This is a genomic window from Maribacter sp. 4U21, from assembly GCF_002742365.1.
GTDB lineage: Bacteria > Bacteroidota > Bacteroidia > Flavobacteriales > Flavobacteriaceae > Maribacter.
Map to the genome: position 1 here is coordinate 1 of NZ_MDGN01000008.1, position 113,595 is coordinate 113,595.

Consider the following 113,595-nt stretch of genomic DNA (forward strand, 5'->3'; position numbering starts at 1 on the left):
AAGATAAAAATGCTTGAATGTCCTAAAACCGCTCAACTGGAAAATGACCGCCATGGTAATTATCTCGCTCTGTGACATTATGGGAGGGCGTCTGGCCTTGTTTCCGATAAGCGCACTATGGACCACCTCGGTGTATTCCTTATAGAATTCATCGACCAAACAAAAAATTTCAGTAACTTTAGAGTAGATTATCATGGATGGGTTTTTAGATTAACGAATTGAAATTCAATACTTTAATTTACTAAAAATCTATCTTTTTTTATGCTTAAAAATGAAATAATAATAATAATAATCGAACTCAGGTTTTAAGAACTATTTTTTGTTCACATCGACTCCGCTCCGTGACCCTTCAAAAGTAGTTATCCAGATTTGTTTCGGAATTATTAAGCGTATTTATTTCAGTAACTATTTTTGTTCTTCTCCTCAATCCACTTACTCATGTATTTGGTACTGGACATAGTGTGATGCTGTAATAGGCTGCCTATAAAATTATGTCTGCGATGCGCTACAAGATTTTGTGCGACCGTCTTTAATTTACAAGCTAATTCTTCTTCCAGAAGAATGCGATTATAGTAATGATTTATGATTTTTTTACCTTGTTCTTGGGCTCTTGTCCAAGTAATGGAATCACCGTACAATTGGATGGCAGCGTTCGCAAAATCCACCGGTTCGTCCCTTATAAACCCGTTCCAATCCATCGTGCCATACATACCTTCCGCACCAACAGTGGTAGTAATACTCGGCGTACCAAATTGCATGGCATGGAGTAATTTTCCCTTAATCCCCGCCCCGAATCGCAAAGGTGCCAGACAAACACGATTGGCTAGCATCACCTCTTTTACCGAAGCGGTCTTTCCGTGAACCAAAAACCCTGATGTTGAATCGTGCATTTCATGAATCTGTTGCGGAAGATAAGCGCCGTAAATATGTAAACCTGCTTTCGGCAAGGCAGCGCTTATTTTAGGCCATATCGCTTGTTTTAGGTATTTGATAGCATCCACATTCGGGGCATGCTTTCCACCACCGATGAATACAAAATCGGTACGATCTTTAAATGCCGGTAACGGATTAGGTATATCCTTCTCATCCAACATAAAAGGAAGATGAAGTAGTAGGCTCGAATCTATTTGAAGTGTTTCCTGAAGCAATTCCATTTCGAAGCTAGAAATAATCAAGGCGATGTCACAACGATATATACTTGCAATTTCCCGCTTGGTCTTATCTTCCTGCAACCAGGCATCTACCGTAAACGCGACTCCTTTTTTAAAAGCCTGCTCACGTACATGACGAAGGGAATGTAAATCCTCCGTATCCAAAACCCGTAGAGCGTGGGGACAATGTTCGGCAACCCTCCAACCAAATTGCTCTTCGGTTATGAAACGGTCAAACAGCACCACTTGCGGTTCTAAATCCTTCAAAAAAATATCAAAAGAATTACTGTTCAAACTGATTGTAGTAGTTTGAACACCCATGTGCTGTAACGGTTGCACGTACTCATTTTCTGGCATGGCAGCTACAAACGTAATTTTATAGTTTTGCTCTAGGAAAAAACGAAGTAATTGCAGCATCCTCACTCCAGCAGCCGTCGCATTGGGCTCTGGCCAGTGGCAACCGATAACGAGAAGTGTTCTGGTCAAGCCCTTTTCGGTGTTTTTTTGTTGCAATGGTTGAGCATTTAATATGTACGGACTGATTTCAAAAGAAAATGATATTTTTCTTAACTCTTACAAGCTACATCCTTGCCGCGAACTTTTTTGAAATTTTGGAACGCAGTTTACGTTCGTAATCTTCCTCTAGCCACTCCTTGTAGTTCTTGGTATTGTTCATGATACAATAGGAATATTGACGCACGCGATAGGCGATTTCTTCTTTAAGTTGTTTAGCCAGTATACGGGCATCGAAAACATCTTCTGCGTTCTCCACGCAGATTTGTGCATGCTGCTCAATACTTTTTTCGAGTACTAGTTTGGATTTTTCTCCGTTGGCGAAGCTTTTCTTGTATTCCGCCTTAATATCAAATTCTATGTTGTCTGATTTAGCGAACTGTTCCCTAAGCGCCTGAGGCATTTCATAAACAAATTCCCGCTCTATCTCTTCATCGTTCTTGATATTCTCTAAGAAGAAATCAGGGAAATGAAAAATTTCTTGCCAATCCACCGGAGCGCTCCACAAACCAAAACGGGCAATATTATTTCCCATATCCACCACCGTAAACTCTTCTTTATTGGGCAGGTAGCGCGACCCACGACCAATCATTTGGAAATAGAGGGTAAGCGAACGGGTTGCCCTGTTCAAGATAATGGTTTCTACAGTTGGCTCATCGAAACCTGTAGTTAAGATACTAACCGAACTAAGGATGGCATCCGGGGTTTCCGAAAACCACTGCAAAATCTCTTTACGCTCTGCCGCAGTATTTTTATTATCCAAATGACGGACGTTATACCCTGCTTTTTTAAAGGTTTCGTATACATACCTGGAAGTATTGATGCCATTATTGAATATCAAGGTCTTGGTACCCAAAGCAATTTCCGTATAGGCCGTTAACAATTTGCCCAACATACTATGGTTACCATAAAGCTCATCTGAAGATTTTACGGTGTAGTCCCCGTTAATGCCCAACTTTAAACTCTGTAGACTTACATCGTAGTTGTACATATTGGCCTTGGCCAGGAACTTTCTGCCGATCAATGATTCTATGGACTCCCCCACGATCAACTTTTTATAGTTGTCCTTCATGGGAAGTTTTATGTTACTGCTCAAAGGAGTCGCTGTAACCCCGAGAATGACGGCGTTTTCAAAATACTTGAACAGCTTTCGGAAGGAGTTGTAATGCGCCTCATCGATGATAACCAGACCAATATTGTTGATTTCTACCTTTTCTTCCTGCAGCCTATTGTTTAAGGTTTCTACCATCGCTACAAAGCACATGAACTCATCTTGGTCAATGAGTTCCTTCACCTCGCTGTTGATGATTTTATTGTTGACCCCGAAACCATGTAGCATTTTTGATGTCTGTAGACTAAGCTCTATGCGATGTGTAAGCACTACGACCTTTTTCTTTTTTTTCTCTATGTATCGCTTGGCAATTTCGGAAAAGACTACCGTTTTCCCTCCACCCGTGGGTAATTGGTATAGCAGATTGGTATTATCGGGGCTTTCCTCTAAATGCTTAAAAATGGCATTTAAATCCTCTTCCTGATAATCGTACAATGTTTTTTCAGTAGTATCTTTTTCTAACTTCAAAAGGCTGGCAATCTAAATTTAGTGTTCACTTCAGTTTCATCGGGGAAAGCCTTACAAAATTAGAAGATTTTTATCGGTATTGGAAATACAAATTTCGCTTTAGTAAAAATTAGTACCCTTTGTTACGGTCCACTTCGTTCAATAATTCGGTACCGTTCAGTACGTTTTGATAGTTTTCCAAGATTTGTGGAACTACGGAATTCGTATCCGATACACTGGCGTAATGTGGTGTCATGTGTACTTTTTTATGATGCCAAAAAGGATGGGAGGTCGCTAATGGCTCTTGATGGTATACATCCAAACAGGCCCCGGAAATACGCCCCTTGTCCAATTGCTCCAGCAAATCCGCATCCACGACATGTCCGCCCCGAGCTACATTGATAACGTAAGCGTCTTTAGGGAGTTGCTCCAATAGTTGAGTATTAATAAAACCCTTGGTTTCCGGAGTCAAAGGGAGAAGGCACACTAGTATATCCGTAGTATTTAAAAAGGCACCGAGTTCAATTGCGCCCGCAAAGGTTTTGACATCGCCAATAGCCTTTTCGCTTCTGGACCAACCTTGAACCCTGAAGCCTATACGCAAGAGGTCAAGAGCAGACAGGGCACCCAGTTCACCTAAACCTAAAATACCCACGTTAAGGTCCTTAATACGCTTATAAGCTCTAGGTTTCCAAAGACTGTCCACTTGTTGAAGCTTATAGGTATTGAGGTTTTTTAAATGCGCTAGTATTACGGCCAGCACATGCTCGGACATGTCCCTAGCTAGATAGGGGTCTACTACACGTGTGATAGGTATATGCTTTGGCGCAGTGCTATCCTCAAAAATATAATCTACCCCAGCTCCTGCGGAAGCAATGCACTTTAGATTTGGAAACCGGTCAGACTCCCTTCTGGGTGTTTCCAGATTAAGGCCATTACAATATCCTTCTTAGGATGTTCCTCCAAATAACTATAGACCTTAAGTTCTGGATCGGCACGTAAAAGCGCACTTTTCCAGAGTTCAATTTTTTCGTCCTGTCTAATGATCACTATTGCCATCTAGTCTATTATATCTAAGGCTTTGGAGAAACCTTCCTCGTAAAGCCAGTTCTTATCTTGGGTTATGGTATATATTTTTACGATTCGCTCTTTAAAATTTGGAATCAAGCCCTGTAATGCGGTGTATTGAATTAGTTCTGTGAACGAGTTGAGCATACTTTTGTAAAAAGCATCGGGAACATTACGTTCTTGCTCAAAAGTTTGAGCGATTTCCAGATTAAAACACATTACATCAGCAATGAGATGTGGTTCCATACCTAGTTTTAGAAAATGCTTAATGTATTTTTGCGCCACGGATCGCCTGGCTTTTGGCCTTCTACGTTTAAGTGGAAAATACTCATTGGAAATTTTTGCCTTAGCTTCCTGCACCAGTTTTTCTTCCTTGGGATTAAAAACAAAATCGTAATACGTCTTTACCTCGGGAAACCTGTTGTACAAATCTAGGAGCTGTTCTTCTAAAGCTGATTTAGATAACTGGGATAAGTACGTTTTTAAAGCTCGCTTACTCATACTGCAAAGGGTTGTTTCAAAAATACACCATGTACAATCAAAATCCCTAAATGCCCACTATTTTTATGCTACGCTCATAAATAATGTAAAAGAAAGTAGTGAAGTCTTTGGAAAAGAGGGAATAAAAATGTAATATGTAATCTTGTAGAACTCCTAAAACAAACTTTCATATATGAGGCAACTAAAGATTATCAAGCAGGTAACCAATCGCGAATCAAAATCATTGGACAAGTACTTGCAAGATATCAGTAAGATAGACTTGATTACCGCAAATGAAGAAGTAGAATTAGCCCAGAGGATACGTGAGGGCGACCAGATGGCCTTGGAAAAGTTGACCACTGCCAATTTAAGGTTCGTTGTATCCGTAGCAAAACAATATCAGAATCAAGGATTAAAATTACCAGATTTAATCAATGAAGGGAATTTAGGTTTGGTCAAGGCGGCCAAACGTTTTGATGAAACACGTGGATTTAAGTTCATTTCTTATGCCGTATGGTGGATCAGACAATCCATTTTGCAGGCTTTGGCCGAGCAGTCAAGGGTAGTTCGTTTACCATTGAACAAAATTGGCTCAATAAATAAGATTAAAAAGACTTTTTCTTACTTGGAACAAACCCATGAGCGCCCCCCTTCTGCGGAAGAGATTGCCAAAGAACTGGAGATGACCGTGACGGAAGTAAAGCAGTCGCTTAAAAACTCGGGAAGACACGTATCTATGGATGCACCTCTGCGTGAGGGCGAAGATTCGAATTTATACGATGTGTTACGTTCTGGAGAGTCACCAAGACCAGACAATCATTTATTGCAACAATCCCTGAATACAGAGATCAATAGAGCTTTAGAAACCTTGTCGCCCAGAGAAGCGGATGTAGTAAAACTCTATTATGGCATTGGAGATCAACAATCCATGACCTTAGCGGAAATTGGACAAACGTTTGATTTAACCAGAGAGCGCGTTCGTCAAATTCGTGAGAAGGCCATTCGAAAACTGCGTCACAATTCTAGGAGTAAATTATTAAAGACCTATTTAGGATAGTATTGTAATACTTATTTATACAAACAAAAAAACGCCCGTAGCTTATACGGGCGTTTTTTTATTATTCACTAAGGGATTAGGAATACGTAAGCTTACTGATATTGATATCAACAAGTATGCTGTTTAAATCTTGAATAAAATTCTGATAGGACGTATTGTCCTGATTTTGATGTGCCATGTCCGTAGGTTTTTTGGGATTCGTTCAATAGGTTTAGACTACATATAGTCCAATTCCGTTAATTCGTTAAGACTTAAGATTTCGTTTAGGTCTTGAAGAAATACTAAGTATTCTTCACCGTAGGTATCGTAAAGCATTTATTAGGGATTAATTAATATTTTGATTTGGGTACTCATAAATTACATTGTAAATATATCCAGAAGCTTCACTTTCCACAACAAAATGTGGTGTACTCATTTATTTTTGTTGTAAACTAAGCCAAATACTAGGTGAATGTTAAAAATCCTTTAAAACAAGAACTATAATGTCCAATAATGGGATGTTATTAGTCGGATTTATTGGTATTTCATCGGAACTTTACTTGGTAGGAGATACCTGCACTAACAGAAAGAAACAGTTCTCCAGAGCTAAATGCCAATTCTTGACGGTTTACGCCGAGGTTTGCTTTATAAAGGTTGGTACCCTTTGTATTGGTAAATTGATATTCCAAACGTAATCGCTGCGCTTCTAGATATAAGAGGGTTTCTGCCAGCAGTTCGCCATCCACAACAAATTGATTCAATTCCGTATCAAAGCCATAGACCAGATTTAGTCCCAAGAAATTATTTCCGTCTTTCAGGTAGCGTCTCACCAATAAATTTCCAGAAACTCCAATGCCTTTTCTACTATCCGGAACCACGTATGGTCTAAAGACCGCATAATAATTATCACGATATATACCAAACGTGCCCGTAAGTATGGTAGCATCATCATTTTCAAAGGAAAGATGTCTAAAGCCTACGGAAACCTCCATGGACTTTGGCAATTCTTTGAGCACCTCCCCTCCTATGCGATGTCTGGGAAATATAGCAGAAGTGGAAAATCCATAATTCAAATAGCCGCTTAAGGTCTTGGAGAAGGTAGGATAAGCATCTACCTCCGCTTGTATCCCGTTAATATTAAATCGACGGTTAAATGTAAGCCGTGGAATTAAAACGCCCCAGTTAGCTTCTTTTTTGTATTCCAAACTACCGTAATACATGGCATCAAGTTCGGCATCAAATACTTCGCTTTGGGTAGACAAGGTTACGGATTGCTTATTGGTATCTTCATTTTTTGTAGCCTTAAGCACATTTTGAAGTAGTTGTTGCTCTTCAATTTGTTGAATAATATCTGTCTTAAGTTTTAAAATATCGGCATCATCGGTTAAGAACAGTAAGGCCTTGTTGGTCATGCCTAAGGCAATATTCAGGTTTTTGGCATATAGCTCGTTATTAATGGCACCAATCCACACCTCCTTATTTTTTCGTTCTTCACTTGTAATACGATTGAATTGAAGACGTGCCTTATCATATTCATTATCCCAACTATAGGTTTTGGCCAAAAGGCAGCGCACATCCGTATAATCGGGATATTTACTAAGTATTTGTTTTAAGGTGTCCCTCGCAGTACCTCTATCACCTGCAAAAGCCAAGTCCCTTGCCACAAAGTAAGAAGCATCAGGGTCGCCATTGTACGCTATATCTTGTGCACTTGTGAAGTGTACCCAAGATAAAATGGTGATTATGGTACTAAGATATTTTACTAAGTTCATTATTTTTTTGGAGCTAGCGCAGTACTTTGATTCATTCCTTTAGTTTCATTTTCAAGCTTGGCCGCCCGAACACGTTGTATAGATCTTTTAATTTTTTCTGCTAGCAATATGCTGTTTATATGATTTTTGCGAGCCAATTCCTTGATTTTATAAACTTCAGAATTATTATCCGACCAATAACGTGCATCCATCAGGGCAAGGTATCCATCCTCGTATTCGGGGTATTTCTCCACCACTTTGCTTAGTGTTTTGATGGCATTATCATACTCTTGCTTCCAAGAGTAAACGCGTCCCATGAGTATTTCCGTATCCGCATGGCGTGGAATTTTTGATAAAATATAATCGCAGAGCAATAACGACCTGTCGTAATCCTTACTAATGGCCAATTTCCTTGCCGTTCTATAGGCATTGTCAAAATCCTTTCCGTTGAATACACTTTGAATCCAAATCATGTCCACTTTACTGAATTTAGGCTTCCTGTCATTAACAAGAGCTAATTCTTTGGGGATAAGTTTATTGTTCTCGGCGATGTAGTTATTCACGGATTTGAAATAATCAAAATTGCCCGCTACCTTTTTAATTATTTCCTCATCTTGGGCGTCTAAAAGATTCAAGTCTTTATCCAAAGCGTACACATCACCATCGGTTATAAAATGATTATGACTAAGGTAATCGGTAAGGTTATGCGCATTTCGTAACAAAGGAATTTGTTTCTGGTCAGTCTTGGGCTCTAGCACATTTTTGCCCAACCAAGCATTGGCATTAGGGACTTGAATAGGGTATGTCTCCCTTAGAGCAGAAATTATACTGGGTGCAATATCTGCATGAGAGGCCAAAGTGGCAAACCGTTCTGTAGCATTGAGTAAAGGACTATGGATAATAAGGGGAACCCTGTATTTGTCCAAAGCGGTCAGCTGCGGCAAACCCGCTGTCTGGTGTGTTCCCGTAATAATATATATGGTATTTTGGTAAGTTGAAGTCTTAGCTTCCTGTGCTAAAAATTGTTGGATGGCTTCATCCGTATATAGAAAACTAGCGAACAAAGCTTCGTTGTTTTCGATAACCCTATGGGACCTGTGCGAGAATTTGTGGTTGGCGAGCAACTCGTCTACTTTTTCTATATACCTATCACGCTGTGGAATTTGATAGGGTTCCTTAGAACTCAAGGTCAGAAAAACGTCAAGTTTTTGAACGGTCACAGTAGTTTTAAGCTGTTCATATTTCTGGAACAACACCTTATCCGGATAGCCAAGTGTGATACCCGCCGCATCTTCTTCCTGCAACTCGTATTGCGAACCGAACGCCTTTTTATCCAAAATGGAACTGACGTTCTCCTCATCCAAAAACTTATCATAGTAATGTAAGGCACTGTTACCTCCATAATTAAAGGAAGTTTCATAACCATTACGACCAAGAATGCTATACATTGTATTTCTATTGGTGAATTTTGAAATATGGGTAAAACCCTGATTACCGAAAGGTAAGGACCCAATAATGGTGGGTAAGGCAGCGTGACTCTCGCCGGTGTTACTTAAGAAATTGGTCCAGACCAATGATTTTTTCTGTAGTTCCTGTAAGAAAGGCATAAACGCCTTGAAGTCTTGATCTTCATTCGTCAAGCTTGCACCCAAACCTTCTACGATAAGAATTTTTATGGTTGGCTTTTCGGCCTTGAAATTAAAATAGGCACCCAATTCGGTTTTATATTCATCCTGCTCAAGTAAAGGGTATTCCTTCTCCCCTTCGTAGGTATTAAAATTCAGTGCCTGTTGCCAGACATGCTCGAGTAAGTACTGGGTTTTGTTTTCATTAATCGGTTTTCTGTCCGAATATAAGGTCGCCAAAAATATACTGAACAAGATTATCGTAAAAGGATACATTCTGCTAATTACCATATAGAACGAGGCGGTGTACTTATATATGAAATGACAAGCTGTAATGGTCACAACAATGGCACCAATGGCACGAATCCACGAAAAACGAGAAGCACTTGCCTCATTAATGGCCATAAAATTAGCACCTAAGGCCTCGTAGTTACTAATATAATACGTAACCAATATTGCCTCTACGACGAGTAGCATCGTTAGGGTGAGCTTTATGATTCGAAATCCCAAATCGGGTTTTTGATTCTCTATAAGATTAAAAACAAAGGCTAAGAGGAGCGCAGCTAAGGCAGTAAAACCCAAGTGGTGCAAAAGATGGATGAACAGGCTCTTATTCACAATACTATCCAATACACCCGAAAAATACAACATGGTACTCTGGTAAATGGACAGAAGTGCCAAGCCCACAAAGAAGGTAATCACTAAAGGAATATAGTCCTTTAATGTTCTTTGCGCTTTTACCGGTATGTCCGTATCTAACTGATGCATTTTACGTTGCTTTGGCAAATCCTTTTCTTACTTGGGAACCCCAGCCAGATTTTACCTTGAATAATTTTTTATAGTTACCCCTGATAGCGGCCCAAACCACAATAGGATGAAATGTTATAGGCTCTATAATAGCACAGAACATGAGGATTAAAATATCCTTTGTTTTTTTATACTCATTGTAGGAGTATGTATCCCATAGAATGGCATAGAAAGAAAACATTACCGAAAAGATGTAAACAGTGGCCGTAATGGCGATAAAAAAGTCCCAATTAAGAATACCCAGCCAATAGAAAAGGATGATGGTAAAAAACCCGAAAAACTCCAATAAAGGAGCCATCCATTCATAGAAAAACCAGTACGGGTAGCTCAGCATCCCCAATCTTCCAAATTTTGGATTAAAGAACATATCCTTATGCTTGTAAAGCGTCTCGAGATTACCCCTTGCCCAACGGTCTCTTTGGTTGATCAGTATTTTACCGTCCTCCGGCACTTCTGTCCAGCATAAAGGGTCTGGTATATATTCTACGGTATAGGGCAGTTTACGTTCGTGCATATAACGCCTCATCTTAAAGACAATTTCCATGTCCTCACCCACCGTATTGGTATCGTAGCCGTTTACCGCAAGTGCTATTTCACGGTCAAAAAAGCCAAAAGCTCCGGAAATAATCAAAAGACTATCAATACGACCCCAGGCCATTCTACCTAAAATAAAAGACCGTGTATATTCCAAGAGTTGAAATCTCGCCAACCAATTACTCGGTAATCGGATTTCTTCTAGTTGCCCGCCTTGTATAACGCATGAATTGGCTACTCTAATGACACCCCCAACGGCAATGACCCGTTTCTCCGAACGTTGGTAAAAAGACTTCACCACGTGCAATAGGGCGTCTGGAAGCAATAGGCAGTCTACATCGATACAACCCACATATTGGTTTGTAGATAGGGCCATCCCCGTATTTAAGGCGTCCGATTTCCCTCCATTTTCCTTATCGATAACGGTGAGCTTCGCAAAGGCCTTATGAGGTGATCTGTAGATACCGCGTATGGGTTTCGATTTCCATTCGGGATCAATCTCTTGCTCTATTTTAACAAGGTCGTATGCATTTACCATTTTCTGTAGGGTGTCATCCTTACTGCCATCATTAACCACCATTACCTCATAATTAACGTAACGTAACGACATTAATGAGCGTATGTTTTCTACAATGGTCATTCCTTCATTGTATGCGGGGGCAATAATAGTAATACTTGGTGCTAAGGGAGATGCCATGAGTTTGGACATGTCACCAAAACTATTCTTGTTCCTATAATGGATGGAATTTCTTGTGGATAGATAACCCATAGCCGTGAACATGGTGAATAGCACGACCGTAAACACTAAAAAAACAATGTTTATGTACTCTAATACGATATCTAAAACACCACTAGTCATTTAGTTTGTTATAAAATTTTGTGGATACCGCACAGAGATGGTCAAAAAGCGTGCTTCCCGATTCTCTCGTGACATTGGTATTTTCTTTTTCAATAGGTATTGCTCCTGATTTCTCTAATTCAAAAGGAATATCCAAAAGCGATGTCTTGGCCTCCGTGGATAAGGTATTTCTGGAATCCAAAACGTTTTCATCCGCTATTACCGCGTCTATAGGAAGCGCTGAAATTTCATGACTAACCTCCGCCAAAAGTCTTTCATTCAAAAGTTTTAGGGTTATGAGAGCTTGCTTTCTAATAATTGGCGATTCATCTTCTAACAAAGAATGTAACAGCGGAATTTCTTTCTCATCCCCTACCGCCGCAACTTCGTTTAGGAGTACCAATTTTGACTCTACGTCCCTATTTTGAAAAAGCTCATGGAAAATGCTATAGCCTGGTGCTATAGTGGTAATCTTAAAATAGTTTTCCGTACGGTTTTCGGTGAAGGAATTAATAAGTTCATCAATTCGTTGCCTAACGGCAGCAGAACGTTCTTTTTCTAATAAGAGTTTTAAAAAGGGAATTTCCCTATGATCTCCTAGCTCAGCGATATCCTGTAACAAAATCATAGTTTCCAAAAGTTGCTTAGCTAAGAATTTAGGTTTGGGAATCCAGAGGTCGATGTCTTCCTGTACCTCGTTTTGAATTATCTCAGCGGCGTTCAACATCACTTCAATTTCCATCACCTCATTAGTAGCTTCAACGATGCTGTTTTCCTCAAAAGCCGTAGTCCAGTCGATAATCATTTCATTAGTACTGGACTCCGAATTCTCAATGATCACTTCTTCAAAAATCAAATCGAATTCCCTAACATCGACCCATTCCGTTTTCTGAGGTAATTCCTTTGTTTGTGGTACATGATCCGAAACGAGACCTGATGGTACTTCAACTTCATCAAAGTCTACTGTTATATTTTCTAGCTTCTCTATTTTGTTTGTAGGTCTTACATCCTGAAAAATCACCTCCATTTGAAGCAGGTCATTTTCATCATCCTTCAGCGCGGGTTGAACAATAGGCAGAAAATCTATATTAAGCTGTGGAAGGTACTCCCGCGGAGCAACTTCTTCATAGACTACGGGAAGCTCATTAATTGTTGGTTGGGTCTTCTCCTGATGTTGTTCGGATTTATTTTTCTGTTCCGCTGTAACTAATGGTAAGAACGAGAGTTCTTCTGGATCAATTACCATGGTCGGTGGTTTTGGTTCAATTTCATTACTTTCTTGGGGAACTATTGTATCTTCTGACTGTTTTGGTAATTCACTTTTCGCTTCTGGAACAGATGCACCCGTAACCGCAAGATGTGGTTCTTCAATTACAGTTTCCTCCCACGCTGATGCTTCAGCAATATCCTTTGTGGGTAAAATAACCTCTGGACTAATCGTATTTATAGCCCTCACGGCCTTGTTCCGAACCGTAAAATCCTTATCGGTAATTTCAACATGTTTCAGAAAATCTATCTCCTCTTTCGACCCCAGTTCGCCTAGAGCTTCAAGGATGGTCATTTTTACGTCTGTCGTACATTTCCTGAAAACCATTTTTAACGCCGGTATGGCATCGGTAATGTGAAAGGTCGTAATACATTGAATGGCCTCTCGTTTTATATGATTGTTTTTGTGTTTTACCAGTTCTATTAGGGAGGCATGCGAATCGTTCTGATTGTAATATTTGATAAGTCTTAAGGAAAAAAGAACCACATAATTATTTTTGGAAGTAAGCCAAAGCCTAAATGCAGGTGGAATAAAATTCTCTTTGTTTCGAACAACATCCATTAGCTTCAACTGTTGCCATTCAGAAATCTTGCACTTTGTATTATCCAGAAAATAGGATATACCGTCCTCCTTAAGGGCAACGGTAGCAATTTCTGCCTGTTTTCTAATTGTACCTCTCTTGTCGTTAATGAATCTTGTAATCAATCCGTACGACTCTGTTACGTTCATTTGTGTTAGCTCATAAATTCCTTTAGAAACCAATTCCCATCGCCAGCTTTTAAGTTTTTTATAAGCGTCCTTATGAAGCTCTAAATCTTTATAAATATGAAAAAGTTCTTGTCTTGTGGTACCTGAGACATCTTTACGTAGGTCCATAACAATTTCCGTTAAGACCTTTCTATCAAAATCATCTTTAATGAGTTCCCGAATTTCAACCTTTAAGCCTATATAATTTATTTTCTCGATCTTGCCCCCTTTCTCATCATAGAAAAGAAATTCACTGATGATGGGTGAAAGCTCCTTTTTCTTTGCCCGAACCAGTCTCGTTTCTTTAGAAATTTTATTCCTGAAAACAAAGACGGATATCAAGTAGATTAATGCCAACACCCCGAAGAACGCAGAAAGCCCCCATAATAAATCCGTTGGGATTTTAGGAGCTGTAAGCAGTGAATTGATAATATGTGTTTGGGGGATTTTCAGCAAATTATTGTGATTTGTTTAGCTCTCTGGCGAGTCGCACCATTAGTTCGGAGGGACTCACGGGTTTTGAAATAAAATCATTTGCCCCAAGTTCAAAGGCACTCAGCACATTCTCTTCATTACCTGCCGATGAGATGATAATAATGGGGACCTTGGAGTCTAAATCCTTACGTACATAGTTTATAAGTTCTATTCCCGAAAAATAGGGCATCATGATGTCACTAACGATAATGTCCGGCATTTCGGTCTCTAGATATTCCTTTACCTGCTTACCATCAGAAGAATGGTGCACTTCATAACCGCTCTTTTTCAATCTAAAATCAAGCAAGGAGGCCAATAATTCATCATCATCTGCCAATAAAACACGTTTCTTTACCATTATTCCTATTTAAGCTTGCTTAAAGCGGTATCCATTTGATTCTCGAAAGACGAGTAGCTGTTTAAAAAGGCTTGAAACAACCTAGACGTTTCTTCTCCGTTCTTTGCTTTACAGCTTTCCTCTATAGCTACGATAATATCTCTTAGTTGTAGTGCTTTGAGCATGGATAAACCTGCTTTAAGTTTATGTGCACATAAGGAAATCTCTTTGAAGTCGCTGGTTCCAAGTGCTATTTTCGTTGCACCTATAAATTCGTAGACATTTTGTTTAAAAAGTCTTACCAGTTCTCGGAGCATATCTATTTCTCCGAAACACTCCCCAAGGATATGTTGAAGGTCAAATGAATTCGCCGTGTCTTTGGAGATGGTCTCCTTTTTAAGTAGGTCATTGCTTTCTGGCGTTAAGGATTTCTCCTTTCTATTTTTAAGTACTTTTATGAGAAGTTCGTCCAAAGTATATGGTTTTAGTAAAAAATCGTTAATCCCGACGTTTACGTAGCGCTCTTGGTCATGTTCCGTAAAATCGGCGCTTAGCGCTATTATGGGAATATGTTCTAGATGCGTTTTTGATCTTATTTGTTCAGAAATCTCGAAACCGTCCCTATTTGGCATTTTCAAATCCATAAGGATAAGGTCAATAGCATCGGTTTTTAATATGGTCAATCCTTTTTCTGCATCTGCAGTGATATACACCTTACATCCCAATTTATGAAGTTGTTCTGTTATAAGATGCTGGTTCATTAAATTATCTTCAAAAACTAGAATTTTAGCTCCTTTGAGCAGTGCTCTGCCTTTTTCAATATTGATGATATTGACTTTATTTGTAGGAATATTGATTGCATTTCCTTTTTTGTAAGTAATGGTAAACGTGAAGGTTGTTCCTTCACCTTCAACACTAACAACGGAAATTTCTCCATTTTGCTTTTCTATCAATTCTTTTACGATACTTAGTCCAAGCCCCGTTCCTCCATAGGTAATGAAAGTATCTTTCTGGGCCTGTTTGAAGCTTTCGAAAATCGTTTTCAGTTTTTCCTGCGGAATGCCAATTCCGGTATCCGTGACTTTAAATTCCAATACATAGTCGTCCTGTGATTTACTTTGTATACCCACGGCTAATTCGATATGACCTTTATCCACGAATTTTATAGCGTTTCCTAAAAGGTTCAACAGCACTTGGGACAATTTTGAAGGATTACCGATTATGGTTTTAGGTATCTTGGAATCTATAGAAACCCTTAAATCCACTCCTTTATCAAGGATTAAGGTCTGACATAGAAAGATGACATCGTTTACTAGACCACGAAAATTAAAGTCTATAATGTCCAAGCCATCTACTCCCGAAATAATTTTGGAGTATTCCAATACCTCATTAATAATATCGCGCAGATTATAAGAAGCATTTTCGATAGCGTCCACTTTTTTAAGTTGACTAGGGTTAAGTTTCTCGTCTCGAAGCAAATTGGCAAAACCAATGATTCCGTTTAACGGCGTTCGTATCTCATGACTAATATGGGCAATGAGTTTGCTGTCGTTTGCATCTTTCTTAGCAACATCCTCGGAATTCTTTTTCGTATTTTCAGGAGTTATGACTTCATTGGGATTTAGAATACGTTTCTCTAAACGATTTCTAAATGTATTGAAAGACGTTTTCAACAAAGCTGCTTCCTCGGTGGTCAACTCCTCAAAGGAAAAGTCATTTAGAGATGATTCCAATTGGGCCAATTGACTCTGTAAGTCTTTTGTTTTCAAAATTGACATAGATTAAGATTCCTTTTTGGGTAAATAATATAGTTTCATACAATCTTAAAAATCCTGCTTTTCCCTACTACTGGCAATTAAATGTTCCCTACACTTCCTTTTTTGTTGTGAATAGGCTTTATTTGTAGGTCTAAAAAAATAAACGATGAAAGAATTAAGCTACATACTCTGTGTTTTATTACTATTCTCTTGTTCGAACGAAGAGAAAAAGGAAGTGGAATCGACTGAAGACATTGCAAAACGAATCCATGAAAAAGTAATAACGATTGATACCCATAATGACATCAATGTCAAGAATTTTACGGATAGTATCAACTACACCCAACGTTTGAATACGCAGATTAATCTTCCAAAAATGAAGGAAGGTGGATTGGACGTTTCTTGGCTTATCGTTTACACGGGACAGGATACACTTACCAAAGAAGGCTATGCCAAGGCAAAAGAAAATGCAATGGCCAAGTTTGATGCCATCCATAGGCTTTGTGAAGAAATTGCGCCCGAAGAAATTCAACTTGCCTTGACTTCTGAAGATGTTCGCCGCATTGATGCATCAGGTAAAAAAGTAGCGATGATCGGGGTAGAAAATGCCTATCCTATCGGTGAGGACCTTTCCGAATTTACAAAGTACCACGAGCTAGGTGCGCGTTATATATCACTTTCGCACAACGGGCATAGTCAATTCTGCGACTCCAATACGGGAGAAAAGGACTCCGTTTGGCTACATAATGGTTTAAGTGATTTAGGTAAAAAGGCTGTAAAAGAGATGAATAGGTTAGGAATGATGATTGATGTTTCTCATCCTTCAAAAGAATCCATGAAGCAAATGATCGCTTTGTCCAAAGCGCCCATTATTGCCTCACATTCCTCGGCAAGAGCGCTCTGTGGTCATAGTAGAAATTTAGACGATGAGCAGTTAAAATTAATGAAAGAAAACGGTGGTGTAGTGCAGACCGTGGCCTTTAGCTCTTATTTGAATACAGAAAAGCACGAGGCGCGTGCCGCTTATATGAAAGGACTTTATGAAAAAATAGCGGACTCTTTAGCCATAGATTGGTATGAACGTTCTGAATTTCGAAATCTAACAGATGACCAGAAAGAGGCTTTTCTAGTGAATTATCCTAAAGTAACCCAAATGGGTAAAGACATGGTTACGGGAATGACGGACGTGCCGGAGGCCGTAAATGTATCCGACTTTGTTGACCACATAGATTATATGGTGAAACTGATTGGAATAGACCATGTAGGTATCAGTTCCGATTTTGATGGTGGCGGAGGAATAGAAGGATGGTCGGACGCTTCCGAAACCTTTAACGTAACCTTGGAACTGGTGAAAAGAGGCTACACGGAAAAGGAAATAGAAAAGCTCTGGGGTGCCAACTTACTTCGTGTACTGGACGAGGTCCAAGCCGTAGCCAAAGAAATGGCCATGAATTAAGACTGAGCGGCAGCGAGCCTATCGGCAACGAACTCTACCTTGGTCTTCCCATGAACCGAGGGCTTGCCATCTTCTCCCAAGTTTACCATAATAATATTGTCTACGGTGACAATGGTCTCGTGGTTCATTTTATTACGCACCTCGCAGTTCAATGTCAAAGAGGTTTTACCGAATTTTACTACCTCTATCCCTATCTCAACGATGTCACCTTGCACGGCGGCACTCATAAAGTTGATTTCGGACATATATTTTGTAACGATTTTGGCATTCTCCAATTGAACAATACTGTATAGGGCCGCTTCTTCATCTATCCACGCCAACACCTTACCACCGAACAGGGTGCCGTTAGAATTTAAATCCTCTGGCTTAACCAATTTTCTTGTGTGAAATTTCATAGTATAGTCTTATTGATACTACAAAATTAGATTGAAAATCATTTGAAACCTGCCAAAAAACACTTTTAACACTCCGATTTATCAAATTGCAAACTACACTATCGGGAAAATGAACAATAACTAAATATAACGTGTTAGAATTTTAAAATAGGCAAAATTAGACCGCTTTAGCCGACGGGCCATCGGAAATTAACATCAAGCCAAATACTATATCATTTAGAACAAGCTTGGTGGGTCAATCAGTGTTTTAGGAACTGTAAGGTCCGTATGAAGTCTCTCGTTAAGTTTTTTAATAAAATAGGCCGATAACAAAGGAGATTCCAATTCCATATTCTGATGAATGAAAAAATTCACTTTTCTCAGACCTTGGTCCTTCCATGCTTCCAACCTAATCACCCAATCATCCAAGCGCGTATAATCGCTCTTATGGTTAGCGCCCACATATCTAACAAAGGCTTCATCATTGGTAAGTCTCATGTGCATGATATCCCGTCTTCCCGCAGTATCCACCAAAATATTGGCAATGCCGTTTTCTTCGAGCAAGTGGTAGAGCTCCTGAGCTACTTTTTCGTCATTGAACCAATCCGTATGCCTAAATTCCATTGCCAACCGAAATTCTTTTGGCCACAGTTCTACAAAGCGAACCACCCTGTCCCAGTCTTTCGGTGCAAAATTATTGTGCATTTGCAAGAACATGGTACCCAACTTACTCGATAGATTGGCGGTATTGGTCAAATACTGGTCCAAAACAGGATAAGCTTGGTCATTTAGACGTCTTAAATGACTTACGTTTTGAACTATTTTAGGAAAAAAAGTAAAATTGGCCGGAGTTTTCGCATTCCATTTTTCATAGGTTTCGGAAGGGAATATGCGATAAAAAGTAGCATTGAGCTCAATGGAATTAAACTGTGTGGAATAATAGGCCAACTCATCTTTAGTGCCCCTAGGGTAAAAATTTTTGAGGTCCTGCTTGTTCCATTTTGCACAACCTACGTGCATGGTAAAAGGGTCTTTTTGGTCTACCTTATTTAGTACCACGGCCGTCTCTTTATGATCCGTAGGCAATGTAAAATCAATACCTTCTGGCTGCTCTACCTTTCCAAATTTCATGTCTTTTCAAATTTCCCATAAAAATAACCAATAATTTATAGTGTAGAGGTCGGGTTCACTGTTTATAAACCCGTTAAAAACTAATATCCGCACTTCAAAAGCACCCTTTCTTATTGGCTACCTTTAGAAAAACAAGATTGACATGAACGATAGGTCCCACAGTTTAAAACAAATTCGTCCAGAAATTACTTCGGCAAGAATACATTCTAATATGAGTCCGGATGAGCGTTTTCAAAATGAAACCCTCCGCCCTATCATTAAATTTCAGAACGATTTGTTGCTGGCCTCCCTCCAAAACTACATCGTAAAAACTAAAAATACTTTTTATGAATTACGGTTAGAAAAGCGCATGGATTATATTGCCAACGCCCTACAGAAGGACATCAAATATAGGAACTCCGTAAAAGGTATCATCATGGGGCAGTTCACTGTTGAAGAATATGCGAACTATATTCAAAATTCATCCGCCCTTAACAAAAGAATCATCAATATGGTGATAAAACGCCTTCAGGACCAAATTCAATATTTTGAAAAAAAGGCTTTAATCCAATAGCGATTCCCCGTTAAGATTAGTGGTCAACACCGCACTCATTAAATCAAAATAAGGTCGTATCACCTTAAAGGAGGCATTGACAGTATCCGCAAAGTTTGCGGACAAGACCTCTTTATCGCTAAAATTCCTAACAAAAATATACTGCTTTTTGCGAATGAGGTCAATATTGGGGTCTTCCTTATCAAACCCCTTTGGAGCGGTCTTTAATTCATCACCCGCCAGTGATCCCCAAACGTCTTTGAACGCTTTTTTGCTCATAATTTCACGAAAATCGCTCGGGTCTATCTGCCATTCTTTTCTAATTCGGAACAGGTCTTCCTTTTCCGGTGCCCAAAAACCAGCAGCGATAAAACTACCCTGTGTTTGAATATGAAGGTAATAGCCACCCCGGCGTTGTTTTCCCGCTCTTGTATAGGAAGCGGAGAAATTAAATTTATAAGGGGTTTTGTTTTTGGAAAAGCGGACATCCCTATAAATCCGAAAGACTTTTAGTTTTTCTATTTCATCGTGCGTTTTCATTTTCTCCAACACCTCGTTAAAGAAAGCTTTGGCTTCCGTTTCCCGTAGTTTAAATTGCCCCTTATGTTCGGCAAACCACTCCCTATTATTATTTTCCTTGAGGTCCGTTAAAAATTGTAGCGTTGGTTTGGTAATAGCAGGGTGTAACATACGACTTAGGTCTTGTTATTTTAAGCTAAAGTTAACCATTTGCCTTTAAGACGATAGTATTAATTGGTTAATTTTGATTTTGGAAATGACCTTATAACAAGCCAAGGCGCAGAACGGGGAAATCAGGATTAGCTCCCGAGAAAGCGTCGGCCTATTTCAAATCTCGGATACCGAGTAAAGTACAACCTATGGATCATCAATCTATCATTACCAGTATCAACAGGCATAAGAAACAGCCTAATCTCAGGTTTCGTTTGAAAAGAGATACGGAAACTTTCACGAATTTGCTTTTCTATACCCTATTCGATATCGAAACTCCGGTTTCCGGCAATCTGGAAATCTTAGAACAACAGTTTGACAACCTTGTGGATTTAGCCTGCTGGGAAAGTGAAAAACCTTGTAAAAAGATCTGGGAAAACTACGTAGCAAAACTCCCCACCATTTTAGAAAGTTTAAATCTTGATGCAGAGGCCACCGTGAACTGTGACCCTGCCTCCTTATCCATTGAAGAGGTGTATATGGCCTACCCAGGCTTCTATGCCATCGCCATCTACAGATTGGCCCACGAGCTATACCAAACAGGTTTTCCGCTCGTACCGCGCTTAATGACGGAATATGCGCATCGGCAGACCGGCGTTGATATTAACCCTGGAGCCCAAATCGGAAAATCCTTTCATATAGACCACGGCACAGGCGTGGTTATTGGGGAGACCGCTATCATAAAGAATGATGTGAAAATATATCAAGGCGTAACCTTAGGCGGACTTTACGTGGCCAAGCATTTGCAAAAAACCAAGCGACACCCGACCATAGAAGATAATGTAACCATTTACGCCAATGCCACGATATTAGGAGGTGAAACGGTCATTGGAGCCAACAGCGTCATTGGTGGAAATGCATGGCTTACGGCTTCAGTTCCACCACATTCCACCGTGTTCCATACACCAGAAATAAAAATTAAAACCTTACCCAATGTCTAAGCGCATTTTAGATTTAATAGGAAACACACCTTTGGTAGCATCCCGCGTACTGAACACCAATCCCAATGTGAAGCTTTTCTTTAAGATGGAAGGCCACAACCCAGGCGGTAGCGTTAAGGACAGGGCCGCTTATAATATGATTAAAAGCGGACTGGAAACGGGAAGCATAAAAACCAGCGATAAATTGATAGAAGCCACGAGCGGCAATACGGGTATCGCTTTGGCCATGATAGCAGGTATTTATGGTTTGGACATCGAATTGGTGATGCCCGAAAATTCCACCAAAGAACGCGTACAGACCATGCGGGCCTATGGTGCCAAAGTTACCCTAACACCGGCGGATGTTGGTATTGAAGGAGCGCGGGACTATGCCGAGGAAAAGGTGAACAAAGAGGGTTTCATTATGCTGAACCAGTTTGGGAATCCGGATAACTGGAAAGCGCATTATAAAACCACAGGACCTGAGATTTGGAAGGATACGCACGGACAGGTCACCCATTTTGTCTCCTCTATGGGCACCACAGGGACCATTATGGGTACTTCCACCTATTTAAAAGAGCAAAATGAAGCTGTGCAAATTGTGGGGGTACAACCTACCGACAATTCTAAAATACCTGGGATACGCAAATGGCCCAAGGCCTATTTACCCAAAATTTTTGATGCGAAGAAAGTGGACACGGTCATGGAGGTTAGCGAAGCAGAAGCAAGAACTATGGCCAAAAGATTGGCCAAGGAAGAAGGTATCTTTTCTGGAATGAGCAGTGGCGGTGCAGCGACCGTGGCATTACGTTTGGCCGCTCAACTGGACCATGGGGTCATTATTTCCATTATTTGCGATAGAGGTGACCGTTACCTTTCCTCTGATTTGTTCGATTAACAGCTATTGGCTTATTCAGGGGTGTTCAGAACTTTCTTACTATCAAGTGGAGACCACATAAATTGAAACTGGGGAATGGTTAACTTCGTAAAGAACCGATAAAAAAATCTGTGCTGTGATTGATGAAGTAGTAAAACTCTACTTTTAGCACCTTAGGACACCATTTACACAAACATCAATCTCAACAATAAACATTACGATTATATGAAAGTTAGAAGGTATTTATTTTGTCTTGTTGTCACGCTGTATCTCATGTCCTGCCATACAATAGCCCTTCCAAAAAATGTACCTTTAGATCATATTGTGCTGATTACAGGGGAAAAAATTTACGGCAAGGTCGATTATTTTAAGGAAGGGTTCGCGCTCAGTGAATTTTACGGGAGAATAAGACTGACAGACGTAAATGGAAGAAAAAGAAGCTTTAAGCGGAAAAAAGTACTTTCCTTTAACGTAAACGGATACGACTATAAAAGCTATTCCTTAAACGAGGAAACCAAACTGTTTAAAAATGGTCGTTTTCTTGATACCGAATACCATATCTCTCAAGATGGTGTTCAACATTTTTTAAAAGTGATTTCGAAAGGAACATTATCTCACTATGAATTGGAATGGATAGACCATGACAATAACGATTTAGAATCAATTGGTTTAATTAAGAAAACTGAAGATAATTTTTTCATTCCCGCAGAGAATATACGAAGCCAGATAGCAAAAAAAGCGGTTAGTGCCTACCTTTCTGACTGTCCGGAAGCACAGAAGAAAATAGCCGAAAAGGACTTTAAATATGTTTTTCAGGTTGTGGACTTTTACAATAAGAACTGTAACTGAGGACGATTAGCTTTGTCCTGTAATTACAAACTTTGAGACACTATCTTCAACACAAAAGGATTATTCAATAACTGAACCCCATAAATCTAAAATTAAAGATTTGTAAATTGGGGTTAAAACGAATTGTAGTTATTGAACAAAAAGTATTTTAGTAATGAAAACGTTTCAAGGTAAACAAACCATTAAACAACTCGAAAAAAGAAAGGGTGGTTATTATTACTTAAAACTAGATGCGGAAATCATAAACCAATTCAGTAAAAAAAGAGCCACAAGAATAATTTGCACCATTGATGCTAACGTTTCTTATCGCTGTGGCTTGAATCATTTAGGCGATGGAAATTTTTATGTAATCGTGGCTGGAAAATATCTTGAGAAACTTAATAAGGAGCTCGGAGAAGAAGTCGATTACAGAATTGATGAAGACCCAGACCAATTAGGGGTTGACATGCCAGAAGTACTCACTGTTTTTCTTGCGCAAGATTCGGACTCAAAAGCAATTTTCAACAAGCTAACGGACGGAAAAAAAAGAAGTTTAATATATAGCATCGTAAAGCTAAAAGATATTGATAAACAAGTGAAAATTATAAATGACTTTTTAGCGAAAGAAAGTCAGAAAATGAAATAAGTACGGAAAAATACGATGCTAACATTAGTAGGGTCTTTTTGAGATTACCAGACTTCGTTAACAAGGAATACATGGAACCTGTGCTGCGCTTGACGAAGTGTTGAAACGCCACTTAGCTATGGTTTGGGCGTAAATTTGAATACTAATGAGAATTTCAAGAAAGTTATAACCAAGAAAATAATTATTTGTCCAATAAAATAGACCATAAATTAAAAAATCCCGTTTTAATCTTATTCAATGAAATAAATTTTAAATAATATTGTTGATAACCCAATGCCTATGAAGGTAATTCAAAAAAGATGGACTAATCTCCTAATACACTTTCTTCTTTTTAGCTTATTTAGTTCATGCTCCTTTCAATTTTCGGATGATTATTTTGTTGAGTTGGAACAGCCTGAATCCAGTGCATTATTGACAGTCTCCTTATTAGAAGACAATATGATTGTTTCTCAACCTATAATGTCAAGCTATGTTTTTAATGGAAACAACAAGCATAGACTATATAGTGTAAATATTACAATAGACAATAGGGGAATCTTAGGAAGCTCAAATACTAGTGACTCTTTTGAAATTAATCCCGATCCTCTATCGGAAGGGGAACATGAGGTTGCAATAAAATTTCAATATTCTTCTGGTTCTAGAAGTTTGGCTGACCAGAATGATTTTGAACGTTATGAAAGTATTTTGCGCTACACGATAATTGTCGATAAATCGAGCCCGAAGCCAATATCAATATTAGGCGTAGAAGTAATTGATGGTTCCATTTTCCTTAATTGGAATTCAGTTGAAGATAATATTTTTCAAGAAGCCCATTTAAATGTATATCCACCAAATGACTATTCAGCTCTGAGAAAAATTGAACTTAACCAGGAAATCATAAATAGCCTACAATTTAATGATACCATAAGCACAGATTTAATCATGGATTTTAGCATAACCTTAAAAAACAGATACGGTGAAACGGAGAGTGAGCGAATCAATTTGACCTTAGATAAACCAAAACTGTATGGAGAAATTATAGATGGTTCGAGCTATAAGTTTATTTGGGCAGAACACCCGCTGTATAACAATTTTGATAATTACAATTATAATGTGCGCCCCAATAATACTTTTGTTACGCTTAGCAATAGAGGCGGTGAATATGTGGTCAATGATGCCCCTACTTTTGGGCAGCAAGATTACCACTCCCTTAACTTACAAAGAAATAACAGTGGCTATGGCTTGCACCATGTTTCTGAAAGGATACATTTCGGTAAAACTTTTGATGTACCTTGGGGGCAAACCTACGTATTCAACAAAGAAAGAAACACAATTTTCACAGTAGTTTTAGATGGCTCAAGCTCTTTTAACGCACCAAGGGATGTCGTGTTATATGAGCTTAACCCAGAAAATCTGGAAGTGCTAAATTCAAGAAGCCTCTTTACTATTTATGATAGTTATGTTGATTTAATCATTGATCCTGTTACCAATGATATTATTTTAGATTTATTTGACTCTTCATATTTTGTTGACCCAACTTCATTGACCATAAAAGAAACTTTCGAATCGACAGATTATGTTGCTCCTTCAGATTTTATTATTACCCGTTTGAGAAATCGGTTTTTAATTATTGAAAGAACCAATGGTAGCAATGTTTCAATCTACAACACTGGGACTGATGAATTGGTATACCAGGACGCAGTGGATTATAGATTTTTTGTAGCCGAAGATGGCTCGGCGATTTTTAATCAAGGAACAATATATCTGCTTAACAATCAATCTTATGAAGCAATAAAAACAATAGAAACTACAAATAATGTTTCGGCTCATGAGGTCCTTTTTATCCCAGAAAAGCAATTATGCGTATACAGTAATGTTTATGGCAATCCTGTAATTTATAATTACGAACAAAATACTTCAATAAATGTCTCTGCAATAACTAACATATATAGAATAAATTATGATTCAGTTAATGAAAAGCTCACCATGTTTCAAAGGGACTATGATGGTTATCAGATTGACATGGCCCATTTAGTTAATTTAAATGGACAAGTAGAAAAGTCTTTGGAATGTTTTGAAAATAATACGGGACTTCAATATTATCCTTTGAACCGTAAGTTTATTTCAAACCAAGGTCTTTTTTTAGACACTTACTTTAACTAGGTATTTATGAGATTTATTTTTATACTAGGGTCAATGATACTTTTTTTTGTGCATTCAGGAAAAGCTCAAAGTGGAAAGTTATTTTTTGAGTTCAACTACAACACTTTTTCCCATGGCTCTTTAAAGAACTTTCAAGAAGAATTTGCAAATGATATCACCGAGGTAGATGTTCGGATAAATGACAACTTTCCTGCCAATTATGGCTTTACCATAGGTTATAAAATCAATTCAATAAATACTTCAATTTTTGGAAGTTATACGAATACGGGAGGTAAAATTTCATATTCCGACTTTTCAGGCACGATAAGATTGACCCAACCCTTAACTGGCTATACTTTAGGTGGTATGTATGAGTTTGCTCTTTTAGGAGGTGAAAATACCGGTGAATTAACCTTAGGCATTAAGGGTTTTGCCACTTACAGCAATTTTGATATCGTAAGTTTTAATGAAATTAATGATAGTGCAAGAACAGAAACGATATCAACTTCATCAATAGACCTAGGAGCAGGCGTTGGTGTGATTTATGAATATACCATTTCCATAATCAAGTTGAGGGCAAGTGTAGGATTTGATGTGGTCTTAGGTGGAAAGCAATTCTTAAAAGAAGATCGCGATTTTTTTATTGAAGATAATTCAGGTAGTCCAGTTAGAACTGGTTGGACCGGGGCAAGATTAGGCATTGGTGCGTCGATACCTTTATAAATAGTAGGAAGAACAAAACCTACGTACAAAACGGTATATAATTAATTGTGGACGGATTTCCCAAAATGGAAATCCCTGTGATTAAACATTTTAGGTACAGTCTGACTTTTTTCGTTGGAAAAGTTCGCACCCAATGATACACAAAACCGATCACAAAACCCTATCCTTATCCTAAAGTGCTATCCGTGGCATTATTTAAGCCTTCATAATCCTGTAGATAATGGTGTCCGCCGCCTTACACGGTTAACATGTACTTTTAAAACAACCATCTTTTGCTGTTCAAAACTTTCTTACAAACTTTTGTAAGAACCCTTGACTTCATTTTGAAGATAAGCGAACTTTGTTACATCGGATAAATGGAACCTGTGCTGAGCTTGCCGAAGTGTTGAAATTCCATTTATTTGTGCGCTGGGCACAATTAAAACGGACACTTTAAATGGAATTAACAAAAGATATTTTAGAAATAATATATTATTTAACTGCTGGACCTCTTTTAGTCTATATAGCAATTAGAGGACTTAAACAGATTAAAGTTGCGAAACAAAACTCTAGAACAAACAACAAAAGAGAGGCATTCAAAAGTGCAGCCGAACAATGTTGTGTGTTTGGAGAAAAAATAATTCCTTTAGAGGGAAATCTACGTGATGAAAAACATTCTTTTTTTGATAAATTTAATGTTAAAATAAAAGAAAAAGGGTTTGAAATAAAACCAAATGGAGATGTTCTTGAAGATGAAATAGATAAATTAAATAATTCAAAATACATTACCGATTTGTTGAACTCTTTAGAGGGCTTTGCAGTTTACTTTATTTCAGGAGTTGCTGCTGAAAAAATTGGATATATAACTACAGGGAGAAGTTATTGCGAAATAGTAAAACGATTAATGCCTGTTATTGCTCTTTCCTTTAAAAATGGTCATTATAAAAATTTAATGCTTCTTTTTATTGAATGGAACAATAGGTTGGAAAAAGAAAAACTAGAATTCAAAAAAAGAGAGATAGAAAAGAAATTAAACAACAAAGGAGAAGGATTAAAAATTAATCCAATTGGAGTTAAAAAATAATTACGAACAACAATGTGTAATTGCAAATAAAAGGAATTCGACTATGTCCGAATCTACTCGGAACTGCTAAAGTCAGCGCTAAACCAAAAATCCTCGCATACGAACCCGTAACTAACGGTTATAAAAAACTAATAAAAAAACCCAATCCTATCTTAAAGCAGCATCCATAGCCTTCTTAAAAACATCAAAATCCTGTAGGTAATTGTGTCCGCCACCTTCTACCGTATAAAAAGTGCCTTGGCCTTCGGGTACTTGTGTAAATAAATCCTGCGCCTGCTCAAAAGGAATAATACCATCCGCCGTACCATGAATAATGGTTATGGGACATTTTACGCGCTGCACGTATTCATTTGAAGGAAAGCGGTAGTTAGACAATAGGTCAATCGGGAAAATAGGAAAACGGTGTTTTCCAAGTGCCACCGCACTATAGAAGGGTGATTCTAAAATTAGCTTACAAGGATTATTTTCCGCAGCTAGCCCAGAGGCTACTCCTGTTCCAAAAGAACGTCCATAAACTACGATCTTACTTTCATCGTAGCGCAGTTTGGTATAGTCATAAAAAAGTTGCGCATCACTTTTAATGGCAGCTTCGCTAAGTTCTCCCGTACTTTTCCCGTAGGTTCTATAATCCACGAAAATAGCATCATAGTCGTAACGGGTCACTAAATTAGCTACGTGAATGAGATGCGAGATATTTCCCGAGTTCCCATGAAAATAGAGCACTACCCCTTTTTGTGAGTTGTTCTGGATGTTTACGGCATTCAGACGCGCGCCATCCGGTGCGGTTAGCCAAAATTCCTCATAAGGTTGGCAAAAATCATACACATGATTTACCGGCATTTTGGACGGGATAAAGATGAGTTTTTCCTGAAAGGCATAGGTAACACCGAGCAGTATTACGTATAATACCGCTAGTACGATACCAATTTTTTTAAGTCTACGCATTCGTTTTTCTTGAGGAGTGCTTTACGTTAATACTGGAGCCTTCCAAATTTACAGGTTTTGGACGGGACGTTATGATGTCAGCCAACATTTTATGGTAAGCTTCAAAAGTATTCAGGTTCTTATGTCCGCCACCGATCACAGAATGCAAGGTGGTAGATTTAGGCTGTATTTTGGAGAGTTTTACGCTGGTCTTATAGGGAATAAGTCTATCATCCGTACCATGGATGATGTGTATGGGACATTTTACGTATTTCAACCATTTATAGGTGGGCATGGGAAATTTAATAAGCAAGGACAAGGGCATAAAGGGCACGTATTTCTTGGCCACCTTACTTAAGCTGTAGTAAGGTGCGTCTAGTATAAGCATACGCGGGTTGTTCATGGAAGCCAATTTCGTGGCAAATCCGGAACCTAGGGAACGGCCGTAAAGAATGATATATTTCTCCGCTACGTTATCCTTTATTTTATTGTAGACCACCTGTAGATCGCGCTTAATGGCCTTCTGGGTTCTTCTACCGGTGCTTTTGCCAAAACCACGGTAATCTACCATAATAACATCATAGCCATGACGCGTAAAATCCACGGCGAACTTACCCCAACCTTTGATGCTTTTGGAGTTCCCCTTGAGGTAAAAAACAACCCCTTTGGGGTTTGGCGTCTTAAAACGGAGTCCGTTTATGATGGCACCGTCCCTGGTTTCTATATTATACTCCTCAATTTCCTGGTTTTCGTAGTAAAACTGAAAGTCCTTTGCTAGCTTCTCCGGTTTGAACATTAAAAAATCCTGTAAAAAATATACGAGGATATTGATCACAAGATAAACGATCACAACAATCGTTAAAACATATTTCCAATCTACGGCGTTGAACATACCTTCTCAATGTACGAAATATGTTTTATTCTGTTCAAAACGAAAAAAGACCCCGAAGGATCTTTCTTGTCTTGTATGTGGGTCCAATTATTTGGAATCTGACATGTTCATACTTTCTTTAGTGTATTCTTCCACCAAGAATTCAATCTCTTTTCCGTTATTATCCGTGAAAATATAGGTCTGTTTGTTCGCAAAGTCATTTTTGGATTTCAAACTCATATTTTCAACGATTTTTAGGTTTTCTCCCTCGTCTATGGCTACGGCCAGCTCATTTTTATTCGATATCAGCACAAAATCCTCTGGCATGTCCGAATTATAGGTAAATACGATTTTCTCGTCAAAAGCATCATCCGCGTCATTATCGATTTTTACCGTTTTGGTAATTTTAGCAACGCTATCCATTACTCTGGATTGGTCAATTTTTGTACTGTCCTCTTCGTTCAACTGTACTGCGGTGTTTCGCATCGTGCTTATTTCCACGGTGCGTTTTACCATTTCGTTGCCCGTGTTTACGGTATATGTTTTGGACTGGGTGGTTTCCAAGGCCTCGGTAGGATTATCTTGGGCAATAGCCACTCCGGTAGTCATCATTAAACTTGCAATTAAAATATTTATTTTTCTAGTATTCATTTGTAATGTATTGTTTTTAGGGTTATTAATTATTTTTACTATTGGGTGTTCTACTATGCGGTAGCTTCTTTCAATCGCTCTGAATTTTTTCTGTTCCAGGCATCGAGCATCCAACTGTTCTTTTCTAATTCTCGTATGTAAGCTCCAATGAGGTCAATGGTTCCTTCATCATTAATTTCATCTGCCTTATTTACCACCGTAGTCATTTGCTTTAATAATAAACTATGGGCTTCTAGCAACTCGTTTACCATTTCCACATCACTAAAGTTGGTATCACTTTCCTTAATGGATGATGTTTTCAGGTATTCTGAGTAATTACTTATCGGGTGGTAACGCAATGTTAGGATACGTTCGGCAATCTCATCTATTTTTACTCTCGCTTCTCCGTATAATTCTTCGAATTTTTCGTGCAAATCAAAGAAATTATTTCCTAGGATGTTCCAGTGAAAGTTTCTTAATTTTTGATAGTACATATGGTAATCTGCCAAAAGGGTATTCAATTCCTTGATAGTTGGCAATAATTTTTTTTCATCTATATTCAAATAGTTCATGGATTTAATTTTTTAAAAGTTAAACAAAATGTGTAGTTGTTGGAGTGAAGCTCTTGGTGGCCGAAAGAGTATCGACCTTACTGGCGGAATGCTTTTAAAAGAATATGTATTTAATTATCCAACACTTTTAATATAAGGGTATATGGAAAAATGTCAAGTGATTTAACGGTGTTTAACAGAAGTTGGTAAGAATTAACATAAGGAATGTTAAAGCCAGTCTTTTTTCTTAAAATAGATTAACATACCCAAGAAGAGTACGATCATAAGGCCCCAAACGTAATAGTAGCCGTTTTCCCAGTGAAGTTCCGGTATGTGGTCAAAATTCATTCCGTACACCCCGGCAATAAACGTTAAGGGTATAAATATAGATGCCATAATGGTCAGCACTTTCATGACCTCGTTCATTTTGTTACTCATGTTACTCATGTACATTTCCATAAGACTCATACTCATTTCACGATAGATCTGCAGGCTTTCGTTTATTTCTAAGGTGTGGTCCAAAGCATCCCTTAAGAACAGTTTGGTATCTTGGTGTATGAGCGGATGCTCCGATTCAATAAGACGGTTGATGAGTTCTTTGACCGGGAATATCCACCGTCTTACTTTTAGTACTTCTTTCTTTAACTGTTGTATATTTTGGGCTACTACAGGTTTAGGATTGGTATACACCTCGTCCTCTAGCACTTCTATCCTGTGGTTGATCTGTTCCAATACCAAAAAGTAATTATCTATGATGGCATCCAACATGGCAAAAAACAGGTAATCCGCGCCTCTGGTCCTTATTCTTCCCAATTTGGACTGTATCCTGTTCCGTACCCCATCAAACACATCTTCCTCCACTTCCTGAAAAACCAGTACGGTCTTTTCCATTAGTACCATAGCGATGTGTTCCCCTACGATTTCATCTTGTTGATTGAGGTATAACATTCGAAACACCCCGAAAATATAATCTTCATACTCATCAATCTTAGGTCTTTGGTCCGTATTAATCGCATCTTCTAGAAGTAACGGATTTAGCTTGAATCGTTTCCCCAATTCCTCAATAAATGCCTCATCCGTAATCCCTACAACGTTTATCCAAGAAGTGTCCGGAGATTCTTTTAGGTTCACGATGGTCTTAAGGTCTATAGGATCGGACATTTTAAAGGAATCCGTATTGTATTCCATAACGTGTACTATGCTTTCCCCCTTCTCTTTGGTACCCAAATAACTTACGGTGCCCGGTGCTTTCCCCATCTTCCCTTGTACTCGGGAGACTTTCTTTTTTCTTTTAGGAAGACTTAATTTTCTTTTTTGGGCCATGACACTAATTTTACCTAAAGATACTAAAAGCGCTTATGTCACCATAAGAAAATGCTCATGGTAAGTCTCCGGGTATCTTTAATGGGATCATTGCGTAAAATCCAAGCCGTTCAGAAAGAGTCCGGAGCCTGGGGCAACAAAATTAAGTTGCTCATCGTAACCCGTTTTAAGAGAAGCTTCTATGGTTGCGATGTCATACGCTCCCTTGCCCAACTGTATTAGCGCACCCATCATTATCCGTACTTGATAGCGCATAAATCCTTCGCCGCGAACGCTAAGGGCATAGCTTTGCTTTGGAAAAAAAGTGGCATCAAAATAGGTGTTGTTGGTAATTTCACAGGAATCAATATGCCGTATGACTTTTGCGTTGGGCTGTAATCTTGCTGTATAGGCAGAAAAATCGTGTTCTCCTTCAAATAGCTTCGCTGCCTTGATCATGAGGTCTATATCCAATTCCTCTATAATATTGGCTATAAAAGGAGCGCAGAACGGATGGTTCTTTGTTCCAAAAGAAAACAAATAAATGTACTCTTTGCTTTTACTATCCTGAATAATATTGAACTTCTTATCGGTAGGCGTAATCGAGGTTATTTTGATATCCGGAGGTAAATTACGGTTAAAAAGTTGTATGAATTCGTTTAAATCCGATAGTGGTTCTTCTGCAATGAATAGTTCAAATGCCGCGTCTAACGAAGACACCTTTGCATCTGTTCTTCCCGCACCAAGAATTTTATAGTTAGCCTCTGGAAGTATAAATTTTAGCGTTTTTTGAAGCATGCCTTCAATGGTGCGCTGTCCAGGTTGCTTTTGCCAACCACTGAATCTAAACCCTAAATAGGCCAATCGTACGATATAGTAATAACGTTTTTGTTTCATGATAATTTAAAGATACTACCTCGTTCATTTAAAGCGGTTAAGGCAACAATCAATAGTACCGCTATGACTAGTTTCTTTTTTGTAAATTAACCCAACTATTTAACCTAAACCAAAATATTATGACAAATTCAATGAACAAGCCACCCATGTGGTTTTGGATTGTAAATGCACTTGCACTTCTTTGGAACTTGGCCGGTGTCATGGCCTATCTAGGGCAAGCCTACATGAGCATTGAGACCTTAGAGCAAATGAGTCAGGCAGAGCGTCTACTCTACGAATCGCGGCCCGCTTGGGTAACCGGTGCATTTGCCGTTGCAGTATGGGGCGGTGCCTTAGGCTGTATTGCGCTTTTGTTAAAAAAGAAATGGGCAAAACCCGTATTTATCATTTCTCTGATAGGGATTTTAGCACAAATGTCCCATTCCTTCTTTATGAGTAACAATTTTGAAGTATATGGACCAGGTGCCATGATCATGCCCATAATGGTGTTAATTATTGGCATAGCGCTAGTGCTATTGGCCAATACCGCTATCAAAAAAGGATGGTTGTCCTAAATTAGGAACAGTATAAAGTAGCATAGGGTTGGGTCACCAGCCCTATTTTTTTCAATAGATAATTGATTGTCAATCATTCATAAACTATTTTCAATAGTATACGTAGTTCATCGATTTTATTGAAATAAAAGTAATACTCTTAACGTTTTAGCTATCGATTACGGTTCCCAGACCCCGAAACCTACTTAAATGAATACTACTAAAGTAACCGTTACTTGGAAGCTTGCTCTTGTCCTGTCTATAAGTATCCTTTTGTTATTGGATTTCTCTAACTTCTACGGACTATACAGCAACAGATTTTATGTCTTTAAAATTGATAATTATATTATTCCATTATTATCGCTAATTCATTTTAGTTATCTCTATCAATTTTGGTGCAAAGTAAAGGAGAATCTCTTCGGAAGCCCTAAAATGCGAAATCTAGAATATTCGTTGTACATTATTCTGTTGGTATGTTGTTTTAAATTCTTTGATACCCTTTTAATTATACTCTCCTATTTTGACTATAAAAATTCATTGTTTCCAAAAACCTTTTTTCCTGTAGGGCTTTCAATTTTAGTCCTATATGCATCCCTTATCGTACTCACTTTGCTGATTTTTGGTTACAGAAAGGAATTGATAGGAACCTACCTCTTCGATGATATGAACCAACACGTGGATCGTTGGAACTAAATGTGATTATCCGGACATCATAATTCTAGGTCGCTTTTCAATTAAAAACACCTGTTTTTGTAAGAAGTCCATTGGAAGCTTGACTTTTATGCTGTGGTCCTATGGTTGTGTAAAGAGTCCAACACTTATTACACTATGATATTTAGATGATACTTTATGTTTTGCTTTTTAAAGTTTCATTCTGAAAGATATACTCATTATAGAAGATGATTTGGAAATTAATTACCTCTTGGATATTCTTCCAATAGAAATTTAAACTATAAGACCGTAAAGACTATAGGTGATGCTGAAGGTTCGTTATTGGCTTTGAATACCGATTTTGATTTAATTATTCTAGACCTGACTTTGCCTACGTTGGATGGTGTAGAAATTTGCAAAAAACTTAGAGCGGAAAAGGATACTCCCGTAATCATGCTAACCCCCAAATCAGAGGAAATCGATAGGGTCTTAGGGCTGGAAATCGGAGCTGATAATTGCATCACATCGCCAAAAGGTAAACTAATTGCCATGAAAAAAGCCTTCCGAATTGGAAGGCTTTTGAATTAAAGTCCGCGTATAAAACTACCGTATAAATCTTTGAATTGATAGCCATCTTCAAAGCGCTGTTTGCTTAATTTTTTAAACGAAACCAATCCCCACAGTGCCAATTCCTTCAGAAAATAAACATCTTCCTTGGGAAAATCCGGTTGATGGGTCTTTAAAAGCTGGTTCAGTTCTGGAATACCATCCAACGAACGTTTGTATTCCTCGTCCGTAAAATCATCTAACAACTCAAAGCCTTCACCTTGAAAGAACCAGTGTAACAATTCGTCATACGGTGTTTCGGCATCTTTACGTTCCAGTTTATTAATTTCTGGGAAATATTTGGGAAACAGGGATTTTACCGCGTCATCGATTAAAATCGCCGCTACGCCATCGGCCCCCTCCTGCTCTCCTTCATAGACCAGCTCAATCTTACCCGTAATGGCGGGGATTACCCCTAGAAAATCACTTAAACGTACCATGGTACTGTCCGCTCCCGTTAAGAGAGCTCTACGTTCCGCCGTACTCAGCAAGTTTTCGAACGCTGTAATACTTGTACGAGCACTCACCCCACTTTTAGCATCTACATATTCACTGTTCCTGGCTTCAAAACTTATCTGTTCCAATAAATCCTTGGCGATGTCCGGCACATAGACTGCATTGGACTGTCTATCGTCCAAATGCGCTTCTTGAGAGGTAATTTTTCTGGCCGTTTCTATATCATCTGGATAATGGGTCAAGATTTGAGAGCCTATCCTATCCTTTAAAGGCGTAACGATACTTCCTCTATTGGTATAATCCTCAGGATTCGCCGTAAACACAAATTGAATATCCAAAGGTAGGCGTAGCTTAAAACCTCTTATCTGAATATCGCCCTCTTCCAATATATTAAATAGCGATACTTGTATACGTGCCTGTAAATCGGGTAACTCGTTAATCACAAAAATACAGCGATTTGCCCTGGGAATCATTCCAAAATGAATGACACGATCATCCGCATAGGAAAGTTTTAGGTTCGCCGCTTTAATAGGGTCCACATCGCCAATTAAATCTGCAACGGTAACATCTGGCGTGGCCAATTTTTCAGAAAAGCGTTGGTCTCGATGCAACCAGGTTATAGGTGTCTCGTCTCCTTTCTCCTTTATGAGTTCCATAGCGAAGCGCGACATAGGGCTTAAGGGGTCGTCATTTACTTCAGAACCTTCTACTACCGGCACCCACTCGTCCAGCAGATTCACCATTAATCTGGCCAAACGTGTTTTAGCTTGACCTCTAAGCCCTAATAGGTTAATGTTATGCCTTGATAAAATAGCGCGTTCCAATTCAGGAATTACAGAGTTTTCATAACCCCAAACTCCCGTGAAGGTTTCTTCCCCTGATTTTATGCGTTCTCTAAGATTATCCCGTAATTCGTCCTTAATGGACTTTGTTTTATAACCGGATTTTTTAAGCGCTCCTAGTGTAGTAATTTCTTTATAATTCAAATTCATAGTTATTTTCAATCTTTTTCTTTTTCAATTGGAATACCTCCCTACGTAACTTACAGTCATATCAACTTATAGAGGAGTCATCATTATCGCAGCTTTTTACGCCTATTGGATTCGTAATCCTCAAATATCATTTCACCAAGACCTTTAAGACCGGTAAAAAATGCCTTCCCCTTGTTAGCCTCCGTGAACTCCCTGATAAACTTCATCAAATAAGGGTCCTGCGCAATCATAAAGGTAGTGATGGGGACATGCATTTTCCGCGCCTGCCGTGCCATATTATAGCACTTTTCCACAATGTAATCGTCCAGGCCAACACTGTTCTTATAATAGGTGCCATCCGGCATACGTAAGCAGCTAGGCTTGCCGTCGGTGATCATAAAAATTTGTTTGTTGGTATTTCGTTTACGTCGCAGCATATCCATGGCCAGTTGTAGGCCGGCTACCGTATTGGTATGGTAAGGCCCAACCTTTAAATAAGGTAATTCCTTTATGGATATGGGCCAAGCATCGTTTCCAAAAACCAGAATGTCCAACGTATCCTTGGGATATCTTGTGGTAATTAATTCGGAAAGCGCCATAGCTACCTTTTTAGCAGGAGTTATACGGTCTTCACCATAAAGAATCATACTATGACTAATGTCTATCATCAGTATGGTACTCATCTGTGCTTTGTACTGGGTGTCTTCCACCACTAAATCTTCTTCACTTAACCTAAAGCTGCCGATACCATGATTTACCTGCGCATTCTTTAGACTTTCCGTCATGGAAATATGTTCCAGACCATCTCCATAGCGGTACTCCCTAAAATCGCCCGTATGTTCATCACCCTGACCGGATTTCCCTGTCTTATGGTTCCCTGAACCGCTACGCTTCAGTTTTCCGAATATTTGGTCCAAAGCGCGCTGTCTTATAATACGTTCCATTTTAGCGGTTATGGAAATGGCTCCGTTACCGGCTCCTTTTCCTTCTTCACCATCTTCTCCCGTTTCACCGCCACCGTCCTCAAATTCTTCTCGGATGTAGCCTTTGGCCTTCAATTCCTCTATAAAATCTTCAATGGTATAATCGTCATCGGTGAGTTCGTATTCCTTATCCAATTCGCGTAACCAATCTATGGCCTCATCAAAATCTCCAGAAGTATGGGTAATGAGTTCCTGAAAAATTTCAAAAAGCTTATCAAAAGTGCTTTGTTCAGGCGCTTCATAGGGAACGAAGCGGAATCCTTTTCTTATATTCATAGGCATAGTATAAAAATAATACATTTCCCATTAGCCCTCGTTTATTTTAAGAAAACTTAAAGGTTTGTAGTAACTTCGATTTCATGTTGCTTCAACAATGTATCGGATTTATAAATACCCCACCTTTATGGGTTAACGAGCAATTTGGGCTCCAACAATTTAAATTTCCAGAACTGCAGTTAAAGCATTTTCAGCCAGAACCTATTCCAGAAAGGATTCGATTAGGGCATCAAATGGAATATCTCTGTAAACAACTGCTAGCATATGATACGCAATACGACGTGGTCTTGCACAACCTCCCCGTAAGGGCGGGCAAACAGACTATAGGAGAGATAGATTTTATACTAAGGGAACAGGCTACTCATGCTTTGGTACATGTAGAACTAACCTATAAGTTCTACATCATCGATACCAATATCACAGCACCTGTTCATCAACTGATGGGCCCTAATCGTCGCGACATGTTTTTCACCAAGATGGAAAAAATCAAGAAAGAACAGATTCCCTTGTTGCGTTCGGCTCCGGCAGTTTCGGCATTGGAACAAATGGGATTATCTACAGAACAAATTGACCATCAAGTTTGCTACAAAGCACAATTGTTTTACCCCTATGGCATTAATAAGGTACACATTAGACCGCTGAACAAGGATTGTCTTGTTGGATTCTGGTTGAAATTCGAGGACTTTAAGCGAAAAGAATTTAGCTCCTACAGTTATTATATTCCTTTTAAATCACAATGGGTAGTAGCGCCCCATGAAAACGTCAGCTGGTCTTCGCATTTTGAAATACTTATGGATATTAATCTGCGTATGATACAAGAAAGGGCACCTATGGTATGGATGCGAAAAGCTAATGGCCTTTATGAAAAATTATTCGTGGTCTGGTGGTAGTCCCAAAAAATAATGATTATCTTAACGGATAGTATTGTTATTCAATCACTTACATCAATCAAAATCAAACCCTATGTCATCATCAAAATCCACTAGAATAGAAATCATTGATTCCTTAAGAAGTCTTGCTCTCGCAGGAATTCTAATCTGTCATATGACGGAGAATTATATAGGCTCCATGTCGCCTCAAAGCTTTAACGACGCGGTTCATGTTGGGGTGATAGATAATATTATTGATGGTTTAATCTTCTTCTTTCTACGAGGAAAGTTTATCGCCTTGTTCTCTTTTTTATTTGGACTGAGCTTTTTTATACAGATGGATAATGGCTCAAAAAAAGGGAAACCCTTCGGAGGCCGATTTCTTTGGCGTCTGATTATCCTATTGGCAATTGGATATGTACACAGCCTTTTCTATAGAGGAGATATTTTAACCATTTATGCGTTTCTTGGCCTCTTCCTAATCCCTTTTTATAGAATTAAATCGAAATGGCTACTCGCAATTTCCGCAATTTTGTTTTTAGGCATTGCCAGGTATATCATTTACTTTTTTATTGGAACGGATAGTATTTGGGGAGGTAGTCCAGAAATGGATAACAATGCGGCATGGGTCGTTGATTATTATAATGTATTGAAAGAGGGAAGTCTTTGGGATGTTTTCAAAGCTAATGGCTTACAAGGCCATTTGGATAAGGCCGATTATCAGTTCAGTATTTTTGGAAGGGGATACTTTACTTTCGCCTTTTTCCTTATAGGGTTGTTCGTAGGACGGCAAGAATACTTTAAAAATTACAGGAACAACAAAAAATTACTAAAGAATACCGTGATTTGGTCTTCCGTAATCCTCGTCGTTTCCTTGGGACTTGTTGCTGGGGCATTCTCTCAAGTAGGCCCAGATGGCGGTCTGGATAGTTGGTTTGCAATGGTAGGCTTATCCGCTGTAGATATTGGTAATATGGCGATGACCTTTCTGTGGATCGCTATTTTCGTAATTCTTTATAAGAAGACCAAACCGGAAAGGTGGTTGTCCAAATTAGCACCCTATGGCAGAATGGCACTGACCAATTACGTATTGCAAAGTATTATAGGCACCCTATTACTTTATGGCTGGGGATTTGGTCTCATTGGTGAATTACGCCAACTATATACTTTTTTAATTGCATTAGTATTCATTGCGTTTCAAGTATGGCTAAGTAAAATATGGCTATCGTATTATAATTATGGTCCGCTAGAATGGCTTTGGCGTAGTCTAACTTTCTTTAAAATATTTCCTTTTAAAAAACCGTAAACATTTAAAGACCTTATTAAAGCGGATGCGTAGAGCTTTTGCTATTTCTTACGCTTCATTAGTTCCTTTTCAATATCTCTTAAGGTATAACCTTTGGCCTGCAACAATATGAGATAATGAAACAACAAGTCTGCACTTTCATAAAGGAAAAGGTCATCATTATTATCCATAGCCTCTATGACCGTTTCTACAGCCTCTTCACCAACTTTTTGGGCTATTTTGTTGATTCCTTTCTGAAATAGGGAAGCCACATAGGATTTTTCACCATCGGCAGCAGTACGACGCTGTTGAATGGTATCCTCAAGCTCGGAAAAGAATCCAAATTGGGATTCGTTTTTCTCGTTCCAGCAGGTATCACTTCCCGTATGGCAAACAGGCCCAACGGGATTCACCTGTATTAAGAGGGAGTCTTTATCGCAATCATTGGTAATGTCCATGACATGAAGAAAATTACCGCTCTCCTCCCCCTTTGTCCATAAACGTTGTTTAGACCTACTGAAAAAAGTAACCTTGCCCGATTCTTGCGTTTTCGCTAATGCCTCTTCGTTCATATATCCCAGCATTAATACACTTTTGGTTCGTGCATCTTGGATGATTGCTGGGACTAATCCGCCTGATTTCTTATTGAAATCTACTTTCATAACCATGGTTGTTTGTTGTTCGTTTTTTGTTGATGGTGCTATTTAGAAAAGATCATCAATCAAAAAAGAGCCAAGTTCTACAGTCTTACCGGAATTCCTTTTTCCTGTAATTCTTCTTTTAAATCTTTAATCTTTATTTCCTTAAAGTGAAATACACTGGCTGCCAATGCAGCATCTGCCTTACCATCAACAAAGGTATCCGTAAAATGCTGCATATTTCCCGCTCCTCCAGAAGCAATTATGGGAATTTTAAGGCTTGTGGATAATTTTGCCAGTGCTTCGTTGGCAAACCCGTCTTTAGTGCCGTCATTATCCATAGAGGTGAATAGAATTTCACCCGCTCCTCTTTCTTCCACTTCTTTAGCCCAATCGAACAAGTTTAGTTCCGTAGGTACTTTACCACCTACTAAATGCACTATCCAATTACCGTTAATCTGTTTCGCATCAATAGCCACAACAATACATTGAGACCCAAATTTGGCCACTAAATCGTTTATTAACTGCGGATTTTTGACGGCAGATGAATTGATGCTCACCTTATCCGCTCCATTCTGTAATAAGATATCCACATCTGCCACAGAAGAAATGCCTCCTCCTACTGTAAAAGGAATATTTATTCTTTCACCAACCTTATATACTAACTCTGCCAAGGTTTTTCGTTTCTGTTCCGTAGCGGAAATGTCTAAAAAAACTAGCTCGTCTGCGCCTTCCTCACTATAAATGGCTGCTAGCTCTACCGGGTCACCAGCATCACGCAAATCAACGAAATTGACGCCTTTTACTGTTCTTCCATCTTTAATATCCAGACATGGTATAATTCTCTTCGCTAGCATTATGAATCTTTGTTTTTAATATTTAAATCCATACCGTCATAAAACCCTAGGTCTATGTCTTTCAACTGTTTTACCCAAAATGCAATTTGTCCCGTATGGTATGAATAATGTTCCACTGCATGCAGCACAATACCAACTCCGGAAAAGGTAAATCCTTGAACTTGCCTCTTTTTCAAAAATTGTTCGGTATCGGTATCGTAAATGATGCGTTTGGCCATGTCCACGGTTTCTTCAAGCTTTTGTAGCAGCTCCTTTTTTGTTAATCCTCCACCAGTAGTGAATTCTGCATCTCGTTCTCTTTTATCCTCGGTTTCCCCTAATGAGGAAATAACATATTGTGATATATTCCCGCATAAATGCAGTAATAAATTAGCGATACTGTTTAAGGAAGCATTAGGTTTGGACCATAATTCTTCATCGCTTACATTTTCCAGACTTTTTTTAATCATACGCGTACTCTCATCCATACGATAAAGCGCATTGTTGACCAATTCCTGTACTAATTGTTCTTCTTTATCCACGACTTATAATGTATGTTTCCAATTGTTTAAGACTGATTCTGTTCTCATATATTGCCTTTCCGATAATGGTACCTTCACAACCTAATTCTGCCAATTTGGGTAATTCGTCAAAGGTAGATATACCACCGGAAGCAATTAACTTTAACGGCCGCTCTTTAGACGTACTACTTAAAATCTTTTGATACAAACCAAACGACGGTCCTTCCAGCATGCCATCTTTACTAATATCCGTACAAATAACATACTGAATACCTTTGGACTGATACTGTTCGATAAACGGGATGAGTTCCTCTTTGGATTCTTCCTGCCATCCAGAAACGGCCACTTTTTCGTCCATAGCGTCTGCGCCTAAAATGATTTTATCGGAACCATGTTTGGCGATCCAACCCAAAAATACTTCCGCATTCTTCACCGCAATACTTCCACCCGTAACCTGGATAGCTCCGCTTTCAAAGGCGATACGCAAGTCTTCATCAGTCTTTAAACCCCCTCCAAAATCTATTTGCAAACTTGTCTTTGAGGCTATTTGCTCTAAAATACTATGGTTAACTATATGTTTGGATTTTGCGCCGTCTAAATCTACCAAGTGTAAATATTGAATGCCGTGGGCTTCAAAACGCTTGGCCACTTCCAACGGGTTTTCATTATATATTATCTTGGTATCATAATCCCCTTTAGAAAGGCGAACACATTTACCATCTATGATATCTATGGCAGGTATTACTCTCATTCTATTAGTCTAATTTTTGTTTATCAATACTCATCCATAGCGGAGAATTACCAATCTTTTTAAAGTTATACCGCTCGTACAGACTATGTGCATCTTTAGTTTTCAACGCTATTGTTTTGAGTCCTTTTATAACGCTGTCCTGCAATACGTGTTCAATAAGACTTTTTCCATATCCCTTTCCTTGGAATCGTTCAAATATGACCACATCCATAAGGTAACCGAAATAGATATAATCGGTAACTACTCTTGCAAAACCGATTTGTTCATTACCCAGGGTATATATTCCAAAACAATAAGAGTTTTTGACAGTTTTCTCTACATCTAAAATTGTTCTTCCATCACCCCAATATTCATCCGCTATAAAGCTTTTTATTGCTTTAATATTCAGTAAGTTCTTATCATTTGAAATAAAAAAATCTTTACCCATCAAATTTCTAAAAAATTAGCCAATATCTCTTGACCAACTGCACTACTTTTCTCTGGGTGGAATTGGGTGCCGTAAAAATTATCTTTTTGCAAAGCAGCACTATAAGGAATACCGTAATTACATGAAGCAATAGTGGCATTACAAACCGGGGCATAAAAACTATGGACCAAATAAATATGCTCTTGGTTTTGGATTCCTTTAAACAAATCTGATTCTAAACCTGTAATTTGGTTCCACCCAATCTGCGGTACTTTTACATCAGTATGAAACTTTATTACATCAACATCAAAAATTCCAATTCCCTTGGTATTGCCCTCTTCAGAGGAATTACACATTAACTGCATCCCTAGACATATACCAAGTACGGGTTGTTTTAAGGTGGGAATAATGGTATCCAATCCGCTATCACGGAGTTTCTTCATAGCACTACTGGCCTCACCTACTCCAGGAAAGATGACCTTATCCGCATTTCGTATCTCTTGGATATCACTGCTCAGAATTGCTTCAAAACCTAATCGTTTTATAGCAAATTTGATGCTTTGAATATTACCAGCGCCATAATTTATAATAACAATTTTCATTCTATACTATTAAATCTCCAATCGTTTTTACAATAGCCCTTTTGTACTAGGCAACACCATTTTCTCCACATCGCGCTTAACGGACATTTTTATAGCCTTGGCGAAAGCTTTAAAGATGGCCTCAATCTTATGATGCTCATTTGTTCCTTCGGCCTTTACATTTAAATTTGCTTTGGCACCGTCCGTGAATGATTTAAAGAAATGGTGAAACATTTCAGTGGGCATGTCCCCTACCATTTCCCTCTTAAAATCTGCATCCCATACCAACCAGTTACGCCCTCCGAAATCTATAGCTACCTGAGCAAGGCAATCGTCCATGGGTAAGCAAAATCCATAGCGCTCAATACCCAATTTATTTCCCAACGCCTTAGCAAAAACTTCCCCTAAAGCTATACCGGTATCCTCAATCGTGTGATGCTCGTCTACCTCTAAGTCTCCGTTTACTTTGATGGCAAGGTCCATTTGCCCGTGACGCGCCAACTGATCAAGCATATGGTCAAAAAAAGCAAGTCCAGTCTTTATATCACTTTTACCGGTACCATCAAGATTTAAATTGATATGGATGTCCGTTTCGTTTGTCTTTCTGGTTATTTCAGCGGTACGTTCTTTAAGTTTCAAGAACTCGTATATTTTTTCCCAATCATTGGTTTCTAGGGCGATAGTTGCATCAAGCTCCTCTCGTTTTACCGTAATTTCGCCCGTGCCGAGATTGGTGTTATCATTGATGAAAATACCTTGGGCCCCAAGGTTTTTGGCCAGCTCTATATCTGTTAACCGATCACCTATGACAAAAGAATTTCCGAGGTCGTAGCTTTCAGAAAAATATTCCGTTAATAGTCCAGTACCAGGTTTTCTTGTGTTTGAGTTCTCATGAGGAAAAGTTTTATCTAAAAAAACCTTATCGAAGACGACTCCCTCGTTTTCGAATGATTTTATAATGAAATTATGCACGGGCCAAAATGTGTGTTCCGGAAAGACATCCGTTCCTAAACCATCTTGGTTGGTAATCATTACCAATTCATAATCTAGTTCCTTAGCTATTTTCCCCAAATAAGTAAAGGCTTTAGGATAAAAAACCATTTTGTTAAAAGCGTCTATTTGCTCGTCAACGGTCTCCTTAATGATGGTTCCATCACGATCAATGAAAAGAACACGACGGCCTCCTCCTTTGCCCACGGGGGAGCTTATATCTTCAATCATACTATTGATTTTAAAGCTTTAATTAATGTATTATTCTCGTCTGGCGTTCCCACGGTAAACCTTAGGGTATTCTCGCATAAGGGTTGTGTGGTACGATTGCGAACTACAATTCCTTTTTCTAATAATTGTTGGTACCGGATGGAAGCGTCATCCACCTTGGCCAAAATAAAGTTCGCATCTGAAGGGTAAACCTTAGTAACAAAGGATACGTCTGCTAATGCATCTTTAAGTAGTTGGCGTTCTTTAAGAATAGCAGTAATTTCTTTTTGTACTACTTTCTCGTTAGATACACGCTCCTTAGCCCTTTGTTGCGTTAGTTCGTTTACGTTATAAGGCGGTTTAATCTTGTTTAAAACCCCGATTACCTCTTCTGAAGCAATACAGATACCTAGCCTAATTCCTGCCATACCGTAGGCCTTGGACAAGGTCTGTGTCACCACCAAATTCGGGTATTCCAACAATTTAGCGATCCAACTTTGTTCTGAAGAAAAATCAATATACGCTTCATCTATCACCACCAATCCGTCAAAGGTATTTAAGAGTTCTTCTATTTTGTGAGCAGAAATTGTATTACCAGTCGGGTTATTAGGTGAGCAAATAAAAACAAGCTTTGAATTCTTGTCCACTGTATTTAAAATAGCTTCTACATTAGGCTGAAAATTCGCCTCTAATAAAATAGACCTGTTTGCTACGTTGTTAATACCACAAAGTACACCGTACATACCATATGTAGGTGGTAAGGTGATTACATTATCTTCTCCGGGCTCACAAAAAGCTCTAAATAACAAATCCAATACTTCATCGCTACCATTGCCTAAAAGGATATTGTTTTCCCCAATACCTCTTTGTGCTGCCAAAAGCGCTTTTAAACTTCGTTGTTTGGGGTCCGGGTACCGATTTACACCATTATCGAAGGGATTCTCATTGGCATCTAAAAACACCATTTTGGAACCGTCTGAAACGTACTCGTCGCGCGCAGAAGAATAGGGGCTTAAGCCCTTTACATTCTCACGTATTATTTTATCTAGATCAAAACTCATTTTAAACTATTCAAACGAAGTGTAACCGCATTTTTGTGTGCTTGTAATCCTTCTGCCTCGGCCATCAATTCAATAGCACTGCCTATATTCTGGATGCCTTCCCGTGAAATCTTTTGAAACGTCATATTCTTCATAAAGCTGTCCAAATTAACACCGCTATACTGTTTGGCATAACCATTAGTCGGTAAGGTATGATTGGTGCCCGAAGCATAATCCCCTGCACTTTCCGGAGTATAATTTCCTATAAATACAGAGCCCGCATTTAAGGTGTTTTCTACATAGAAATCCTCGTTAGAGACGCAGACAATATAATGTTCAGGTCCGTACTCATTTATTAAATCAATAGCTATTTGGTCATCTTCAACAAAAATAAGCTTGCTATTTGCAATGGCTTTTTGGGCAATCTCTTTTCTGGGTAAGTCTTCTAACTGCAGGGCAACTTCATCTGCAACAGTATCTATCATATTCTTGGAGGTAGATACTAGGATAACCTGACTGTCCACACCATGTTCTGCCTGACTCAATAAATCTGAAGCAACAAAGGCTGCGTTGGCTGAATCATCTGCTACGACCAACAGTTCACTAGGGCCAGCGGGCATATCGATTGCGACACCAAATTTGGTAGCAATCTGCTTAGCGACCGTGACGTACTGATTACCTGGTCCGAATATTTTATAGACCTGCGGAATTGTCTCTGTACCAAAGGTCATCCCGGCAATAGCCTGTATGCCGCCAACTTTTACAATTTTAGTTACACCACAAAGTGATGCGGTATACAATATGGCAGGGTCCAATTTTCCTTCGCTATTAGGCGGAGAACAGAGTACAACCTCCTTACAACCCGCAATGGCCGCTGGTATCGCTAGCATAAGAATTGTAGAAAATAGAGGAGCTGTTCCTCCCGGAATATATAGGCCTACTTTTTGAATAGCCCGTTTTTCTTGCCAGCAGTACACTCCTGTCGTGGTCTCTACTTCTATTCTATCGGTCTTTTGTGCTTTGTGAAAGACCTCAATATTTGATTTTGCCAAATCGATAGCTTCCTTTAAATCATCAGAAACCAATCCTTCTGCTTCCTTCAGTTCTGCTTCGGATACCAAAATTGAATTTAATTTCACCTTGTCAAACTCCTCTGTATACCTTAAAACAGCACTATCACCTTCTTCTCTTACCGCTGAAAACACGCTGTTCACAGTATCCTCAATAGCGGCCACGGTTTGTGTAGGCCGTCTTAAAACGTCCTTCCAGTCTGCTATTTCGGGTTTATATATTTTATTCATAATTATTTGTTTGTTCCTCCTCTTTGGGGAGGTTAGGAGAGGTTTATAAAACCATTTTTTCGATTGGACAAACCAAAATTCCCTCAGCACCTGCATGTTTTAGCTCATCTATTACTTCCCAGAAAGTATCCTTATTAATTACGGTGTGTACCGAACTCCATCCCTCTTCTGCCAAGGGAAGCACGGTAGGACTTCGCATTCCGGGCAACAGGGCCAAGATGTTTTGTAGCTTGTCATTAGGCGCATTTAATAGTACATACTTAGACTGCCGAGCTTTTAACACAGCCTGAATACGAAACTGCAGTTTGCCAAGTAGTGCTTTACGTTCTTCGGATATGGTTGGTGAAACAGCTAGTACCGCTTCACTTTTAAGCATTACCTCCACCTCTTTTAAATTGTTCTTGAACAAGGTGCTTCCACTAGAAACAATATCACAAATGCCATCTGCCAATCCAATATTGGGTGCAATTTCTACAGAACCACTAATAATATGCAAGTCCACATTTACTCCTTTCTCCGCTAGATAATTCTTCACCGTATTAGGATAGGATGTGGCGATTCGTTTCCCTTCAAAGTCCTTTACAGAATTATACTTAAAGGATTTGGGTACGGCAAGGGATACCTTACACTTGGAGAAGCCGAGTTTTTCAGCAATACTGATATCCGTACCTTTTTCTATTAATACGTTCTCGCCGATAATAGCGATATCAACCACCCCATCCCTAAGGTACTGAGGAATATCTCCGTTACGTAGGTAAAACACTTCCATGGGAAAGTTTCTACTGGAAGCCTTTAATTGGTCCTTTCCGTTGTCAATGGATATTCCACAGTCTTTCAGTATTTGAAGGGAATCTTCGTTCAATCTCCCTGATTTCTGAATAGCAATTCTAATTTTTGTCATTGGTGTTTATTAATGTTGAGTAACCAGAACAGGTTAAAAAACAAAACCCGCTTGATTGCTCAAACGGGTTTTTAAATATGTTGTACTACTACAAAACATTCCTACCTCGCCTAAGCGTGTGTATGGATATGATGATGTGTAGTTCTAATTTTCATTACGATGTAAAAGTAAAATCTATTTTTGACTTCACAAAACAAAAGTTAAAAATGAAACAAAATGTTTTGCAGTTTTTTAATTATTACCCAAAATCAAAGGAAGACCAGAATCACCGCTCCCCACAACAATAACCTTGGCATTTGGAGATTCCGATAATTTCAAAGTAGCGTCGATACCTTTATCCTGTAAAATCTTGTCGGTGAGGGATGCGCTTAGAATTCTGTTCGCATCGGCCTTACCTTGAGCCTCAATGGTCACTTTCTCCGCCTCCTTCTTGGCCGTAACCAATCTAAACTCATATTCAAGGGATTCTTGTTCCTGTTTTAATTTACGTTCAATCGCATCTTTAATGGTTGGCGGTAAGGTTACATCACGCACCAAAATTTCATTTAATTGAATATACTCACCTTCAACGATTTTTTTTGTCTCGTCAAAAATTTCTTGTTGTATGGCATCACGCTTACTTGAATATAGTTGCTCCGGGGTATATCTGCCAACGACAGAACGGGCTGCAGATCTAATCGTGGGCAATAGTACTCTTTGAATATAGGCCTCGCCCTTCTCCTGATGCAATTTGCCCAAATCGCTCCGTATTGGTTCGAACCAAGCCGAAGCCTCTAATTTAATATCCAAACCATTACTAGAAAGTACGTTCATTTTTTCCAATACTTCTTGCTGCCGTACTTCATAGACATACACCTTATTCCATGGCGCTACAATATGAAAACCTTCTCCCAGAGGCGGCTTATCCGTAACAACCCCGCCACCAAAGGTTTTATAGAGTACTCCCGCTTCACCGGAACCAATGGTGACAGCCGACTTAGAAATCAGTATTACTAATGCAATGATTATAAATATTGCCGGTAAGGCAATCTTTGGTAATTTATCCATCTTCTTTATTTTAGATTAATCCATTATATTTTCTTATCAACCACTCCATCGCAAAAGCAAAAACTATGAGCGCTAATAGTATTTTAAAATCTATCAAAGATACGACATTTTCAGTGCTTTTTTGTGTGGGCACATAGTCGCCATAAGAAATAAGTTCCGACAGTAAATTTTCGTAATTTGAAGCGTAATGGTGTGCTCCACCCGTGTTTTCTGCAAGCAGTTTCATTTTATCATCATTACTGGAAACAAATTGTTTCTCAATATCAAAATTGGAAATAACAAAGGTACCCGACTCTGAGATGTTTTCGTCCTTAACGTTGACGGTAAATCTGTAATTACCTGCCACAAGATTGGTTAGGTCGGCTTCAAAATATCCATTTTTTAAAACCATTGGGCTCGTATTGCTCTTGTTAGTACTTTCATTAGTTACGGTAATCGTTAATTGAGCGTTCGGATTAAAACGATACGCTTCATCAAAAAAAGTTGCTGTTATATAAGCGGCACTATTTCCTTCATATCGGCTGTTATAGTCGAGATTAAGCCTATCCTTGGTTTTATTACTGTAGAGGTATCGGAAAAGGTTACCAACAAAAGCATCAAAATTTGTAAAATCTCCGTAATTTCTAAAAGATTGCAAGCGCCACTTCCAGATACCCTCGCCAACTAACAATGCTATTTTTCTATCGTCCGTCTCAAAAAGAGAGAAAAGAGGTGCGTTCATATCCAGGCCTTTGATTTTTGTTCCCAACAATGTTTCATAAGGAACGTTAAAGTTCAAAGGGCCGGCGTCGCTATTAAGTGGTGGAAAATTCTCAAGGTCAAAGTTAGTGATGTCATATTTGGAGAAACCTTTATTCAGAACCCCAAAAACCTCTTGATTGGGATACCCACCTTCAATTTTAAAGTTATTCTGTGCCGAGTTTAAATAGTTAAAATCGGTATTTGTACCTGTTACAATTAACAGATTAGCCTTTTTCTTTTCTGCAAATTGAAAAATATTGTTGAAGGCTGCATTGGGTTCATAAAGGATGAATAAATCGATATCCTCTAAATCGGTGTTTACCGTGGAAGGCTGAATAATCTGAACATTACGTTGTTCATTCGTTTCTATAGCTTTTTTTAACGCACCTAAATCCGGATGTAAAATCTCGGAAACCAGCCCAATTTTTGTTTTCTCATCAATGACCTCGATGATAGTTTCCCTTCTATTATTCGCAGTATTCCTTTCCGATGGTAATTGGGTAATGTTTACCTTAATTTCCTTTTTACCTACGCTACCCGCTTTAATCAGCGTTTTAATATTTTTCGAATTGGATTTTTTTGAAAACCGGAGTCTTTCCGAATGTACAATTTTATTATCCATTGTAATCGTTACAGTAGCCACCGCCTCACCCCTTCCTTGATAGGAGATAAAGGTTTCTGCGGGAAACTGATTGTCCAAAAATGCATAAGTATTAGTATTGATGGACCCTACGCTTAAATCCTCGTAGTTAGTTGTGTCGCCAACGGTAACAGGATATATACTAAGATTCTCCTTAGTTTTATAAAAGGAATAGTCCTCTCCAATGGTCTGATTTCCATCCGATATTAAGAGTACGGCCGTCTTTTTTCTGGCGTAAACTTGGGACAACACCTCTAACGACTTTGTAATGTCCGTTTGCTTCTCTTTAAAAGTAAGGCTATCCAACACCCCTATATCGGCTCCAAAGCCATAGGAATTCACCTTAAAACGATCCGTTAATTCTTGAGAATCATCAATAGTAGTCCGTATTTGTTGAATTGTACTATCATACGCCGCAACCGAAGTAGAATTGTCCACTAAAATTACGAGATTGGGTTGCTCAACAGTATAGATTGTACTAGAAAACTTAGGATTTATCAAAAGAAGAAGTATACCAAATACTCCTAAGAACCTTAAAAATGATAGTAAAAGTGTTGTTTTATCTCTTTTTCTTACCCTAAAGTAATATTGAAGCAGTACTAGGAGCAAAGAAACTACCGCAGCGAAAAGTATGACTAAAACGGTCTTTGTTTCCATATATTAATTATCCCTTTGTTCAAATTCCTCATTTCTCTTGTCTTCTATGCGTTTGAAGATGAGATAAATCAGGATTACAAATAATCCCCCGTAAAAAAGCAGAAAAAGGAGTCTAGGAAATATATCCATGACCAACTATTTTAATTTTACCGCAGTGCCATAGGCGAGCATTTCCGCCGCTCCTTGCATCACCTGAGAAGTATTGAACCTTACATTCACGACCGCATCCGCCCCTACCCTTTGTGCATCGTCTAGCATTCGCTTTATGGCCTGTTCCCGAGCTTGGGCCAATAATTGGGTGTATTCCGATATTTCACCACCTACAAGATTTTTTAGCCCGGCAAAGACATCCCTTCCAATATTTCTGGCTCTAACAGTACTGCCTCTTACGATACCTAAGGATTCGGATATCTCTTTTCCGGCAATATAATCCGTAGTTACATAAATCATAAATAGAAGTTTTTAGGAATTAGGTAAGCATTCCGCCATCAACGTTCAAAACCTGACCAGTAACATAAGCAGATAAATCCGAAGCAAAGAATAAACATGCATTGGCAATATCCACTGTAGACCCCCCTCGTTTTAAAGGTATACCATCTCTCCAACCCTGTACGGTTTTCTCGTCTAACTTATCGGTCATTTCGGTTTCAATGAATCCAGGTGCTATAGCGTTACAACGAATATTGCGTGATCCTAGCTCTAGCGCCACAGATTTGGTAAAACCTATCATTCCTGCTTTTGATGCGGCGTAGTTGGTCTGTCCCGCATTACCTTTTACACCTACAACACTACTCATATTAATAATGGAGCCGCTGCGCTGCTTCAATAAGGTTCTCTGAACGGCCTTGGTCATATTAAAGACCGATTTCAGATTGATATCTATGACCGTATCAAAATCGGCTTCTGACATTCGCATTAAAAGGTTGTCCTTGGTAATACCGGCATTATTGATAAGGATATCGATAACACCATCAAAATCTTTCAATACCTCGTTTACAAGTACATCCGCCTCACTAAAACTAGCAGCATTACTTTTATATGCTTTTGCTTTAACGCCTTTGGCTATCAATTCCTTTTCCAATTCTTTTGCCGGCGCTTCGCTGGAACTATAAGTAAAGGCAACATTTGCTCCGTGTTCCGCAAAAACTTTGGCTATGCCCATACCAATTCCACGACTAGCTCCCGTGATAATTACGTTTTTTCCTTCTAACAGTTTCATAAATTATTTATTTGTTAGGTACTTTATCAAATATAAGTTTTGTTGCTCTATGGATGAAAAAAATCCCGTCGAAAACGGGATTTAAATAAGTTTTAACGTCTTACTAAGACATTACCTCTTTTACTTTTATGCCAATCTCCGCAGGTGAATCCACCACATGGATACCATGCTCCCGCATAATTTTTTTCTTAGCTTGTGCGGTATCATCGCTACCTCCAACTATTGCTCCGGCATGCCCCATGGTTCTCCCGGCAGGCGCTGTCTCGCCAGCAATGAAACCAACAACCGGCTTTTTACTTCCGCTGGCCTTGTACCATTTAGCGGCATCCGCTTCTAACTGACCCCCTATCTCCCCGATCATCACAACACATTCGGTTTCAGGGTCATTAATCAATAATTCAACGGCCTCTTTAGTAGTCGTTCCTATAATAGGGTCACCGCCAATACCAATAGCTGTAGTAATTCCTAAACCTTGGCGCACTACTTGGTCCGCTGCTTCATAGGTTAAGGTTCCTGACTTAGATACAATACCGACGTTTCCTTTCTTAAATACGAATCCTGGCATGATACCAACTTTTGCTTCTCCCGGAGTAATAACACCTGGACAATTAGGACCAACTAATCGACAGTCTTTATCTTTAATATAGTTGGATGCCATCACCATATCCGCTACGGGAATACCCTCGGTAATGGTAATAATAACTTTGATGCCAGCGTTCGCAGCCTCCATAATGGCGTCGGCGGCAAAGGCGGGTGGCACAAAAATAATTGTTGTATCCGCCCCTACATGTTCAACAGCTTCTGCGACAGTGTTAAAAACAGGTTTCCCCAAGTGCTCTTGCCCACCTTTTCCCGGAGTTACACCACCTACGATATTAGTACCGTATTCAATCATTTGCTCGGCATGGAATGTGCCTTCACTCCCCGTAAAACCTTGTACAATTATCTTGGAATCCTTATTAACTAAAACGCTCATACTATTGTTGATTTTTATTTTTACAAAAATATATGTTTGATAATGAATACTAAAGTATTCTCCTTTATTTGTTTTCTAACTTTTTTATCAAATCGGGAATCTTCTTGACGTAGGCCAATTGTTTCAGTTTTTCCCTTGATTCCTCTATAGGTGTTCCGAAATAGCTCTTTCCCCCTTCTACAGATTTCGTAACACCTGTTTGGCCCATAATAACGGCCTTAGCGCCAATCGTAATACCACTATTTGTTCCAACTTGACCCCAAAGGGTGACTTCGTCTTCAATAATTACACAGCCGGCAATTCCTGTCTGCGAGGCAATAAGACACTTTTTTCCTACGACCGTATCGTGACCTACATGTACTTGGTTGTCTATTTTTGTACCCTCACCTATTCTGGTGTCACCCGTTACGCCTCTATCTATAGTACATAGCGCCCCTAGGTCTACGTTATCTTCCAGCACCACCCTGCCGCCAGACCTTAATTTGTCAAATCCTTCCGGTCGTTTCTTATAATAAAAAGCGTCTGCACCCAGTACCGTTCCTGAGTGGATGGTTACTCCGTTGCCGATAATACAGTTATCATAAATACTTACATTGGCATGGATGATACAATTATCACCGATCTGCACATTGTTACCGATAAACACATTAGGTTGTACAATGGTATTTACCCCAATTTTCGAGGTGTTGGAAATGGCCCGTTCCGAAGGAACAAAGGGTTTAAAATAAAGCGTTAGCTTGTTAAAATCCCTAAAAGGGTCGTCGGAAATTAACAGCGCCTTTCCCTTGGGACAGTCTACTTTCTTATTTATTAGGACAATGGTGGCTTTAGAAGAAAGTGCCTTGTCATAGTATTTGGGATGGTCCACAAAAACAATATCACCATGCGTTACGACATGGATTTCGTTCATCCCCATTACCGGAAAATCGGCATCACCGACATAGTCCGAATTTATAATTTCAGCAACTTGTTGGAGCGTAAAGGTTGTAGGGAATTTCAAGGATACAATTTATTCTTTTACACGTTCCATATAGGAACCGTTAGACGTATCGATTTTAACCTTATCACCTTCGTTTATGAACAAAGGAACATTAACCTCTGCTCCCGTTTCCACTTTCGCAGGTTTAGTTGCATTGGTTGCCGTGTTGCCTTTTACTCCTGGCTCCGTATACGTTATTTCTAACACCACACTTGCCGGCATATCAACGGACAGTGGCATGCTATCCTCCGTATTGAACATAATTTTCACCACCTCTCCTTCTTTTAATAGCCCCGGAGCGTCTAAACTACCTTCCTGTAATGTAATTTGATTGTAGTCGTCCGTATTCATAAAATGATACGTTTCCCCTTCGGCATATAGAAACTGATAGGAACGCGTTTCTACACGAACATCCTCAATTTTATGTCCTGCAGAAAAGGTGTTATCCAAGACTTTACCTGAAGAGACACTCTTTAATTTAGTTCTAACAAAAGCGGGTCCTTTCCCCGGTTTTACGTGAAGGAACTCGATGATTTTATAAATATCATTATTATACCTAATGCAAAGTCCTTTTCTAATATCTGATGTTGATGCCATTCTAATTTATCTTGATTATGTTGAAAGCGGCCAATAGGCCACGCTTTGTTCTTTGATTTTTTTTAGTTGTTGCTGAAATATCCTTTCATAATTCCACGTTGGGAATCCCTAATGAACTGGAGAATTTCGTCGCGCTCTGGAGTTGCTTCCATTTCCGCCTCTATAATCTGTACTGCTTGTGTGTTATTATAGTGTTTTTGATATAAGATTCTGTAAATGTTTTGAACCTCCCTTATTTTTTCTGAAACGAATCCACGTCTACGTAAACCAACGGAATTAATCCCTACGTAGGACAAGGGTTCCCTTGCCGCCTTTACGTACGGTGGAACGTCTTTTCGTACCAAAGAACCTCCGGTAACGAATGCATGTTGACCGATAGATACAAATTGGTGTACCGCTACCAGTCCGGCCAGTATTACATTATCTCCTATAGTTACATGCCCCGCTAGGGTGGAATTATTTGAGAAGATACAATTGTCCCCTACCAAACAGTCATGCGCCACATGGCAATAGGCCATAATTAAGCAGTTCTTCCCTATGACGGTCTTCATTCTATCGGAAGTACCTTTATGTATCGTTGCACATTCCCTAATGGTTGTTCCGTTTCCAATGACCACCGTAGTTTCTTCCCCATCATATTTTAAATCCTGAGGAGGGGCAGAAATAACAGCACCGGGAAAAATATTACAGTTCTTTCCAATACGGGCACCTTCCATGATGGTAACATTAGAACCTATCCAGGTACCATCCCCGATAGTTACATTATTATGTATAGTCGTAAATGGTTCTATAACCACATTTTTTGCAATTTTTGCGCCCGGATGGACATAAGCAAGAGGTTGATTCATAATTAGGCTTCTTGTTTGGTTTTAACTATTTGCGCCATCAATTCGGCTTCAGAAACCAATTTATCATTAGCATATGCATAGGCCTGCATATGGCAAATACCCCTACGAATCGGCGAAATCAAGGTACATTTAAATATTAGGGTATCACCAGGTAGCACCTGTCTCTTGAACTTAACGTTATCCATCTTCATAAAGAACGTCAGGTAATTTTCTGGGTCGGGCACTGTACTTAAAACTAAAATACCGCCTGTTTGCGCCATTGCTTCCACTTGTAAAACACCTGGCATTACCGGAGCTCCTGGAAAATGACCTACGAAGAACGGTTCGTTCATCGTCACGTTTTTTACACCTACCACATGGGAGTCAGATAATTCCAATATTTTGTCCACTAACAAAAATGGTGGTCTATGCGGCAACATATTCATAATCTGCGTAACGTCCATCAAAGGCGTTTGGTGCAGATCGTACTTGGGTACATTGTTTCTCTTTTCTAATTTGATGATGCTAGAAAGTTTTTTTGCGAACTGGGTATTCACGTAGTGCCCGGGCTTATTCGCAATAACCTTCCCTTGAATCCTAGTACCGGTTAGGGCCAAATCCCCAATGACATCTAACAACTTATGTCTGGCAGCTTCATTGGGTTGGTGTAAAGTTAAATTATCCAAAATGCCATTGGGCTTCACGGAAAGCTTTTTCTTATTGAAGGCTTTCTCCAGTTTTTTCATCGTGGCATCGGAAATTTCCTTGTCCACATAGACAATAGCGTTATTTAAATCTCCGCCTTTAATGAGTCCGTTTTCCAATAACATTTCTAACTCGTGCAAGAAACTAAAAGTTCGTGCATCGGCAATTTCAGCCTTGAAATCGGATATGTGCTCTAGTGTGGCGTTTTGGGTGCCCAGTACTTTGGTTCCAAAGTCCACCATTGTGGTAACTTGGTACTCATCCGAAGGAATCACGGTAATCTCACTACCCGTAGCCTCATCCTTATAAGTGATGACATCCTTCACTACATATACCTCACGTAAGGCCTCTTGTTCAACAATACCAGCGCTTTCTAAGGCTTCTACAAAAAATTTAGAAGAACCATCCATAATCGGAGGTTCCGGTGCATCTATTTCTATGAGTACGTTATCAATCTCAAGCCCTACCAAAGCGGCCAGCACATGTTCCGAAGTCTGTATCTTAACACCTCGTTTTTCTAGATTTGTGCCACGCTGTGTGTTAATGACGTAGTTGGCATCGGCCTCTATAATCGGTTCTCCTTCAACATCTACTCTTTTAAAGGCGTAGCCATGGTTCTCCGCAGCGGGAAGAAACTTTATGGTCACATTTTCACCCGTATGCAAGCCAACACCAGTGAGGGATACCTCTTTGGCAATTGTTCTTTGTTTGTCATTGGTTTTTTCCATCGTCAATACTTATTTTTCCAAGTCGTCGATTCTACTTATTATTTTGGGTAAATTCTTAAAATGTACGTAGGACTTATTATAATCCCCGTAATTTAAGGCAGGTGAACCCTGCAATACTTCATTATCCTTTACATTTCTACCGATTCCCGACTGCGCTTGAATCTTTACCTTATCACCAATTACGATATGCCCCACAATACCCACCTGACCGCCGATCATGCAATACTTTCCAATTTTTGTGGAACCTGCAATACCGGTCTGGGCAGCGATAACCGTATGTTCACCAATTTCTACATTATGCGCAATCTGGATTTGATTGTCAAGTTTAACCCCTTTCCTGAGAATGGTCGATCCCAGTGTGGCCCTATCAATTGTTGTGCCTGCCCCCACATCTACATTATCTTCAAGAATTACGTTCCCGGTCTGGGGCACTTTCGTGAATTCTCCCTTTTCGTTCGGGGTAAAACCAAAACCATCTGCACCTAATATTACACCACTATGCACAACGCAGTTGTCACCAATACTAGTTTCAGAATATATTTTGGCTCCGGCAAAAACAATCACATTATTGCCAATGCTTACGTTATCACCGATATATACGTTAGGATAAATCTTTACATTGTTACCTAGGCTAACATTGTTTCCCAGGTAGGAAAACGCACCTAAATAAAGGTCCTCACCATAGGTTGCCGTATCCGATTTAAACACCGGCTCCTCAATGCCTATTTTATTGTTCTTAACTTGATTGTAATACTCCAATAATTTAGAGAAAGCCTTGTAGGCATCTTCAACTTTTATGAGCGTGGTATCCAACTTTTGGTCCGGAACAAAATCCCTATTCACTATAGTGATAGATGCCCTTGTTTTGTAAATGAAAGAAGTATATTTGGGGTTAGCCAAAAAGGTTAGCGAACCTTTTTCACCTTCCTCAATTTTTGCAAGCTTATGAACGGCTACTTCTGAATTTCCTTGTACTTCACCCTCTAAAATACCTGCAATTTGACCTGCTGTAAATACCATGAGCACAAAAGTAAGAAAAATAGTTAAACAAGATTCTAGTTCGGGGAAACCTACAGACTATTTAAATTAGACTGTGTTTTTGGGATAACAGACATAATATTTGGTCACCGTTTTAGAGAGTGCGTTTAAGTTTAAATAATCGGATAACTCGGCAACATCTACAATTTTACCGTTCTTCTTTAGGATATTTATATTTTGCTCATCCCTATCATAGGCCTTGTTCGCTATGACTCCGTCAAAGACCAGATACAAGGTTTCTTCGTCGGATAGTTTAAATCGTTCCTGTGTCTTCAGGAATTTGTCCTTTAATTTTTCTGGTTTAAAGGGTTCGTTCTTTATTTTGATATGAAGTAGTTTTCTGTCTAAAATCATTTTACAAAGTTCGGACAGAATAAAGTCGTCCGCATATTGCCATAGCTTCATTGCACCGAACACATCTACATCGTCCAATCTAGAAAACAATCGCAGCGTGGCATCATCAAAATTTTTAATGTCTATTCTATGATTTAAAAAATAAAGTAGTGCTTCACTAGCTACTAGGGACTGTTTCTTTTTTATAAGATATCGTGCCCTTTTTAAGATTCGTATTAAAAGTTGTTCCGCCACTACCCCGGTCTTGTGCAGGTACACCTGCCAATACATAAACCTTCTAGCCATAAGAAACTTCTCCACGGAGTATATTCCTTTTTCCTCGACCACCAAATTACCGTCTACCACGTTCAACATCGTAATTAAGCGCTCCGCATTGGTGTTTCCTTCTGCAACACCGGTATAGAAACTGTCCCGTTTTAAATAATCCAGACGATCCATATCCAATTGACTGGATACGAGTTGATTTAAAAATTTTCTATCATGTTCTCCATTGAAAATGGCAATGGCAACCGTTAAACTTCCGTTAAACATTGTATTGAGTTCCTGCATAAAACGAAGAGAAATCGCTTCATGACTAATATTCTCTACAATACTATGCTCCATGGCATGTGAAAACGGACCGTGGCCTATATCATGTAAAAGAATAGCGCACAGAAGTCCTTGTTCCTCTTCTTCCGACAGTGCAACCCCTTTAAAACGAAGCACTTGTATGGACTTTTGCATAAGATGCATACACCCCAAAGCATGGTGGAATCTCGTATGATGTGCTCCGGGATATACCAAATAGGAAAGGCCCATTTGAGAAATTCTTCGCAAACGCTGAAAATAGGGATGTGCTATAAGGTCGAATATGAGCGTATTGGGGATTCTAATAAATCCGTAAATTGGATCATTAAAAATTTTTAGTTTATTGGATTTAGACAAAATCTGTTTTATTTACAGCAAATATAGGAGTTAGATGAACAACATAATAATACTTTGGGTGGATGATGAGATAGATCTTCTAAAGCCTCACATCCTCTTTTTAGAAGGTAAAAACTATACCGTAATTACCTGCCAGAGTGGACAGGAGGCTCTGGAAGAATTGGCAAGTACTACCGTTGATATCGTTTTTTTGGACGAAAATATGCCAGGTATTTCCGGTTTGGAAACCTTGAACGAAATTAAGTTGATTAATGCTTCTTTGCCCGTGGTCATGATTACCAAGAGTGAGGAAGAGTTTATTATGGAGGAAGCCATAGGTTCCAAAATTGCGGATTATCTGATAAAGCCCGTTAACCCGAACCAAATTTTGTTATCGCTCAAAAAAAACTTGGACCATTCCCGTTTAATATCCGAGAAAACGACAAGTAACTATCAGCAGGAATTTCGTAAGATTGCGATGGATCTGTCCATGATAAATACCTATGAAGAATGGATGGAACTCTACAAAAAGCTGATTTATTGGGAATTACAGTTAGAAGAGATTGAGGACAGTGGTATGTTCGAGATATTGGAATCCCAAAAGATTGAAGCGAACAATCAGTTTTGCAAATTTGTTGATAAAAATTACGTGGATTGGTTTACAGATGCAGATGCTCCTGTAATGTCGCACACCCTCTTCAAAAATTCGATACTTCCAGAAATTAAGGACGAGAAAACACTTCTAGTGGTCGTTGATAATTTAAGGTATGATCAATGGTATGCCTTTGAAGATACGGTGGGGGCTTTTTATAAAAAGCAAAAGGAAGGTTCTTATATGAGTATCTTACCAACGGCTACTCAATATGCTAGAAATGCCATCTTCTCGGGACTTACCCCTTTGGATATGGAAAAAAAATATCCAAAATGGTGGAAGAACGATACGGAGGAAGGCGGTAAGAACCTGTTCGAAGCCGAATTTTTAGGGGAGCAATTAAAGCGATTGGGGTTAAATATAAAGTGGGAATACCACAAAATTAGCAGTCTAAAACAAGGAAAAAGCTTATCACAGAATTTTAAATCGCAGCAAGACAATGACCTAACCGTAATCGTTTACAATTTTGTAGACATGTTATCGCACGCAAAAACAGAAATGGAAGTCATAAAAGAATTGGCCTCCAATGACAAGGCGTACCGGTCTTTGACCCAAAGCTGGTTCAAAAATTCTCCATTGCTTGAAATTATACAGCAAGCACAGCGGATGGGGCTAAAACTGATCATTACTACAGATCATGGAACTATAAATGTAAAATCTCCCTCAAAAGTAGTCGGTGACCGTGATACCAGCGCCAATTTAAGATACAAAACGGGCAGAAGCCTAACCTATGACAAGAGTGATGTGTTGGAGGCAAGAGACCCCAAACATATTTACTTGCCTAGCATTAATATGAGCAGCTCCTTTATTTTTGCCAAAAACGACTTGTTCTTTGCATACCCGAACAATTATAACCATTATGTAAGTTACTACAGGAATACTTACCAACATGGTGGTGTTTCTTTAGAAGAAATGATTATTCCTTTTGTGGTGTTGGAGCCTAAATAAATTTGGTATGCAATTGAAATACGAGCAGAAAGATATTGCTAATATAGCCCAAAAAATCGTACAAGAGTCAAATTCCAAAACCATAGCTTTTTACGGCGCCATGGGTGCTGGGAAGACCACATTAATCAAAGCAATTGTAAAGGCATTGGGCAGTGCGGATGAAGTAAGTAGCCCAACCTTTGGATTGGTCAATGAGTATCATAGTAAAAATGGTCAGGTTTTGGCCTATCATTTTGATTTTTATCGTTTAGATGATGAAATGGAAGCTTTGGATATGGGTATTGAAGAATACTTCTACAGCCATCAATGGATTTTTATGGAATGGCCCGAGAAAATACCCAGCCTTTTACCTGAAAACATTACAAAACTAAAAATTGAAATACTTGATGCTACTACTCGAGAAATTTCATGGGACTGATTTTTTTCTTACAAAGAATTGAAAGAATAGTTACCGTAAGATCATCGTTCTTACATGCACTTTTATTGTATTTTTTCGATGAAAAGCCAAATAATCGACAGAATGTATCTTTTTTACGTTAAAAGGCGCAATTTTAACGTTTAATAACATTGTATTTGTCCTTTATTTCTTACGTTTGTACCAGAATCTATTGTACAACAAACAAAAACCCCTATTGAAAATGAAAAACAAAAGAACATTTTTAGCTTCTATAGCTTTAGGTATATTTCTTTTAGCGACAGTTGCTCCTGTTATCACTATTGATCAAGATTTAAGTATTGATAAAAGAAAAATAAATAAAAAGATTTAATTTTTAACGTTACCAGATTTATTAGAGGGCAATGAAAATTGCCCTTTTTTTATACTAATTAATTATCTCAGTCGTTAGCCATTAGTAACCTATACTGATTCATGGAATCGATTGTTAAAAAAAAGCTTGTTAAAAAAAAGATTTTTATTGAATCCTTAGTGGTTCTTTGTATCGCTATTTCTCCTTTTTTATACAAATTATATGAATATCTTCCTGTCAACGCTGATGGGTCAGTTTCACTTTTATGGTTTGAGATTAGCAACAACGGATTTGAAGATGCTAGTTTTTATATTTGGTTTCTTACATCGAAAATTGTACCTCTATATCTCTTAGTAGTTTGGTTTTTAACATCAAGAGATTGGTGGTATCATATTATTATCATACCTATTGCTATGTATGCTTTTCAACTATTCGAAGTGATTTTTGATTCGGACAACCACATTGATACCGAGAATATTTTTTGGTTACTCCCAATCTGTATGGTGGTCATTCCTTTAGTCTATTTCTTTAGACTAAAGCTCTATGACAAACATGTTCATGGAATTGATTTGGAAGCTATGGATGCTGAGCTTCAAGAATTAAAAGAGAAACCCGAATTAAAAAATTCATCAGTAGAAAAACCGGAATCAAAAGCTTCGGAGGAAATACTAAACGAATCTATAGCGGAGGAAATCGATAGAAAACTATCTACTACCAATATTGAAAATGCCTTGAAACAGTTACAGCACCGTTTACAAAACTGGTTGCATTTAAAATTTTAGATACAATTCATTTCGGCGCTACTTCATCAAATTTATATTTACTAAAAATTGTACATTTGAGCGTAAGACCTTACATTGGAGCTTGTTCAATATTATCCTATGAATCAACCAACCTCTCCCTTTAGCAAACAACAATTACTACCACAAGAAGAAACCTTAGAGGTTTTAAAGCAAAAAGGAGAATTATTCATAGGATTACCCAAAGAAAATCAATATCAAGAAAAACGTATTTGCCTTACTCCGGATGCAGTGAACGCCATTACCGCTAATGGACATCGTGTACTTATAGAATCTGGTGCGGGTAAGGGTGCTAATTTTTCGGACGTAGACTACACCAATGCTGGAGGTGAAATTACCAAAGACACTAAAAAGGTTTTTTCATGTCCCTTACTGCTGAAGGTGGAGCCTCCTACCCTGGCGGAAATTGAAATCATTAATCCGCAGACCACAATCATTTCTGCGCTACAGATAAAAACCCAGGATAAGAACTATTTTGAAGAGCTTGCCAGAAAACGGATTACGGCCATAGCTTTTGAATATATTCGGGATGATGACGGTAAATATCCTGCCGTGCGTTCCTTAAGTGAAATTGCAGGAATTTCTTCTGTGCTTATAGCAGCTGAACTTATGGCCGCAAGTAACAAAGGAAACGGACTTATGTTCGGTAACATTAGCGGTGTACCACCAGTGGAAGTAGTCATCATTGGTGCGGGAACCGTTGGGGAATTTGCAGCACGTTCTGCAATTGGTCTTGGAGCGAATATCAAAATATTCGATAATTCCATAACCAAACTCCGAAATATACAGACCAACCTAAAACAAACGGTCTATACGAGTACCATACAGCCTAAAAACTTATTAAAAGCCTTAAAACGATGCGATGTAGCAATCGGTGCCACTAGAGGAAAAGGGAGGTCACCGGTTATTGTTAACAATACCATGGTCGAACATATGAAAAAAGGTGCCGTCATCATTGATGTTAGTATCGATACCGGTGGTTGCTTTGAAACTAGTGAGGTAACGGACCATAACAAACCAACAATAGAAAAATACGGTGTTGTACATTACGGCGTACCGAACATTCCGGCGCGCTACCCCAAAACCGCATCGGTTTCCATTAGCAACATTTTCACTCCCTACCTACTTAAAATAGGCGAAGACGGCGGATTGGAAAATTCCCTGCGTTTTGACAAAGGTCTACGAAACGGATTGTATATGTACCATGGAATTTTGACCAATAAATCAGTCGGAGAGTGGTTTGACCTTCAGTACAGTGATATTAATTTCCTTATTTTTTAGAATTACCCTGTACTTTCTTTTCTCCTCCTTCTGAAAGCCATAATTTTGCAAGGCTAACTTTCATTTTACCACATGGCATTTATAAAGCGTTTAGGATTTTACTTATTTGGAATGTCCATAGGACTCGTATTCTTAGCCATGTTCTTTAAAAAGAAATCGGCCGAAACAGGCGTTTATTTCTGTTACCTTCCAAATTGTAGAACATTAAAGGATATCCGGTCCAAACCATTCTATTACTCCGATGAGGTGCAGACAATGCTTGCAAATAAGCGTATAGATACCTTGGCTATACGATATATCCTCACAGAGGGAGATGTTGATTTTGGTAGTAGTGATACAAAATCCGCCAATTGTAAAACCTATATCGTAGAAGGTTCATACGACGCTAAAGAGTTGACATTACAGGTGAAAAATTGCAAGGATAAAGCCACTATCGAGTCCATTGAACCCACAGTGCAGTAAGGCTATATCTTTCTTCTTTTACGCTCCTTTTTTAATAAGGACAACTCTCTTGTGGTCTGCCCTGCAACAGAAGTGTTCTCCTCCGCTCTTCGTATTAAATAGGGCATCACATCACGTACAGGACCAAAAGGCAAATATTTAGCGACGTTATAACCATTAGCGGCCAGATTAAACGAAATATGATCGCTCATACCATATAATTGCCCAAACCAAACACCGTTATTGTTCTTCGCTATTCCGTTTTTATCCATAAGTTCAATAAGCTTGTAACAGCTTTCTTCATTATGGGTGCCCGAGAAAATGGAAATGATATCTAAATTGTCAATGATATAAGCTACGGTCTCATCAAAATTAATATCGGTCGCCAATTTAGATTCGCAAATAGGCGTAGAATATCCTTTTTCGTTCGCTCTTTCGTTCTCCTTTTCCATATAGGCGCCCCGAACCACTTTGACCCCTATCTTGAATCCTTTTTCCTGTGCTCTTTTCTGAAGTTCTTTTAGATAGGGCAGTCTATCCCATCGGTACATCTGTAATGTATTGAAGACTACAGCTTTTTCTTTGTTGTACTTCCGCATCATTTCTTCTACCAAATCGTCCGCCGCATCCTGCATCCAACTCTCTTCACCGTCTATCAATAATGCTACATCAAGGTCATATGCCTTCTTGCACACTTGATCAAATCTTCTGACCACACGTTGCCATTCTGCTTTTTCGGTATCGGACAATTTTTTTTGCTCACTAATCTTTTGATATAGCGCAAACCTGCCGAACCCCGTAGGCTTAAAAACGGCAAAGGGGATTGCTTCCTTTTCTTTGACAAAATCCAGAATCTTTAAAATAATTCGGGTGGCATTGTCAAACGGGTCTTCTTCCTCCTTACCCTCAACCGAATAATCGAGTACCGAGCATACTTTTTTCTCCCACATTCTATCGACCACGGGCAAGCAATCTTCCTCATTGACACCCCCACAAAAATGGTCAAAAACGGTCGCGCGAATGAGTCCTTCTACAGGGAGTTTGGCCTTTATGGCAAAATTTGTCATCAATGTGCCCATTTTCACCAATGGTTCATTGGCAATCATTTTAAAAAGGAAATAGGCCCGTTCAAGTTCAGAATCGGTTTTTAACGAAAATGCTGTTGCGGTATTCTCAAAAATTGGGTTCATATCCATTAAAATCTTAAGCCAATAAAGATAATCACAGATTTTATATTCTATTGATTAAAAATAACCTTTATTTTGTTCCTTCATATCGTTTACCAATACTAACAACAATACATTTTATGCACTCTATAGTATCAGATTCTTATGCGGTTCATTTTAACGAAAATGCGTACCAAGCATTAAATGAACATCTTGAAGAAATGGCGTATTCCATCATCTTTCTTCTTGTGGATGAAAACACTCATGAGTTATGCTATCCCAATTTCATGTCTCGCATCCAGGGAGACTATCATTTTGAAATTATTGAAATAGAATCCGGCGAAATCAATAAGAACATAGAAACCTGTGTAGGGGTTTGGGAAGCACTTTCTGAATTAGGGGCCGACCGTAAAAGTATAGTCATTAACCTTGGTGGCGGGGTATTGACCGATTTAGGAGGCTTTGTTGCATCGACCTTTAAAAGAGGTATCCATTTTATAAATGTACCTACTACCTTGTTGTCCATGGTAGACGCCTCTGTTGGCGGCAAAACTGGTGTAGATTTGGGTGCACTTAAAAATCAAGTAGGGGTGATTAATCAGCCTGAAATGGTCCTTGTTATCACAGATTTTTTGGACACCTTGGAAGCGCGGCAAATGAAAAGTGGTTTTTCCGAAATGCTGAAGCACGGACTTATTCAAGACAACATGTACTGGGACAAATTAAGAGGGATTTCCGAGTTGGAGGAAATGAAGAATCATATTTATCCTTCGGTAGTTATCAAAAATAATATAGTTCTTCAAGATCCTACTGAACAGCACATTCGTAAAGTTTTGAATTATGGGCATACCTTGGGGCATGCTATAGAATCCTATTTTTTAGAGAACGAAGAGAAACAGAGTCTACTACACGGCGAGGCCATTGCTATTGGGATGATTTTGGAAGCCTACCTGTCCAATCGCTTGACAGGCTTACAGACTGCTGAATTGGAAGAAATTAAGACCACGTTCTTAAAAACATTTGCTAAAGTGTCCATTTCCAACGAGGATATCGATGCGATATTGGAACTAATGAAATACGATAAGAAAAATTCTCATGGTAAAATCAATTTCGTGTTATTGAAAGGAATAGGAGAAGCGGTAATAGACGTACGAATTCCTACAGAATTATTTAAAGATGCATTCGCATACTACATGGAATAAAACGTTCATATACTAAAATAAGGATTTCACAACTCTTTGGAATATGCCATGGATAAAACAACTAGCTTAGGTAAAGGAATTATAAACCAATACATCCATTCTAGTTATGACCAGACGTTTAATAGATTACAAGAAACTTGACCATCAGTTAGCAACATTGCTGTTAGACACCTACCCTCACGGTTATGGTGACGAAGATATTATTGCATTCAGAAATGGCAGTGGAGATATTGTCGAGGCCGTAGAGTTAAGGACATCAGACACCCTTTACTTGGTTAAAATAAGTCAGAGCCTTTCTAACTTTATCGCCAATTTCGAAGAAAATATAGAGAAAGAGCTGCAGTCAAATACTCCAACGGATGCCATGGTATCAGAGCAAATTACTCCAGAAATGGAAATGGGCTTCACGACGGAGGAAGAAGAATTTAACGAGTCGGAATGATTACAAATATCTTTCCGTTATAATATTGGCATGATGCTTTTGATGTCCGCTGATAACAAAACCTAATGCCGCAACACTCCATGGCATATTACTAGCGGTTCCTACTCGCTTCAGTTTTTCACTACTCATATGCTCAAATAGTGTAATCGTAGCGTTCCTTACGGTCAAATATTCCTTACGGATATCTTCTTTACTTCTTTTTTCGCTTTCACTTTCCAACACATATCCATCCTGTTCAAAGCCTGGTAACGCGGTCATATCGTTCCTAGAGAAACGAAATGCCCTATATTGAAATATCCTTTCCGTATCTATTAGATGTAGTAAAACTTCTGCAATAGTCCATTTTCCTGTAGCATAACGATGCTTTAATTTTTCCTCGGGTAGTTCGCTTAAAAAATTCGTAAACCAATCCCTTCCCTTTAAAAGTGCTTCACTAAGGTCAACATCACCCAAAGCATTAAGGTAAGTTGCATAGAAATGATTGAACTCTTCGGCACCTAATTCTGATTTTTTCATTTGAAACTTGATAATAAAAAAGCCCAATTATCATAAATAATCGAGCTTTCTAAAATATTCTATTCTTTCAATTTACAATTCATTGAATATGGTGTGCATCAATCGTTTTTTATCGTTGAAGCTTTCTTCCAAGGAAATCATTGTTTCCGTTCTGCTGATGCCGTCAATATCATCAATCTTGAAAATGATGTTTTTGGCATGTGTGGTATCTTTAGCTCTTATTTTGCAAAAAATGTTGAATTTACCTGTGGTTATGTGTGCAATGGTAACGTTGGGGATTTGATTTAAACGTTCCAAAACAAATTTGGTTTGATGCGTTTTCTCCAAAAATATACCTACATAGGCTATAAATGCATAACCTAGCTTTACATAGTCCAACGTAAGGGAGGAACCTTTAATAATACCGGCCTCTTCCATCTTTTTTACACGAACATGCACCGTACCTGCTGATATTAATAGTTTTTTGGCGATATCCGTAAAAGGAGTTCTCGTATTATCAATTAACATATCTAATATCTGGTGATCTATCTCATCCAATTTAACCTTACCCATAATTCATTATTTTGAGGCAAAAATAGAGAATCATAAAATTAAATTCAACGAATTCACAGTTTATTTAACAAAAGCGTAAAGTAAAGTATAGAAAATTAAAATTCAACCCTTCATTTTATCAATCGAAGTATGCCATTATCCGCCAACCATTGTAAATCTTCAGTCATCTTACAATCTTTGGTTACGTGCCCAAACCGCACATCTTTCGAGTCTTCTGCTGTCATGAGCTTAGGTTCAAACGAGATATTACCGTTTTCTAGAACCTCTTTATACAATACATATCTAGTGTTGGTCTTGGAAGGCGTACCGTCTATAGTACCTGCATTTTTAATGAGAATATCACAAAAGAACTTATTATTATCAGGGATATTATTATAATCTGCTATAGTATATGAGTTGAACGTATCCTCGGCAATGACATGCACTGCGGTAAGTAAGGCCAGAAAGATATACTTCCTAGTCTCTTCTCGCTTATAATCATTGTAAAAATGCCCGGCCTCAAAAAGCACAGTAGGTGTATTGGACATCTGAAAAGCATCTCCAACACAATTAGGGTTGAAACCATCGTCATACCTGCCCACTTGTCCGGGAATAATGTTTTGTAAGGTTTTATTCATCGCAGCTATAAGAAGCATACTAATTTCTCTTGAGCTAGAAATATTGCGACCCACATCAAAAGCAGGGGCTAAAAAGGAAACGGCCGCCGGTAATTTGGTATCCCCAACATTAAAGATTGTACGTTGATCGTGCAGATTAAAACAATAATGAGGTGCAAATTGCTCATACTCCTTTCGCAGGAGTTGACTTTCTGGTTGTGATAATTCTTGTGCATCCCTGTTTAGGTCCACCCCATTGGCATTAACCCGCGTATAGGCTTTAGCCCCATCCGGATTTAATATGGGTATCATTTTAAAAGTACATACTTCCAAAAGTCTAGATGCTCCATCTATTTGAAGCTGAATACAATTTAAAAAGTCCAGAACAGCTTTTGTGGTCGTTGCTTCGTTCCCATGCATCTGTGACCACATTAAAATACGTTTTGGTCCCGTACCAAAAGTGATACTTTGAATAGTGTTCTTTTGAATTGACAAACCGATGTCCTGTATCTTGAAATAGCCCGGTAGCCCATTTAAGAATTCTTGAATATGCTCGTTTGTTATATACCGACCCGTAATTGTGGTTACCTTAACTTTGGAATATTCCTTATCTGATAGTATCATGTTTCTTATGAAAGTGTAAAAGTACAACGGAAGAAATTTACAATTGTAAACATCCTGTAAGGATTGTTGCTAGAATTGTTTACAGAATATCCGCTAATCAATATGATGTAAATCAATTAATTGAAAATCAATATTTTAAAATACCTTACATAAAGTTATAATATTATTTATAATTTAGATTTATAAAATACTTAGTATTCCTGAATGGTAGTTGTAACTACAATTATTTATTTTTGTAAACGAAATGGAAATCAAAGAGATTGTACATAGGATAGAGAATGTCATGGCGCACTATGATTTATCCCCAGCAACGTTTGCGGATAAGATTGGCGTACAACGATCTAGTATTTCGCATTTATTGAAAGGTCGTAATAAACCTAGTTTAGACTTTGTACTAAAGGTCAAGACCGCCTTCCCCTATATCAATATCAACTGGTTAATATTTGGTCAGGGTAACCTTGTGGATGACGAGCATCAGGAAAAGGAAAAAACGATGAGCTCACCCTCCCCTACAAAAAGATTGGATGCGGTAGCTTTAAACGAGAAAGAGATTAATCGTATAGTCATTTTCTATACTGACGGCACTTTTAAGTCGCACAAGGAAGTCTAAGCCAGTACCGGAATAGAATAATTTCGCTTAAAAAAAATGTGGCAATTCTTTATTTTGTTAATTTGCAGCCATGATGAAAAAAGTATTTTTTATAGGTATCATCGCATGCTCCGTAGCATCTTGCTATCAACCAGAGCGTGATTGCAGTGCTTACAAAACCGGCACTTTTACGTTTAACTACCAAATCGGTGATAGCCTAAAAACAGGTAAGTTTGTTAGGGGTGAAAAATACAGTGTAGACTATTTCGATAATAAAATAGATAGCGCTACCATCAGATGGTTCAACGATTGCGAATTTGTTCTACAGGACCTGGAAAGCAAAGTAGGCATCCAATACAAAATCATAACTACCACCGATAGTTCTTATACCTTTGAGTACAAAAATGCGGTAAAAGACCCTAATAAAAAGCTTATAGTAAAAACTGGCATAGCTTATAAAACCAACTAATCATGCTTGAAATTTTCACTAGCCCGGATGCGTGGATCGCATTATTGACATTGACCTTTCTTGAAATTGTTCTTGGTATAGATAATATAATCTTCATTTCCATTGCGGCGGGAAAACTAGAAGAAAGTCAACGTAAAAAAGCCACCAACATAGGTCTTATGCTCGCCATGGTTATGCGTATCTTGTTATTATTCGGAATTTCGATGCTCACTGCTATGAAAAAACCGTTCTGGGTCATTGATGGAGATTGGATTACCGGTGGCATCAGTGGACAGTCCGTCATATTGTTTGCCGGTGGTCTGTTCTTATTGTACAAAAGCACAAAGGAAATCCATGAAAAAGTAGAAGACCGGGGTCATGACGAGAGAGAAGTGACCAATGCCAGAGGCAATACCCTAACAAAAGCTATCATACAGATTACCGTAATTAATATCGTATTCTCTTTTGATTCTATTTTGACCGCTATCGGTATGACCAACGGTATATCACCAAACCCAAATGACGCCCTAATTCTAATGGTAATAGCCGTAGTGATCTCCGTTGTCATTATGATGCTCTTCGCTAATCCCGTTGGTGATTTCGTGAACAGACATCCGTCAGTTCAGATTTTAGGACTATCCTTCTTAATATTGATTGGGTTTATGCTCATCGCGGAGGCTGCACATTTAAGTCACCTGATTGTTTTTGGAAACGAAGTGGGTGTCATCCCAAAAGGATACCTTTATTTTGCAATAGCCTTCTCCTTAATGGTTGAGTTCTTTGATTTACGGATGAAGAAAAACAAGAAGAACTCTTAGGCTCTATCTTGAAAATAATCTAAGACATCAGGACTTTCAATTAAAATAACTTACGAGTTATTGAAAGAGACTACATCAAAGTAATGAGTCGCGAACGTGGCTTACAATTCCGTCTATCTTACCGATTAGGATAATTAAAAGAGAATATCTATTGGGTTCCGGAAGCAGGGACCTGTTTTTAATTGGGCCTACTAAACGCCATTTCAGGATTCTCTGCTTTTTGCTTATCGAATAGTCGTTGCTGTTGTTTTACGGTCATGGTACTACCGTCATGGCTCCAACCTGGAGGGCCAAAAATATACATCAATTTGTGGGAAAGCTTATCTACCTTTTTTACATCTGCCCAAATATCCTTGAATTCGTGTGTTAGAATTACCAAGGGATTATAGGATTGAGGAGCATGGATAACACCAAACTTTACATCTACGTCATCATCCAATTCTTTCCAAGTACCAAATATCTTATCGAAGATATTGAGGAATCCACCATGATTTTTGTCAAGATATTCTACGTTTTGAGAATGATGCACTTGATGCATGGTATGTGTATTAAAAATTTTCTCCACCCAGCCCATTTTAGGAACGTATTTAGAATGTAGTTGAAACTGCCAAAAAGACTCTATCGCCAGGGCAAATATAACTACCTCTACGGGGAAACCGACAGCAGGCATCCACATATAAAAGAATGGCTTATATAGTAAAGTAAACCAGCCATTTCGTATGGCGGTACCTAAATTAAAATGATCAGAAGAATGGTGTACAATGTGCGCCGCCCACAGCACACGGATTTCATGGTTGGCCCTATGGAACCAGTAATAGGTAAAATCATCCGCCAGCTGACACAGCACAAAAACATACCATGCGTAACCAAAAGACTCATAACCCATTATATTGGTGCGGACACCATCTACCAATGGATTAAATAATTCATAAGTAAAATTGAAAACAACGATAAGTACCGTAAGCTTAATTAACGGACCTAAGATAGCCGAACCAATGCCCATTGCACCGCTCGCCATAAGATCTTTCCAAACATAAAGATCTTCATCGCCATGAGTATGACTATAGGTTAATTCTAATAAAATAAGGGCTATAAAACAGGGTACTCCGTAAATGAGGGGGTTTGTTAAATCCATTCTCTATTTCAATTTTTTGCTAAATATAGGTATTAATGCCACTACAATGTAACTTGTTTAACCTTTAAAGCCATATGAAACCGCATACAATGGCTATCGTTAAACAGGCTCATAGGTCTTTTCTATTTTGTAAAATTTGGTTCTGCTCCTTCATTAGCTTCTCCAGATTAGATAAAAGCTGAATCTGTTTAGGGGTTTCAACTTCTTTATTCTCAGGATCTTCTGCCTTGTTCTTGAATTTGTTGATGAATTTAAGCACAATGAAAATGGTAAAAGCGATAATAGAAAAATCAATAAGCACCTCCATAAATTCACCGTAGCCTATCGCCACCTCTTCAACACCTTCCGATGCAACCCTTAAAACCCATTTCTTGTTGATTAGATTAACATCGTCCGTCAACAAAGACAGGGGCGGCATGACCATCTTTTTCACCAAGGTGTTGACTACATTATTGAATGCAGTACCTATGATAATACCGATAGCCATATCTATCATATTACCCTTGACCGCAAAATTCTTAAAGTCCTGAAAAAGCTTTTTCATAGCATTAGAATAAGGTAATTTGACCTTCATCACCGTCATTACCTTTATCGAGAGAGTCCTTTTTCTTAGTAGTGTCCGGTTCTCCTTTGGTGTCCACCGATACGTCTTCCTCACCTACGACTTCCATATCTGCCGGCTCATTTAAATTTACCTCTTCATAAGGTAAAGGATCTAACGAATTGATATGCTTTACTTTTTCTGTAATCAACTGATTTCCAAGAGCTTTTATGCCTTTAACTGAAATAAAACTTTCCACTTCTATTTGAAGGCTTTCCTTTGCCTCCTTACCCCTAGGTTTTGGAAATTCTATTTCAATTAATGGCCTCCAGTCCGTTGAGATTAATTCTAAATAAGACTTAGGATGGTCAGAGATGAAGAGTTCTTCCTTCTGCTCGTTCTCTACAAGGAAACGCTTTACATAGTAGCGTTCTTTTTCTCCTTCCCAATAAATGGCCGATAAGGGCTTTGTAGGGTTCCATTTCTCCAAAACGATCATATCGTCATCAAAGCGAGAGGTTAAGATGGGGGCAATCGTTTTGACGATGCCCTTCTGCGTAACGATAAGCAAGAGGTCATCACCCCTGAACTCCCCTATCAATTCTCCCCTACCATCAACGTTAAGACGCCTCACCACGTCATCGAACCATATTTTCCTAGGCTTTAAGGTGGATACGCCTTTCTCCTTGAGTTCAATTCGTTTTACGGTGTACTTCGTTACGATATTCCCTTTGGAACCTCTCCCTTTAATTAGAACGTCCGCAAAATCGATATCCCATTTTAGTTTTTTAATACTTCCGGCCTGTCTTAAATTTACGGTAACCACTTCCGCTTCTCCATTGGGGTTTGCGGAGAAATAAAGTACTTGAGAATTAGGACTTCCAGCCGTTAAGTCGTAAGGCTTATCCCTAGTCACAGAGGTAACGTTAAAACGCTTTATATAGGTAGCTCCGCCTTTGCCGTCTTTGTAAATCAAATTGTAAGTAGTTCGCTTGTCTTTTTTCTTAAAAACGGCAACATGGATAATATTCTTCCCAATGAACGTTTTAGCATCAACTTTGGTAATCTGCATTTTACCGTCTTTGGTAAAAACGATAATATCATCGATATCACTGCAATCCGTTACGTATTCGTCCCTCCTTAGCGAGGTACCTACAAAACCTTCCTCTCTATTCACATATAGTTTGGTGTTTCTAATAACCACTTTAGTAGCTTCGATATCATCAAAAACACGAATCTTCGATTTACGCTCGCGTCCTTTACCATAGGTAGCTTTAAGATTCTTAAAATAATCTATGGCAAAATCAATAAGATGGGCCAAATGGTGCTTTACCTGAGCTATTTTCTCTTCTAAAGAGTCTAATTGTTGTTGCGCCTTATCCAAATCAAATTTGGAAATCCTTTTGATACGTATCTCCGTTAATCGTACTATGTCCTCCTCGGTAACGGCTCTTCTTAAATGCTTTGTATGAGGTTTTAGACCTTTATCAATAGCTTTTATGACGCCTTCCCAGGTCTCTTCTTCCTCTATGTCCCGGTAAATTCTGTTTTCTATGAAAATACGTTCCAATGACGCAAAATGCCATTGCTCCTCAAGTTCTGAGAGGTGAAGCTCCAACTCCTGTTTCAATAATTCTACGGTAGCATCGGTAGAGCGCTTTAACATCTCGGTTACACCAATAAAGAGGGGCTTATTATCTTCAATAATACAACCTAATGGCGATATGGACGATTCGCAAGCTGTAAAAGCATAAAGAGCATCTATGGTTTTATCGGGAGAAATTCCAGAAGGAAGATGTACTAAAATCTCAACATCGGCCGCGGTATTATCCTCTATCTTTTTTACTTTAATTTTTCCCTTGTCGTTGGCTTTTAAGATTGAATCTATTAAAGAAGAAGTATTAGTGCCATAAGGTATCTCGTTGATAACAAGCGTATTCTTATCCTGTTGAGAAATTTTAGCGCGCACCCTAATCTTACCTCCCCTAAGTCCGTCGTTATAATTGGTTACATCTATAATTCCAGATGTTGGAAAGTCCGGAACTATGGTGAAACGCTGTCCCCTTAAATGTTTAACGGACGCATCGATGAGCTCAATAAAATTATGGGGAAGAATTTTTGTAGAAAGTCCGACGGCTATCCCCTCCGCTCCCTGTGCCAACAAAAGCGGAAACTTTACGGGAAGGTTTACCGGTTCCTTTTTTCTGCCATCGTAGGATTGTTGCCATTCGGTGATTTTAGGACTGAACACTACCTCTAGCGCAAACTTGGATAAACGTGCTTCTATATATCTGGAGGCAGCAGCCCTATCCCCTGTTAAAATATTACCCCAGTTTCCTTGCGTGTCTATCAAAAGGTCTTTCTGACCTATTTGCACCATAGCGTCCGCTATACTGGCATCGCCGTGTGGGTGATACTGCATGGTGTGCCCAACAACATTGGCCACTTTATTGTAACGCCCATCGTCCAATTCTTTTAAAGAGTGCATGATTCTGCGCTGCACGGGTTTGAAACCATCTTCTATTGCAGGCACGGCACGCTCTAAGATTACGTAGGACGCGTAATCCAAAAACCAATCCTTATACATCCCGGTAACCCTGGTAAGCGCTTCGGTAGTTTCTTCCCTAGATGTCCCTTCGGATGAGGTATTATCTAACTGTTCCTCGTTCAGTTCTTCATTTTCTTCCATTCAGAAGGAATCGTATTTATTCTATTTATAATTATTTTTCTTCGATTAGATCCACCTCAACTTTTAGGTTCTCAATGATAAACTCTTGTCTATCGGAAGTATTCTTACCCATATAAAAACTCAATAGTTCTTCTATGGACATGGCCTTGTCCAACATTACCGGCTCTAATCTAATATCATCTCCTATAAAATGTTTGAATTCGTCCGGAGATATTTCTCCCAATCCCTTAAAACGTGTAATTTCCGGCTTTCCGGACAGTTTGTTAATAGCATTTTGGCGCTCTTCATCGCTGTAGCAATAAATGGTTTCCTTTTTATTTCTAACCCTAAAAAGAGGTGTTTGCAAAATGTACAAGTGATTCTCTTTTATCAACTCGGGAAAAAATTGTAAAAAGAAGGTTATCAACAACAATCGAATATGCATCCCGTCTACATCGGCATCCGTAGCGATAACGATATTATTGTAACGAAGGTCTTCCATGGACTCTTCAATATTCAAGGCTGCTTGCAAAAGGTTGAATTCCTCGTTCTCGTAGACTATTTTTTTAGACATCCCATAGGAATTCAAAGGCTTGCCCCTTAGACTAAAAACAGCTTGGGTATTCACATCTCTGGATTTGGTAATGGAACCGGAAGCAGAATCACCCTCTGTTATAAACAAAGTACTATCCAGGCGATTATCTTTTTTCATGTCGCCCAAATGCACACGGCAATCCCTTAATTTCTTATTATGGAGATTGGCCTTTTTTGCGCGGTCCTTTGCAAGCTTACGAATACCCGAAAGTTCCTTGCGCTCCTTTTCCGCCATGATAATCTTGCGCTGCAATTTATCTGCCGTCTCTGGATTCTTATGAAGGTAATTATCTAGATATTTCCCTATAAAATCATTGATATAACTGCGCACGGTAGGAAAATCCCCTCCCATCTCGGTGGAGCCTAATTTGGTTTTTGTCTGACTCTCAAAAACGGGTTCCGTGACTTTTATGGCTATGGCCGAAATGATGCTCTTTCGTATATCGGAGGCATCATAAGATTTGCCATAATAATCTCTAATGGTCTTTACGATTGCCTCCCTAAAAGCGGCTTGGTGCGTACCACCCTGGGTGGTGTGTTGTCCGTTAACAAAGGAGTGGTACTCCTCGCTATATTGAGTCTTACTATGTGTAATGGCTACTTCAATGTCATCACCTTTTAAATGGATAACGGGATACAACATATCCTCAACATTGTTATTGTCCTCTAAAAGGTCTTTCAATCCATTTTCAGAATGGAATTTTTCGCCGTTGAAAATAATAGTTAACCCGGGATTAAGGTAAACGTAATTTTTGAGCATTCGCTCTACGTATTCATTACGGTACTTGTAGTTCTTGAAAATAGTTTCATCCGGGATAAAAGTAACCTTGGTACCTTTTCGTTTAGAACTGTCCAGCGGTCCTTCTTCATGCTCTAGGTTACCACAACTGAACTGTGCAGTTTTAACTTGATTGTCACGCGAGGACTGTACTTCAAAAAAACTGGATAGGGCATTGACCGCCTTTGTACCGACTCCGTTTAATCCTACTGATTTCTTAAAGGCCCTACTATCGTACTTTCCACCGGTATTCATTTTAGAAACAACGTCCACCACTTTCCCTAGCGGAATACCACGACCATAATCGCGCACCTTTACCGTCTTATCCTTTATGACGATTTCAATGGTCTTTCCCGAACCCATCACAAATTCATCGATACAGTTGTCGATAACTTCCTTTAAGAGAATATAGATACCGTCATCGGCGGAAGAACCGTCACCCAGTTTTCCTATATACATCCCTGGACGAAGACGAATGTGTTCTTTCCAGTCTAGCGAACGTATATTATCTTCTGTATACTTGGTGTTTTGGGACATTTAACTAAAAATTATGAAAGTGTTGCTAAAGATAGCACGACTATCAAAAAGATAAAACCCCTCTTTGGTAAAGTAATTAACAATGGAATCAACGATTTTGTTGATATCAATTATGCGTACTTAGTTGTATAAACTGCAGTACCTACAGGTATTTTTGTTCAAAGCTTTGTAAAAAACATAGGAATCGGGCAAAAGCTTACATCCCTATACGTTGAACCTAAAGTGCATTACATCACCATCCTTAACGACATACTCCTTGCCTTCGACACGCATTTTACCAGCTTCTTTTACCTTGGCCTCGCTACCAAAGGTCACGTAATCCTCATAAGCGATGACTTCCGCTCGGATAAAACCTTTTTCAAAGTCCGTATGTATAACACCAGCGGCTTGTGGAGCAGTCGCTCCCACGGGAATTGTCCAAGCACGTACTTCTTTTTCGCCGGCGGTAAAATAGGTTTCCAAGTTCAATAATTTATAAGCACCACGAATCAGTTTTGCGGAACCGGGCTCCTCCAAGCCTAAATCTTCCAGGAACATCTGGCGTTCCTCATAGGTTTCCAATTCGGTAATATCGGCCTCAGTACCTACTGCGAGCACTACCACCTCCGCATTTTCATCCTTTACAGCTTCCTTGACCTTATTAACGTAAGCATTCCCATTCACCGCGGCATCTTCATCCACATTACAAACGTACATCACAGGTTTGTCCGTAATAAATTGTAACGGCGTCACATAATCTAATCTATCCTCTTTACTTATGGTTACTGCTCTGACAGAAGTACCCGCTTCTAAACCTGACTTAATGGCCAATAGTACTGCCTCTTCTTTCTGTGCTTCCTTGTTTCCGGTCTTAGCAGCTCTTTTTACTTTGTCCAATTTTTTATCTACCGTCTCCAAGTCTTTTAGCTGCAGTTCCATATCAATGGTCTCCTTATCCCTTATTGGGTTAACATTACCATCAACGTGAACAATATTGTCATTATCAAAACAACGTAGTACGTGCAAAATAGCGTCCGTTTCCCTAATATTTCCAAGAAACTGATTCCCGAGTCCCTCGCCTTTACTCGCACCCTTGACTAGTCCTGCAATATCAACTATTTCCACCGTTGCAGGAATCACTTTTTCAGGGTTTACCAATTCCTCTAACTTTTCTAACCTTGTATCCGGCACATTCACAACACCTATATTCGGTTCAATGGTACAGAATGGAAAATTTGCACTTTGTGCTTTTGCATTGGACAAACAGTTGAAGAGCGTTGACTTCCCTACGTTTGGCAATCCTACGATACCTGCTTTCATATCAGAGCTTATTTTAGCGTGCAAATATAGTTTTTACTAATAGAAATAGTTGATATTGCACACCGATTTCGGTTGTTAAATTTCTTAAATATTTGAATTAATTTGTTCACATACATCTAAAATTCATAATTTTTTAAGATATTTTTAAAAATTATTTAATACATTGATAATCCTTGCAATAAACTATATGGATATTACTACAGATGAAACACTGTTGTATTTTTTTAAAAAAGGCGATAAAAACGCTTTTAAGGTCTTATTTGAAAAGTATTACCCTCCTTTGCACGCCTACGGCGTTAAAATATCCAATGACCCTAGTATAACGGAAGATTGTTTACAAAGCTTTTTTATCTATTTGTTTGAAAAACGTAAAAAGTTAGATGATATAAAAAATCTTAAATCATATTTCTTTATTTCCTTCAAAAGAGCTTTATTAAAAAATATAAAAGAATGTAGCCGTATTAGTACTCTTGATGAATATGAACTAATGCAAAGGAATTTTGTTTTTTCCGTCGAAGAAACCAATATAATACAGGAAGTAGATTTTTTATGCACTAAAACCTTACACCATCTTTTGAATGACTTGGCACCAAGGGAAAGAGAGGTCGTTTACTTTAAATATTATGTTGGTCTAAATACTATTGATATCTCTGAGGTCATGGAAATTTCTGGGCAAAGCGTTTTGAATACTTTGCAAAAAGCAATGATAAAGCTTCGGAAAGAAGCTGAAAATCAGATGATTTCAAATATTTTGAAAAAATATTAAAAATACTTTCAAAATGTAGGGTATAAAATCCATAATTAGCACTCTTAACTATGGAATAGCTTACAAATGAAAAAATCAAATCCTTATGACGTTAATAAATTTTTAGAAGATTCTTCCTTTGTCAATTGGTCAAAAGGAATCAATAAAAATGATATTGAATATTGGAATACCTGGATACTTAATAATCCTGAATACATCGACGATGTTGAGACCGCAAAGGCCCTCATTCTGGGAATAAACTTCAATAAAAAGTTACCAACAGTTGAAAAAATTGATAAAGAACTTTCCGAAATATTACCGCTTTTAGATTCTAAAAAAAATATGGAAAGTCAGAATTTCGGCTTCCGTAAGGGGTTAAGAAATACCATCTCCTTGACATCCGCCGCTATACTATTGTCCTTGGTTTCCTGGTTTGGATTTCAATTTTACAGTGCTCAAAATACGACCATTCATAAAACCAATTACGGCGAGATTATTGATTTAAAATTACCAGATGGCACGTCTGTGGTACTCAATGGTAATTCAGAAATTAAATATAAGAAAAATGAGCCAAGAGATATATTTTTAAAAGGGGAAGCTTATTTCAATGTAAAGTCAATACCAGCAACGAGCGCAAAATTTTTTGTTCATACGGCAGATCTAAAAGTTGAAGTTCTTGGTACGCAATTTCAAGTAAGTACTAGACAAAAACAAACAAAGGTTGTTCTAGACGAGGGCTCGATACATCTTGAGCTGAATAACGGAAACGTAAAGAAAATGATTCCTGGGGAATTGATCTCTTTTTCCAAGAACGATAAAAAATTGGTGCATAAAAAAGTAACTACAGGTACTCCGTATGCCTTATGGCGAGGAGGTACGTATACTTTTAATGAGATACCATTGCAGGAAGTGATGACTAATCTGGAATTCACATATGGGCTAAAGGCAAAATATGAGACCCTAAGACTTAAAAATCTAATTATCACTGGAGGCATACCCAATTATAATCTAGAGATATGTATAGCGGCCTTAGAAAAGGCTACGGGAACTAGAATTGCACTGAAAGACAATACATTACTAATTCAAGAGAACTAACACAATTAACTTAAACTATCTATTATGAGAACAAAAAATCAAATTAAAATGCTGCTCGCAGTACTTCTTATTTCAAGTAGTATTGCCATGCAGGCTACAGAACCCCTTAAGGAAAAGCTAACTCTGGGAGAGTTTTTAAGTGAGATAAGCGCCAAGCATGAGGTTTTCTTTACGTACAACCCCAAGTTGGTTGAAACTACCAGTCTAAATCCTGAAGAATATGAATATGCAGCATTAGAGAAAATTATCGATAAACTAGAGCGAAAGACGAGTTTCGATTTTGAGTATTTAGGAAACAAGTATTATGTAGTCTACCATAAGAGAGCCGAAAAAGCAGAACTTATGAAGGCCAAATCCGTTAGTAATGGTTTGGCAAACATAGAGTTAATAAAAGAAATTCAAAACAGTGTTTCCGGTAAAGTAACGGACAGCGAGGGTTTGGCCCTTGCTGGCGTAAATATTGTAGAAAAAGGTACCACTAACGGCACCACTACGGACTTTGACGGTAACTATACCATAGATGTTACCGAAGATGCCACCTTGGTTTTTAGTTATATCGGTTTTGCTACTCAAGAAAAATCGGTTTCTGGAAACAACACTATTAATGTACAATTATCAGAAGGTGTTCAGTTAGAAGAGTTCATCGTGGTTGGTTCTAGAACTGCTCCAAGGAGTAATGCAGATACGCCTTTACCGGTTGATGTTCTATCAGTAAAAGAACTAACTTCTACAGGTCAGGTTACCTTCGATAAAGCCTTACAATATAGAATACCATCTTTTAATACCGTTCAAACCCCTGTAAATGATGCAACTTCATTATTAGACCCTTATGAAATACGTAATATGGGGCCAAGTAGAACCTTAATACTGATAAATGGAAAGCGCAAAAATTTAAGTGCCCTTTTGTACACGCAAACTTCTCCAGGAAGAGGTGAAACAGGTGCAGATATTTCCGCCATTCCAACAGATGCCATTAAAAGAGTAGAGATCCTACGTGATGGTGCCTCTGCACAATATGGTTCCGATGCTATCGCCGGTGTGATGAACATTATCTTAAAAGACAGCCCTAATGAGGGTTCGGCTACCATTCGTACAGGCATTACTTCCGAAGGAGATGGTGAGATGTTCGGTGTAGCCATTAATAATGGTAGTTCTATAGGTGAGGATAAAGGCTTCGTAAATTATACTGTTGATTTGTCAAAGGTAAATCTTGCCAACCGACCCGGTACGGTAAATGCAGCTGGTGAAGCGGCCGATTTTGGAGCTGACATTGCAGATGTACAGGAATTTTTAGGACGTCGACCTGATGCCGGAAACATTAATGGTTCGCCAGAAACAGCGGCTGCAAAATTCTCGGCCAATTTTGGATACGAATTAAGTAAAAACACCCAACTTTATGGAAATGCAGCTTATGTATATAAGTCCGTAAACAGTTTTGCCAACTATAGAACTCCTTATTGGAGAACGGTTGATGATTTTCCTTATCTAGCGGATTTTTTCCCTGGAAACAATCCTAACAACCCTAACGGTTATGATGGATATGTACCTACCTTCGAGGGGCTTTTAAGTGACTATAATGGAACTGTTGGTTTCAAATCTATCATTAACGATTGGAATATTGACGCCAGTTTCACTACGGGTGGAAATCTTCAAACATACAAGGTGAATCAAACGCACAATAGAAATGTTGTTTTTTCCCCATCAACCTGGGTAGATACTAATGGCAATGGTACTATTGATGATGGAGAGGTTACCGAAGGTTCAGAACTTTATAGGGCAAATAGTCAGCAATCGTTTGACCCAGGTGGAACTAAATTTTCACATAATGTTGGTAACATAGATATTTCAAGAATACTTTCGGATAAAATAAGTATCGGTGTAGGTGCCGAGTTTAGAACCGAAACATTTGAAGTGATTGAAGGAGAATTAGCATCTTATGATGGTGGCGGTGCCGATTCATTTGCCGGTGCCTCACCTCAAAACTCAGGTAAATTCAACCGTTATAATATTGGTGGTTACTTTAGTTTTGACTATGATGTTTCTGATGCCTTCTTATTAAGTGGTACGATTAGAACCGAAAACTATTCCGATTTTGGTAATGCATTTGTGTATAAGGTCAGCTCTCGTTATAAAGTAAGCGATGCTTTTACATTAAGAGGGTCTATTTCTTCCGGTTTCAGGGCTCCTACCCTACATCAGATATTTACCCAAAAGGCTCAATACAGCTTTATTCCTGGACAAGGTATTCAAGTGGGTGGGTTGATCAATAATGTTTCTACACAGGCAAAATTATTGGGAATACCACAATTGGATGCTGAAACATCCAACAACTTCACAGTTGGATTTGGTGGCAAAATTTCAAACAAATTCACCTATACTCTTGATTACTAAAATATTGCAGTGAAAGACCGTATTGTACTAAGTACTGAAATAGGACCCACCGCTGCCGGTAATACGGCATTGGATGACATCCTTAATAGTAACAACCTATCCGATGTTAGTTTCTTCGCCAATGCTATCGACACCAAAACTTCTGGGATTGACGTAGTTCTTGCATATAAAGATGTAGTAATAGGTGAAGGTAGTCTTGACATTAACTTATCTGGTAATTACACGATTCAAAATGAACGAGATGGTGAAGTGAATAATCCTACGCTTGTTGAGCAAGCAGGTCAATCAGTTGTGAATCAGACGCAAGAAGCGTTGTTCTTTACATCTCGTCCTGTTACCAAATGGATTTTAGGCGCTAACTACAACATTAATAAATTCAGTTTTTCATTGAACAATACATATTTTGGAAAAACTAGTTTTTTCCAACAAGGATTAAGTACTGATGCTAACGGTAATTTCAATTTAGGAACGGAGTTCACTCCTAAAATTGTTACAGATTTAGGTGTTAATTACAATGCGACCGATAAATTCACAATTGCACTAAATCTCAACAATATATTGAATGTACTACCAGAGTGGAGTTTTGTTTCTCAAAACGCTGCTGGCGATGCGATTTTGGCAGATGCCGCTCAAACTCAAAATCAGTCTAACTTAATTACATTCAATCAGCGTTATTCTCAAATGACCTATGACGGATATCATTTTAGCCAGTTAGGTGCTATGTTCAATTTGTCATTGAATTACAAGTTCTAGGTTAATATCTCTTTAATTTATTCAAGAAGCTACCTACTTTTAGGTAGCTTTTTTTATTTATAACTATGGGCAATCTATATGGAAGTGAATTGGCAAAAACCTATGACGAAATTTATCAAGGTTTTATCGATTAGACATAAGAGTATAGGTATTATGCTTCGATTTGCAGAGAATACCGTACCGATAACATACTCGAAATAGCTTGCGGCTCCGGTAATTTGGCAGAAAGTTTCTTGAAAAATTTTGTATCGTATGTTGGTCTTGATTATAGCAGACCAATGCTTAAAATCGCCAAGGAGAAGTGTCCTGAAAGAAAATTTCTTTATGGAGATATGAGAAATTTCAATGCGGATAAACTATTTAACGCCATATTGATTACAGGAAGATTCACTAGTTATTTCCTGACCGATGATGATTTTTACCAGACCTTTGATTATGTTAGAAGGGCGCTACAAACTAAAGGTGTTTTCATTTTTGACTTTATTGATGCGAATCGTTTTTCACTCTACATAACATCCAACCCAAAAGCAGTTCATAAAAGCCTAGTCACTGGCAAACAATACCTACGAGAATCGAAATGGAAAAACAGCAACAGGGGTAGTATTAGTTTGGTAAATTGGACGGCGGATTATTATAGTATTCAACAAACCAATAAAACTTTTCTTGGGAACGACACTAGTGTATTTAGAACTTTCATCTTAGATGAAATAAAAGAACTCCTAAAAACAAAAGGATTTAAAATAATAGAATGTTTTGATTGTAGAACTTATGCGTTCGACACGTTCGTAGTAGTTTGTAAAAAGCTAGAAAAAACTACTCCTCCGGATGCATAAATCGTTGCTTCGCAAGTAGTACTTCCTCAGATTCTACATAATCTTCATCAGGCACACAACAGTCTACTGGGCAAACAGCGGCGCATTGCGGTTCTTCATGGAAGCCCATGCATTCCGTACACTTATCCGGCGCAATATAATATACTTCATCACTTATCGGTTCTTGGACCACATCGGCGTTTACGGCCTTTCCGTTTGGCAGTACCACGTCTCCTTCTAAAGAAGTACCATCACTGTATCTCCATTCATCAGCACCTTCATAGATTGCCGTGTTAGGACATTCTGGTTCACATGCCCCACAATTGATACATTCGTCTGTTATTATAATAGCCATGATTTTCTTTTTCTTATGAAATATCCAAAAAAGTTCTGGACATGCTTATTTTTGCACAAAGGTAATTCCTAATACTTCCTTTTACAAATATAATGACCAAGTCCAACCCCAACGTAGAAGCTTTTGTTAAACTTGGAGAATTTCTCCGCTTATTTTGTGATTTTACATCTAACGGGCAGGTAGCTGAAACCACGAATAGCAAATGGATCAACAAATTCAACGAAGTTGCCAATAGCGCTCGCCACCATAACGGCTGGTTTACCAAAGAAAACGTACTTTTCGCTTTTAAGCAGTGGGGTATAATATTGACCCGAGAAAATTTAGAGACATGGTTAGCTTCTTACGATTTAAAAAAGAATAAAACCAAACAGGTTGCACTGATTATGGCCGGTAATATTCCCTTGGTCGGTTTTCACGATTTGCTTTCCGTATTAATTACCGGAAACAAAGCAATTATAAAACTATCCAGTAATGACACCTTGCTAATTCCGCTTATAGCAAAATACTTAATTGATATAGAACCTTCTTTTAAAGATAGCATCAACTTTACTGAGGGGCGCTTGACCGACTTTGATGCGGTGATAGCAACAGGAAGCAATAATACAGCACGATATTTTGAATATTACTTTGGTAAAAAACCGAATATCATTAGAAAGAATAGAAATTCTGTTGCTGTGCTAAACGGGAATGAAACAAATGCTCAGTTAGAGGCGCTTGGCGAGGATATTTTCAGGTATTATGGTTTAGGATGTAGAAGTGTTTCTAAACTGTTTGTACCCAAGGATTACGATTTTGATAAATTCTTTAAGGCAATGTTCAGATACAGGGACATTGTAAACCAAACCAAGTATGCTAATAACTACGATTATAACAAGGCCGTTTACTTAATGAGCGAATTTAAAATTCTGGATAACGGATTTTTACTTCTGAAGGAAGATAAAAGTCACGCCTCCCCCATTGCCTCGGTTTTTTATGAAACCTATGATTCGAAGGCCACTGTCCAAGAACGACTTCAGAAGGATGCGGAAGCTATTCAGTGCGTAGTCGCCTCTGGGTTCACAATAGCGGAAATTCCGTTTGGAAAAACACAAAGCCCTTCACTGTCCGACTATGCGGATGGAATAGACACTGTTGAATTCCTGTTAAAAACATCCTAGAAAATTTTTGAATACATCACCGTTCTTATCTTCAAATTCCTGACCTTTAACATCTTAAATAATAATTAAAATGAAGAAGCATAATTTCAGTGCCGGACCCTGTATTTTACCAAAAGAGGTGCTGCTCAAAGCATCAGAAGCCGTAATGGATTTCAACGGTTCCGGGCTTTCATTAATAGAAATATCACATCGTAGTAAGGATTTTGTCGCTGTAATGGAGAAAGCCAGAGCTTTGGCCTTAGAATTGCTGGGTCTGGAGGGAAAGGGCTATAAAGCTTTATTCTTACAAGGTGGGGCAAGTATGGAATTTCTTATGGTGGCCTATAATCTTTTAGAAAAAAAAGCAGGTTATTTAAATACAGGAACTTGGAGCGATAAAGCCATAAAGGAAGCGAAATTGTTCGGTGAAATTATTGAGGTTGGGTCATCAAAAGATGAGAATTTCAATTATATCCCAAAGGGATATAGCGTTCCTGACGGGCTAGATTATCTACATCTAACCTCTAACAACACTATTTTCGGCACACAGATAAAGAAGTTTCCAAAGACGGACGCACCGCTAGTCTGTGATATGAGTTCGGATATTTTTTCTAGAACACTAGACTTTTCACAGTTTGATTTAATTTACGCTGGGGCCCAAAAGAATATGGGGCCGGCCGGTACAACTTTGGTTGTTATCAAAGAGGACGTTTTGGGTAAAGTTAGCCGAAAAATACCATCAATGTTAGATTATCAAGTTCACATTGGTAAAGATAGCATGTTCAATACGCCAGCGGTTTTTCCAGTTTATACTTCCATGCTTACTTTGGAATGGCTGAAAAATATAGGAGGTATTTCTGCAATTGAAGAAATCAATGAAAAGAAGGCACAACTCCTCTATTCGGAAATTGATTTAAATCCTGTTTTCGAAGGTTATGCCAGCAAGGCCGACCGCTCTTTAATGAATGCCACCTTTAACATCACCGACGAAGCTTTAAAAGAGACCTTTGACAACATGCTTTACGAAGCGGGTATCAATGGTTTAAATGGTCATCGCTCCGTGGGTGGTTACAGAGCAAGTATGTATAACGCTCTGTCCTTAGATAGCGTAGGTGTTTTGGTAGATGTAATGAGTGAAATGGAACGTAAGGGATAGTCATGAGGATTCTAGCAAACGACGGAATATCGCAGTCGGGAATAACAGCTTTAGAAAAAGAAGGTTTTGAGGTTTTCACCACCAATGTGGCTAAGGAGCAGCTGTCCAACTTTATCAATGAAAAGAAGGTAACTGGTCTTTTGGTGAGAAGCGCCACAGAAGTAAGAAAAGACCTTATAGATGCTTGCAAGGGTTTAAAACTAATTGGTCGTGGAGGCGTAGGTATGGATAATATTGATGTGACTTACGCAAAGAGCAAAGGGATTCACGTTATCAATACTCCGTCAGCGTCATCTTCATCCGTTGCGGAACTGGTCTTTGCGCATTTATACGGTGGAGTGCGGTTTCTATACGATGCAAACCGGAACATGCCGTTAGATGGAGACACCAAGTTTAAACAACTTAAAAAATCTTACGGAAAAGGTAGGGAGCTAAGAGGCAGCACTCTTGGTATCATAGGATTTGGCAGAATTGGTCAAGCCACAGCGAAAATTGCGCTTGGCGTGGGAATGAAAGTGATTTATCACGACCCTTACCTCGAAGAATGCAAGTTGCAGTTATCGTTCTTCGATGACCAAAAAATTGACTTCCAACTAAAAAGTACGAATAAGGAATCATTACTTCAAAATTCAGATTTTATTACGACTCATGTTCCTGCTCAAAAAGACTATGTTATAGGGGTCGAGGAATTTGAAATGATGAAGGACGGTGTTGGAATAATAAATGCGGCAAGAGGTGGGGTTATTGATGAAGTCGCCCTAATCGATGCTATAGAAAATAAAAAGGTATCCTTTGCCGGTCTAGATGTCTTTGAATCAGAGCCTAGTCCGGAAATACGTATTTTAATGCATCCTAGTATTTCGCTTACACCGCACATTGGTGCTGCTACAGGAGAGGCGCAGGATAGGATTGGATTGGAGTTAGCAGCACAAATAACCAAATTGTTAAAATAGCTGTTTAACGTTTTCAAAGTCTTTTTTTGTACATTACGCACTAAACATTAAATTAACTAATAAAATGTCAGGATTACTAGATTTACTAAACAGCCCAATGGGCAAACAATTAATAAGTGGAGTTGCTGGTCAGACACAACAGCCAGAAAATAAGACAGCAGATGTATTGAGCATGGCAATGCCCTTACTTTTAGGAGCTATGAAAAAGAACGTTTCCTCTCCGGATGGAGCTGCCGGGTTAATGAGTGCCTTATCCGGAAAACATGATGGTAGCATTCTAAATGACTTGGGAAGTCTTTTTGGAGGTGGTGTTGATGATTCCGTAATGCAAGACGGTGCAGGAATACTAGGTCACGTTTTCGGAAACAAACAGCCACAAGTAGAAAATGCGCTTAGCCAGAAATCTGGTTTGGACGCAGGTTCAGTAGCCCAAATATTGAAAATAGCCGCTCCAATTGTAATGGGCTTCTTAGGAAAGCAAACGGCTCAAAGCAACGTTAGCGACTCAAACGGAATGAACGCCCTGCTGGGTAGTATGCTTGGTGGTCAACCTCAAGAAAACCAAAGCCTAATTACTACTTTGTTAGATGCGGATGGAGATGGAAGTATTCTGGACGACGTAGCAGGTATGGTTATGGGAAGCAATAAGAAAAAAGGGGGTCTAGGTGGTCTTCTTGGCGGATTATTCGGTAAATAAAATTCTTAACTTATTTTAACAAAGGCCATTTGTAATAGCAAATGGCTTTTTTTGTACATTAAGGGGATGAAAAAGAAAATAACAATGAGAAAAATCTTCACAGTTCTAACGATTTTTACAGGTCTTCTTTTAGTATCCAATTGCGGAAGCTCTAAAGAATCCCTAACCATCTCAGAAGAAGAAAAAAAAGCTTTTGCGGCTGTCGAGGGCGATACCGTTAAAATTTCCAATGAAGAAACGGAATATGAGATTATTATCATCGACCCAGGTTTCTATACATGGTTAAACTCCATTGCTAGACCAGAGGGCTACTATTCCAAAACCTTCTTAGAAAATCGAAATCAGTTATTGGTGCTAAATTGGAATCAAAGAGCGATTACACCGAACCAATACGACCCAAACCTATATCTAATGCAAATAGATTATAAACCCGGCATAGACTATGGTTACGAGGTTAATTATAAATTATACAATTACTTTATTTTTTTTCAAAGGAAATATAATCAGCGTTTAGGACCTTTTGTTCCTCGCATTTAAGAAGTACCTTTACCTACTTTAGAAAGCCATGGAAAAATTAAAGGAACGCTGGGGAATTACAAGTAATTTTCAGCTGATTATTATATTTGTAGTATTTGCCATTACAGGTTCTTCCTCTGTTTATGTCGCCAAGCCGTTCCTTTCTTTTATTGGAATGGATAAAGGTAACTTCCCGCAAGAGTGGTGGGGCCAAACCTTGTATTGGATTTTGCGCATTCTACTCATATTCCCCTTTTATCAAATACTTCTGGTAATTTATGGTTGGTTATTCGGTCAGTTTAAATTCTTTTGGGCTTTTGAAAAGAAAATGTTGGGCAGAATGGGGCTGAATTTTCTACTGAAGGATAAGAGTTAAGTTTTCTTTAACAAAAATATCTGTCGCTTTCTTTATTTTCGCAATGTGGAAAAGAAATTTATTTCAAATAGTATAGCATTCCTATTGTTTGCTTTAATGATACTTAAAGTATCATCCTTCCATGTATACACACATCAAGATGATGCACAAGATACTATTGAAAACTGTGCTGTTTGCGATGTGGCTATTGAGAATCAGGATATAGATTTTATTGTACCTGTACCACTAGCAAATACTACCACAGTACCTTTATGTGCTTTTAATGAACAACCGGTCATTAAAGACATAACTATTTCTTCTTTCTTCTTACGCAATAGCTTCTTTGGTAGACCACCCCCGCAAGTAGGGTAATCTGCACGAACAAGTTATGGTCAATTGTCTTCATTGACTTATTTAAGCGTAATTACTTCTTAATGAAATATAGTATACTTCTATTTATTGCCTTTGCATTTGGTAATACTTTAATGGCTCAAGAATGTAGCTCCATTTTAATAGGGGAAATTGTCGATTTTCATGACAATAGTCCCTTATCCGGCGCTACTGTGACCATTACGGGTACCTCCAAGCAACTCATTTCCTCGGCCGAAGGCAAATTCACCTTTAAAGATATCTGCGATGGTGTTATAGAACTAGAGGTATCACATCCAGATTGTAAGTCACAATTTAAAACTGTTAGAATCAACGGTGATACTTACGAAAAAATCAGATTGGAACACCATTTAGAGGAATTGGATGAGGTTAAGGTTACTGGCACTGCGGACAATATTACGACATCTGCGCAAGAAGACAGACTAAGCTTAGTAGAGGTAGAAAAGTTCAGTGGGGCTAGTTTGGGTGATGCCTTAAAGACAATGACCGGCGTTTCCTCGTTAAATACGGGAGCAAATATCGTAAAACCTGTGATACAAGGACTTAACGGAAGTAGAATACTTATACTGAACAATAATGTTCGTATGCAAGATATGGAATGGGGCGAAGAACACGCGCCAAACGTGGATATCAATGCCAATCAGAACATTAGTATAATTAAAGGTGCCGCAGCGTTAGAATACGGCGGAGATGCTATTGGTGGTGTTATTATCATGAATCCTTTGGCGGTAATCCGAAGTGATTCACTCTATGGAAAAACCCAGATGAACCTCTTTTCCAATGGTCGCGGTGGCAACCTAACTTCTACTTTGGTAAAATCTTATGAATCCGGGTTATATATAAAAGGACAAGGTTCCTACAAAAGGTTAGGTGACTTGGAGGCGCCCGACTACTTATTGTCCAATACGGGTGTTCAAGAAAAAGGTATTGTTTTTTCAATCGGCAAACGTGACTTCGTTCAGGGGTGGGAAGCCTACTACTCACTATTTGATTCCGATATAGGAATTTTAAGAGCCTCACATATTGGTAACGTAGATGACCTAATAGAAGCAATTAATAGCGAAGAACCGAGCATTATCAATGACTTTAGTTATGACATCATTAGACCCAACCAAGAAGTAACCCATCATCTTGGAAAACTAAACTATTATAGACGTTTCGAGGGTTTAGGAAAATGGTCCGTACAGTATGATTTTCAAAGAAACCGCAGATTGGAATATGATGTGCGTGTAGGCTCCGATGCAAATAAAGCCTCTATTGATTTAAGCCTTACGACGCATTCGTTATCTACTGACATAAAAATTGACTCCAACAAAGATCTAGACCTCAAAATTGGGCTTTTAGGCAGGTACCAATCTAATTTTGCTAATCCGGCGACCGGTGTTAGAAGACTCATACCTGATTATGACAAATATGATTTTGGTGTTTTTTCTATTGCTGAATATGAAATTAATCCTCAAATCACGTTCGAAGCAGGTTTACGGTATGACTTTACTCGCATAAATGCTAAGAAGTTCTACAGGACATCTCGCTGGGAAGAACGAGGGTACGATGATGATTTTAGTGATATTATACTGGACGATTTAGGCACCCAGTTATTGACCAATCCAATTTTTGATTATCACAATGTGTCAGCTACAGGAGGATTAAAATATAATTTTAGTAGTAATGATCTTGTTCGTTTAAACTATTCCTTTTCCCAAAGAGCGCCAAACCCATCAGAGTTGTTCAGCGATGGCCTCCACCACTCTGCAGCTCGGATAGAACTCGGGGATTTAAGGGTTAAAAGTGAATCCGCCTCTAAAATTTCGGTATCCCTTGAAAAGACAGGAAATAACTGGGGTTATACTATTGCGCCGTTCCTGAACAATATAAATGATTTCATAATTTTGGAACCAACAGGGGTAGAGTTTACCATACGTGGTGCCTTCCCGGTGTGGTCATACCGCCAAACCAATGCCCAACTTCTAGGAATAGATGCCGCTATATATAGTAAATGGTCTTCCGCAATTAGAACAGACCATAAATTTTCGTGGGTTCGCGGAACGGATAGGGAAACCGATATTCCATTGATCAATATTCCCGCCGCTAACTTGAGTAACGTTATAAGTTATAGCAATTCTAAGTGGAAGAACCTGAACATCTCTTTGGAAAGTCAGTATGCTTTTGAGCAACAAAGGTTCCCACCGAATATTCAAGTTTTTTCACCACAGCAACAACAAGAGGTAGCGCTAAACATTAATACGCCACCAGAAGCTTACCATTTACTGGCTTTGGATATAGAAACATCCTTTACCATAACCAATGATAACGATTTTAAAATAGGCTTAAGAGCTACTAATTTATTAAACACAAATTACCGAGACTATTTAAATCGCCAACGCTATTTCGTTGATGATTTAGGTAGGAATATAAGTTTACGTCTAATCTATAATTATTAATTTAAATTAAATCCTTTATGAAAACAATTGCTAATTTAAACATGAATTTCAATGCAAAAACAGTGCTTGCACTTTTGACAGTAGGACTACTTACATTCTCCTGCTCCAATGACGACGACGACCCGGAAGCAGTGGACGAGGAAGAAGTTATTACCACCATGAACATAACACTCACAGCGGCAAGTGGAAACATTACCTTACAATCACAAGATTTAGATGGTGACGGTCCTAACGCTCCTATAATTGATATATCAGGTAATTTGGCTGCCAACACTGTATATGCTGGAAGCATAGAACTGTTGAACGAGACGGAAACTCCCGCTGAAGATGTAACCTTAGAAGTTGCTGAAGAAGATGATGAACACCAGTTTTTCTTTGCTACAACAGGTGGCTTAACTAGTGCTGATTATGCCGACGAAGATGGTGACGGAAATCCCTTGGGAATTTTGTTCACTTTAACTACCGGAGACGCTGGGAACGGTACTTTACAGGTAACCTTACGTCATGAGCCGAAAAAACCAAATGATGGTACCCTTTCCGATGCAGGAGGAGAGACCGATATTGCACAAACATTCAATGTGGTAGTAGAATAATTAGAATTATAAATCCTTCGGTTTTGATTTTCCAAAACCGAAGGTTATTTGTTTCCAAAAGCTAGTGGGAATTTCTTCGTCCCCTTCAAAGCCTAAAAGAACTTGTCCACTCTCTTCAGGGATGTAGTTTGTTTTAAAGATATAGTCCCAAAGACTAAGGCTAATACCAAAATTAACTCCAAATTTACCCTCAGGTAATTTATAAGCATGATGATATAAATGCATCACGGGATTATTTAATAGATATTTAAAAGGACCCCACGATAATTTGATATTGGAATGATTAAGGTGGCCAATGGCAATGGCTATAAAATGTACAATGAAAGCCTGTTCAGGCTCAAAACCTCCCAGAAGCATTACAGCGATAGTTTTCAAGGGCTTATAAAAAATATTCTCCATCCAATGATAGCGCAAATGTGCTGCAAAACCCATTTCCTTTACACTATGGTGAATTTTATGAAATTGCCATAAGAAAGGATATTTATGAAGCAAAATGTGGGTAAACCACTGCACGAAATCCAAGAGCACAAAGAACGTAACCAGTTGAAGCCATCCTGGCATATCTGATAGGTTTATAAACGCGATACTGTCCATTTCAATTTTATAACCACGGAAAACTAGTTCGAGTACTTTATAAACACCACTTATAGCTATATTAAAGAGAAAAAAATTAAAGAACATATAAAAACCATCTAGCCAAAAGTCCTTTCGAAAGATAGACTGGTTTTTTCTCCACGGGAATAGTATTTCTAAACCCCATACCAAAAGTGAAATCAATATTAGGCCCCAGAAATAATTGATGTACCAGGGTACTTCAAAGATAATGGACTTCCATGTCCAATGAAGACTTCCTTTTACCGCAGAAATAAACGCTTCTAAAAATTGTTGCATCCCCTACTCTTCTAAATTATACCAATCAATGGCAGTGAGTGCTTGTCGCCGACCTTTTTTCAGAACAGGATAATTTGTAGTCAGGTAATTTATTATAATCTCCTCATTATCTCCTAATTCCCATAACCCTTGTTCTTCTTGCATCCATCTTAGAGTTGCTTCCCACTGGGCCTTACCCATTCTATTCTGTGTAACTAATTGAGCTGAATGGCATGTAGTACAATTATTAACAACGGTCATTAACCCTTCTGCCTCCAACAAACCTGTTCTTACGTGAATACCGTCTACTATGGCGTTTGGATTTTCAGCTTTAAGTACCTTCTCCCCTCCTGAAATGTTATCCGGAGCCTTATCCATAAATTCTGTTGGATGTTCTACATAAAAAAAATATAGAACAGCAACGGATAATACAAGAAGTAAAACAATGACAAATCCGTAACTACTTCTATTGGTTTTTTTATTTCTATCGCCCATTTAAACAACCTTTACCGCTATTCTATGACAAGCATTATTTAAATAACCTTTAGGGTTCCATCCCGGAAGTATCATAGGTTGCTTTTTTCCAGCAGTATCGGTTGCCCTTGCCCAAACCTCATAATATCCCGTCTTAGGAAATGAAACCCTAGCTTCAAAATGTTGCCACGCCAAACGATTTATTGGTTTTTTTAATTGTGCGGTTTTCCATGAGTTTCCGAAATCAATGGAGTATTCCAATTTAGAAACTTCCAACTCGCCGGCCCATGCATGTCCCTTAATGGTTAAATTACTATCCCCTTTGATTATCGCTCCTGTCTTTGGATAGGTAATGAGGGATTTAACCGGCATAGATTCTATAATACACATGTTTTCATCCGCAACTTTCTCACCGGGAGCTACCGTTTCACAAGGAACCCGATAAGAGCTACCGCCCATTTTTTCACCATCATGCACTTTATTGCGCACACTAATTCCCGTTAACCATTTTCCCGAAACAGAAGCTGGCCAACCACCCGCTACTAATCGTAATGGAAAACCATGGGCCAAAGGAATATCTTTGCCGTTCATCTCATAAGCTAGAAGCGTCTCTTCTTGTATTGCCTTGGCTATTGGCACTCCTCTAGAAATGGGCTTTTTATTAGGGTTACGGCTTAAGTGAATATCCGCTCCATGGTAACCGATATAAACAGCATTGTCTGTTATTCCAACGTCATCCAGAATATCTTTTAACCTCACACCAGTCCACTTTGCGCAAGAAACAGCACCAATTGTCCATTGATTTCCTTTGGCCGGTGGATTAAATTCGCTACGGCCATTTCCTCCACATTCTAGGGTAAGTTGGTAAGTGTAGGGTTTAAATTTGGTCTTTAGTTCATGGAGCGAATACACTTTAGAATTTTTTACCGATTCTCCATCAATCTTTAGGCTCCACTTAGTACTATCAATATGCTCAGGAATTAAGCCATTATTTCTAATGAACATGTATTTATTAGGCGTAACGGCGTCATTCAATAAATGTGCTTGGGCTTCCATATTCCATGGTTTATCATTTAAAACCACCATTTCCGGATGCTTATGAAATAATTTAAAGGGGTCTGTATCTTGTAGTGCGATTGGTAGATATCCTTTGGGCATCAACTCCTTATAAACAATATCTACTCCAAGCAACGCAGAGAATGCGCCTATACTTGATTTTTTAATAAAATTTCTTCTTTCCAAGGCGTAAAAGATCTGCCTTAAAGTTACACTTTTTAGCGAATTTCATGGCGGTTTCTAAACCTCTATAGTCCTACCCTTCTTACTGCCTTTAAAAATATATGTATACAGCCACATTATAGTAAAGGTAGGAATAACATCAAGCCCAGGAATTATCTCCTCTATAAAGGTAACGATTCCAGCAGCCTGACCAATTTTACCCTTATACATACGGGTCATTAACCAACCAGATAAAGGTGCCCAAAAAATATCCGAGAAATCACCTAGAAGAGGCACAGCGAACGAGAGCATTCCAATACCATCAAAAAGTAGGCCCAGGAATAAATTTTTAAATTTTTTATCTTTTGTTTTAGACATGTGCAAATATTAGTGTTCGGTTGTTTTAGTACAACAAAGATGGCAAAAACAAATATAAAGCTTATAACAAAAGGTCTATCAGCAGTAGTATAAAATCACGATAAATTAGAACTGATCAATTTCAAAAATTCGTTTCTCGTCTCTATTTTCTCAAATTGACCTCTAAATCCAGAAGTTGTCGTAACAGAATTCTGTTTTTGCACACCTCGCATCATCATGCACATATGAGAAGCCTCTATTACAACGGCAACACCCTTGGGCTTTAACGTATTGTTGATACACTCAAGAATATCATGTGTTAGCCTTTCCTGTACCTGAAGTCTTCTCGCAAAAATATCGACAATTCTAGGTATCTTGCTCAACCCGACAATATGTCCGTTAGGAATGTACGCTACGTGGGCTTTACCAAAAAACGGTAACATATGGTGTTCACACAAAGAATAGAGTTCTATATCCTTTATGATAACCATGTCATCATAATCCTCCTTAAACATGGCGCCTTTTAATATTTCTCCGGCATTCTGTTTGTATCCCTGCGTTAAGAAAAGCATTGCTTTCGCAGCGCGTTCAGGAGTCTTGACAAGACCTTCTCGAGAAACGTCTTCTCCTATTTCATCGATGATGGATGAGAATCTATTTTTAACCTCGTCTGTGATTTCTAAGTTGTATTCTTCTAAATTTCTATAAGGAGACATTTATTTTGTTTAAATTTTTCAATTAATCTTTAAACAAATTTAAAGATTAAATTATTCAAGCACTACATTTCAGCCAAAATAATACGTTAAAATTTCAACGACCCGAAAACAATAGATAAAAGGTATGGGACATTTATATTCCATATATTATTTTCTTCAAGAGATTAAATTGAAATATGGCCGGTTTCTCATATTTTGCCATGTCCACACCATTCGCTAATTTCACTCTTTAGACAAATTTAAATGATAAAAGCAACAAACCTTCATAAATACTATGGAGATTTAGAAGTACTTAAAGGTGTTGATTTGCACATTACAAAAGGTGAGATAGTTTCTATCGTTGGTGCCTCAGGAGCTGGCAAAACAACCCTTTTACAGATTCTTGGCACATTGGATGTGCAATCTAACAGGAAAGACAGCAGTTTGTTGATAAATGATACGGAGACCAGCTCCTTAAACGACAAGGAGTTGGCCCGGTTTAGGAACGAACACATAGGCTTTATTTTTCAGTTTCATCAACTACTTCCAGAATTCACGGCCATAGAGAACGTTTGTTTGCCCGCATTTATCAAAAAAACTTCAAAGCCCGATGCTGAAAAGCGCGCTAAAGAACTCTTGGATTTCTTAGGCCTCAAAGACCGTTATCTTCATAAACCAGCCGAATTATCGGGGGGCGAGCAACAGCGGGTTGCCGTAGCAAGAGCTCTGATAAATAATCCTTCAATAATTTTCGCCGATGAGCCAAGCGGTAATCTAGACTCTGAGAGTGCGGACAAGCTTCACAATCTATTTTTTGAACTACGGGAAAAATTTGGACAAACCTTCGTTATTGTTACGCATAATGAAGACCTGGCCGAAATGGCCGATAGGAAGCTTACCATGGTCGATGGTAAAATTATAAATAAAGCCGTGATAGCTTCTTAATTAGGTGATATCTATGCTACAAGAGCTTTGGAGTTATATTAAGAATCCAAATTATACCGAAGACGCCAATCAAGATTTCAGTTATCGATTTCGTACGCTAGTAGTTTTGATCGCGCTTTCCATTATGGCAAGTATAGTGTTTGGGTTAACGATTGCTGCCTTCGAAGGACTGTTTCAATTAGATCTGGGCAAACACACCATAGATGACCTTGTTGAAAATTATCCGCCCGTGTATCTCTTTTTGGGAGCAGTAGTGCTGGCTCCTGTCTTGGAGGAACTCCTATTTAGGGGACCTATGATTTTCTTTAAACGTAAATCTTACTTTCCAATCATCTATTATGCACTAACACTCATATTTGGTTTTTATCATATTACCAATTTTGAAATAACCACTACTATAATTTTAATGTCCCCCCTACTCGTCTCTCCCCAATTGTTCGTAGGCAGTGCTTTAGGTTTCATTAGAGTCCGTTTTGGACTTCTTTGGGCTATTGGTCTTCATGCGCTTTATAACCTTCTATTGGTTGGCCCTATACTTTTGTTAAAGGTTTTAAATATACCCTTGGAATGACCAAAGCAGCATTGAAGGAATTTTTGGACGAAAAAGTAATGGCCTATAATAATCCAAAGTTCCTAGAATCGGATCCCATACAAATACCCCATGTATTTCACCGCAAGGAAGATGTTGAAATCAGTGCATTTCTAACCGCGACCATAGCTTGGGGCAACCGCAAAAGCATTATCAACAACAGCCGAAAATTAATGCGCCTTATGAATGAAAGTCCGTTTGAGTTCGTAATGAATCATACCGAGGATGACTTACACCACTTGCAGGATTTCGTTCATCGTACCTTTAACGGAATCGATTTAGCTTTTTTTGTAAATAGTCTGCAACATATTTACAAAAATCATGGCGGTCTGGAAGGCATCTTTACAAAATATCAAGAGAAGGATTCGCTCCAGCCCACGATATCTAAGTTTAAAGAAATCTTTTTTGAGCTTCCACATCAGCCCCGTACAACCAAACATGTTTCCGACCCTCTAAAAGGTTCCGCTGCAAAACGCATTAATATGTTTCTCCGATGGATGGTGAGAGATGCCAACACCAATGTCGATTTCGGATTATGGAAGCACATACCCGCTTCAAAACTGTCATGTCCGTTAGATGTGCATTCCGGGAACGTAGCCCGTAAATTGAAGCTTTTAAAGCGCAAACAGAACGATGCTAAAGCTTTGGCAGAGCTTGATGCAAATTTAAGGAAGTTAGACCCACATGATCCTGCAAAATATGATTTTGCCCTATTTGGATTAGGGGTTTTTGAAAAGTTTTAATACTTGTCCACATTTACATCCGTAAGTGTTTTCACAAAAGCTACCAAAGCCAGTTGTTCTTTCTTGGTTAGGTTTAACTCATCAAAAGGAAGCGTTTGTCTTTCTAGTTCAAAACCCATTCCTGCTCCTCCACCCTTATTATAAAAATCCATGACTTCCTCCAAGGTAGCATATACACCATTATGCATGTAGGGTGCTGTTACTTCGACATTACGTAGCGTAGGTGTCTTGAACATTCCACGGTGCAACTCTTCCTCGAATCTCCAAAAGAAACCCAAATCGTCATCCAGTTCTCTGTTGCTATTGGTTTTAGGCACACCTATGACCTCTTTTTCCGTTTCGGTGTAGAATGGAGGTACCGTTCCGTTGGTCAAGGGCATAAAATGGCATGACGCACATAAAGCTTTCCCCATAAAAAGATTCATTCCAAGTTTTTCTTCATTAGTAAAGGTATTTTCTTCCCCCCTTATATTCTTATCAAATTTAGAGTTAAAACCATTTAAAGTCCCCACATAGGCAGAAATCGCATTAATAACATGAGTGTTCTTTAAGTGCACATCTCCAAAAACATTTTTAAACATTTTTTCATAGAGGGTATCTTGTAATATCTTTTCAGAAAACTGATGTACCATAGCGTTAAATTCCTTTTTATTAGTAAATACAGCAGAAATTTGATCGTTTAAAGTTGGCGAGCGTCCGTCCCAAAAGAAATTTTTCTGATAAATAGAATTTATTAATGTTGGGGTATTACGTTCTAACGGGTTTTGAGCGTTATCCAAATTTACTGTTAGCCCATCTGCATAAGCTTTTTCTGGCTTATGACAAGTTGCACAGGCCATTTTACCATTAGCAGCCAGTTTCGTATCCATAAAAAGTCTTTTCCCTAATACTATTTTTTCAGGTGTCGGGTGTCTTTCTATAGGCGGTGTAAAATAAGTTTTATTAAAGGAGTTGTTTTCGAAAAAAGTGGTCGCCTCAAAATTGAAAGGTTTATTATCTACATTCTCCCACTCACCGCTTTTATTCCTAATCGCTGCCCAGTCCCTAGTAATAGAGTTAAAATAATCCCTTATGAAGACAAATCTGTCAAAAGAATCAAAATCTTCATTTCTTTTAATATAGTTAATAGCTTTGTTGATATTTCCTATGAAAGACGAATCTAAACTTTCTGATTTATCCTTTATTATTTGAGCCAGTGTTAGTTCATAGCATTTTTTCAGATTTTCTAAGGAAATAGAGGTTTCCGAAATACCCAAATGACTAACTGGCGTATCAAAACCCGATATACCGTGACTAACAATCCTTAATAACTGCTGATGCACAGCTATAAAAAAACGTTGGGAAGTCAAAGGCCTATTAGCAATTGTTTGTGTTAAATTTTTCAATAGCCCTTTTGTCATACGAACTTCTACCTTAAACTGCTCTTTTGAAAGTGCCCCATCATAGATGCTTTCTTCAATCTTTTGAAGACCAAAGGGCTTCATAATTTTACCCGTATCCTCCTTATATACTGGAAGTGCAGGCCCGTTGGCTCTATGCCCTACTTCTGGATTTAGATATGAGGCATATGGTTCTGCCTTTTTAAATTCCTGTCTTGCTAAAATAAAAATTCGCTTTGCTTCCCTATCAGTAGGATTTAATGTGGATAATGTATCCAAATAAAGAGCACAATTAGTCGCCGCTTGTAAGTAAAGGTTTTGTGCTTTTTCCCATTTTGGGCGTGTTACTCCTTTTTTCTTTTGACATGAACTACCTAAAAAAAGAATCAAGATAAAAATGAGGCTATAGTTGAGTTTCATTAGTTATGATTGAAAAGTTAAATTAAAAGAGCCTCCATTTTTCAATGGAGACCCTCTTTTAAATACGTAGTCTAAAATTAACGGGGCAAACCTTTAAGAATAACAATTTGGCCCCCTTGGTCATCCTCTCTTGCACCTGCTGCAATAGCTTCAGTATTGGTTTCCATATCATGACCATCCAAGCCTTTAAAATCATCACTCTCCCAATAGTGCGGTTGTAAGTTTAAAAGGAAGGTTCCTGGTTCTCCAACCTTATCGGATATGTCTACGAGTGCCCCAAACTCTCCGCTAAAACCTGTACTCCCGGTCGGGTCTAAATCTTGCCGAACTATCATCTCCAATACTACTCTGGAATTATTTCCGTTTAAATCCGTTTGATAAATGTATGCCGCATGACCTCTATCAAAAGAATTAGGATCTTCTTGTAAATAGATAAAATTTTCAGTGACCGTAATATTTTCAGGACTTTGTAATTCAGCAAGATTACCATCTGCATTATTGGTGTCGGTATTCCCGCTAATTATCTGGGTTAATTTCCCCGTTAATGGGGAATCTTCGTCCAATTCTAATTTGTAGGCCGTACCCCAGTCGTTGTAGGTTCCTCTTCCTGGGCCTCTACCCGTGACCGCAAAGAATATATTTCTACCCAATGCATCAGACCCTTTCTGATAATCTACATCTTCAACCCTCATAAAAGCGGAAGCAAAAACACCAACACAGGCATCTTCCATTTCAGATTTGGTTAACGCTGCACCGTCTACAATTTCTACAAACTCCACGTCATATGTGACCTGAAAATCCAAATTAGATTCGTTATAAATGGTATTCGCCTGTACATCTTGAAGGCCGCCGGCACCATCGGAAACCTGCTTTAACCTAAGTACATATATTTTTCCTCCATCTAAGTCTGCATCTCCATTTTCCGAATAGTATAATGTTACTTGACCTTCAGAACCACTAGAATCATCGTCCCCGCCTATTATAACCGTCTTACCGGCATAAGCGTCTTTGGGTAGCGGCACCGCATTTTCCCAAGCAAATTCTCCTAGGGCGTCCAAACCAAAATCAGCGGTCGGCGTTGGTGTAACTATATATGGATCTATTCCTTTTACATCATAATTAAAACTTTCTGAAGCGGAAAGAAACAAATCTGTAGCACCACCATGAATTTCTGCCTCCCACATGGTTCCTGAACACTGTCTCGCAAAATCAGCTACTCCAGAATTTAGTAACCAATCTCCTTCCAATGGATTTAAATTTGCATCTAGTTTAATACGAGCAACACCATAGTCATCTTCGGCATTCACAACATATAAATATCCATCACTATTTGGGTCTCTTAAAAACCCGGCACCATCCTGGGCTCCTACTAATTGGAAACCATTGGACAATGTATCTCTGGTGCTAATTAAGGAGTACGCCTTAACAAAATTGAATTGCGGTTGAATGGCTACCAGAGGCTCTAAGGCAGATTTGTTTTCGAACATTCCAGGCATAATAGTGAGGTCCTCACCATCTTTGCCGTCCTCACCGTCGATTCCATCAACACCATCAACGCCGTCAATACCATCAATACCATCTTCCGGGTTACAACTCCATAAAGAAATACCAATGAATGACCATAACATTGCCCTGATCAATAATTTTTTTGATTTTTTCATTTTCATAATAGTTTTAAGGTTATAAATTTTCCTCAAAATTATCACGACGACCTTAGGTTAAGGTATACTGAAAATTAGCATTATATTTTTTTAGTTTTAAGAAACCGTTAGCATGTAAACTAATCGTAAGATGATCATAAAGCCCAAATAAACTTAATGTTAAGCGCTCCCCAAACCCCATTTTCTAGGGACCTTAGAAACCTTTTCAACTAACAATACCCATTCTACCAAGATTCAAGGGTTGCTTTTTCCCGCCTTCGGCAATGGATTTATAAATGGCCTCTACTATAATCATATCCCGTTTACCCATTTCGCCTGGGGCTACATTTACTGTATCTTTTAGAATATGTTTGGAAAAATCATCCATTTGTAAAGCCTGTTGTCTTTTATGTGGAAACTTAATTTCATTTCCCTTGGATGTTCTTCCGCTTATAGGTCCATAACTATGTGCTGGTTCGAGTTCAAACCAACCCTTATCTCCATGAACTTTTAAGCGATTACCATTGGCATTATGAGAAGTCATCATATGCGCAACGGCACCATTAGCAAACTCAAATTGCGCTGTTATGGTCTCGTCCGTATCCTTAAAATAATCCGGTCTTGTACTAAATTCCTGGGCGCTCACGGAAATGGGGTTTTGTCCGGCACCATAAATGGAAGTCTGTATGGAGTATACGCCCATATTCACTAAAGCACCTCCTCCTGATAAAGCACGATTCAAGCGCCATTGTTCTGGATTTCCTCTTGAAATATAAGCCGCATCAGAAGATACAAAAGTAACTTCGCCAAAGGTTTTTTCTTTCACATACTTCTTCACTTCATTGGTATACGGGTCGGATTGCATGCGATAACCAACGCTTAATTTAACATTAGCTTCCTTACATGCCGCAATAATTGCATCGCATTCGGCAACGCTAACTGCCATAGGTTTTTCGCATATCACGTGTTTACCTGCCTTTGCTGCCCTAATACAGAAATCCGCATGCATGCTATTGGGTAGTACCACATAAATAATGTCTATGTCAGGATTATCTGCAATGTTGTCAAAATTTTCATAATTATAAATATTGGCATCCCTTATATCGTATTTCTGCTTCCAAATAGTCTCTTTCTCTTTAGTCCCTGTGACTATTCCCGCTAAATAACAATGATCCGTAACCTGTAATGAGGGTGCAAGTTGCCCGGTACTATAACTACCCAAGCCTACTAAAGCGACCCCTAATTTGGTTTTGTTCTGAGTATTTGTATTTGCACAGGCCAGCGCGGTACCACCAAGTAGAGCAGCACTTGTGAGTCCCCTACCTAAGGTAATGGAAAAATCACGTCTCGAAAGTTTGTCCATAAATTGTATCCTATATCATTCTTAAATATACTAAGAAACGAGCTGTTATTAAATTGATTTGAAGAATAGAATTCTTTTCATCAAAAATGTATATTTTTAGAGGGACTAATTCAACCAAAAAATGAAAAAATTACTTTCTTCCTTACTTATTCTTACCATTTCGGCTTTTAGCTTTTCACAGGAAAGAACTATCCCCATAGATACAGCAATAACTACGCAACATAGTGTAACGATTAACGGCACTCCTATAAGTTATACTGCAAAAACAGGAACACAACCAGTTTGGGACGAAATGGGTAAGCCAACTGCTGCACTACACTACACGTATTACACTAGGAATAATGTCAAGGACCGCGCTTCAAGACCGTTACTAATTTCATTTAATGGCGGCCCGGGTTCCGGCTCTGTGTGGATGCACTTGGCCTATACCGGACCAAGAGTGCTGAAAATTGATGATGAAGGTTATCCTGTACAGCCCTATGGTGTAAAGGAAAATCCTTTTTCTGTTCTAGACGTGACCGATATTGTGTATGTAAATCCTGCCAATACGGGGTATTCCAGGACAATTCCCGAAACTGGTAAAGAAGTAGATCGCGAAAAGTTTTTTGGCATCAATGCGGATATAAAATATTTAGCGGAATGGTTAAATACGTTCGTGACTCGCAACAATAGATGGCGTTCCCCAAAGTATATCATTGGAGAAAGTTATGGAGGCACTAGGGTAATGGGACTTTCTTTGGCACTACAAGAGCAGCAATGGATGTATCTCAACGGAGTAATTATGGTTTCTCCAGCAGATTATAAGGTTATTAGGGTTGGCGGACCCGTATCCGATGCATTAAAACTACCCTATTTTACGGCTGCCGCTTGGCACCATAAGGCCTTACCTCCGGAATTACAGGCTAAAGATTTATTAGAAGTTTTACCCGAGTCCGAAGCGTATACCGTTAATTCACTTATCCCAGCAATTGCAAAAGGTGGTTTTATCTCCGATAATGAACGTCAAGCAGCTGCGAAAAAAATGGCCTATTATTCCGGTTTAAATGAAAAAGATATTTTAGACCAAAACCTGTCAGTACCCACATCTTTCTTCTGGAAAAACCTTTTAAAAGAAAAAGGTGGTTATACGGTAGGGCGACTAGATTCCCGTTATTTGGGAATAGACAAAAACCTTATGGGTACTAGGCCCGACTATAATTCGGAATTAACTTCTTGGCTTCATAGCTTTACGCCGGCTATCAATTATTATCTACAAGAAGAACTAAAGTTTAAAACGGATATTAAATATAATATGTTCGGCCCTGTGCATCCTTGGAACAATGAAAATGATAATACTAGGGATGATTTGAGACTAGCTATGGCACAAAACCCATATTTAAACGTGATGGTACAGTCCGGGTATTACGACGGTGCCACTACATATTTCAATGCAAAGTACACCATGTGGCAGGTAGACCCTAGTGGAAGAATGAAAGACCGTTTTAGCTTCAAAGGATACCGTTCTGGGCACATGATGTACCTTAGAAGGGAAGATTTGAAAAATGCCAATGATGACATCAGGGCATTTATCTCAAAAACATTGGCAAACGGAAAAAGTGCCAAATACTAGTTTCCTTGAAGTACTTTTGGGGATATAGCAAGTACGTAAAGGGAAGGATAGGCCTGTTTCCCCTCTTTAGATAATTCTGGAATTAAGAGACCATCGGCTCCTATGGCATCCCTAAATTGCTGTGCACGACGCCTTTTTTTGCGTTGCTTAAAAATATCGATGGTTACTCCTACGCTAGCTCCTCCTAAAACTGTGGCTAACAAGTCGTCATTGTCCCAACCATCATATTGGGCCTTGTCTATACTCTCTTTTGCCAGCCCTATTAAAATACTCCCACCCACTGAGCCTACAAAGGTCCAGGTCCTGTTTCCCTTTGAAATTTGACTGGCCACACCAGCGCCAACAAGACCATATAGATTTCCTCCTAAAAAATGAAGCGCCTTATCACTTTCTACCTGGGCATTGGTCTTCCAAATAAAACAAAGGAGTATAAGAAGTACAAAAACTTTTTTCATAACATTGCAAAGATATTAATATCAAACAACAAGGTTATTGGAATAACACCACTCTTTTTATTATACCGCTAAACAGAAATCAAGATTTAAAAAATATTATCTTAGGTATTTAATACGCCATATGGAAATAAAAACATTTTTAAAAACGCTTAGCTTTATGCATTTGGCACTTGTTATAGGGCTATCTATATTTACCGTGCTTGCTTATACTCAAAATATGGATTTCAATACAGAAACGGACACAAAAAATGTGCTTCTGTATATAGTGCCAATTGCAGCGCTGACAGGTTATTTCGGAAGTCAGTTCTTATTTAAAAAACTACTGATGAGAATTACTGATACGGACTCTTTAGAAGAAAAACTAAAAAAATATCAATCTGCATCGCACCTAAAGTACGCTTTGATAGAAGCTCCGGCATTTCTTGCCCTATTCGCATACTATAACTCAGGAAACGCACTGCCTTTGGTTATCGCCGTATGCCTTTTGGTTTATTTATTCGTTCAAAAACCGAGTAAGCAAAAAATCTTAATGGAAATTCCATTAACTATAGAGCAAAGAAGAGAATTGGAGTAAATGACCTTGGATAAGCTTACGGGGCATTGGAAGGAAAGGCGCTAATATTTTTTTTCGACGCATGCGTCTGGGGTATTATAAATCTCGCTTATCGAGTACTATTAAAACATACGACATTATGAAAAATTATACGCTAATACTTATGGGTATTTTTAGTTTTCTAACAGGTTTCCAAGAAACCGTAGCACAAGATTGGGCGGATTTAGGCCACTTTGAAGAGGCCAATAGTCGTATAGAGGGGCCAAAAGAAAATGAGGACAGGGTGGTATTTATGGGGAATTCCATAACCATAGGCTGGTTGAATGCTAGGCCTTCTTTTTTTAAGGATAAACCCTATATTAACCGTGGTATTAGTGGTCAGACGACACCACAGATGCTCGTTAGGTTTCGGCAAGATGTCATAGACCTTCAGCCAAAGGTGGTCGTAATTTTAGCCGGCACAAATGATATTGCTGGTAACACAGGTCCGTCCACTCTTCCAATGATATTGGACAATATTAAAGGAATGGCGGAGCTTGCCGCTGCAAACAATATCAAGGTTATACTATCTTCCACCCTACCCGCTTATGACTATCCATGGAGACCTGGATTAAAGCCCAATGAAAAAATTCCAATATTGAATGCAATGATTAAAGCATATGCAGAGACGAATGGTCATGTTTATCTCGATTATTTTTCTGCAATGGCGGACGAACGTAACGGATTACCAAAAAAATATGCAGATGATGAAGTTCACCCAACCGTTGCAGGATACAAAGTAATGGAACCTATGGTAGAAGCTGCTATAGCATCCGCCCTTAAATAAATATTCATTGAAAGAGACCAACGCAAATTGGGATACTATCATAATTGGTTCTGGTGCCGGAGGTCTGGCAGCGGCCATTTGCTTATCTAGAGCCGGTAAAAAAGTATTGGTCCTAGAACAGCATGACGTTCCCGGAGGTTGGTGCCATAGTTTTTATCTTCATGGTCATAGATTTACACCGGGTGTGCATTATATAGGTCTTTTAGGCGAGGGAGAAGCTACAAGTGATTTATACAAGGGCTTGGGAATAGCTAACGACCTCGTATTCTTTAGGATGAATCCGAAGGCCTATGAACATGTACATATCGGGGATTATCGCTTTGATTTTCCGGATAATCCTAAAGAATTAGAGGAGCGTTTAATAAAAGCATTCCCCAAAGAGGAGAAGGGAATAAAGAAATACTTAAAGTTGATCCGCTTAGCAAGTGAAGAACTTTATTCACTCCCGTACATTAAGGGGTTCTGGCAGAAACTAACACTACCATACCGTACGCGTCATTTTGGAAAGTATGGCCTTTTTAGTCTCCGCAGGGTTATCAATTGGCATATCAAGGATCCATTACTTAAGAATATTCTAAACATACAGTGCGGGGATCATGGAGTGCAGCCTAGAAAAGCAGCTTTCATTTTGCATGCAGCTTTGATGTTCCATTATTTTAAAGGAGGATATTATCCCATGGGCGGTGGCGGTGCTCTTATTAAAGCAATGACCAATGCCATCAAAAAACACAACGGCGTCATTAAAACAAGTACAGCCGTAAGTAAAATAGTCCTGGATAATTCTGTAGAAAAAAAGCCATTGGCGTGGAACTCGAAAATGGCACCACACTATTTGCTAATAATATAATTTCCAATGCCGATGTAGGAATAACGTATAATCAGTTGGTAGGCCGGGAGAATCTAAGCGCTAAGCTCCTTAAAAAGTTAGATAAAACTATATATTCCTGCACCTCTTTGATGTTATTTTTAACCGTAGAATTGGACTTTAAAAAATCTGGACTAGATTCTGGTAATATCTGGATGATGCCGGACAAAGATGCCGATGATTACTACGATGGCGCTATGCAAAAGGATATTTTACAGGGAGAAGCGTTTGAGGGAATGTTTGTAAGTTGCACTACATTAAAAGATCCCACAAGTTTTGATGGCAAGCATCATAGTATTGAAGCAATTACCTTTATCAATTACCAAGCCTTTGAAAAATTTAAAAACGAGACAGTTGAAAGATCTTCCGCCTACCTTGAGTTCATGTCCAAACTAACAGATAAAATGATAAATGGACTAGAAAAAGTAGTTCCCGGAATCAGAGATCATATTGTTTCTAAAGATTTAGGTACACCGATTACTAATGAATATTACATTAACACAACCAAAGGTAATGTGTATGGCACTGAAAAGAGTTTAAAACATATTGGACCGTTCGCCTTCAAGGCTAAGAGCGAAATTGAAAACCTGTATCTCTGCGGTGCCAGCATACTCTCACATGGCGTTGCAGGCGCCAGCCATTCTGGTGTGGCAACGGCAGCGGTAATTTTAGGATGCAAGCCAGATGAGGTTAAAGAACCTCTTCCGAACCAATAGTTAATTGTGTTAGAAGCTGAGGCAGATGCAAACACCTATCCCGAGCACATTAGGAAAAAGATTGATTTGAGACAGAAAAGAGCCAAAGACAAATTATCGGTAGAAACGTAATACTGAATTTCTATTGGTACAGTAGCGGAAAAAACTTACCCTGCATCTTCTCCCCTTTTTTAATAGGTGGTACCCCTTTCAACAATTCTTCATCCGTATTACTTACCGTACCATCAGCAAAGACATTGAGCACAAATGCTCTTCTAGGCCTGTCCGACTTATTTTCAAAGGAACCGTGAACTAGTAGCGGATGATGAAAAGTAGCGTACCCCTTTTGTAGCTCAACGGGTACAGGTTTAAACTCTTCTTTTTGTTGGTCGGTCAGATAGTGCATTATTCCATTCATGTCATCCGCTAGCACCGGTGCCTCTAAAAGCCCCCATTTATGGCTCTTGGGAATATAGTGTAAACAACCGTTTTCGGTCGTTGCATCATCCAGTCCGGTCCAACAAGTTAAATGCTGCATGGCAACGGTTCTTGTCCAATAGGAATAATCCTGATGCCACGCAACGACCCCACCATGTTTGGAAGGTTTATAGAAAAGTTGGTCATGCCAAAACCGTACAGATTTATTCTCTAAAAGTTGATGTGCTGCCATTACAAATGCAGGATTCCACAAGACATCGTGGAATCCTTGAGTAATTCTCCAATGTCCTAAAGAATGGAATAATATATTATCAGAATCGGCAGATTCATTACTATGAAATTCATAGAACAACGAATGTCCAGTATGGTTGGGGTCTATAATTTCTGCTAACTCCTTGCGCAATTGTTCCACGCAATCAGTATCTAAAAGTTTAATACCCGACACATAGCCAAAATCATGAAAATGCTGTACTTGCTCCTTAGTAAGTCTGTACTGTTCCCATTCTTCCTTACTAGTAGGCCAATTGAACAATTCCGACACCAATTCATGTATATCCGCTAAGTCTTTCATATATCTGTTTGTAAGAATTAATCACTATGAAAGTCAAAACATACGCATATGATGTTAATAAACGAAATTTTTAAGACCAATAACGCACCTGAAAAAGCAGATGATCTCAGTGCAAGCATGGGCGGCATTAGTCTAAAAACCTAAATTTTGTTAGACCCAAGCGTCGGAGTGTTATAAATCGTCATCATCACTTAAATTTACTATTATCGGACATGTGCTGTAGACTTCTTTTTTGCTATTTTTGATAAACTTTTGATGACTAATAAAATGAAAAAATCGTTACTAATTATTGCGGGTATCCTTGCCTCTTGTAACAGCGCTCAGAAAACGGTAACTCCTTCTGAACAGCAAGTTACCGTTAAAGCTGTTGATCCTGTTGTATATGCTGAAACTATTACGGAAGGGGAATTAAAAGATCATCTTTACATTTATGCCTCCGATGAATTTGAAGGCCGTGAAACCGGTGAACCGGGACAAAAAAAGGCAATCACTTATTTGAAAGGAGCCTATGAGAAATTGGGTATTCCACCAGCAAAAAAGGATGGTGATTATTTTCAAAAAGTACCGCTAGAAGTAAGTAAACTTCCTGTAGGTAAACTAATCCTTAACAATACCGATTATTTACAGGGAGAACATGTCCTGACATTCAATGCTGCGGATTTTTCTGATGATGAGATAGTCTATGTGGGTTATGGTGTGGAAGAAGACACGTATTCTGATTACAAGGGAATGGACCTAATGGGTAAAATTGTTCTCGTTAAATCCGGTGAACCAAAAAACACTGATGGAACCTATAAATTATCAGGAACAGAAGAACGGTCAATGTGGAGTAACATGTCCGAATCATTAGGTAAGAGAATTGAGCTCGCAAAGGATAAAGGTGCCAGAGGGGTGTTGTACTATGACGATAGCAATTTCAGTCGTTTTAAGAGAAGGTTCGATTATATGAGGACCAATGACAGCGGGCGCATGAGCCTAAAGGATAATGCGTCAGGAGATTTCTCAAGTATTTTTATTGATGAAACTATGGCAAAGGAAATATTGCCTAATATAGCTGAAAACCATACTCCTTCCCTATTAGAAGCAAAGGTTTCATTAGATTTTGAAAGCTCCAATGATGAAGTAAATTCTGAAAATGTCGTTGCCTTACTAGAAGGATCGGAAAAACCGAACGAATACGTAATCGTTTCTTCTCATCTTGATCATATCGGCGTAACGGCCAGTGGGGAAATTAATAATGGTGCTGATGACGATGGCTCTGGAACTGTAGCCCTTCTAGAAATTGCTGAAGCTTTCAAAAAAGCCAAGGACGCCGGTAACGGACCAAAACGATCTATAGTATTCTTGCATGTAACAGGAGAAGAAAAAGGACTCTTAGGCTCTCAATACTACACCGATATAGCTCCCATATTTCCTTTAGATCAGACGGTAGCAAATCTAAACATTGACATGATAGGAAGAATAGACCCAGCCAGAGAAGGAGATAGAAACTACATTTATCTTATAGGGTCGGACAAGCTAAGTACCGAACTGCATGAACTCTCCGAGGAGATAAATTCAAAATATGCAAATATAGAATTAGATTATACCTATAACGATGAGAACGATCCTAACCGTTTCTATTATAGAAGCGATCATTACAACTTTGCGAAGAACAACATTCCTATTATATTCTATTTTAATGGTACGCATGCGGATTATCACAAGCCAAGTGATACACCTGATAAAATAAACTATGATTTATTACAGAATAGGTCAAGGCTTATTTTCCACACTGCTTGGGAAGTAGCGAACAGAGAAAATCGCGTAGTAGTCGATAAAGCAGGAAAATAATTCTATGCCGATACAACTTTAAACAAGATTTTGAGATTATGAATTGGTAATTTACACGACAATAAAAAACCCGAACATTAGTTCGGGTTTCTTGTTTTAACGCTCTTAGGGTGGAAGACCGGGTTCGAACCGGCGACCCTCGGTACCACAAACCGATGCTCTAACCAGCTGAGCTACAACCACCATATAATAGCGGTGGTAAAGGTAGATTTTTTTAAAGTATATTTCAAAATAAAAGAAGCTTAATTTAAAACATAATTCTCAAATTTATTATCTACATTAGACCTCATAATGCATTGCCATAGTTGGTAATTTAACAGCCAAGGACTTTAAATTGATTATAAAAACAATATTCAAATCTAAGATTTCATTCTCTTACATTCTTTTCTTCCTCTTCGGTCTTCTACTCAACGCTCAAGATTCATCAAAGGATAGTTTAATTCAACAAATCCAAACGATTAGAAATGAAGGAGAACAAGAGATAAAAAGTAATACTTACGTTGATTTGTTGACGGAACTAGCTGTAAAGTATAGATACAGAGACGCGGACAGTATTTTATTGTTAGCAGACGAAGCCTTAAAATTTTCCAATAAAACAAATTACACTGATGGCAAAGCTTTCTCTTTATTGCGAAAAGCGGACTACTATTCCGATACGGGCAAAGAAGAGAAAGCCAATGAATTGTATACGCGATCGAAAAAGTTAGCTGCTACATCCCGTAATCCTATATTAAGAGTGGAGATCTTAAAGAGTATCGCTGCACACGAATTCGTAAGTCAAAACCTCGAAAACACCGTTAAGGCCTCCTATGAAGGTATTGAGATAGCCAGTGATAATAAGTTGTTTGAATTGGAATCCAAACTAAGGCATAATTTAGGGTATTGCTACAGTTCTTGTAAATTATATGATGAAGCACTTGTAGAATATTTAATAGCTGATAGTCTTTGGACATTAGCAAAAGGAAATTCGTATCATAGAGCAACAACATTATCTAACATTGCACTGAACGCTATAGAAAAAGGAGATTTAAATCTTGGCAAGAGTTATAGTGAAGAAAGTATCGCTATCCTTGAACAACAAAATGAGCCGCTTTGGCTATCAAGGGTTTATAGAACAAAATGCAGATATTATATCAAAAAACAAAATTACGAAAAGGCTTTAAAATGGATTAAAAAATCCGATAGTGCGCTATCCATAATTTACAATCCACGAGATCAAATGGAAATTGATTTAACAAGATCTACCATCCTTAACAATTTGAATAATCAGAGTGAAGCTAAAAAATATGCATTAATTACGTTGGAAGCAGCCTTGAGTTTCAAAGATTCGCTTACACAGGCTAAATCGTATGACATTCTAGAAAAAATAGAGGGGCAAACAAAAAATGCCTACACATATCATCAAAAAAGTGAAGAAATAAGAAGTTTATTAAATGAGAACGGTAAAGTACAAAATCTAGCGCTGCTTAGAGCTAAGATGGATTTCGCAAAAGAAAAGGAAAAACTTAACTTGAAAAACTTAAGAAACACCTTAACACAACAAAAACATTTTCAGTGGATAACCGTTGCGCTCTTAACAACAATCATCATAGCTTTAATTGTCTATAAATCCAATAGAAGGGAAAAACTACTGAACAAACAACTCGAAGAAAAAACAAAAATTCTCTCTGAAAGTCAGACAATATTAAATCAAATTAACAATAATCAAGATAAGCTTTTCTCAATCGTTGGTCATGATTTAAGAGGTCCTATCGTCTCCTTAAGAGAGCTTGTTGATTTTACCTTGGAGAATAAATCAGGTCAGGAATATTTCACCAGGTTTGCCCCTAAACTAAGAAAAGATTTAGACCACATACATTTTACATTGGACAATCTTCTGAGTTGGGGCCAATCGCAAATGAAAGGGGCTACTATTTACAAAGAAACCTTAAATCTTGTAGAAGAATTCAAAACCATACACCTATTTTGTCAAAAAACATTAAATCAAAAAAGTATAATTCTAAAACAAGAACTTTCAGAGAATTTAGAAGTGAGCTGCGATAGAAATCATTTTAATATCGTATTTAGAAACTTAATCTGTAACGCTACTAAATTCTCTAAAGAAAATGGAACCGTAATCATAAGCGCGGTAAAAAAAGAGGGCAACGTCGTTATCAGCATTAGGGACAATGGTATTGGCATGTCCCAAGAGGTTTTGAACAAGGTGTTCAATAGTTCAGAGCATTATTCAACGTTCGGTACCAATAACGAAAGAGGAACAGGGCTTGGGATCAAACTATGTAAAGAAATGTTGAAGAGAAATAATGGTTCTATTTGCCCGGAAAGTAGGGTGAATTCAGGAACTATTATTTACGTTGCACTGCCCATTGCAAAGCGTCAGTAATCCACATGATTGATTTACACTACACATTTTAACGATATAAATTTATTTCTACTTGATTGGTTATTTGATTATTTTAAACGCAACAAATCAACCTCTTAGTTTTAGAATATTAAATAAGCTATTAGAGGTCAGTAGTTAACTGCATATTAGTTTGGACCGGTATACTTTTTCTTTTCCGA

At 38.6% G+C, this 113,595-nt stretch carries 111 protein-coding genes, 1 tRNA gene and 2 pseudogenes; 49 read left to right on the forward strand and 65 right to left on the reverse strand.

What is annotated here, in order from left to right; all coding sequences use genetic code 11:
* The 6 genes and pseudogenes from BFP77_RS00935 to BFP77_RS00955 form a co-directional block, all read right to left on the reverse strand.
* Window positions 1–195: pseudogene (locus BFP77_RS00935) on the reverse strand (IS982 family transposase); the annotation flags it as partial.
* Between the two features lie 203 nt (window positions 196–398).
* On the reverse strand, window positions 399–1,664 hold the full coding sequence (locus BFP77_RS00940; protein ID WP_257212818.1) for a glycosyltransferase: 1,266 nt from the start codon (window positions 1,662–1,664) through the stop codon (window positions 399–401).
* Window positions 1,665–1,731: 67 nt separating this feature from the next.
* Complete coding sequence (locus BFP77_RS00945; protein ID WP_099572210.1) at window positions 1,732–3,243, reverse strand: DEAD/DEAH box helicase; 1,512 nt, start codon at window positions 3,241–3,243, stop codon at window positions 1,732–1,734.
* A gap of 109 nt (window positions 3,244–3,352) precedes the next feature.
* On the reverse strand, window positions 3,353–3,997 hold the full coding sequence (locus BFP77_RS00950) for an NAD(P)-dependent oxidoreductase (protein ID WP_257212819.1): 645 nt from the start codon (window positions 3,995–3,997) through the stop codon (window positions 3,353–3,355).
* Window positions 3,998–4,104: 107 nt separating this feature from the next.
* Window positions 4,105–4,281, reverse strand: a complete 177-nt coding sequence (locus tag BFP77_RS17175) for a hypothetical protein (protein WP_257212820.1) — start codon at window positions 4,279–4,281, stop codon at window positions 4,105–4,107.
* Window positions 4,282–4,791 (reverse strand): DUF6155 family protein, encoded by a 510-nt coding sequence (locus tag BFP77_RS00955; protein ID WP_099572211.1) that lies wholly within the window; start codon window positions 4,789–4,791, stop codon window positions 4,282–4,284.
* A 172-nt stretch (window positions 4,792–4,963) separates the two neighbouring features.
* On the opposite strand from BFP77_RS00955, the gene BFP77_RS00960 reads away from it, so the two are divergent.
* On the forward strand, window positions 4,964–5,827 hold the full coding sequence (locus BFP77_RS00960) for a sigma-70 family RNA polymerase sigma factor (protein WP_099572212.1): 864 nt from the start codon (window positions 4,964–4,966) through the stop codon (window positions 5,825–5,827).
* Between the two features lie 524 nt (window positions 5,828–6,351).
* Here BFP77_RS00960 and BFP77_RS00965 read toward each other — a convergent pair.
* The 6 genes from BFP77_RS00965 to BFP77_RS00990 are packed head-to-tail and all read right to left on the reverse strand — an operon-like array spanning window position 6,352 to window position 15,955.
* The gene (locus tag BFP77_RS00965; protein WP_099572213.1) at window positions 6,352–7,578 is read right to left on the reverse strand and encodes a YaiO family outer membrane beta-barrel protein; all 1,227 of its coding nucleotides are present in this window, start codon (window positions 7,576–7,578) and stop codon (window positions 6,352–6,354) included.
* Entirely contained in the window at window positions 7,578–9,950 is a 2,373-nt protein-coding gene (locus tag BFP77_RS00970) for an LTA synthase family protein (protein WP_099572214.1), read from the reverse strand. The genes BFP77_RS00965 and BFP77_RS00970 overlap by 1 nt, the downstream gene beginning before the upstream one ends.
* 1 nt (window position 9,951) lies before the next feature.
* Window positions 9,952–11,382: a glycosyltransferase family 2 protein gene (locus tag BFP77_RS00975; protein ID WP_099572215.1), complete on the reverse strand. Its 1,431-nt coding sequence runs from the start codon at window positions 11,380–11,382 to the stop codon at window positions 9,952–9,954.
* Window positions 11,375–13,831, reverse strand: a complete 2,457-nt coding sequence (locus BFP77_RS00980) for a HEAT repeat domain-containing protein (RefSeq protein ID WP_143751813.1) — start codon at window positions 13,829–13,831, stop codon at window positions 11,375–11,377. The genes BFP77_RS00975 and BFP77_RS00980 overlap by 8 nt, the downstream gene beginning before the upstream one ends.
* Window position 13,832: 1 nt before the next feature.
* Window positions 13,833–14,207 carry a response regulator transcription factor gene (locus tag BFP77_RS00985; protein WP_099572217.1) on the reverse strand — a complete coding sequence of 125 codons (375 nt, stop codon included), beginning with the start codon at window positions 14,205–14,207 and terminating at the stop codon, window positions 13,833–13,835.
* Between the two features lie 5 nt (window positions 14,208–14,212).
* Window positions 14,213–15,955 (reverse strand): ATP-binding protein, encoded by a 1,743-nt coding sequence (locus BFP77_RS00990; protein ID WP_180272280.1) that lies wholly within the window; start codon window positions 15,953–15,955, stop codon window positions 14,213–14,215.
* A 154-nt stretch (window positions 15,956–16,109) separates the two neighbouring features.
* Here BFP77_RS00990 and BFP77_RS00995 point away from each other — a divergent pair, with 154 nt between their 5' ends.
* Entirely contained in the window at window positions 16,110–17,399 is a 1,290-nt protein-coding gene (locus BFP77_RS00995) for a dipeptidase (RefSeq protein ID WP_099572219.1), read from the forward strand.
* Here the strand turns inward: BFP77_RS00995 and BFP77_RS01000 are convergent.
* Together BFP77_RS01000 and BFP77_RS01005 are read right to left on the reverse strand one after the other, a co-directional pair.
* Window positions 17,396–17,794 (reverse strand): acyl-CoA thioesterase, encoded by a 399-nt coding sequence (locus BFP77_RS01000; RefSeq protein ID WP_099572220.1) that lies wholly within the window; start codon window positions 17,792–17,794, stop codon window positions 17,396–17,398. The two genes, BFP77_RS00995 and BFP77_RS01000, sit on opposite strands and share 4 nt — an antisense overlap.
* A gap of 216 nt (window positions 17,795–18,010) precedes the next feature.
* On the reverse strand, window positions 18,011–18,904 hold the full coding sequence (locus tag BFP77_RS01005; RefSeq protein ID WP_099572221.1) for a DUF72 domain-containing protein: 894 nt from the start codon (window positions 18,902–18,904) through the stop codon (window positions 18,011–18,013).
* A gap of 142 nt (window positions 18,905–19,046) precedes the next feature.
* Here BFP77_RS01005 and BFP77_RS01010 point away from each other — a divergent pair, with 142 nt between their 5' ends.
* On the forward strand, window positions 19,047–19,457 hold the full coding sequence (locus BFP77_RS01010; protein WP_099572222.1) for a glyoxalase: 411 nt from the start codon (window positions 19,047–19,049) through the stop codon (window positions 19,455–19,457).
* On the opposite strand, the gene BFP77_RS01015 is transcribed toward BFP77_RS01010, so the two are convergent.
* On the reverse strand, window positions 19,446–20,126 hold the full coding sequence (locus tag BFP77_RS01015) for a DUF2461 domain-containing protein (protein ID WP_099572223.1): 681 nt from the start codon (window positions 20,124–20,126) through the stop codon (window positions 19,446–19,448). The genes BFP77_RS01010 and BFP77_RS01015 overlap by 12 nt on opposite strands.
* A gap of 188 nt (window positions 20,127–20,314) precedes the next feature.
* Between BFP77_RS01015 and epsC the strand changes: the two genes are divergently transcribed.
* From epsC to BFP77_RS01050, 7 genes are all read left to right on the forward strand, one after another.
* On the forward strand, window positions 20,315–21,106 hold the full coding sequence (gene epsC, locus BFP77_RS01020; protein WP_099572224.1) for a serine O-acetyltransferase EpsC: 792 nt from the start codon (window positions 20,315–20,317) through the stop codon (window positions 21,104–21,106).
* On the forward strand, window positions 21,099–21,983 hold the full coding sequence (gene cysM, locus BFP77_RS01025) for a cysteine synthase CysM (RefSeq protein ID WP_099572225.1): 885 nt from the start codon (window positions 21,099–21,101) through the stop codon (window positions 21,981–21,983). Before epsC ends, cysM begins: the two co-directional genes overlap by 8 nt.
* Before the next feature lie 204 nt (window positions 21,984–22,187).
* The gene (locus BFP77_RS01030; RefSeq protein WP_143751814.1) at window positions 22,188–22,811 is read left to right on the forward strand and encodes a hypothetical protein; all 624 of its coding nucleotides are present in this window, start codon (window positions 22,188–22,190) and stop codon (window positions 22,809–22,811) included.
* A gap of 154 nt (window positions 22,812–22,965) precedes the next feature.
* Window positions 22,966–23,436 carry a DUF1905 domain-containing protein gene (locus BFP77_RS01035; RefSeq protein WP_099572227.1) on the forward strand — a complete coding sequence of 157 codons (471 nt, stop codon included), beginning with the start codon at window positions 22,966–22,968 and terminating at the stop codon, window positions 23,434–23,436.
* Between the two features lie 279 nt (window positions 23,437–23,715).
* The gene (locus BFP77_RS01040) at window positions 23,716–25,578 is read left to right on the forward strand and encodes a hypothetical protein (RefSeq protein ID WP_143751815.1); all 1,863 of its coding nucleotides are present in this window, start codon (window positions 23,716–23,718) and stop codon (window positions 25,576–25,578) included.
* Window positions 25,579–25,611: 33 nt separating this feature from the next.
* A complete protein-coding gene (locus tag BFP77_RS01045; RefSeq protein ID WP_099572229.1) occupies window positions 25,612–26,280 on the forward strand; it encodes a hypothetical protein in 669 nt (222 codons plus the stop codon).
* Window positions 26,281–26,716: 436 nt separating this feature from the next.
* Window positions 26,717–27,343: a hypothetical protein gene (locus BFP77_RS01050; protein ID WP_099572230.1), complete on the forward strand. Its 627-nt coding sequence runs from the start codon at window positions 26,717–26,719 to the stop codon at window positions 27,341–27,343.
* A gap of 147 nt (window positions 27,344–27,490) precedes the next feature.
* Here the strand turns inward: BFP77_RS01050 and BFP77_RS01055 are convergent, their stop codons facing one another.
* The 6 genes from BFP77_RS01055 to BFP77_RS01080 all read right to left on the reverse strand — a co-directional run bounded on the left by BFP77_RS01055 (window position 27,491) and on the right by BFP77_RS01080 (window position 32,518).
* Window positions 27,491–28,288, reverse strand: a complete 798-nt coding sequence (locus BFP77_RS01055; RefSeq protein ID WP_099572231.1) for an alpha/beta hydrolase — start codon at window positions 28,286–28,288, stop codon at window positions 27,491–27,493.
* A complete protein-coding gene (locus tag BFP77_RS01060) occupies window positions 28,281–29,159 on the reverse strand; it encodes an alpha/beta hydrolase (protein ID WP_099572232.1) in 879 nt (292 codons plus the stop codon). The genes BFP77_RS01055 and BFP77_RS01060 overlap by 8 nt, the downstream gene beginning before the upstream one ends.
* Window positions 29,160–29,246: 87 nt before the next feature.
* A complete protein-coding gene (locus BFP77_RS01065) occupies window positions 29,247–29,789 on the reverse strand; it encodes a hypothetical protein (protein WP_143751816.1) in 543 nt (180 codons plus the stop codon).
* Between the two features lie 53 nt (window positions 29,790–29,842).
* Window positions 29,843–30,340 (reverse strand): Dps family protein, encoded by a 498-nt coding sequence (locus BFP77_RS01070; protein ID WP_099572234.1) that lies wholly within the window; start codon window positions 30,338–30,340, stop codon window positions 29,843–29,845.
* Window positions 30,341–30,547: 207 nt separating this feature from the next.
* Window positions 30,548–31,642 (reverse strand): magnesium/cobalt transporter CorA, encoded by a 1,095-nt coding sequence (gene corA, locus BFP77_RS01075; RefSeq protein WP_099572235.1) that lies wholly within the window; start codon window positions 31,640–31,642, stop codon window positions 30,548–30,550.
* Between the two features lie 87 nt (window positions 31,643–31,729).
* On the reverse strand, window positions 31,730–32,518 hold the full coding sequence (locus BFP77_RS01080) for a tRNA pseudouridine synthase A (protein WP_099572236.1): 789 nt from the start codon (window positions 32,516–32,518) through the stop codon (window positions 31,730–31,732).
* Between the two features lie 119 nt (window positions 32,519–32,637).
* Here BFP77_RS01080 and BFP77_RS01085 point away from each other — a divergent pair, with 119 nt between their 5' ends.
* From BFP77_RS01085 to BFP77_RS01095, 3 genes are all read left to right on the forward strand, one after another.
* Entirely contained in the window at window positions 32,638–33,072 is a 435-nt protein-coding gene (locus BFP77_RS01085; RefSeq protein ID WP_099572237.1) for a hypothetical protein, read from the forward strand.
* A 189-nt stretch (window positions 33,073–33,261) separates the two neighbouring features.
* Window positions 33,262–33,744, forward strand: a complete 483-nt coding sequence (locus tag BFP77_RS01090) for a hypothetical protein (protein WP_099572238.1) — start codon at window positions 33,262–33,264, stop codon at window positions 33,742–33,744.
* 300 nt (window positions 33,745–34,044) lie between these two features.
* Window positions 34,045–34,290 (forward strand): response regulator, encoded by a 246-nt coding sequence (locus BFP77_RS01095; protein ID WP_257212821.1) that lies wholly within the window; start codon window positions 34,045–34,047, stop codon window positions 34,288–34,290.
* Here BFP77_RS01095 and BFP77_RS01100 read toward each other — a convergent pair.
* Entirely contained in the window at window positions 34,287–35,756 is a 1,470-nt protein-coding gene (locus tag BFP77_RS01100) for an AAA family ATPase (RefSeq protein ID WP_099572240.1), read from the reverse strand. The two genes, BFP77_RS01095 and BFP77_RS01100, sit on opposite strands and share 4 nt — an antisense overlap.
* An 83-nt stretch (window positions 35,757–35,839) precedes the next feature.
* The gene (locus BFP77_RS01105; RefSeq protein ID WP_099572304.1) at window positions 35,840–37,000 is read right to left on the reverse strand and encodes a vWA domain-containing protein; all 1,161 of its coding nucleotides are present in this window, start codon (window positions 36,998–37,000) and stop codon (window positions 35,840–35,842) included.
* Window positions 37,001–37,077: 77 nt separating this feature from the next.
* Here BFP77_RS01105 and BFP77_RS01110 point away from each other — a divergent pair, with 77 nt between their 5' ends.
* Window positions 37,078–37,884, forward strand: a complete 807-nt coding sequence (locus BFP77_RS01110) for a DUF1853 family protein (protein WP_099572241.1) — start codon at window positions 37,078–37,080, stop codon at window positions 37,882–37,884.
* 73 nt (window positions 37,885–37,957) lie between these two features.
* A complete protein-coding gene (locus BFP77_RS01115; protein WP_099572242.1) occupies window positions 37,958–39,169 on the forward strand; it encodes a DUF418 domain-containing protein in 1,212 nt (403 codons plus the stop codon).
* Window positions 39,170–39,210: 41 nt separating this feature from the next.
* Here BFP77_RS01115 and hisIE read toward each other — a convergent pair whose 3' ends face one another.
* The 21 genes from hisIE to BFP77_RS01220 all read right to left on the reverse strand — a co-directional run bounded on the left by hisIE (window position 39,211) and on the right by BFP77_RS01220 (window position 58,755).
* Window positions 39,211–39,852 carry a bifunctional phosphoribosyl-AMP cyclohydrolase/phosphoribosyl-ATP diphosphatase HisIE gene (gene hisIE / locus BFP77_RS01120; protein WP_257212826.1) on the reverse strand — a complete coding sequence of 214 codons (642 nt, stop codon included), beginning with the start codon at window positions 39,850–39,852 and terminating at the stop codon, window positions 39,211–39,213.
* Window positions 39,853–39,887: 35 nt separating this feature from the next.
* On the reverse strand, window positions 39,888–40,643 hold the full coding sequence (gene hisF / locus BFP77_RS01125; RefSeq protein WP_099572244.1) for an imidazole glycerol phosphate synthase subunit HisF: 756 nt from the start codon (window positions 40,641–40,643) through the stop codon (window positions 39,888–39,890).
* A complete protein-coding gene (locus tag BFP77_RS01130; RefSeq protein ID WP_099572245.1) occupies window positions 40,643–41,164 on the reverse strand; it encodes a DinB family protein in 522 nt (173 codons plus the stop codon). The genes hisF and BFP77_RS01130 overlap by 1 nt, the downstream gene beginning before the upstream one ends.
* Window positions 41,157–41,894 (reverse strand): 1-(5-phosphoribosyl)-5-[(5-phosphoribosylamino)methylideneamino]imidazole-4-carboxamide isomerase, encoded by a 738-nt coding sequence (gene hisA / locus BFP77_RS01135; protein WP_099572246.1) that lies wholly within the window; start codon window positions 41,892–41,894, stop codon window positions 41,157–41,159. Before hisA ends, BFP77_RS01130 begins: the two co-directional genes overlap by 8 nt.
* Before the next feature lie 4 nt (window positions 41,895–41,898).
* The gene (locus tag BFP77_RS01140; protein WP_099572247.1) at window positions 41,899–42,321 is read right to left on the reverse strand and encodes a GNAT family N-acetyltransferase; all 423 of its coding nucleotides are present in this window, start codon (window positions 42,319–42,321) and stop codon (window positions 41,899–41,901) included.
* A complete protein-coding gene (hisH, locus tag BFP77_RS01145; RefSeq protein ID WP_099572248.1) occupies window positions 42,321–42,902 on the reverse strand; it encodes an imidazole glycerol phosphate synthase subunit HisH in 582 nt (193 codons plus the stop codon). The genes BFP77_RS01140 and hisH overlap by 1 nt, the downstream gene beginning before the upstream one ends.
* A gap of 27 nt (window positions 42,903–42,929) precedes the next feature.
* Window positions 42,930–44,102: a bifunctional histidinol-phosphatase/imidazoleglycerol-phosphate dehydratase HisB gene (gene hisB, locus BFP77_RS01150; protein ID WP_099572249.1), complete on the reverse strand. Its 1,173-nt coding sequence runs from the start codon at window positions 44,100–44,102 to the stop codon at window positions 42,930–42,932.
* Complete coding sequence (hisC, locus tag BFP77_RS01155) at window positions 44,099–45,142, reverse strand: histidinol-phosphate transaminase (RefSeq protein WP_099572250.1); 1,044 nt, start codon at window positions 45,140–45,142, stop codon at window positions 44,099–44,101. The genes hisB and hisC overlap by 4 nt, the downstream gene beginning before the upstream one ends.
* Entirely contained in the window at window positions 45,139–46,422 is a 1,284-nt protein-coding gene (hisD, locus tag BFP77_RS01160) for a histidinol dehydrogenase (protein ID WP_099572305.1), read from the reverse strand. Before hisD ends, hisC begins: the two co-directional genes overlap by 4 nt.
* Window positions 46,423–46,465: 43 nt before the next feature.
* Window positions 46,466–47,323, reverse strand: a complete 858-nt coding sequence (gene hisG / locus BFP77_RS01165; protein WP_099572251.1) for an ATP phosphoribosyltransferase — start codon at window positions 47,321–47,323, stop codon at window positions 46,466–46,468.
* Window positions 47,324–47,554: 231 nt separating this feature from the next.
* Window positions 47,555–48,370: a prohibitin family protein gene (locus tag BFP77_RS01170; protein ID WP_099572252.1), complete on the reverse strand. Its 816-nt coding sequence runs from the start codon at window positions 48,368–48,370 to the stop codon at window positions 47,555–47,557.
* Window positions 48,371–48,380: 10 nt separating this feature from the next.
* Complete coding sequence (locus BFP77_RS01175; RefSeq protein ID WP_099572253.1) at window positions 48,381–50,408, reverse strand: vWA domain-containing protein; 2,028 nt, start codon at window positions 50,406–50,408, stop codon at window positions 48,381–48,383.
* A gap of 135 nt (window positions 50,409–50,543) precedes the next feature.
* The gene (locus tag BFP77_RS01180) at window positions 50,544–50,858 is read right to left on the reverse strand and encodes a YbjQ family protein (protein WP_099572254.1); all 315 of its coding nucleotides are present in this window, start codon (window positions 50,856–50,858) and stop codon (window positions 50,544–50,546) included.
* 19 nt (window positions 50,859–50,877) lie between these two features.
* On the reverse strand, window positions 50,878–51,627 hold the full coding sequence (gene fabG, locus BFP77_RS01185) for a 3-oxoacyl-[acyl-carrier-protein] reductase (protein ID WP_099572255.1): 750 nt from the start codon (window positions 51,625–51,627) through the stop codon (window positions 50,878–50,880).
* A gap of 103 nt (window positions 51,628–51,730) precedes the next feature.
* Window positions 51,731–52,603 carry a succinate--CoA ligase subunit alpha gene (gene sucD, locus BFP77_RS01190; protein ID WP_099572256.1) on the reverse strand — a complete coding sequence of 291 codons (873 nt, stop codon included), beginning with the start codon at window positions 52,601–52,603 and terminating at the stop codon, window positions 51,731–51,733.
* Between the two features lie 64 nt (window positions 52,604–52,667).
* The gene (locus tag BFP77_RS01195) at window positions 52,668–53,603 is read right to left on the reverse strand and encodes a UDP-3-O-(3-hydroxymyristoyl)glucosamine N-acyltransferase (protein WP_099572257.1); all 936 of its coding nucleotides are present in this window, start codon (window positions 53,601–53,603) and stop codon (window positions 52,668–52,670) included.
* 9 nt (window positions 53,604–53,612) lie between these two features.
* Window positions 53,613–54,179, reverse strand: a complete 567-nt coding sequence (efp, locus tag BFP77_RS01200) for an elongation factor P (protein ID WP_099572258.1) — start codon at window positions 54,177–54,179, stop codon at window positions 53,613–53,615.
* A gap of 62 nt (window positions 54,180–54,241) precedes the next feature.
* Window positions 54,242–55,027 carry an acyl-ACP--UDP-N-acetylglucosamine O-acyltransferase gene (gene lpxA / locus BFP77_RS01205; RefSeq protein WP_099572259.1) on the reverse strand — a complete coding sequence of 262 codons (786 nt, stop codon included), beginning with the start codon at window positions 55,025–55,027 and terminating at the stop codon, window positions 54,242–54,244.
* Between the two features lie 2 nt (window positions 55,028–55,029).
* Complete coding sequence (locus tag BFP77_RS01210) at window positions 55,030–56,439, reverse strand: bifunctional UDP-3-O-[3-hydroxymyristoyl] N-acetylglucosamine deacetylase/3-hydroxyacyl-ACP dehydratase (protein ID WP_099572260.1); 1,410 nt, start codon at window positions 56,437–56,439, stop codon at window positions 55,030–55,032.
* Window positions 56,440–56,448: 9 nt separating this feature from the next.
* Window positions 56,449–57,459: a UDP-3-O-(3-hydroxymyristoyl)glucosamine N-acyltransferase gene (lpxD, locus tag BFP77_RS01215; protein ID WP_099572261.1), complete on the reverse strand. Its 1,011-nt coding sequence runs from the start codon at window positions 57,457–57,459 to the stop codon at window positions 56,449–56,451.
* Between the two features lie 66 nt (window positions 57,460–57,525).
* Entirely contained in the window at window positions 57,526–58,755 is a 1,230-nt protein-coding gene (locus BFP77_RS01220; protein WP_099572262.1) for an HD domain-containing protein, read from the reverse strand.
* 34 nt (window positions 58,756–58,789) lie between these two features.
* Between BFP77_RS01220 and BFP77_RS01225 the strand changes: the two genes are divergently transcribed.
* From BFP77_RS01225 to BFP77_RS01245, 6 genes are all read left to right on the forward strand, one after another.
* A complete protein-coding gene (locus BFP77_RS01225) occupies window positions 58,790–60,334 on the forward strand; it encodes a PglZ domain-containing protein (RefSeq protein ID WP_099572263.1) in 1,545 nt (514 codons plus the stop codon).
* Between the two features lie 7 nt (window positions 60,335–60,341).
* Complete coding sequence (gene tsaE, locus BFP77_RS01230) at window positions 60,342–60,752, forward strand: tRNA (adenosine(37)-N6)-threonylcarbamoyltransferase complex ATPase subunit type 1 TsaE (protein WP_099572264.1); 411 nt, start codon at window positions 60,342–60,344, stop codon at window positions 60,750–60,752.
* A gap of 220 nt (window positions 60,753–60,972) precedes the next feature.
* Complete coding sequence (locus BFP77_RS17180; RefSeq protein WP_257212822.1) at window positions 60,973–61,101, forward strand: hypothetical protein; 129 nt, start codon at window positions 60,973–60,975, stop codon at window positions 61,099–61,101.
* A 101-nt stretch (window positions 61,102–61,202) separates the two neighbouring features.
* On the forward strand, window positions 61,203–61,862 hold the full coding sequence (locus BFP77_RS01235; RefSeq protein WP_099572265.1) for a hypothetical protein: 660 nt from the start codon (window positions 61,203–61,205) through the stop codon (window positions 61,860–61,862).
* Between the two features lie 99 nt (window positions 61,863–61,961).
* Window positions 61,962–63,161 (forward strand): alanine dehydrogenase, encoded by a 1,200-nt coding sequence (locus tag BFP77_RS01240; protein WP_099572306.1) that lies wholly within the window; start codon window positions 61,962–61,964, stop codon window positions 63,159–63,161.
* 72 nt (window positions 63,162–63,233) lie between these two features.
* On the forward strand, window positions 63,234–63,623 hold the full coding sequence (locus BFP77_RS01245) for a DUF4258 domain-containing protein (protein ID WP_099572266.1): 390 nt from the start codon (window positions 63,234–63,236) through the stop codon (window positions 63,621–63,623).
* Between the two features lie 2 nt (window positions 63,624–63,625).
* On the opposite strand, the gene BFP77_RS01250 is transcribed toward BFP77_RS01245, so the two are convergent.
* Window positions 63,626–64,792, reverse strand: coding sequence for a proline dehydrogenase family protein (locus BFP77_RS01250; protein WP_099572307.1), 1,167 nt, complete (start codon window positions 64,790–64,792; stop codon window positions 63,626–63,628).
* Between the two features lie 116 nt (window positions 64,793–64,908).
* Here BFP77_RS01250 and aroB point away from each other — a divergent pair, with 116 nt between their 5' ends.
* Together aroB and BFP77_RS01260 are read left to right on the forward strand one after the other, a co-directional pair.
* Window positions 64,909–65,970, forward strand: coding sequence for a 3-dehydroquinate synthase (gene aroB / locus BFP77_RS01255; RefSeq protein WP_099572267.1), 1,062 nt, complete (start codon window positions 64,909–64,911; stop codon window positions 65,968–65,970).
* A 106-nt stretch (window positions 65,971–66,076) separates the two neighbouring features.
* The gene (locus tag BFP77_RS01260) at window positions 66,077–66,412 is read left to right on the forward strand and encodes a hypothetical protein (RefSeq protein WP_180272281.1); all 336 of its coding nucleotides are present in this window, start codon (window positions 66,077–66,079) and stop codon (window positions 66,410–66,412) included.
* Here BFP77_RS01260 and BFP77_RS01265 read toward each other — a convergent pair whose 3' ends face one another.
* The 3 genes from BFP77_RS01265 to BFP77_RS01275 all read right to left on the reverse strand — a co-directional run bounded on the left by BFP77_RS01265 (window position 66,413) and on the right by BFP77_RS01275 (window position 68,700).
* Complete coding sequence (locus tag BFP77_RS01265; protein ID WP_099572268.1) at window positions 66,413–66,928, reverse strand: DinB family protein; 516 nt, start codon at window positions 66,926–66,928, stop codon at window positions 66,413–66,415.
* Window positions 66,929–67,000: 72 nt separating this feature from the next.
* The gene (locus tag BFP77_RS01270; RefSeq protein ID WP_027066901.1) at window positions 67,001–67,480 is read right to left on the reverse strand and encodes an Lrp/AsnC family transcriptional regulator; all 480 of its coding nucleotides are present in this window, start codon (window positions 67,478–67,480) and stop codon (window positions 67,001–67,003) included.
* Window positions 67,481–67,590: 110 nt separating this feature from the next.
* Window positions 67,591–68,700: a M14 family metallopeptidase gene (locus BFP77_RS01275; protein ID WP_099572269.1), complete on the reverse strand. Its 1,110-nt coding sequence runs from the start codon at window positions 68,698–68,700 to the stop codon at window positions 67,591–67,593.
* A 244-nt stretch (window positions 68,701–68,944) separates the two neighbouring features.
* Between BFP77_RS01275 and BFP77_RS01280 the strand changes: the two genes are divergently transcribed.
* From BFP77_RS01280 to BFP77_RS01290, 3 genes are all read left to right on the forward strand, one after another.
* Entirely contained in the window at window positions 68,945–69,310 is a 366-nt protein-coding gene (locus BFP77_RS01280; protein WP_099572270.1) for a helix-turn-helix transcriptional regulator, read from the forward strand.
* Between the two features lie 70 nt (window positions 69,311–69,380).
* Window positions 69,381–69,758 (forward strand): hypothetical protein, encoded by a 378-nt coding sequence (locus BFP77_RS01285; protein WP_099572271.1) that lies wholly within the window; start codon window positions 69,381–69,383, stop codon window positions 69,756–69,758.
* 2 nt (window positions 69,759–69,760) lie between these two features.
* On the forward strand, window positions 69,761–70,555 hold the full coding sequence (locus BFP77_RS01290; protein WP_099572272.1) for a TerC family protein: 795 nt from the start codon (window positions 69,761–69,763) through the stop codon (window positions 70,553–70,555).
* Window positions 70,556–70,733: 178 nt separating this feature from the next.
* Here the strand turns inward: BFP77_RS01290 and BFP77_RS01295 are convergent, their stop codons facing one another.
* From BFP77_RS01295 to ychF, 5 genes are all read right to left on the reverse strand, one after another.
* Entirely contained in the window at window positions 70,734–71,690 is a 957-nt protein-coding gene (locus BFP77_RS01295; RefSeq protein ID WP_099572273.1) for a sterol desaturase family protein, read from the reverse strand.
* Between the two features lie 109 nt (window positions 71,691–71,799).
* Complete coding sequence (gene mscL, locus BFP77_RS01300; protein WP_099572308.1) at window positions 71,800–72,234, reverse strand: large conductance mechanosensitive channel protein MscL; 435 nt, start codon at window positions 72,232–72,234, stop codon at window positions 71,800–71,802.
* Between the two features lie 4 nt (window positions 72,235–72,238).
* On the reverse strand, window positions 72,239–74,920 hold the full coding sequence (locus tag BFP77_RS01305; protein WP_099572274.1) for a DNA gyrase/topoisomerase IV subunit A: 2,682 nt from the start codon (window positions 74,918–74,920) through the stop codon (window positions 72,239–72,241).
* Between the two features lie 31 nt (window positions 74,921–74,951).
* Window positions 74,952–76,808: a DNA topoisomerase IV subunit B gene (locus BFP77_RS01310; protein ID WP_099572275.1), complete on the reverse strand. Its 1,857-nt coding sequence runs from the start codon at window positions 76,806–76,808 to the stop codon at window positions 74,952–74,954.
* Between the two features lie 204 nt (window positions 76,809–77,012).
* Window positions 77,013–78,107, reverse strand: coding sequence for a redox-regulated ATPase YchF (gene ychF, locus BFP77_RS01315; protein ID WP_099572276.1), 1,095 nt, complete (start codon window positions 78,105–78,107; stop codon window positions 77,013–77,015).
* 187 nt (window positions 78,108–78,294) lie between these two features.
* On the opposite strand from ychF, the gene BFP77_RS01320 reads away from it, so the two are divergent.
* The 4 genes and pseudogenes from BFP77_RS01320 (at window position 78,295) to BFP77_RS01335 (ending at window position 83,924) form a co-directional block, all read left to right on the forward strand.
* A complete protein-coding gene (locus tag BFP77_RS01320; protein ID WP_099572277.1) occupies window positions 78,295–78,873 on the forward strand; it encodes an RNA polymerase sigma factor in 579 nt (192 codons plus the stop codon).
* Between the two features lie 66 nt (window positions 78,874–78,939).
* Window positions 78,940–79,947: a FecR family protein gene (locus BFP77_RS01325; protein ID WP_099572278.1), complete on the forward strand. Its 1,008-nt coding sequence runs from the start codon at window positions 78,940–78,942 to the stop codon at window positions 79,945–79,947.
* 342 nt (window positions 79,948–80,289) lie between these two features.
* Window positions 80,290–83,091 (forward strand): annotated as a pseudogene (locus BFP77_RS01330) (TonB-dependent receptor).
* Between the two features lie 188 nt (window positions 83,092–83,279).
* Window positions 83,280–83,924: a class I SAM-dependent DNA methyltransferase gene (locus BFP77_RS01335; protein WP_257212827.1), complete on the forward strand. Its 645-nt coding sequence runs from the start codon at window positions 83,280–83,282 to the stop codon at window positions 83,922–83,924.
* On the opposite strand, the gene BFP77_RS01340 is transcribed toward BFP77_RS01335, so the two are convergent.
* Window positions 83,905–84,258 (reverse strand): 4Fe-4S dicluster domain-containing protein, encoded by a 354-nt coding sequence (locus BFP77_RS01340; RefSeq protein WP_099572280.1) that lies wholly within the window; start codon window positions 84,256–84,258, stop codon window positions 83,905–83,907. The genes BFP77_RS01335 and BFP77_RS01340 overlap by 20 nt on opposite strands.
* Window positions 84,259–84,350: 92 nt before the next feature.
* On the opposite strand from BFP77_RS01340, the gene BFP77_RS01345 reads away from it, so the two are divergent.
* The 9 genes from BFP77_RS01345 (at window position 84,351) to BFP77_RS01385 (ending at window position 92,495) form a co-directional block, all read left to right on the forward strand.
* Window positions 84,351–85,415, forward strand: a complete 1,065-nt coding sequence (locus BFP77_RS01345) for an acyl-CoA reductase (protein WP_099572281.1) — start codon at window positions 84,351–84,353, stop codon at window positions 85,413–85,415.
* A gap of 70 nt (window positions 85,416–85,485) precedes the next feature.
* Window positions 85,486–86,550: a 3-phosphoserine/phosphohydroxythreonine transaminase gene (gene serC, locus BFP77_RS01350; protein WP_099572282.1), complete on the forward strand. Its 1,065-nt coding sequence runs from the start codon at window positions 85,486–85,488 to the stop codon at window positions 86,548–86,550.
* Window positions 86,551–86,552: 2 nt separating this feature from the next.
* On the forward strand, window positions 86,553–87,503 hold the full coding sequence (locus BFP77_RS01355) for a D-2-hydroxyacid dehydrogenase (RefSeq protein ID WP_099572283.1): 951 nt from the start codon (window positions 86,553–86,555) through the stop codon (window positions 87,501–87,503).
* 64 nt (window positions 87,504–87,567) lie between these two features.
* The gene (locus tag BFP77_RS01360; RefSeq protein WP_099572284.1) at window positions 87,568–88,200 is read left to right on the forward strand and encodes a DUF937 domain-containing protein; all 633 of its coding nucleotides are present in this window, start codon (window positions 87,568–87,570) and stop codon (window positions 88,198–88,200) included.
* An 84-nt stretch (window positions 88,201–88,284) separates the two neighbouring features.
* A complete protein-coding gene (locus BFP77_RS01365; RefSeq protein WP_099572309.1) occupies window positions 88,285–88,737 on the forward strand; it encodes a DUF6146 family protein in 453 nt (150 codons plus the stop codon).
* 28 nt (window positions 88,738–88,765) lie between these two features.
* Complete coding sequence (locus tag BFP77_RS01370) at window positions 88,766–89,092, forward strand: DUF6787 family protein (protein ID WP_099572285.1); 327 nt, start codon at window positions 88,766–88,768, stop codon at window positions 89,090–89,092.
* 45 nt (window positions 89,093–89,137) lie between these two features.
* Window positions 89,138–89,443 carry a hypothetical protein gene (locus BFP77_RS01375; RefSeq protein ID WP_099572286.1) on the forward strand — a complete coding sequence of 102 codons (306 nt, stop codon included), beginning with the start codon at window positions 89,138–89,140 and terminating at the stop codon, window positions 89,441–89,443.
* A 62-nt stretch (window positions 89,444–89,505) separates the two neighbouring features.
* Window positions 89,506–91,902, forward strand: coding sequence for a TonB-dependent receptor (locus BFP77_RS01380; RefSeq protein ID WP_099572287.1), 2,397 nt, complete (start codon window positions 89,506–89,508; stop codon window positions 91,900–91,902).
* 17 nt (window positions 91,903–91,919) lie between these two features.
* Window positions 91,920–92,495, forward strand: coding sequence for a type 1 periplasmic binding fold superfamily protein (locus BFP77_RS01385; protein ID WP_241240857.1), 576 nt, complete (start codon window positions 91,920–91,922; stop codon window positions 92,493–92,495).
* A gap of 6 nt (window positions 92,496–92,501) precedes the next feature.
* Here BFP77_RS01385 and BFP77_RS01390 read toward each other — a convergent pair whose 3' ends face one another.
* The 5 genes from BFP77_RS01390 to folE form a co-directional block, all read right to left on the reverse strand.
* Window positions 92,502–93,386, reverse strand: coding sequence for a sterol desaturase family protein (locus BFP77_RS01390; RefSeq protein WP_099572288.1), 885 nt, complete (start codon window positions 93,384–93,386; stop codon window positions 92,502–92,504).
* A 3-nt stretch (window positions 93,387–93,389) separates the two neighbouring features.
* Entirely contained in the window at window positions 93,390–93,860 is a 471-nt protein-coding gene (locus BFP77_RS01395) for a monoheme cytochrome C (protein ID WP_099572289.1), read from the reverse strand.
* The gene (locus BFP77_RS01400; protein WP_099572290.1) at window positions 93,861–95,081 is read right to left on the reverse strand and encodes a sulfite oxidase; all 1,221 of its coding nucleotides are present in this window, start codon (window positions 95,079–95,081) and stop codon (window positions 93,861–93,863) included.
* 54 nt (window positions 95,082–95,135) lie between these two features.
* On the reverse strand, window positions 95,136–95,435 hold the full coding sequence (locus BFP77_RS01405; RefSeq protein WP_099572291.1) for a hypothetical protein: 300 nt from the start codon (window positions 95,433–95,435) through the stop codon (window positions 95,136–95,138).
* A gap of 95 nt (window positions 95,436–95,530) precedes the next feature.
* Window positions 95,531–96,130, reverse strand: a complete 600-nt coding sequence (gene folE, locus BFP77_RS01410; RefSeq protein ID WP_099572292.1) for a GTP cyclohydrolase I FolE — start codon at window positions 96,128–96,130, stop codon at window positions 95,531–95,533.
* A 243-nt stretch (window positions 96,131–96,373) separates the two neighbouring features.
* Between folE and BFP77_RS01415 the strand changes: the two genes are divergently transcribed.
* Genes BFP77_RS01415 through BFP77_RS01425 form a run of 3 tightly spaced genes read left to right on the forward strand, consistent with a single transcriptional unit; the run spans window position 96,374 to window position 98,386 of the window.
* The gene (locus BFP77_RS01415) at window positions 96,374–97,054 is read left to right on the forward strand and encodes an ABC transporter ATP-binding protein (protein ID WP_099572293.1); all 681 of its coding nucleotides are present in this window, start codon (window positions 96,374–96,376) and stop codon (window positions 97,052–97,054) included.
* Window positions 97,055–97,067: 13 nt separating this feature from the next.
* Window positions 97,068–97,625, forward strand: a complete 558-nt coding sequence (locus tag BFP77_RS01420) for a CPBP family intramembrane glutamic endopeptidase (protein WP_099572294.1) — start codon at window positions 97,068–97,070, stop codon at window positions 97,623–97,625.
* Window positions 97,622–98,386, forward strand: a complete 765-nt coding sequence (locus BFP77_RS01425; protein ID WP_099572295.1) for a TIGR02757 family protein — start codon at window positions 97,622–97,624, stop codon at window positions 98,384–98,386. Before BFP77_RS01420 ends, BFP77_RS01425 begins: the two co-directional genes overlap by 4 nt.
* Here BFP77_RS01425 and BFP77_RS01430 read toward each other — a convergent pair.
* The 3 genes from BFP77_RS01430 to BFP77_RS01445 form a co-directional block, all read right to left on the reverse strand.
* Entirely contained in the window at window positions 98,383–100,185 is a 1,803-nt protein-coding gene (locus BFP77_RS01430; RefSeq protein WP_099572296.1) for a cytochrome-c peroxidase, read from the reverse strand. The genes BFP77_RS01425 and BFP77_RS01430 overlap by 4 nt on opposite strands.
* Window positions 100,186–100,262: 77 nt before the next feature.
* Window positions 100,263–101,846: a hypothetical protein gene (locus tag BFP77_RS01435; protein WP_180272283.1), complete on the reverse strand. Its 1,584-nt coding sequence runs from the start codon at window positions 101,844–101,846 to the stop codon at window positions 100,263–100,265.
* A gap of 205 nt (window positions 101,847–102,051) precedes the next feature.
* Window positions 102,052–103,188: a Gfo/Idh/MocA family protein gene (locus BFP77_RS01445; RefSeq protein ID WP_099572297.1), complete on the reverse strand. Its 1,137-nt coding sequence runs from the start codon at window positions 103,186–103,188 to the stop codon at window positions 102,052–102,054.
* A 121-nt stretch (window positions 103,189–103,309) separates the two neighbouring features.
* Between BFP77_RS01445 and BFP77_RS01450 the strand changes: the two genes are divergently transcribed.
* Complete coding sequence (locus BFP77_RS01450) at window positions 103,310–104,797, forward strand: S10 family peptidase (RefSeq protein WP_099572298.1); 1,488 nt, start codon at window positions 103,310–103,312, stop codon at window positions 104,795–104,797.
* On the opposite strand, the gene BFP77_RS01455 is transcribed toward BFP77_RS01450, so the two are convergent.
* A complete protein-coding gene (locus BFP77_RS01455; RefSeq protein WP_180272284.1) occupies window positions 104,794–105,252 on the reverse strand; it encodes a hypothetical protein in 459 nt (152 codons plus the stop codon). The two genes, BFP77_RS01450 and BFP77_RS01455, sit on opposite strands and share 4 nt — an antisense overlap.
* A gap of 121 nt (window positions 105,253–105,373) precedes the next feature.
* Between BFP77_RS01455 and BFP77_RS01460 the strand changes: the two genes are divergently transcribed.
* The 4 genes from BFP77_RS01460 to BFP77_RS17190 all read left to right on the forward strand — a co-directional run bounded on the left by BFP77_RS01460 (window position 105,374) and on the right by BFP77_RS17190 (window position 108,212).
* Complete coding sequence (locus BFP77_RS01460; RefSeq protein ID WP_099572299.1) at window positions 105,374–105,826, forward strand: hypothetical protein; 453 nt, start codon at window positions 105,374–105,376, stop codon at window positions 105,824–105,826.
* Between the two features lie 118 nt (window positions 105,827–105,944).
* Window positions 105,945–106,631 (forward strand): SGNH/GDSL hydrolase family protein, encoded by a 687-nt coding sequence (locus BFP77_RS01465; RefSeq protein ID WP_099572300.1) that lies wholly within the window; start codon window positions 105,945–105,947, stop codon window positions 106,629–106,631.
* A gap of 7 nt (window positions 106,632–106,638) precedes the next feature.
* A complete protein-coding gene (locus BFP77_RS17185) occupies window positions 106,639–107,478 on the forward strand; it encodes a phytoene desaturase family protein (protein ID WP_257212824.1) in 840 nt (279 codons plus the stop codon).
* Window positions 107,436–108,212: a phytoene desaturase family protein gene (locus tag BFP77_RS17190; protein WP_257212825.1), complete on the forward strand. Its 777-nt coding sequence runs from the start codon at window positions 107,436–107,438 to the stop codon at window positions 108,210–108,212. Before BFP77_RS17185 ends, BFP77_RS17190 begins: the two co-directional genes overlap by 43 nt.
* 121 nt (window positions 108,213–108,333) lie before the next feature.
* On the opposite strand, the gene BFP77_RS01475 is transcribed toward BFP77_RS17190, so the two are convergent.
* Window positions 108,334–109,200 (reverse strand): phytanoyl-CoA dioxygenase family protein, encoded by an 867-nt coding sequence (locus BFP77_RS01475; protein WP_099572301.1) that lies wholly within the window; start codon window positions 109,198–109,200, stop codon window positions 108,334–108,336.
* A 267-nt stretch (window positions 109,201–109,467) separates the two neighbouring features.
* Between BFP77_RS01475 and BFP77_RS01480 the strand changes: the two genes are divergently transcribed.
* Window positions 109,468–111,033 carry a M28 family metallopeptidase gene (locus BFP77_RS01480; protein ID WP_099572311.1) on the forward strand — a complete coding sequence of 522 codons (1,566 nt, stop codon included), beginning with the start codon at window positions 109,468–109,470 and terminating at the stop codon, window positions 111,031–111,033.
* Window positions 111,034–111,141: 108 nt separating this feature from the next.
* Here BFP77_RS01480 and BFP77_RS01485 read toward each other — a convergent pair.
* Window positions 111,142–111,217 (reverse strand) — tRNA-His (locus BFP77_RS01485).
* Window positions 111,218–111,367: 150 nt separating this feature from the next.
* Here BFP77_RS01485 and BFP77_RS01490 point away from each other — a divergent pair.
* The gene (locus BFP77_RS01490) at window positions 111,368–113,416 is read left to right on the forward strand and encodes a sensor histidine kinase (RefSeq protein ID WP_099572302.1); all 2,049 of its coding nucleotides are present in this window, start codon (window positions 111,368–111,370) and stop codon (window positions 113,414–113,416) included.
* The last annotated feature ends 179 nt before the right edge of the window (window positions 113,417–113,595 follow it).

What these genes read in the sequence shown, in the direction of transcription:
- BFP77_RS01250 (WP_099572307.1), bottom strand. Translation starts at nt 64,792, where the DNA reads ATGAACCCAATTTTTGAGAATACCGCAACAGCATTTTCGTTAAAAACC.
- BFP77_RS01010 (WP_099572222.1), top strand. Translation starts at nt 19,047, where the DNA reads ATGAACGATAGGTCCCACAGTTTAAAACAAATTCGTCCAGAAATTACT.
- serC (WP_099572282.1), top strand. Translation starts at nt 85,486, where the DNA reads ATGAAGAAGCATAATTTCAGTGCCGGACCCTGTATTTTACCAAAAGAG.
- BFP77_RS01325 (WP_099572278.1), top strand. Translation starts at nt 78,940, where the DNA reads ATGAAAAAATCAAATCCTTATGACGTTAATAAATTTTTAGAAGATTCT.
- BFP77_RS01380 (WP_099572287.1), top strand. Translation starts at nt 89,506, where the DNA reads ATGAAATATAGTATACTTCTATTTATTGCCTTTGCATTTGGTAATACT.
- BFP77_RS00955 (WP_099572211.1), bottom strand. Translation starts at nt 4,791, where the DNA reads ATGAGTAAGCGAGCTTTAAAAACGTACTTATCCCAGTTATCTAAATCA.
- BFP77_RS01170 (WP_099572252.1), bottom strand. Translation starts at nt 48,370, where the DNA reads ATGGATAAATTACCAAAGATTGCCTTACCGGCAATATTTATAATCATT.
- BFP77_RS00965 (WP_099572213.1), bottom strand. Translation starts at nt 7,578, where the DNA reads ATGAACTTAGTAAAATATCTTAGTACCATAATCACCATTTTATCTTGG.
- BFP77_RS01405 (WP_099572291.1), bottom strand. Translation starts at nt 95,435, where the DNA reads ATGTCTAAAACAAAAGATAAAAAATTTAAAAATTTATTCCTGGGCCTA.
- BFP77_RS01225 (WP_099572263.1), top strand. Translation starts at nt 58,790, where the DNA reads ATGAACAACATAATAATACTTTGGGTGGATGATGAGATAGATCTTCTA.
- BFP77_RS01290 (WP_099572272.1), top strand. Translation starts at nt 69,761, where the DNA reads ATGCTTGAAATTTTCACTAGCCCGGATGCGTGGATCGCATTATTGACA.
- ychF (WP_099572276.1), bottom strand. Translation starts at nt 78,107, where the DNA reads ATGAAAGCAGGTATCGTAGGATTGCCAAACGTAGGGAAGTCAACGCTC.
- BFP77_RS01085 (WP_099572237.1), top strand. Translation starts at nt 32,638, where the DNA reads ATGACAAATTCAATGAACAAGCCACCCATGTGGTTTTGGATTGTAAAT.
- BFP77_RS00960 (WP_099572212.1), top strand. Translation starts at nt 4,964, where the DNA reads ATGAGGCAACTAAAGATTATCAAGCAGGTAACCAATCGCGAATCAAAA.
- hisD (WP_099572305.1), bottom strand. Translation starts at nt 46,422, where the DNA reads ATGAATAAAATATATAAACCCGAAATAGCAGACTGGAAGGACGTTTTA.
- BFP77_RS17175 (WP_257212820.1), bottom strand. Translation starts at nt 4,281, where the DNA reads ATGGCAATAGTGATCATTAGACAGGACGAAAAAATTGAACTCTGGAAA.
- BFP77_RS01045 (WP_099572229.1), top strand. Translation starts at nt 25,612, where the DNA reads ATGATACTTTTTTTTGTGCATTCAGGAAAAGCTCAAAGTGGAAAGTTA.
- BFP77_RS01285 (WP_099572271.1), top strand. Translation starts at nt 69,381, where the DNA reads ATGATGAAAAAAGTATTTTTTATAGGTATCATCGCATGCTCCGTAGCA.
- BFP77_RS01175 (WP_099572253.1), bottom strand. Translation starts at nt 50,408, where the DNA reads ATGGAAACAAAGACCGTTTTAGTCATACTTTTCGCTGCGGTAGTTTCT.
- BFP77_RS01115 (WP_099572242.1), top strand. Translation starts at nt 37,958, where the DNA reads ATGTCATCATCAAAATCCACTAGAATAGAAATCATTGATTCCTTAAGA.
- corA (WP_099572235.1), bottom strand. Translation starts at nt 31,642, where the DNA reads ATGGCCCAAAAAAGAAAATTAAGTCTTCCTAAAAGAAAAAAGAAAGTC.
- BFP77_RS01055 (WP_099572231.1), bottom strand. Translation starts at nt 28,288, where the DNA reads ATGCGTAGACTTAAAAAAATTGGTATCGTACTAGCGGTATTATACGTA.
- BFP77_RS01420 (WP_099572294.1), top strand. Translation starts at nt 97,068, where the DNA reads ATGCTACAAGAGCTTTGGAGTTATATTAAGAATCCAAATTATACCGAA.
- BFP77_RS01390 (WP_099572288.1), bottom strand. Translation starts at nt 93,386, where the DNA reads ATGCAACAATTTTTAGAAGCGTTTATTTCTGCGGTAAAAGGAAGTCTT.
- lpxD (WP_099572261.1), bottom strand. Translation starts at nt 57,459, where the DNA reads ATGGTATTTACAGCAGGTCAAATTGCAGGTATTTTAGAGGGTGAAGTA.
- BFP77_RS00995 (WP_099572219.1), top strand. Translation starts at nt 16,110, where the DNA reads ATGAAAGAATTAAGCTACATACTCTGTGTTTTATTACTATTCTCTTGT.
- BFP77_RS01015 (WP_099572223.1), bottom strand. Translation starts at nt 20,126, where the DNA reads ATGTTACACCCTGCTATTACCAAACCAACGCTACAATTTTTAACGGAC.
- BFP77_RS01395 (WP_099572289.1), bottom strand. Translation starts at nt 93,860, where the DNA reads ATGGGCGATAGAAATAAAAAAACCAATAGAAGTAGTTACGGATTTGTC.
- BFP77_RS01240 (WP_099572306.1), top strand. Translation starts at nt 61,962, where the DNA reads ATGAATCAACCAACCTCTCCCTTTAGCAAACAACAATTACTACCACAA.
- BFP77_RS01295 (WP_099572273.1), bottom strand. Translation starts at nt 71,690, where the DNA reads ATGGATTTAACAAACCCCCTCATTTACGGAGTACCCTGTTTTATAGCC.
- BFP77_RS01310 (WP_099572275.1), bottom strand. Translation starts at nt 76,808, where the DNA reads ATGTCCCAAAACACCAAGTATACAGAAGATAATATACGTTCGCTAGAC.
- BFP77_RS01280 (WP_099572270.1), top strand. Translation starts at nt 68,945, where the DNA reads ATGGAAATCAAAGAGATTGTACATAGGATAGAGAATGTCATGGCGCAC.
- BFP77_RS01360 (WP_099572284.1), top strand. Translation starts at nt 87,568, where the DNA reads ATGTCAGGATTACTAGATTTACTAAACAGCCCAATGGGCAAACAATTA.
- BFP77_RS01180 (WP_099572254.1), bottom strand. Translation starts at nt 50,858, where the DNA reads ATGATTTATGTAACTACGGATTATATTGCCGGAAAAGAGATATCCGAA.
- BFP77_RS01040 (WP_143751815.1), top strand. Translation starts at nt 23,716, where the DNA reads ATGAAGGTAATTCAAAAAAGATGGACTAATCTCCTAATACACTTTCTT.
- BFP77_RS01110 (WP_099572241.1), top strand. Translation starts at nt 37,078, where the DNA reads ATGTTGCTTCAACAATGTATCGGATTTATAAATACCCCACCTTTATGG.
- BFP77_RS01235 (WP_099572265.1), top strand. Translation starts at nt 61,203, where the DNA reads ATGGAATCGATTGTTAAAAAAAAGCTTGTTAAAAAAAAGATTTTTATT.
- BFP77_RS01460 (WP_099572299.1), top strand. Translation starts at nt 105,374, where the DNA reads ATGGAAATAAAAACATTTTTAAAAACGCTTAGCTTTATGCATTTGGCA.
- BFP77_RS01270 (WP_027066901.1), bottom strand. Translation starts at nt 67,480, where the DNA reads ATGGGTAAGGTTAAATTGGATGAGATAGATCACCAGATATTAGATATG.
- hisA (WP_099572246.1), bottom strand. Translation starts at nt 41,894, where the DNA reads ATGAGAGTAATACCTGCCATAGATATCATAGATGGTAAATGTGTTCGC.
- BFP77_RS00975 (WP_099572215.1), bottom strand. Translation starts at nt 11,382, where the DNA reads ATGACTAGTGGTGTTTTAGATATCGTATTAGAGTACATAAACATTGTT.
- hisH (WP_099572248.1), bottom strand. Translation starts at nt 42,902, where the DNA reads ATGAAAATTGTTATTATAAATTATGGCGCTGGTAATATTCAAAGCATC.
- BFP77_RS01005 (WP_099572221.1), bottom strand. Translation starts at nt 18,904, where the DNA reads ATGAAATTTGGAAAGGTAGAGCAGCCAGAAGGTATTGATTTTACATTG.
- BFP77_RS01050 (WP_099572230.1), top strand. Translation starts at nt 26,717, where the DNA reads ATGGAATTAACAAAAGATATTTTAGAAATAATATATTATTTAACTGCT.
- BFP77_RS17180 (WP_257212822.1), top strand. Translation starts at nt 60,973, where the DNA reads ATGAAAAACAAAAGAACATTTTTAGCTTCTATAGCTTTAGGTATATTT.
- BFP77_RS01245 (WP_099572266.1), top strand. Translation starts at nt 63,234, where the DNA reads ATGGCATTTATAAAGCGTTTAGGATTTTACTTATTTGGAATGTCCATA.
- BFP77_RS01140 (WP_099572247.1), bottom strand. Translation starts at nt 42,321, where the DNA reads ATGGGTAAAGATTTTTTTATTTCAAATGATAAGAACTTACTGAATATT.
- BFP77_RS01345 (WP_099572281.1), top strand. Translation starts at nt 84,351, where the DNA reads ATGACCAAGTCCAACCCCAACGTAGAAGCTTTTGTTAAACTTGGAGAA.
- efp (WP_099572258.1), bottom strand. Translation starts at nt 54,179, where the DNA reads ATGGCATCAACATCAGATATTAGAAAAGGACTTTGCATTAGGTATAAT.
- BFP77_RS01425 (WP_099572295.1), top strand. Translation starts at nt 97,622, where the DNA reads ATGACCAAAGCAGCATTGAAGGAATTTTTGGACGAAAAAGTAATGGCC.
- lpxA (WP_099572259.1), bottom strand. Translation starts at nt 55,027, where the DNA reads ATGAATCAACCTCTTGCTTATGTCCATCCGGGCGCAAAAATTGCAAAA.
- sucD (WP_099572256.1), bottom strand. Translation starts at nt 52,603, where the DNA reads ATGAGCGTTTTAGTTAATAAGGATTCCAAGATAATTGTACAAGGTTTT.
- hisF (WP_099572244.1), bottom strand. Translation starts at nt 40,643, where the DNA reads ATGCTAGCGAAGAGAATTATACCATGTCTGGATATTAAAGATGGAAGA.
- BFP77_RS01475 (WP_099572301.1), bottom strand. Translation starts at nt 109,200, where the DNA reads ATGAAAGACTTAGCGGATATACATGAATTGGTGTCGGAATTGTTCAAT.
- BFP77_RS00970 (WP_099572214.1), bottom strand. Translation starts at nt 9,950, where the DNA reads ATGCATCAGTTAGATACGGACATACCGGTAAAAGCGCAAAGAACATTA.
- BFP77_RS01455 (WP_180272284.1), bottom strand. Translation starts at nt 105,252, where the DNA reads ATGAAAAAAGTTTTTGTACTTCTTATACTCCTTTGTTTTATTTGGAAG.
- BFP77_RS01465 (WP_099572300.1), top strand. Translation starts at nt 105,945, where the DNA reads ATGAAAAATTATACGCTAATACTTATGGGTATTTTTAGTTTTCTAACA.
- tsaE (WP_099572264.1), top strand. Translation starts at nt 60,342, where the DNA reads ATGCAATTGAAATACGAGCAGAAAGATATTGCTAATATAGCCCAAAAA.
- BFP77_RS01210 (WP_099572260.1), bottom strand. Translation starts at nt 56,439, where the DNA reads ATGGAAAAAACCAATGACAAACAAAGAACAATTGCCAAAGAGGTATCC.
- BFP77_RS01305 (WP_099572274.1), bottom strand. Translation starts at nt 74,920, where the DNA reads ATGGAAGAAAATGAAGAACTGAACGAGGAACAGTTAGATAATACCTCA.
- BFP77_RS01080 (WP_099572236.1), bottom strand. Translation starts at nt 32,518, where the DNA reads ATGAAACAAAAACGTTATTACTATATCGTACGATTGGCCTATTTAGGG.
- BFP77_RS01445 (WP_099572297.1), bottom strand. Translation starts at nt 103,188, where the DNA reads ATGGACAAACTTTCGAGACGTGATTTTTCCATTACCTTAGGTAGGGGA.
- mscL (WP_099572308.1), bottom strand. Translation starts at nt 72,234, where the DNA reads ATGAAAAAGCTTTTTCAGGACTTTAAGAATTTTGCGGTCAAGGGTAAT.
- BFP77_RS01105 (WP_099572304.1), bottom strand. Translation starts at nt 37,000, where the DNA reads ATGCCTATGAATATAAGAAAAGGATTCCGCTTCGTTCCCTATGAAGCG.
- BFP77_RS00950 (WP_257212819.1), bottom strand. Translation starts at nt 3,997, where the DNA reads ATGTCCGAGCATGTGCTGGCCGTAATACTAGCGCATTTAAAAAACCTC.
- BFP77_RS01030 (WP_143751814.1), top strand. Translation starts at nt 22,188, where the DNA reads ATGAAAGTTAGAAGGTATTTATTTTGTCTTGTTGTCACGCTGTATCTC.
- BFP77_RS01340 (WP_099572280.1), bottom strand. Translation starts at nt 84,258, where the DNA reads ATGGCTATTATAATAACAGACGAATGTATCAATTGTGGGGCATGTGAA.
- BFP77_RS01260 (WP_180272281.1), top strand. Translation starts at nt 66,077, where the DNA reads ATGACCAGACGTTTAATAGATTACAAGAAACTTGACCATCAGTTAGCA.
- hisG (WP_099572251.1), bottom strand. Translation starts at nt 47,323, where the DNA reads ATGACAAAAATTAGAATTGCTATTCAGAAATCAGGGAGATTGAACGAA.
- epsC (WP_099572224.1), top strand. Translation starts at nt 20,315, where the DNA reads ATGGATCATCAATCTATCATTACCAGTATCAACAGGCATAAGAAACAG.
- BFP77_RS01450 (WP_099572298.1), top strand. Translation starts at nt 103,310, where the DNA reads ATGAAAAAATTACTTTCTTCCTTACTTATTCTTACCATTTCGGCTTTT.
- BFP77_RS01000 (WP_099572220.1), bottom strand. Translation starts at nt 17,794, where the DNA reads ATGAAATTTCACACAAGAAAATTGGTTAAGCCAGAGGATTTAAATTCT.
- BFP77_RS01435 (WP_180272283.1), bottom strand. Translation starts at nt 101,846, where the DNA reads ATGAAAAAATCAAAAAAATTATTGATCAGGGCAATGTTATGGTCATTC.
- BFP77_RS01070 (WP_099572234.1), bottom strand. Translation starts at nt 30,340, where the DNA reads ATGAACTATTTGAATATAGATGAAAAAAAATTATTGCCAACTATCAAG.
- BFP77_RS01035 (WP_099572227.1), top strand. Translation starts at nt 22,966, where the DNA reads ATGAAAACGTTTCAAGGTAAACAAACCATTAAACAACTCGAAAAAAGA.
- hisC (WP_099572250.1), bottom strand. Translation starts at nt 45,142, where the DNA reads ATGAGTTTTGATCTAGATAAAATAATACGTGAGAATGTAAAGGGCTTA.
- BFP77_RS01320 (WP_099572277.1), top strand. Translation starts at nt 78,295, where the DNA reads ATGGATATTACTACAGATGAAACACTGTTGTATTTTTTTAAAAAAGGC.
- BFP77_RS01385 (WP_241240857.1), top strand. Translation starts at nt 91,920, where the DNA reads ATGAAAACAATTGCTAATTTAAACATGAATTTCAATGCAAAAACAGTG.
- BFP77_RS01430 (WP_099572296.1), bottom strand. Translation starts at nt 100,185, where the DNA reads ATGAAACTCAACTATAGCCTCATTTTTATCTTGATTCTTTTTTTAGGT.
- BFP77_RS01415 (WP_099572293.1), top strand. Translation starts at nt 96,374, where the DNA reads ATGATAAAAGCAACAAACCTTCATAAATACTATGGAGATTTAGAAGTA.
- BFP77_RS01480 (WP_099572311.1), top strand. Translation starts at nt 109,468, where the DNA reads ATGAAAAAATCGTTACTAATTATTGCGGGTATCCTTGCCTCTTGTAAC.
- BFP77_RS01370 (WP_099572285.1), top strand. Translation starts at nt 88,766, where the DNA reads ATGGAAAAATTAAAGGAACGCTGGGGAATTACAAGTAATTTTCAGCTG.
- BFP77_RS01100 (WP_099572240.1), bottom strand. Translation starts at nt 35,756, where the DNA reads ATGAATTTGAATTATAAAGAAATTACTACACTAGGAGCGCTTAAAAAA.
- BFP77_RS00985 (WP_099572217.1), bottom strand. Translation starts at nt 14,207, where the DNA reads ATGGTAAAGAAACGTGTTTTATTGGCAGATGATGATGAATTATTGGCC.
- BFP77_RS01275 (WP_099572269.1), bottom strand. Translation starts at nt 68,700, where the DNA reads ATGATACTATCAGATAAGGAATATTCCAAAGTTAAGGTAACCACAATT.
- BFP77_RS01060 (WP_099572232.1), bottom strand. Translation starts at nt 29,159, where the DNA reads ATGTTCAACGCCGTAGATTGGAAATATGTTTTAACGATTGTTGTGATC.
- folE (WP_099572292.1), bottom strand. Translation starts at nt 96,130, where the DNA reads ATGTCTCCTTATAGAAATTTAGAAGAATACAACTTAGAAATCACAGAC.
- BFP77_RS01265 (WP_099572268.1), bottom strand. Translation starts at nt 66,928, where the DNA reads ATGAAAAAATCAGAATTAGGTGCCGAAGAGTTCAATCATTTCTATGCA.
- cysM (WP_099572225.1), top strand. Translation starts at nt 21,099, where the DNA reads ATGTCTAAGCGCATTTTAGATTTAATAGGAAACACACCTTTGGTAGCA.
- aroB (WP_099572267.1), top strand. Translation starts at nt 64,909, where the DNA reads ATGCACTCTATAGTATCAGATTCTTATGCGGTTCATTTTAACGAAAAT.
- BFP77_RS01365 (WP_099572309.1), top strand. Translation starts at nt 88,285, where the DNA reads ATGAGAAAAATCTTCACAGTTCTAACGATTTTTACAGGTCTTCTTTTA.
- BFP77_RS01355 (WP_099572283.1), top strand. Translation starts at nt 86,553, where the DNA reads ATGAGGATTCTAGCAAACGACGGAATATCGCAGTCGGGAATAACAGCT.
- BFP77_RS01090 (WP_099572238.1), top strand. Translation starts at nt 33,262, where the DNA reads ATGAATACTACTAAAGTAACCGTTACTTGGAAGCTTGCTCTTGTCCTG.
- fabG (WP_099572255.1), bottom strand. Translation starts at nt 51,627, where the DNA reads ATGAAACTGTTAGAAGGAAAAAACGTAATTATCACGGGAGCTAGTCGT.
- BFP77_RS01065 (WP_143751816.1), bottom strand. Translation starts at nt 29,789, where the DNA reads ATGAATACTAGAAAAATAAATATTTTAATTGCAAGTTTAATGATGACT.
- hisB (WP_099572249.1), bottom strand. Translation starts at nt 44,102, where the DNA reads ATGATTGAAGATATAAGCTCCCCCGTGGGCAAAGGAGGAGGCCGTCGT.